The 114,721-nt window shown below is 66.3% G+C and carries 108 protein-coding genes and 1 tRNA gene (2 of these 109 only partly in view); 62 read left to right on the top strand and 47 right to left on the bottom strand.

The window, feature by feature from the left end:
* Both dinB and HCT51_RS07815 read left to right on the top strand, forming a co-directional pair.
* A protein-coding gene (dinB, locus tag HCT51_RS07820; protein ID WP_166872118.1) for a DNA polymerase IV crosses the window boundary here: on the top strand, nt 1–69 show its 3' portion. 1,161 nt of this gene lie to the left of the window's left edge; the window shows 69 of its 1,230 coding nt (coding positions 1,162–1,230); the start codon falls outside the window, past its left edge; it ends in the stop codon at nt 67–69.
* Nucleotides 70–115: 46 nt separating this feature from the next.
* On the top strand, nt 116–1,918 hold the full coding sequence (locus HCT51_RS07815) for a DEAD/DEAH box helicase (RefSeq protein WP_166872120.1): 1,803 nt from the start codon (nt 116–118) through the stop codon (nt 1,916–1,918).
* Nucleotides 1,919–1,939: 21 nt separating this feature from the next.
* On the opposite strand, the gene HCT51_RS07810 is transcribed toward HCT51_RS07815, so the two are convergent.
* The 6 genes from HCT51_RS07810 to HCT51_RS07785 all read right to left on the bottom strand — a co-directional run bounded on the left by HCT51_RS07810 (nt 1,940) and on the right by HCT51_RS07785 (nt 9,780).
* Entirely contained in the window at nt 1,940–3,025 is a 1,086-nt protein-coding gene (locus HCT51_RS07810; RefSeq protein ID WP_208322713.1) for a YihY/virulence factor BrkB family protein, read from the bottom strand.
* Nucleotides 3,018–3,323: a DUF3618 domain-containing protein gene (locus HCT51_RS07805; protein WP_166872122.1), complete on the bottom strand. Its 306-nt coding sequence runs from the start codon at nt 3,321–3,323 to the stop codon at nt 3,018–3,020. Before HCT51_RS07805 ends, HCT51_RS07810 begins: the two co-directional genes overlap by 8 nt.
* Before the next feature lie 41 nt (nt 3,324–3,364).
* Nucleotides 3,365–3,574, bottom strand: coding sequence for a hypothetical protein (locus tag HCT51_RS07800; protein WP_166872124.1), 210 nt, complete (start codon nt 3,572–3,574; stop codon nt 3,365–3,367).
* A gap of 22 nt (nt 3,575–3,596) precedes the next feature.
* A complete protein-coding gene (locus HCT51_RS07795; protein WP_166872126.1) occupies nt 3,597–4,463 on the bottom strand; it encodes a hypothetical protein in 867 nt (288 codons plus the stop codon).
* Between the two features lie 24 nt (nt 4,464–4,487).
* Nucleotides 4,488–7,940, bottom strand: coding sequence for an error-prone DNA polymerase (locus HCT51_RS07790; protein WP_166872128.1), 3,453 nt, complete (start codon nt 7,938–7,940; stop codon nt 4,488–4,490).
* 286 nt (nt 7,941–8,226) lie between these two features.
* The gene (locus HCT51_RS07785) at nt 8,227–9,780 is read right to left on the bottom strand and encodes a DNA polymerase Y family protein (RefSeq protein WP_166872130.1); all 1,554 of its coding nucleotides are present in this window, start codon (nt 9,778–9,780) and stop codon (nt 8,227–8,229) included.
* Nucleotides 9,781–10,073: 293 nt separating this feature from the next.
* On the opposite strand from HCT51_RS07785, the gene HCT51_RS07780 reads away from it, so the two are divergent.
* On the top strand, nt 10,074–10,295 hold the full coding sequence (locus tag HCT51_RS07780; RefSeq protein ID WP_166872132.1) for a hypothetical protein: 222 nt from the start codon (nt 10,074–10,076) through the stop codon (nt 10,293–10,295).
* Here the strand turns inward: HCT51_RS07780 and HCT51_RS07775 are convergent.
* From HCT51_RS07775 to HCT51_RS07740, 8 genes are all read right to left on the bottom strand, one after another.
* Nucleotides 10,292–10,981: a hypothetical protein gene (locus tag HCT51_RS07775; RefSeq protein WP_166872134.1), complete on the bottom strand. Its 690-nt coding sequence runs from the start codon at nt 10,979–10,981 to the stop codon at nt 10,292–10,294. The genes HCT51_RS07780 and HCT51_RS07775 overlap by 4 nt on opposite strands.
* Before the next feature lie 67 nt (nt 10,982–11,048).
* Nucleotides 11,049–11,471: a pyridoxamine 5'-phosphate oxidase family protein gene (locus tag HCT51_RS07770; RefSeq protein WP_166872135.1), complete on the bottom strand. Its 423-nt coding sequence runs from the start codon at nt 11,469–11,471 to the stop codon at nt 11,049–11,051.
* Nucleotides 11,472–11,482: 11 nt separating this feature from the next.
* Nucleotides 11,483–13,642, bottom strand: a complete 2,160-nt coding sequence (locus tag HCT51_RS07765; RefSeq protein ID WP_166872137.1) for an amylo-alpha-1,6-glucosidase — start codon at nt 13,640–13,642, stop codon at nt 11,483–11,485.
* A 2-nt stretch (nt 13,643–13,644) separates the two neighbouring features.
* Complete coding sequence (locus HCT51_RS07760) at nt 13,645–14,787, bottom strand: glycosyltransferase family 4 protein (RefSeq protein ID WP_224760731.1); 1,143 nt, start codon at nt 14,785–14,787, stop codon at nt 13,645–13,647.
* A 53-nt stretch (nt 14,788–14,840) separates the two neighbouring features.
* Nucleotides 14,841–15,170, bottom strand: a complete 330-nt coding sequence (locus tag HCT51_RS07755; protein ID WP_166872139.1) for a GNAT family N-acetyltransferase — start codon at nt 15,168–15,170, stop codon at nt 14,841–14,843.
* A gap of 17 nt (nt 15,171–15,187) precedes the next feature.
* Nucleotides 15,188–15,973, bottom strand: coding sequence for an aquaporin Z (gene aqpZ / locus HCT51_RS07750; protein ID WP_166872141.1), 786 nt, complete (start codon nt 15,971–15,973; stop codon nt 15,188–15,190).
* A gap of 123 nt (nt 15,974–16,096) precedes the next feature.
* Nucleotides 16,097–16,969: an NAD(P)H-hydrate dehydratase gene (locus tag HCT51_RS07745; protein WP_166872144.1), complete on the bottom strand. Its 873-nt coding sequence runs from the start codon at nt 16,967–16,969 to the stop codon at nt 16,097–16,099.
* Complete coding sequence (locus HCT51_RS07740) at nt 16,953–17,693, bottom strand: histidine phosphatase family protein (RefSeq protein WP_166872146.1); 741 nt, start codon at nt 17,691–17,693, stop codon at nt 16,953–16,955. Before HCT51_RS07740 ends, HCT51_RS07745 begins: the two co-directional genes overlap by 17 nt.
* Nucleotides 17,694–17,772: 79 nt before the next feature.
* Here HCT51_RS07740 and HCT51_RS07735 point away from each other — a divergent pair, with 79 nt between their 5' ends.
* From HCT51_RS07735 to sufU, 5 genes are all read left to right on the top strand, one after another.
* Nucleotides 17,773–18,450, top strand: coding sequence for an HAD family hydrolase (locus HCT51_RS07735; protein WP_224760730.1), 678 nt, complete (start codon nt 17,773–17,775; stop codon nt 18,448–18,450).
* Nucleotides 18,451–18,497: 47 nt separating this feature from the next.
* Nucleotides 18,498–19,166 (top strand): TetR/AcrR family transcriptional regulator, encoded by a 669-nt coding sequence (locus HCT51_RS07730; RefSeq protein ID WP_166872152.1) that lies wholly within the window; start codon nt 18,498–18,500, stop codon nt 19,164–19,166.
* A gap of 76 nt (nt 19,167–19,242) precedes the next feature.
* Nucleotides 19,243–19,773, top strand: a complete 531-nt coding sequence (locus HCT51_RS07725; RefSeq protein ID WP_166872158.1) for a CarD family transcriptional regulator — start codon at nt 19,243–19,245, stop codon at nt 19,771–19,773.
* Between the two features lie 42 nt (nt 19,774–19,815).
* Nucleotides 19,816–21,138, top strand: coding sequence for a cysteine desulfurase (locus HCT51_RS07720; protein ID WP_166872162.1), 1,323 nt, complete (start codon nt 19,816–19,818; stop codon nt 21,136–21,138).
* A complete protein-coding gene (gene sufU, locus HCT51_RS07715) occupies nt 21,135–21,587 on the top strand; it encodes a Fe-S cluster assembly sulfur transfer protein SufU (protein WP_166872165.1) in 453 nt (150 codons plus the stop codon). Before HCT51_RS07720 ends, sufU begins: the two co-directional genes overlap by 4 nt.
* A gap of 22 nt (nt 21,588–21,609) precedes the next feature.
* On the opposite strand, the gene HCT51_RS07710 is transcribed toward sufU, so the two are convergent.
* Entirely contained in the window at nt 21,610–22,776 is a 1,167-nt protein-coding gene (locus HCT51_RS07710; RefSeq protein WP_166872166.1) for a ScyD/ScyE family protein, read from the bottom strand.
* Between the two features lie 428 nt (nt 22,777–23,204).
* On the opposite strand from HCT51_RS07710, the gene HCT51_RS07705 reads away from it, so the two are divergent.
* Nucleotides 23,205–23,786, top strand: a complete 582-nt coding sequence (locus HCT51_RS07705) for a dihydrofolate reductase family protein (protein ID WP_166872168.1) — start codon at nt 23,205–23,207, stop codon at nt 23,784–23,786.
* Nucleotides 23,787–24,024: 238 nt separating this feature from the next.
* Here the strand turns inward: HCT51_RS07705 and HCT51_RS07700 are convergent, their stop codons facing one another.
* A complete protein-coding gene (locus HCT51_RS07700) occupies nt 24,025–25,329 on the bottom strand; it encodes a uracil-xanthine permease family protein (protein ID WP_166872170.1) in 1,305 nt (434 codons plus the stop codon).
* Between the two features lie 254 nt (nt 25,330–25,583).
* Here HCT51_RS07700 and HCT51_RS07695 point away from each other — a divergent pair, with 254 nt between their 5' ends.
* The 5 genes from HCT51_RS07695 to HCT51_RS07675 all read left to right on the top strand — a co-directional run bounded on the left by HCT51_RS07695 (nt 25,584) and on the right by HCT51_RS07675 (nt 29,342).
* A complete protein-coding gene (locus HCT51_RS07695; protein ID WP_166872173.1) occupies nt 25,584–25,820 on the top strand; it encodes a hypothetical protein in 237 nt (78 codons plus the stop codon).
* 8 nt (nt 25,821–25,828) lie between these two features.
* Nucleotides 25,829–26,548: a M50 family metallopeptidase gene (locus tag HCT51_RS07690; protein ID WP_166872176.1), complete on the top strand. Its 720-nt coding sequence runs from the start codon at nt 25,829–25,831 to the stop codon at nt 26,546–26,548.
* Nucleotides 26,549–26,615: 67 nt separating this feature from the next.
* Nucleotides 26,616–27,545, top strand: a complete 930-nt coding sequence (locus HCT51_RS07685) for a PLP-dependent cysteine synthase family protein (protein WP_166872179.1) — start codon at nt 26,616–26,618, stop codon at nt 27,543–27,545.
* 24 nt (nt 27,546–27,569) lie between these two features.
* A complete protein-coding gene (locus HCT51_RS07680; protein WP_166872184.1) occupies nt 27,570–28,346 on the top strand; it encodes an ion channel in 777 nt (258 codons plus the stop codon).
* Between the two features lie 78 nt (nt 28,347–28,424).
* Nucleotides 28,425–29,342, top strand: a complete 918-nt coding sequence (locus HCT51_RS07675; protein ID WP_166872189.1) for an oxygenase MpaB family protein — start codon at nt 28,425–28,427, stop codon at nt 29,340–29,342.
* Between the two features lie 30 nt (nt 29,343–29,372).
* Here HCT51_RS07675 and HCT51_RS07670 read toward each other — a convergent pair whose 3' ends face one another.
* Complete coding sequence (locus HCT51_RS07670) at nt 29,373–30,833, bottom strand: NCS2 family permease (RefSeq protein ID WP_191413817.1); 1,461 nt, start codon at nt 30,831–30,833, stop codon at nt 29,373–29,375.
* Nucleotides 30,834–30,888: 55 nt separating this feature from the next.
* Here HCT51_RS07670 and HCT51_RS07665 point away from each other — a divergent pair, with 55 nt between their 5' ends.
* Nucleotides 30,889–31,470 (top strand): sugar O-acetyltransferase, encoded by a 582-nt coding sequence (locus HCT51_RS07665; RefSeq protein ID WP_166872193.1) that lies wholly within the window; start codon nt 30,889–30,891, stop codon nt 31,468–31,470.
* 71 nt (nt 31,471–31,541) lie between these two features.
* Complete coding sequence (locus tag HCT51_RS07660) at nt 31,542–32,069, top strand: hypothetical protein (RefSeq protein ID WP_166872197.1); 528 nt, start codon at nt 31,542–31,544, stop codon at nt 32,067–32,069.
* 29 nt (nt 32,070–32,098) lie between these two features.
* Here HCT51_RS07660 and HCT51_RS07655 read toward each other — a convergent pair whose 3' ends face one another.
* From HCT51_RS07655 to HCT51_RS07640, 4 genes are all read right to left on the bottom strand, one after another.
* Nucleotides 32,099–32,653 (bottom strand): hypothetical protein, encoded by a 555-nt coding sequence (locus tag HCT51_RS07655; RefSeq protein ID WP_166872200.1) that lies wholly within the window; start codon nt 32,651–32,653, stop codon nt 32,099–32,101.
* A gap of 299 nt (nt 32,654–32,952) precedes the next feature.
* Entirely contained in the window at nt 32,953–33,744 is a 792-nt protein-coding gene (locus HCT51_RS07650; protein WP_166872203.1) for a PspA/IM30 family protein, read from the bottom strand.
* A 17-nt stretch (nt 33,745–33,761) separates the two neighbouring features.
* A complete protein-coding gene (locus tag HCT51_RS07645; RefSeq protein WP_166872205.1) occupies nt 33,762–34,355 on the bottom strand; it encodes a hypothetical protein in 594 nt (197 codons plus the stop codon).
* An 85-nt stretch (nt 34,356–34,440) separates the two neighbouring features.
* A complete protein-coding gene (locus HCT51_RS07640; protein ID WP_166872208.1) occupies nt 34,441–34,812 on the bottom strand; it encodes a DUF1622 domain-containing protein in 372 nt (123 codons plus the stop codon).
* A gap of 209 nt (nt 34,813–35,021) precedes the next feature.
* On the opposite strand from HCT51_RS07640, the gene pulA reads away from it, so the two are divergent.
* The 3 genes from pulA to HCT51_RS07625 all read left to right on the top strand — a co-directional run bounded on the left by pulA (nt 35,022) and on the right by HCT51_RS07625 (nt 42,935).
* Complete coding sequence (pulA, locus tag HCT51_RS07635; RefSeq protein WP_166872211.1) at nt 35,022–40,811, top strand: pullulanase-type alpha-1,6-glucosidase; 5,790 nt, start codon at nt 35,022–35,024, stop codon at nt 40,809–40,811.
* 205 nt (nt 40,812–41,016) lie between these two features.
* Nucleotides 41,017–41,925: a nuclease-related domain-containing protein gene (locus HCT51_RS07630; RefSeq protein WP_224760729.1), complete on the top strand. Its 909-nt coding sequence runs from the start codon at nt 41,017–41,019 to the stop codon at nt 41,923–41,925.
* Between the two features lie 281 nt (nt 41,926–42,206).
* Nucleotides 42,207–42,935, top strand: coding sequence for a hypothetical protein (locus tag HCT51_RS07625; RefSeq protein ID WP_166872214.1), 729 nt, complete (start codon nt 42,207–42,209; stop codon nt 42,933–42,935).
* 33 nt (nt 42,936–42,968) lie between these two features.
* On the opposite strand, the gene HCT51_RS07620 is transcribed toward HCT51_RS07625, so the two are convergent.
* Both HCT51_RS07620 and HCT51_RS07615 read right to left on the bottom strand, forming a co-directional pair.
* The gene (locus HCT51_RS07620; RefSeq protein WP_166872217.1) at nt 42,969–44,192 is read right to left on the bottom strand and encodes an NAD(P)/FAD-dependent oxidoreductase; all 1,224 of its coding nucleotides are present in this window, start codon (nt 44,190–44,192) and stop codon (nt 42,969–42,971) included.
* Between the two features lie 141 nt (nt 44,193–44,333).
* A complete protein-coding gene (locus HCT51_RS07615) occupies nt 44,334–44,915 on the bottom strand; it encodes a helix-turn-helix domain-containing protein (protein WP_166872220.1) in 582 nt (193 codons plus the stop codon).
* Nucleotides 44,916–44,987: 72 nt separating this feature from the next.
* Here HCT51_RS07615 and HCT51_RS07610 point away from each other — a divergent pair, with 72 nt between their 5' ends.
* The 3 genes from HCT51_RS07610 (at nt 44,988) to HCT51_RS07600 (ending at nt 46,905) form a co-directional block, all read left to right on the top strand.
* Nucleotides 44,988–45,923 carry an NAD(P)/FAD-dependent oxidoreductase gene (locus HCT51_RS07610; RefSeq protein WP_166872223.1) on the top strand — a complete coding sequence of 312 codons (936 nt, stop codon included), beginning with the start codon at nt 44,988–44,990 and terminating at the stop codon, nt 45,921–45,923.
* Nucleotides 45,924–45,979: 56 nt separating this feature from the next.
* A complete protein-coding gene (locus HCT51_RS07605) occupies nt 45,980–46,255 on the top strand; it encodes a putative antibiotic biosynthesis monooxygenase (protein ID WP_166872226.1) in 276 nt (91 codons plus the stop codon).
* 206 nt (nt 46,256–46,461) lie between these two features.
* Nucleotides 46,462–46,905, top strand: coding sequence for a hypothetical protein (locus HCT51_RS07600; RefSeq protein ID WP_166872229.1), 444 nt, complete (start codon nt 46,462–46,464; stop codon nt 46,903–46,905).
* Between the two features lie 315 nt (nt 46,906–47,220).
* Here HCT51_RS07600 and HCT51_RS07595 read toward each other — a convergent pair whose 3' ends face one another.
* A complete protein-coding gene (locus HCT51_RS07595) occupies nt 47,221–47,649 on the bottom strand; it encodes a hypothetical protein (RefSeq protein WP_166872232.1) in 429 nt (142 codons plus the stop codon).
* 591 nt (nt 47,650–48,240) lie between these two features.
* Here HCT51_RS07595 and HCT51_RS07590 point away from each other — a divergent pair.
* Entirely contained in the window at nt 48,241–48,864 is a 624-nt protein-coding gene (locus HCT51_RS07590; protein WP_166872235.1) for a mycothiol-dependent nitroreductase Rv2466c family protein, read from the top strand.
* Between the two features lie 224 nt (nt 48,865–49,088).
* Here the strand turns inward: HCT51_RS07590 and HCT51_RS07585 are convergent, their stop codons facing one another.
* On the bottom strand, nt 49,089–50,024 hold the full coding sequence (locus HCT51_RS07585; RefSeq protein ID WP_166872239.1) for a LysR family transcriptional regulator: 936 nt from the start codon (nt 50,022–50,024) through the stop codon (nt 49,089–49,091).
* A 76-nt stretch (nt 50,025–50,100) separates the two neighbouring features.
* On the opposite strand from HCT51_RS07585, the gene HCT51_RS07580 reads away from it, so the two are divergent.
* From HCT51_RS07580 to HCT51_RS07550, 7 genes are all read left to right on the top strand, one after another.
* Nucleotides 50,101–51,831, top strand: a complete 1,731-nt coding sequence (locus HCT51_RS07580) for an L-aspartate oxidase (protein ID WP_166872242.1) — start codon at nt 50,101–50,103, stop codon at nt 51,829–51,831.
* A 136-nt stretch (nt 51,832–51,967) separates the two neighbouring features.
* Complete coding sequence (locus HCT51_RS07575; RefSeq protein WP_166872245.1) at nt 51,968–52,768, top strand: alpha/beta hydrolase; 801 nt, start codon at nt 51,968–51,970, stop codon at nt 52,766–52,768.
* 153 nt (nt 52,769–52,921) lie between these two features.
* Complete coding sequence (locus HCT51_RS07570; RefSeq protein ID WP_166872248.1) at nt 52,922–53,845, top strand: TIR domain-containing protein; 924 nt, start codon at nt 52,922–52,924, stop codon at nt 53,843–53,845.
* Nucleotides 53,846–53,993: 148 nt separating this feature from the next.
* Nucleotides 53,994–54,155 carry a hypothetical protein gene (locus HCT51_RS07565; RefSeq protein ID WP_166872250.1) on the top strand — a complete coding sequence of 54 codons (162 nt, stop codon included), beginning with the start codon at nt 53,994–53,996 and terminating at the stop codon, nt 54,153–54,155.
* A 268-nt stretch (nt 54,156–54,423) separates the two neighbouring features.
* On the top strand, nt 54,424–54,735 hold the full coding sequence (locus HCT51_RS07560; RefSeq protein WP_166872253.1) for a helix-turn-helix domain-containing protein: 312 nt from the start codon (nt 54,424–54,426) through the stop codon (nt 54,733–54,735).
* A gap of 116 nt (nt 54,736–54,851) precedes the next feature.
* Complete coding sequence (locus tag HCT51_RS07555; RefSeq protein ID WP_224760728.1) at nt 54,852–55,838, top strand: aldo/keto reductase; 987 nt, start codon at nt 54,852–54,854, stop codon at nt 55,836–55,838.
* A gap of 541 nt (nt 55,839–56,379) precedes the next feature.
* Nucleotides 56,380–58,746, top strand: a complete 2,367-nt coding sequence (locus tag HCT51_RS07550; protein ID WP_166872256.1) for an arylsulfatase — start codon at nt 56,380–56,382, stop codon at nt 58,744–58,746.
* Nucleotides 58,747–58,956: 210 nt separating this feature from the next.
* Here the strand turns inward: HCT51_RS07550 and HCT51_RS07545 are convergent, their stop codons facing one another.
* Both HCT51_RS07545 and HCT51_RS07540 read right to left on the bottom strand, forming a co-directional pair.
* Nucleotides 58,957–59,643: a hypothetical protein gene (locus HCT51_RS07545; RefSeq protein ID WP_166872259.1), complete on the bottom strand. Its 687-nt coding sequence runs from the start codon at nt 59,641–59,643 to the stop codon at nt 58,957–58,959.
* A 318-nt stretch (nt 59,644–59,961) separates the two neighbouring features.
* Entirely contained in the window at nt 59,962–61,251 is a 1,290-nt protein-coding gene (locus tag HCT51_RS07540) for a cation:proton antiporter (RefSeq protein WP_166872262.1), read from the bottom strand.
* A 507-nt stretch (nt 61,252–61,758) separates the two neighbouring features.
* Between HCT51_RS07540 and HCT51_RS07535 the strand changes: the two genes are divergently transcribed.
* Both HCT51_RS07535 and HCT51_RS07530 read left to right on the top strand, forming a co-directional pair.
* Nucleotides 61,759–62,118: a YidH family protein gene (locus tag HCT51_RS07535; RefSeq protein ID WP_166872265.1), complete on the top strand. Its 360-nt coding sequence runs from the start codon at nt 61,759–61,761 to the stop codon at nt 62,116–62,118.
* Nucleotides 62,115–62,456, top strand: a complete 342-nt coding sequence (locus HCT51_RS07530) for a DUF202 domain-containing protein (protein ID WP_166872268.1) — start codon at nt 62,115–62,117, stop codon at nt 62,454–62,456. Before HCT51_RS07535 ends, HCT51_RS07530 begins: the two co-directional genes overlap by 4 nt.
* A gap of 820 nt (nt 62,457–63,276) precedes the next feature.
* Here the strand turns inward: HCT51_RS07530 and HCT51_RS07525 are convergent.
* The 5 genes from HCT51_RS07525 to HCT51_RS07505 form a co-directional block, all read right to left on the bottom strand.
* A complete protein-coding gene (locus tag HCT51_RS07525; RefSeq protein WP_166872272.1) occupies nt 63,277–64,470 on the bottom strand; it encodes an acetyl-CoA acetyltransferase in 1,194 nt (397 codons plus the stop codon).
* On the bottom strand, nt 64,467–65,825 hold the full coding sequence (locus HCT51_RS07520; RefSeq protein ID WP_166872275.1) for an MFS transporter: 1,359 nt from the start codon (nt 65,823–65,825) through the stop codon (nt 64,467–64,469). Before HCT51_RS07520 ends, HCT51_RS07525 begins: the two co-directional genes overlap by 4 nt.
* Before the next feature lie 4 nt (nt 65,826–65,829).
* The gene (locus HCT51_RS07515; protein ID WP_166872278.1) at nt 65,830–67,695 is read right to left on the bottom strand and encodes a helix-turn-helix domain-containing protein; all 1,866 of its coding nucleotides are present in this window, start codon (nt 67,693–67,695) and stop codon (nt 65,830–65,832) included.
* Nucleotides 67,692–69,275: a class I adenylate-forming enzyme family protein gene (locus tag HCT51_RS07510; RefSeq protein ID WP_166872281.1), complete on the bottom strand. Its 1,584-nt coding sequence runs from the start codon at nt 69,273–69,275 to the stop codon at nt 67,692–67,694. The genes HCT51_RS07515 and HCT51_RS07510 overlap by 4 nt, the downstream gene beginning before the upstream one ends.
* A 401-nt stretch (nt 69,276–69,676) precedes the next feature.
* Nucleotides 69,677–69,761, bottom strand: a tRNA-Leu gene (locus HCT51_RS07505).
* An 80-nt stretch (nt 69,762–69,841) separates the two neighbouring features.
* Here HCT51_RS07505 and HCT51_RS07500 point away from each other — a divergent pair.
* Genes HCT51_RS07500 through mshC form a run of 3 tightly spaced genes read left to right on the top strand, consistent with a single transcriptional unit; the run spans nt 69,842 to nt 73,232 of the window.
* Complete coding sequence (locus HCT51_RS07500; protein WP_166872283.1) at nt 69,842–71,155, top strand: M20/M25/M40 family metallo-hydrolase; 1,314 nt, start codon at nt 69,842–69,844, stop codon at nt 71,153–71,155.
* Between the two features lie 18 nt (nt 71,156–71,173).
* Nucleotides 71,174–72,004, top strand: a complete 831-nt coding sequence (locus tag HCT51_RS07495; RefSeq protein ID WP_166872286.1) for an undecaprenyl-diphosphate phosphatase — start codon at nt 71,174–71,176, stop codon at nt 72,002–72,004.
* A gap of 10 nt (nt 72,005–72,014) precedes the next feature.
* Nucleotides 72,015–73,232, top strand: coding sequence for a cysteine--1-D-myo-inosityl 2-amino-2-deoxy-alpha-D-glucopyranoside ligase (mshC, locus tag HCT51_RS07490; protein ID WP_166872290.1), 1,218 nt, complete (start codon nt 72,015–72,017; stop codon nt 73,230–73,232).
* 38 nt (nt 73,233–73,270) lie between these two features.
* Here mshC and HCT51_RS07485 read toward each other — a convergent pair whose 3' ends face one another.
* Nucleotides 73,271–74,170: a PAC2 family protein gene (locus HCT51_RS07485; protein ID WP_224760727.1), complete on the bottom strand. Its 900-nt coding sequence runs from the start codon at nt 74,168–74,170 to the stop codon at nt 73,271–73,273.
* Nucleotides 74,171–74,247: 77 nt separating this feature from the next.
* Here HCT51_RS07485 and HCT51_RS07480 point away from each other — a divergent pair, with 77 nt between their 5' ends.
* The 9 genes from HCT51_RS07480 (at nt 74,248) to lnt (ending at nt 84,083) form a co-directional block, all read left to right on the top strand.
* Nucleotides 74,248–74,925: an HAD family hydrolase gene (locus HCT51_RS07480; RefSeq protein WP_191413814.1), complete on the top strand. Its 678-nt coding sequence runs from the start codon at nt 74,248–74,250 to the stop codon at nt 74,923–74,925.
* On the top strand, nt 74,922–75,932 hold the full coding sequence (locus tag HCT51_RS07475) for a tRNA (adenine-N1)-methyltransferase (RefSeq protein WP_166872296.1): 1,011 nt from the start codon (nt 74,922–74,924) through the stop codon (nt 75,930–75,932). The genes HCT51_RS07480 and HCT51_RS07475 overlap by 4 nt, the downstream gene beginning before the upstream one ends.
* A 42-nt stretch (nt 75,933–75,974) precedes the next feature.
* On the top strand, nt 75,975–76,934 hold the full coding sequence (locus HCT51_RS07470) for an FKBP-type peptidyl-prolyl cis-trans isomerase (RefSeq protein WP_166872299.1): 960 nt from the start codon (nt 75,975–75,977) through the stop codon (nt 76,932–76,934).
* Nucleotides 76,935–77,002: 68 nt separating this feature from the next.
* Complete coding sequence (locus HCT51_RS07465) at nt 77,003–77,992, top strand: helix-turn-helix transcriptional regulator (protein ID WP_370626956.1); 990 nt, start codon at nt 77,003–77,005, stop codon at nt 77,990–77,992.
* A complete protein-coding gene (locus tag HCT51_RS07460; protein WP_166872305.1) occupies nt 77,985–78,968 on the top strand; it encodes a helix-turn-helix transcriptional regulator in 984 nt (327 codons plus the stop codon). The genes HCT51_RS07465 and HCT51_RS07460 overlap by 8 nt, the downstream gene beginning before the upstream one ends.
* Nucleotides 78,969–79,004: 36 nt before the next feature.
* Nucleotides 79,005–79,217, top strand: a complete 213-nt coding sequence (tatA, locus tag HCT51_RS07455) for a twin-arginine translocase TatA/TatE family subunit (RefSeq protein ID WP_166872308.1) — start codon at nt 79,005–79,007, stop codon at nt 79,215–79,217.
* Nucleotides 79,218–79,264: 47 nt separating this feature from the next.
* Nucleotides 79,265–80,065, top strand: a complete 801-nt coding sequence (tatC, locus tag HCT51_RS07450) for a twin-arginine translocase subunit TatC (RefSeq protein WP_166872312.1) — start codon at nt 79,265–79,267, stop codon at nt 80,063–80,065.
* The gene (locus HCT51_RS07445; protein WP_166872315.1) at nt 80,062–82,509 is read left to right on the top strand and encodes a DEAD/DEAH box helicase; all 2,448 of its coding nucleotides are present in this window, start codon (nt 80,062–80,064) and stop codon (nt 82,507–82,509) included. Before tatC ends, HCT51_RS07445 begins: the two co-directional genes overlap by 4 nt.
* 2 nt (nt 82,510–82,511) lie before the next feature.
* Nucleotides 82,512–84,083 (top strand): apolipoprotein N-acyltransferase, encoded by a 1,572-nt coding sequence (lnt, locus tag HCT51_RS07440; protein ID WP_166872319.1) that lies wholly within the window; start codon nt 82,512–82,514, stop codon nt 84,081–84,083.
* A gap of 47 nt (nt 84,084–84,130) precedes the next feature.
* Here the strand turns inward: lnt and HCT51_RS07435 are convergent, their stop codons facing one another.
* From HCT51_RS07435 to HCT51_RS07420, 4 genes are all read right to left on the bottom strand, one after another.
* Complete coding sequence (locus tag HCT51_RS07435) at nt 84,131–84,496, bottom strand: RNA polymerase-binding protein RbpA (RefSeq protein ID WP_166872322.1); 366 nt, start codon at nt 84,494–84,496, stop codon at nt 84,131–84,133.
* A gap of 95 nt (nt 84,497–84,591) precedes the next feature.
* Nucleotides 84,592–85,338 (bottom strand): glycerophosphodiester phosphodiesterase family protein, encoded by a 747-nt coding sequence (locus HCT51_RS07430; protein WP_224760726.1) that lies wholly within the window; start codon nt 85,336–85,338, stop codon nt 84,592–84,594.
* A 20-nt stretch (nt 85,339–85,358) separates the two neighbouring features.
* Nucleotides 85,359–86,312 carry an SPFH domain-containing protein gene (locus tag HCT51_RS07425; protein WP_166872920.1) on the bottom strand — a complete coding sequence of 318 codons (954 nt, stop codon included), beginning with the start codon at nt 86,310–86,312 and terminating at the stop codon, nt 85,359–85,361.
* A gap of 59 nt (nt 86,313–86,371) precedes the next feature.
* Nucleotides 86,372–86,848, bottom strand: a complete 477-nt coding sequence (locus HCT51_RS07420) for an NfeD family protein (protein ID WP_166872325.1) — start codon at nt 86,846–86,848, stop codon at nt 86,372–86,374.
* An 88-nt stretch (nt 86,849–86,936) separates the two neighbouring features.
* Here HCT51_RS07420 and HCT51_RS07415 point away from each other — a divergent pair, with 88 nt between their 5' ends.
* Entirely contained in the window at nt 86,937–87,704 is a 768-nt protein-coding gene (locus HCT51_RS07415; protein WP_166872330.1) for an SDR family oxidoreductase, read from the top strand.
* Between the two features lie 28 nt (nt 87,705–87,732).
* On the top strand, nt 87,733–89,763 hold the full coding sequence (locus HCT51_RS07410; RefSeq protein WP_166872333.1) for an alpha/beta hydrolase family protein: 2,031 nt from the start codon (nt 87,733–87,735) through the stop codon (nt 89,761–89,763).
* Here the strand turns inward: HCT51_RS07410 and HCT51_RS07405 are convergent.
* Entirely contained in the window at nt 89,732–90,514 is a 783-nt protein-coding gene (locus HCT51_RS07405) for a VOC family protein (protein ID WP_166872336.1), read from the bottom strand. The genes HCT51_RS07410 and HCT51_RS07405 overlap by 32 nt on opposite strands.
* A gap of 105 nt (nt 90,515–90,619) precedes the next feature.
* Here HCT51_RS07405 and HCT51_RS07400 point away from each other — a divergent pair, with 105 nt between their 5' ends.
* From HCT51_RS07400 to HCT51_RS07375, 6 genes are all read left to right on the top strand, one after another.
* Nucleotides 90,620–93,025 (top strand): ATP-binding cassette domain-containing protein, encoded by a 2,406-nt coding sequence (locus tag HCT51_RS07400; protein ID WP_166872339.1) that lies wholly within the window; start codon nt 90,620–90,622, stop codon nt 93,023–93,025.
* Between the two features lie 10 nt (nt 93,026–93,035).
* Nucleotides 93,036–93,833 (top strand): formylglycine-generating enzyme family protein, encoded by a 798-nt coding sequence (locus HCT51_RS07395; protein ID WP_224760725.1) that lies wholly within the window; start codon nt 93,036–93,038, stop codon nt 93,831–93,833.
* A gap of 65 nt (nt 93,834–93,898) precedes the next feature.
* The gene (locus HCT51_RS07390) at nt 93,899–94,339 is read left to right on the top strand and encodes an iron chaperone (protein ID WP_166872342.1); all 441 of its coding nucleotides are present in this window, start codon (nt 93,899–93,901) and stop codon (nt 94,337–94,339) included.
* A gap of 44 nt (nt 94,340–94,383) precedes the next feature.
* Nucleotides 94,384–94,881, top strand: a complete 498-nt coding sequence (locus HCT51_RS07385) for a Dps family protein (RefSeq protein WP_166872346.1) — start codon at nt 94,384–94,386, stop codon at nt 94,879–94,881.
* 9 nt (nt 94,882–94,890) lie between these two features.
* Nucleotides 94,891–95,277, top strand: a complete 387-nt coding sequence (locus HCT51_RS07380) for a DUF1801 domain-containing protein (protein ID WP_166872349.1) — start codon at nt 94,891–94,893, stop codon at nt 95,275–95,277.
* Nucleotides 95,278–95,393: 116 nt separating this feature from the next.
* The gene (locus HCT51_RS07375; RefSeq protein ID WP_208322719.1) at nt 95,394–95,624 is read left to right on the top strand and encodes a hypothetical protein; all 231 of its coding nucleotides are present in this window, start codon (nt 95,394–95,396) and stop codon (nt 95,622–95,624) included.
* Nucleotides 95,625–95,642: 18 nt separating this feature from the next.
* Here the strand turns inward: HCT51_RS07375 and helR are convergent, their stop codons facing one another.
* A complete protein-coding gene (gene helR / locus HCT51_RS07370) occupies nt 95,643–97,826 on the bottom strand; it encodes an RNA polymerase recycling motor ATPase HelR (RefSeq protein WP_166872352.1) in 2,184 nt (727 codons plus the stop codon).
* Nucleotides 97,827–98,125: 299 nt separating this feature from the next.
* On the opposite strand from helR, the gene HCT51_RS07365 reads away from it, so the two are divergent.
* Nucleotides 98,126–98,470 (top strand): ArsR/SmtB family transcription factor, encoded by a 345-nt coding sequence (locus tag HCT51_RS07365; RefSeq protein ID WP_166872355.1) that lies wholly within the window; start codon nt 98,126–98,128, stop codon nt 98,468–98,470.
* Nucleotides 98,467–98,943 (top strand): SRPBCC family protein, encoded by a 477-nt coding sequence (locus HCT51_RS07360; protein ID WP_166872358.1) that lies wholly within the window; start codon nt 98,467–98,469, stop codon nt 98,941–98,943. The genes HCT51_RS07365 and HCT51_RS07360 overlap by 4 nt, the downstream gene beginning before the upstream one ends.
* A 59-nt stretch (nt 98,944–99,002) precedes the next feature.
* Here the strand turns inward: HCT51_RS07360 and HCT51_RS07355 are convergent, their stop codons facing one another.
* The 3 genes from HCT51_RS07355 to trpD all read right to left on the bottom strand — a co-directional run bounded on the left by HCT51_RS07355 (nt 99,003) and on the right by trpD (nt 102,114).
* On the bottom strand, nt 99,003–99,314 hold the full coding sequence (locus HCT51_RS07355; RefSeq protein WP_166872361.1) for a hypothetical protein: 312 nt from the start codon (nt 99,312–99,314) through the stop codon (nt 99,003–99,005).
* A gap of 123 nt (nt 99,315–99,437) precedes the next feature.
* Nucleotides 99,438–100,961 carry a M20/M25/M40 family metallo-hydrolase gene (locus HCT51_RS07350; RefSeq protein ID WP_166872364.1) on the bottom strand — a complete coding sequence of 508 codons (1,524 nt, stop codon included), beginning with the start codon at nt 100,959–100,961 and terminating at the stop codon, nt 99,438–99,440.
* A gap of 97 nt (nt 100,962–101,058) precedes the next feature.
* Entirely contained in the window at nt 101,059–102,114 is a 1,056-nt protein-coding gene (trpD, locus tag HCT51_RS07345) for an anthranilate phosphoribosyltransferase (RefSeq protein ID WP_166872367.1), read from the bottom strand.
* Between the two features lie 106 nt (nt 102,115–102,220).
* Between trpD and ctaE the strand changes: the two genes are divergently transcribed.
* From ctaE to HCT51_RS07315, 6 genes are all read left to right on the top strand, one after another.
* Nucleotides 102,221–102,859, top strand: coding sequence for an aa3-type cytochrome oxidase subunit III (gene ctaE, locus HCT51_RS07340; protein WP_166872929.1), 639 nt, complete (start codon nt 102,221–102,223; stop codon nt 102,857–102,859).
* Nucleotides 102,860–102,898: 39 nt separating this feature from the next.
* Entirely contained in the window at nt 102,899–103,696 is a 798-nt protein-coding gene (gene qcrC, locus HCT51_RS07335; RefSeq protein WP_166872370.1) for a cytochrome bc1 complex diheme cytochrome c subunit, read from the top strand.
* A 45-nt stretch (nt 103,697–103,741) separates the two neighbouring features.
* A complete protein-coding gene (gene qcrA, locus HCT51_RS07330; RefSeq protein ID WP_166872373.1) occupies nt 103,742–104,806 on the top strand; it encodes a cytochrome bc1 complex Rieske iron-sulfur subunit in 1,065 nt (354 codons plus the stop codon).
* On the top strand, nt 104,803–106,416 hold the full coding sequence (gene qcrB / locus HCT51_RS07325) for a cytochrome bc1 complex cytochrome b subunit (protein ID WP_166872376.1): 1,614 nt from the start codon (nt 104,803–104,805) through the stop codon (nt 106,414–106,416). The genes qcrA and qcrB overlap by 4 nt, the downstream gene beginning before the upstream one ends.
* Before the next feature lie 371 nt (nt 106,417–106,787).
* The gene (locus HCT51_RS07320) at nt 106,788–107,342 is read left to right on the top strand and encodes a hypothetical protein (RefSeq protein ID WP_166872379.1); all 555 of its coding nucleotides are present in this window, start codon (nt 106,788–106,790) and stop codon (nt 107,340–107,342) included.
* 137 nt (nt 107,343–107,479) lie between these two features.
* Nucleotides 107,480–108,229, top strand: a complete 750-nt coding sequence (locus HCT51_RS07315; protein WP_166872382.1) for a PKD domain-containing protein — start codon at nt 107,480–107,482, stop codon at nt 108,227–108,229.
* Between the two features lie 103 nt (nt 108,230–108,332).
* On the opposite strand, the gene HCT51_RS07310 is transcribed toward HCT51_RS07315, so the two are convergent.
* The 5 genes from HCT51_RS07310 to HCT51_RS07290 form a co-directional block, all read right to left on the bottom strand.
* A complete protein-coding gene (locus HCT51_RS07310; RefSeq protein ID WP_166872385.1) occupies nt 108,333–108,752 on the bottom strand; it encodes a cytochrome c oxidase subunit 4 in 420 nt (139 codons plus the stop codon).
* 3 nt (nt 108,753–108,755) lie between these two features.
* Nucleotides 108,756–110,510 (bottom strand): aa3-type cytochrome oxidase subunit I, encoded by a 1,755-nt coding sequence (ctaD, locus tag HCT51_RS07305; protein WP_166872387.1) that lies wholly within the window; start codon nt 110,508–110,510, stop codon nt 108,756–108,758.
* Nucleotides 110,511–110,518: 8 nt separating this feature from the next.
* Complete coding sequence (ctaC, locus tag HCT51_RS07300) at nt 110,519–111,379, bottom strand: aa3-type cytochrome oxidase subunit II (RefSeq protein WP_166872390.1); 861 nt, start codon at nt 111,377–111,379, stop codon at nt 110,519–110,521.
* 101 nt (nt 111,380–111,480) lie between these two features.
* Nucleotides 111,481–111,831: a HesB/IscA family protein gene (locus HCT51_RS07295; protein WP_166872393.1), complete on the bottom strand. Its 351-nt coding sequence runs from the start codon at nt 111,829–111,831 to the stop codon at nt 111,481–111,483.
* Nucleotides 111,832–111,865: 34 nt separating this feature from the next.
* On the bottom strand, nt 111,866–113,284 hold the full coding sequence (locus HCT51_RS07290) for a dipeptidase (RefSeq protein WP_166872395.1): 1,419 nt from the start codon (nt 113,282–113,284) through the stop codon (nt 111,866–111,868).
* Nucleotides 113,285–113,323: 39 nt separating this feature from the next.
* Here HCT51_RS07290 and HCT51_RS07285 point away from each other — a divergent pair, with 39 nt between their 5' ends.
* Complete coding sequence (locus tag HCT51_RS07285; RefSeq protein ID WP_166872398.1) at nt 113,324–113,896, top strand: DUF3043 domain-containing protein; 573 nt, start codon at nt 113,324–113,326, stop codon at nt 113,894–113,896.
* Nucleotides 113,897–113,936: 40 nt separating this feature from the next.
* On the top strand, nt 113,937–114,721 hold the 5' portion of the coding sequence (locus HCT51_RS07280; RefSeq protein WP_166872400.1) for a universal stress protein. The gene runs 100 nt beyond the window's last position; 785 of the gene's 885 nt are visible here — the first part of the coding sequence; the start codon lies at nt 113,937–113,939; the stop codon falls past the right edge of the window.

Genomic DNA, 114,721 nt, shown 5'->3' with positions numbered 1-114,721 from the left:
GCGCGATTCGGTGCGGGGATGATCCGCCCGGCGTCGCTGATGAAACGGCCGCAACCGCCCGCCGAGTGAGCGTCGCGGCGGGCGGTGTCACCGCTGGCGGGTAAAGTCTTCTCCAGTGAGTAACGCAACCCCGCAACAGAGTCCAGTAGGCAATTTCGCGGCGGAGCACCTCTCACCGAGCTTCCCGGGCCGCGCGCCGTGGGGTACCGCCAACAAGCTGCGAGCTTGGCAGGCCGAGGCCCTGCAGGAGTACTTCAAGCACGAGCCCAAAGACTTCCTGGCGGCGGCAACCCCCGGCGCCGGAAAGACCACGTTCGCCCTCCGGCTCGCCACCGAGCTGCTGTCGCGCGGGGTGATTGACCGCATCACCGTGGTGGCGCCGACCGAGCACCTGAAGAAGCAGTGGGCGGACGCCGCACACCGGGTCGGCATCCGGCTCGACCCTCGGTTCAAGAACAGCGACGGCTGGCACAGCCGCCAGTACCACGGCGTGGCCGTGACCTACGCCCAGGTGGCGGTGCGGTCCGGCCTGCACAAACAGCTCACCGAATCCGGCCGCACCCTGGTCATCCTCGATGAGATCCACCACGGCGGCGACGCGCTCAGCTGGGGCGACGCCATCCGTGAAGCGTTCGAGCCCGCCGCCCGCCGGCTGTCACTCACCGGCACGCCGTTCCGTACCGACACCGCCCCCATCCCGTTCGTGCGCTACCTGCGCGACGAGAAGGGCATCCGCACCTCGCAGACCGACTACAACTACGGCTACGGCAACGCCCTGGCCGACGGCGTCGTGCGGCCGGTGCTGTTCATGGCCTACGCCGGCACCATGCGCTGGCGCACCACGATGGGCGACGAGATGTCCGCCCGGCTCGGCGAGGGCGACACCAAGGACATCACCTCGCAGGCTTGGCGCACCGCGCTTGACCCCGAGGGCTCCTGGATTCCCACCGTGCTGCGCGCCGCAAACGTGCGCCTGAGCGAGGTGCGACAGACGGTTCCGGATGCCGGTGGCTTGGTCATCGCCACCGACCACTACGCCGCGAAGGCCTACGCCGCCCATCTGCGCGAGATCACCGGAACCATGCCCACCTTGGTGCTCAGCGACGACAAGGAAGCCAGCGAGCACATCGACAAGTTCTCGGCGGGCACCGACCGCTGGATGGTGGCGGTGCGGATGGTGTCCGAGGGCGTGGACGTGCCGCGCCTGGCCGTCGGCGTGTACGCAACCAGCGCATCCACCCCACTGTTCTTCGCCCAGGTGGTCGGCCGTTTCGTGCGCACCCGCCGTCGTGGCGAGACCGCGACGATCTTCCTGCCGAGCGTGCCGGGGCTGATGGCGCTGGCCGAGAAGCTCGAGCTGGAACGCGACCACGCCCTCGACCGGGAGTCGAGCGGTGACGGCGACATGTACAACCCGGAAGACGCCATGGTGGCGGAGGCGAACCGGGACTCAAAGGCGTCGGACAGCCTGCTGGCGGAGTACACCTGGCAGGCGCTGGAGTCGGACGCCCAGTTCGACAAGGTCATGTTCAACGGCGACGAGTACGGCCAACTGGTTGAACCGGAAACCCCCGAGGAGTTCGAGTTTCTCGGGCTGCCCGGGCTGCTCGAACCCGAGCAGGTCAGCGAACTGCTCAAGCACCGCCAGGCGCGGCAATCCCACCGGGTTTCGGAGCGGCAGAGCACCATGCCGCCCGAGGAGGTTCCGCAGCCGCTGTACCGCACCCTGAAGGAGCAGCGCAGCCTGCTGAACAGCCTGGTCGGTATCTGGGCCAAGAACACCAAAGAGCCGCACGGGATCGTGCACGCCGAGGTGCGGCGGATCTGCGGCGGCCCGGCGGTACCGCAGGCGAGCGTGTCGCAGCTGCAGGCGCGCATCGACCTGCTGCGCAAGTGGATGGCGGGCGGCAAGCCCTAAGCCGGTCTCCGATGGAACCGGCTACCGGTCGTCGCTGTGCGGATTGCGGCGCCCGCGCTGGTGCGCGTCCCGCAGTTCCAGCCCGGCCAGCACGTCGGCGGCGCGCTGCTCGGCGGCCTTATCGCTCTTCTTGGTGCCCCGCGGCGGCAGCTGCACCGTCTCTTCGGCGTGGATCCCCGCCTGCAGTTGCCGGCCACGCTCTAGCTCGGAATCCAGCTCGGCCCCGAACAGCAGCGCCAGGTTGCTGATCCAAATCCAGAGCAGGAAGATGATCACCCCGGCGAGCGAACCGTACGTGTTGCCATAGTTGCCGAAGTTGCTCACGTAGAAGCCGAATCCGAACGAGGCAAGCCCCCAGACCACCAGCGCGAACACGGCGCCGACGCTGATCCAGCGGAACTTGGGCTGCTTGATGTTCGGGGCGGCGTAGTAGAGCAGGGCGACGACGATCACGCCGATGACGATGACCACCGGCCACTTGGCGATGTTCCAGACCAGCAGCGCCTCCTCGCCGAGGCCAAAGAACGCCCCCAGCGCCTGGGCAATGGGGCCGCTCAACACGAGGAGAACCGCCGCGATGGTCAACAACACGAGGGTGATGATGGTCACCAGCAACTGCATCGGCCTCAGCTGCAGGAAAGTGCGGCCCTCCTCGATGGAGTACATGCGATTCATGGCGCGGCTGAACGCCCCGACGAAGCCGGATGCCGACCAGATGGCGCCGACGATACCGACAACAAACGCGAGGCCCGCACCAGGGGTGCGGATCAGGTCTTCGATCGGGCCGCGGATGGTGTCGATAGTGTCTGCCGGCACTAATCCGCCGAGCAGCTCGAGGAGCGCGCCGGTGGTGGCCTCGGCCTGTCCGAAGATCCCGAGCAGCGACACGATGGCCAGCAGCGCGGGGAAGATCGCCAGAACCGCGTAGTAGGTGAGCGACGCCGCGATATCGATGCACTGGTCGCGACCGAACTCGCGCAGCGTCTTCTTCAGCACATAACCCCACGACGGCTTGGTGATTTCCGTGAGGCTGTCGGGCTTCCGCGGGTCGTCGGGATGCGGCGCGGTCGCGGCCCGCTCGCTCGCCTGCTCGGTCTGCTCAGCCACGGCGCATCCGATCTCGCACGATGGAGCTGATGACGACGACTCCGACGGCTGCTCCGAGCGTTACCGTCAGCACGAATGCCCCGGGGTTCGCTCTCAGGTCACGGCGGAAGGTTGCCCAGACCCGCAGCGCGTGCGTCTTGACGTCAAGCTTGTCGCGGATCGCCTCGACGGTGTCCTCGAGGTCATCCCGAGTGCGTGCCACGTGCAGCTTGAGCTCGTTGGTTCCGGTGTGCTCGAGCGCGTCGGCGTCACGGTGCCCGTTCCGGTCATCTGTACCCTGCGTGATCGACCTCGTCATCCCTCCACGCTACGGTGTCGACGAAACGATGCAACCGGTATTCAGGATTGGACGGATGCCGCGGCAATCTGCTGTGCGATGTCTTCGACGCTGTCAAGCTCACCGCTTGTGACCGCAATCGTCAGCTCGTATGCATCGTCGTTCGAGAAGGTGAACCGCCGTCCGTTGACACCCAGGAACACAATTGTCGCGGCGAGGGCCAGCCGCTTGTTTCCGTCGATCAGCACCTGGTGGCGCGCGATGGACAGCACCGGCCGGAGCGCCGGCGCCCGCTCAGCCCAGCTGTTCCGCCCAGTGCCGCAGGAACAGGGCGCCGGCATCGTCGTGAATGGCGTCGCCGAACGTGCGCACGTCGTATGGGGTTTCCGGCACGCCGTCCTTCGGCCTGACATCGACGTGGGTGACGTCGAAGCCGGCGGCATGCAGGTAGTCGGCCATGGCGTAGTCGGTGCGGGAATCGCCGACCGTGCGCCACAGATGCGGCAGCTCGCCGGTGGTGCGCAGCTCGGCCAGGGCACGGTCGGCGCCGAGGTCCTTGCCGAGCTTCACCGACTCGATGTCGGTGGAGATGATGGTGGGGTCGATCCGGAACGGCGTGTTTCCTGCGGCATCCGTGACCCGACGCGTGCCCCATTCCCCGCCGATGCCGAGTTCTGTAAACAGGGCGAAGGCGTCCTCGTTGAAACGCTGCTGCTGGTCGAGGTAGTCGGCGCTCGACACGTCGGTGCGCTGCTCCACCGAAACCATGGCGCGCTTGGTGTGGTCGAAGAACATCCAGTCGGAGTACTTCTCGCGCACCAGCGTGTCAATCGCGGCGGAATACGCGGCCGGCAGCGAGACGGACGGGTCGACGTACAGCTCGCCCATGCCGTCTGCGGTGATCGGGAACACCACGGCGCCCTTCTCACACACCCCGAGCACGCGGGCGTCGCGGCCGAGTCCACCCTCGATCATGGGCGCAACCACCTCGTCGCGGATGAACGTGTCAGAGCGGCCGGTGTTGAAGACGACCGGCACCCCGGCGTTCGCCAGGGTGACCAGGTCATCACGGATGCTGCGGATGGCGATGGTGCGGCTGACGGGGCTGGCGATAGGGCCGTCGACGTCGAGCAGGAGGCCGAGGGGAGGAAGGGAAGTCACTTACACAACGCTACCCGGGCTGGGTCAGCGGAAATCTCGCGAGGTGTGCACCGTTTTGATGGTCAGCGATTCCATCCGGTCGGCGACAAGGTTGGTGACCCCCTCCGAGGAACGCTCCAAGATGCCGCGCACGATCATCGCCGGCGCCTCCCGCGCCACCCGGCGGTAGCGGTTCCACACGCCGATGCTGCAGATCACGTTGATCAGCCCGGTCTCGTCCTCGATATTGAGGAAGGTGATGCCGCTCGCGGTAGCCGGCCGCTGCCGGTGAGTGACCACACCGCCGACCTCGATCCGCCGACCCGACTCGGTCTGCCGCAGGGCGGATGCGGTGAACACACCGCGAGTGTCCAGCGCCGGACGCAGCAGCCGGATGGGATGGTCGTCGGTGGAGATGCCGGTGGCCCACAGGTCGGAGATCAGGTCGTCGGCCTTCGTCGGCATCGCGAACAGCGGCGGCTGCACCGCGACGATGCTGCCGCTCAGGTATTCCGGACGGTCCTGGGCGGCCGGCGCCGCATTCCACATTGCTTCACGCCGGTTGAGGCCGAGCGCGTCGAACGCGCCGGCCGCCGCCAGCGCCTCCAGTTGGATGGTGGAAAGTCCCACTCGGCGGGAGAGGTCGGCCATCGACCGGTACGGCCCGTAACTGTCGCGTTCGGCGACGATCCGCTCGGCCAGCTTGTCGCCGATCGAGGTGACCTCGGAGAGGCCGAGCCGCACCGCGAACGCGGCATCCCGACGATGCCGGGGGAAGTCTTCGGGCAGCGCCGCATCAAACTCGGCCATCGGCGGCTGCTCGAGGTTGAGGCATCCGTCGTCGCCGCTGGTCTCGACAGGCTCGACCAGCGGAGAGATCGATTCCAACCCGGCCTGCGCCCCAGAGAGCTGGATGTCGGGCCGCCGCACCTGAACGCCGTGCCGGCGCGCGTCGGCGGTGAGGGTCTGCGGCGAGTAGAAGCCCATCGGCTGGGCCCGCAGCAGCGCGGCGAGGAACGCCGCAGGGTAGTGCAGCTTGAACCAGGCGCTGGCATAGACCAGCAGCGCGAAGCTGATCGAGTGGCTCTCGGCGAAACCGAAGTTCGCGAACGCCTCGATCTTGCCGTAGATGTCGTCGGCGACATCCCCGGTGATGCCGTTCGAGGCCATCCCGGCGTACAGCTTGTCGCGCAGCTTGCCGATCTTCTCCACGCCGCGTTTCGAGCCCATCGCGCGGCGCAGGTGGTCGGCGTCCTCGGCGGTGCAGCCGCCGACCGCCATCGCCATCTGCATCAGCTGCTCCTGGAACAACGGCACGCCGAGAGTGCGCTCGAGCGGTTCGACCAGCAGCGGGTGCAGGTAGCTGACCGGCTCCTGGCCGAGCTTGCGGCGGATGAACGGATGCACCGCGCCACCCTGGATCGGACCGGGCCGCACCAGCGCGATCTCGACCACCAGGTCGTAGAACCGACGCGGCTTCAGCCGGGGGAGCACCCCCATCTGGGCGCGGCTCTCCACCTGGAACACGCCGATCGAGTCGGCGCGGCAGAGCATGTCGTAGACGCCCTGTTCCTCCTTCGGGATGGTGTCGAGCGCCCAGGTCTCGCCGGTGTGCTCGCGCACCAGGTCGATCGTGTACTGCAGTGCGGCGAGCATGCCGAGGCCGAGCAGGTCGAACTTCACCAGGCCCATCCAGGCGCAGTCATCCTTGTCCCATTGCACGACGGTGCGGTTCTCCATGCGGGCGTGCTCGATCGGCACCACCTCGCCGACCGGCCGGTCGGTGAGCACCATGCCGCCGGAGTGGATGCCGAGGTGCCGCGGGAAGGTCAGCACCCGTTCGGCCAGGTCGATCACCGGCTGCGGGATGTCGTGGTCGCCGCTGGAGATCTCGGCGCCCCAGCGTTCCACCTGCTTCGACCAGGCATCCTGCTGGCCGGGGCTGTAGCCGAGCGCCTTGGCCATGTCGCGCACCGCGAACTTGGGCCGGTAGCTGATCACGTTGGCCACCTGCGCGGCGTTGCGGCGGCCGTACTTGCGGTAGACGTACTGGATCACCTCTTCCCGCCGGTCGGAGTCGAAGTCGACGTCGATGTCCGGCTCCTCCTCGCGCATGCTGGAGAGGAACCGCTCGAACGGCAGCTGGTAGAAGATCGAATCGACCGCGGTGATACCGAGCAGGTAGCAGACCGCCGAGTTGGCGGCAGAGCCACGACCCTGGCAGAGGATGCCGCCGCCCTTGGCGTACTGCACGATGTCCCGCACGATCAGGAAGTAGCCCGGAAAGTCCTTCTGCTCGATCACGTCGAGTTCCCGTTCGATGCGGGCCCGGTTCTCAGGAGTGAGCTTCGGGTACTTCACCGGCACGGCATCCCAGACCAGCTGCCGCAGCCAGCTCATCGGGGTGTGCCCGTCCGGCACCTCCTGCTTCGGCAGGCCCGGGCGCACACTGCGCAGCCGGAAGCTCAGGTCGTCGGCCACCTCGACCGTGCGTTCCACCGCACCGGGGTAGCGCCGGAACCGGGCGAGCATCTCCGCGCCGGAGCGCAGGTGGGCGCCACCGGATGCCGGCAGCCAGCCGTCCATGTCATCGAGGCTGCGGCGGGCCCGCACGGCGGCGATCGCGTCGGCGACGTGCCGCTGCCGCGGGCTGGCGTAGTGCACGTTGCCGGTGGCGACGGTGGGCAGCGCCAGCCGGTCGGCGATGCGGGCGAGCGCGTCGTTGTGGGTGCTATCGAGCGGATGTCCGTGATCGGTGAGTTCCACCAGCACGTTCTGGCGGCCGAACCGCTCGATCAGCTCGAGTACCTCGCGTTCGGCGGCGTCGTCGCCGACTGCCCGAAGCGCCTGCCGCACCCGGCCCTTGCGGCATCCGGTCAGCACCATCCACTGCCCGCCGGCTCGGTCGGTGAGGTCGTCGAGGTCGTACACCGGGCGGCCCTTCTCCGCCGCGGTGCCGCGGCCGGCGCTGCTGCCGCCGCCGGTGCCGCCGGCCTCGTTCAGCTGCGCCTCGGTGAGCGCGGCGGCCAGCCGGTGGTAACCCTCTTGCTGCCGGGCAAGCACGACGAGATGGCTGCCCTCCGGGTCGGGCACCCCGTTCTGTGGCGCGCTCAGCCCGAGCGAGAGTTCCGCCCCGAAGATCGTGTCGACGTCGTAGCTCTCGGCGGCCTCGGCCATCCGCACCACCCCGTAGAAGCCGTCGTGGTCGGTCAGAGCGAGGGCGTGCAGCCCGAGCCTGCTGGCTTCCTCGAGCAGTTCCTCCGGTGGGCTGGCGCCGTCGAGGAAACTGAAGGTGGAGTGGGCGTGCAGTTCCGCATACGGCACGCGCGCGGCATCCGGTGTCTTCTGGATCTCGGTCGGTTCGTATTTCTCGCGCTTGTTCGACCAGGCCGGGCTGTCGCCGCCGTCGGCCGCGACCGGACGCGAGGCCGGGCGGCGCGAATCGGACAGTCTGCGTTCGAACTCCGACCAGGGGATCGGGGGGTTGCTCCAGCCCATCAGCCATGACCCCCATAGCTCCAGCGTGTGAGCGCCGTACTTTCTGCCGAGCGCCGCCGCGATATCAGCGGCGCTCGTGAGTTTTCACGGCGCTCGCGTCCGGTTTGGGGATCTTGCACCGTGAGCGCGCTGTTATCGGCCGAGCGCGCCCGCCGCGGCGCCCGCGCTCGGCCGTTCTCGGCGCGCTCGGCTGCGAGGAGGGGTGGAAGCCCCGGTTGGGACGGCACGGGGTTTCGATACGGCGCTGCGCGCCTACTCAACCGACGGGGATACGGCGCGCGCAGCATCAGTCATACCTCGCCTCTGCCCACCAGCCGTGCCCGTCGAGCACCAGCAGCCAGGCCAGGCCGTCCCCGTCGACCACCTGGAACCGGTTCGCGTGACGGCCGTGCTCGGCATCCCACCAGCGTTCGTCGATCGGCCAGGGCCCGGCCCACGCGGTGATGTCCTTGGAGGTTCCGGATGCCGCGGCGACCAACCGCGCGGGAGCACCGGAGAGCTCGCCGCGGTCATCCACCGCCACCGCCTGACCGGCGAAGGAGAGCACGCTCACCGGATGCGGCGCGGGAAACACGGTCGCCGGGGCCGGGGCCGGCAGGCTGCCGGGCCACGGTTGCTCGGGAGAGCGCAGGAAGGCCGGCCGGTCGCCCCACGGCACTAGGGTGGCCCGGTCGGCCAGGGTGCGGCCGCCGCCGATCGCCACGGTGAGCACCGCCTCATGGCCGAGCATGCTCTGCACCCGGGAGAGCGCGTGGTGGATGCGTTCGTCTGGACCGTCGCCGAACAACCCGCGTTCGTGGTTGCCGATCGCGTCGACGCTCTCAGGCACCACCCGCACCCGGGCGATCGGGGCACCCAGCCCGCTGTCGCCGGTAGCGGTTCCGCTGCCCTGCAACTGCCAGCGCAGCCGGTCGACCACCTCGGCGGCGGTGAACGAGCGGGGATGAAGCCAGCTGCGCTCCGAGATCTCGCCGTTGTCGGCATCCACTTCGATCCGCAGCGCGGTGCAGACCAGCTTCGCGGCGGTGAGCTGGTCGATGAACCGCTCCGCCGCCTCCTTGAACGCGAACGCCGCCTGGTCGATGCGGTCGAGGGGAGGCTCGAACGAGGTGATGGCATCGAGCTGGTCGGGTGGCACCCGCGGGGTGACGCTCTGGGAATCGAGTCCGGACGCGATGGCGTGCAGCCGGGCGCCCTCGTCACCGAACCGCGCCTGCACGTCGAGGCCCTCGAGTGCCGCGAACTCGCCCAGGGAGCGGATGCCGAGCCGGCGCAGCAGGGCCACAAGCGGCGGGCGGTCGATGAGGTCGATGGGCAGCGGAGCGAGGAACTCCGCCGCACCGCCCGCGGGCACGATCCGCACCCGGTCGGTATGCCTGGCCGCCTGCTCCGCGGTGAACGGCCCGTCGGCGATGCCGGCCCGCGCGTGGAATCCGAGATCGCCGAGGCTGCCGACCAGGGTGAGGGCAGCGGCCAGCTCGCCGCCGTAGTACCGGCTGGGCCCGCGGGAGCGTACGGCACACGTGCCCGGACGCAGCAACTGCACGCCAGGGGTCACCCGTTCCAGCTCAGCCAGGGCGGGTTCGAAGGCGCGCGCGTCGAGCGCGGGGTCATAGGGCTGCACGATGAGTTCGGGGCAGCGCGCCTGGGCCTCACGGATGCGCAGCCCCCGCTTCACCCCGTCGGCCCGAGCGGCGGCGGAACAGGCGAACACCAGCCCGCGATCGACCAACGCGATCGGCCGGTCGAGATCGAGGCCGTGCGCGTGCGCCGCGGCGATGACCGGCCAGTCCGGGCACCACAGCACGAGGGTTCTCGTGGCTGGAGCGGAGTGGAACACCCTCCTATTTTCGAACGTATGTTCGAGTAAGTCAAACGTGGCGTATCGGAACGTCTGGAAGGTTCCGTCAGGTTTTCGCTTATCGTTAGAGCTGAGACAGGGGAGTTCGTCTCGTTTTCCATCCGATCGGGGGATGTCGGTGACCGATGCTGTGCCGTGGCTGTGGCCATGGATTCTTGTCTATCCGGTGCTCGTTGTGCTGCTCAACGTCGCCGCGACTGCGACCGGGCTTCGGTCGCCGTACCACGCTCACCGTCTCGGTCGCCGTCGCCGCCATTTACCTCATATGGCGTGTGGTCTTCACGATCCCCACCGAGACGCCGACCGCGATGATCGTGGGCATCACCCTCATCGCCGTGGAGATCATCGGCTTCGCACAGACCGTCGCCTTCACCGCCGTGGTCTGGGCCGCCGCCCCGCCGCGTGCGGTGCCGCTGTCTGCGCTGGCCGCCGAGGATGTGCCGGCGTGGCTGGCAACCCAACGTGAGAAAGGCGTCCGCGAGAACGACGCCTAGGAGGCTCGCGAGGCGAGGCTGCTTCCCACGCCACTTCGCACCGTGCCGTCTTCGCGCACCTGCAGCGCGGAGTCCGGCATCCAGATGCGACGACTGAGCTGTCGGCCGTTACCGGCACCGCTCACCGTGACCGTCACCTGGCGGCCGGCCAGGTAGCCGTGACCGTCGCCGATCCCACCCCATCGGCCCTCAGACACACTGAGCCTGGCTTCGGCCTGCGGCCAGGGACCGAGTGCGATCAGCACCGCCTCACGCTGCCGCAATCTCGCGCTCAGCCGGGATGCCGCCGTCTCGGTGACCCGACCGGACGGCTTCACCACGATCACGGTGAGCGCGTCGGCGATGGCCCCGGTGACGGCAAGCCACTGCTCGCCAGGACGCGGCACCAGCACCACCCGATTCAGGTCGATGCCGAGGCCGGCAGCGGCTTCGGCCCCGAACTCCGGCATGCCCACCACTCCGCACCAGGCGCCGCTCGCCGCAGGCCCGGCCATCAGCGCCATGGCGAGGCTGGCCGACCCTTGCACGGAGTAGCTCGCGCCGACCCGCAGGCCGCCCCCCGGCAGCAGGTCGGCGAGCGCGGGCAGGGTGGGCAGCGTGCGCACCTCAAGCTTGGTCGACTGCATCTGTCGGATGCGCGACTGCAACTCGCGTACCGTGTCCGGCACCCGGGAGAGCTCCCTCATCTCTCTATTATCGAACATACATTCGACAATGTCACCCGCCACCGACATCTCTCAGCAGTTCCGACGCTTAGGAGTCCGACGCTCCGATCACCCGGCGGCCGGTGATCTGCTGCGCCACCACTCGAAGCCAGTGCACCGAGGGCCCGGTGATCCAGTTCACCTGCCGCAGCTGGGTCAGCCGCTCGATCACCGCCAAATCGGTGATCTCCTCGGCAACCCCGACCACGTGCACGCTCCACGCACCGCCGCGGTCCTCGTCCATCCCGTCGACCTCGAATGCGACGAACGGCCAGTCCAGCGCCGCGCGAAACTTGGTGTGGCCACCGGTCGGGAACGCCACACACTTCGATTCGACGTCGAACACATGACTCACCGGAAAGATCTTCGGTCGTCCCTCCACCACCACACCCAGCCGTCCGGTCGCGGACGCCTGCAGCAGCCGATAGCACTCCTCCGCCGGGAGATCCACCAGCCAAGTCTGAATGTTCATGAGCCGCTCCTTCACCGCCTGCGCCTGGCCGGTGAACTGGCACCGACGGCGCTGAACACTGGGCGGGTTGCCGGCACGACGGCCAGATCGCCCGCACCGAACAGCGCCACTCGCTCGTCTTCGATGTCGATCGTGATGCGACGCCCAGAGATCACGACACCCTCCACCCGCAGTCGCCGCATGCCAGCGGGGAGTTCTGGTCGGAGCCAGAACCGCTGTTCCGATGCCACCGGCTCGAGTCCGAGGAGCGTCCGCAGCCACAGCAGCGGGGCGGCGGACGCCCACGCCTGGGGCGAACACGACGAGGGATAGGCGGCAGGCACCCCGAACTCGGAGCGGGTGAAGCCCGCGAACAGTTCCGGCAGCCGGCCGTCGAAGGCCTCCGCTACATCCATCTGTGCGCTGATCAGGTGGGATGCCTCGGTGACGAAGCCGTAGCGGGCAAGACCATACGCCGCGATGGCGGTGTCGTGCGGCCACACCGAGCCGTTGTGGTAACTCACCGGGTTGTACGACGCGGTGTGCGAGTCAAGGGTGCGCACCCCCCAGCCGCTGAAGGTGCCCTCCGCGGTGAGCCCGTCGCGCACGAGCTCGGCCCGGTCTTGGCGCACGATGCCGGTCCACAGGCAATGGCCCACGTTCGACGACCGAACCGCCACCCGCCGCTTGTCGCCGTCCAGGGCCAGAACATAGAACTGGCCGTCCTCGTCCCAGAAGTCCGCGTTGAACCGCTCAAACAACCGGGCCGCCTTGTCCAGGAAACGATCGTGGGTCTCGTCGTCACCCTGCAACGCGGCCAACTCCGCCCGCGCCAAGTACGCGGCGTACACGTATCCCTGCACTTCACACAGCGCGATCGGCCCCACGGCGAGCGCCCCGTCGGCATGCCGGATGGCGTCCCAGGAATCCTTCCACCCCTGATTGGCCAGCCCGAACTCGCCGTGCCGCTGGTACTCGACGTATCCGTCGCCGTCGCGGTCGCCGTATGTCTCAATCCACTCGATCGCGCGATCGACATGGGGCATCAGCGCCTCGAGCAGGTCGTCGTCGCGACCCCACCGTTGGATCTGGGCGGCGAGCATAACGAACAGCGGGGTGGCGTCTGCGGAGCCGTAGTAGATCTCACCGTTCTTGAACGTGTGCGCGTCGGACTCGGAGAACCGCACCTCGTGCAGGATTTTGCCCGGTTCCTCGCCCAGTTCCAGGTGAACCCGGGTGCCTTGCAGACGCCCGAGGGTGAGCAGCACGCCGCGGGCAAGCGACGGGCCGGAGATCAGCGACATCCACGCCGTCATCAGCGAGTCACGACCGAACAGTGTCATGAACCACGGTGCCCCGGCGGCGACGAGCTGGAGGTCCGGATAGTCGTCATCACGGATGCTCAGCGCGTCGAGGTCTCCGGATGTGCGCCGCAGGATGCTGTCAAGCAGCACACTGTCGCTGTCGACAATGAGGCCCACGTCGATCGGCTCGGTGGTCAGCGGAGTCTCGGCATCCGCTCCCTGCTCCGGCCCACGCGGTCCGACCACCGCCCCGTCGATCATCACCCGCACGGCCACGTCCGTGCGCCAGCTCTGTCTGGCACCGAGCGTGAGGGTCCAGACGACCCCCTCCTCATCGATGGTGGCGCCCGACTCCACCTCGACTGCGACCTCCCGAGCGTCGTGCCCACTGCCTCTGGAGAACCGGATGACGCGATCGTCGGAGGTTCTGGCACGATTGCGGTGCACCAGGCGGGACTCCTTCACCTCGAACAGGTCGGCGAAGTCACAGTCCACGTCGAGGCGCAGTGTGAGTTCCACCGAGGTGAGACCGTGGTTGGTGACGATCACCTCATCGTGCATCCCCATCGCGAAATAGCGCCGCCTGCGCACCACCACGTCGGCATCCGCACGGCCCTGGGCGGCACGACCGCGTCCCAGGAAGGTGACCCGCGACGGCATGGGACTGTCCACACCCAGACGCTCGATGCCCTCGCCGTCCAGGGTGAGCACCCAGCGAGACAACACCCTCGTATCGAGCACGAAGAGACCCTGCGTGTGGGTCGGGCGCATGTTGCCGTCGCCGTCGGACAGCGCGAATGAGCGCCCACTGATGAGTGACACACCGCTTTGCAAGCCCTCCACCGAGGCGATGGGGCTCGTGCCCTCGTACGGGGACGTCGCAGCCATCGCTATCCCGCCTCGGTGAGCAACTCCGACTCGGATGCCACCGCTGCCCGCTGCAGAGTTCGTCGGTACAACGACACGTGCCGGGTGATCATGTGCTCCATCGAGAAGCGGTCGACGCAGCGACTCCGGCACACCGACCGGTCGATCTCTGTCAGCCGGTCGACCGCACGGGCCATGCCCGCCACGTCGTGGCAGAGAAAACCGGTGACGCCGTCCTCGACGATTTCGGTAGCGGCCCCCTCGGCGAAGGAGAGCACGGGTGTGCCGCACGCCAGCGCCTCGATCATCACCAGACCGAACGGCTCCCGCCAGCGAATCGGGTTCACGAGCGCCTCGGCATGCGTCAGTAGGCTCACCTTCTCGTCACCACCGACCTGGCCGATGTACTCGATCCCGTTGCCGAGCATGGGCTGCACCACGTCGGCAAAGTAGAGTCGCTCTTCCGGCTCCCACATCTTCGCGGCGATCAGCAGGGGGCGGCCCGACTGCCGAGCGACCGCGATCGCACGGTGCACCCCCTTGTCTGGATGCATCCGGCCGAGGAACAGCAGGTACCCGCCGTCACCCTGACCGACCGGGTACTCGGTCAGGTCGATGCCGTGATGGATCACCGCACGCACGTTCAGTTGCGGGGCGCTCCGCCGCTGGTCGTGGGAGATCGCGACCAGCGAGATGTCGCCCGCCCGCTTTCGAAGCTCCGACACGTACCCGGCACTGAGTTCGCTGTGCAGGGTCGCCGCCACCGGGATGTCGTCGGGTCGGACCGTGGGCATGAGCGGGCCTGTCAGCGTGTGGTCATGGATCAGATCCACATCGGCGAGCGCCCGGTATCCGGCTCTGGCCTGCAGGATGTCGGTGAGCACGCCGCCATTGGTGCCCACGGCGGTCGGGTAGATGAAGCGTTGCTCGACCGGGCAAGTGGAGTCACCCACCGTGAACAGCACGACCTCGTGCCCGCGAGCGGTGAGTCCGCGCGCCAGACGGTCGATTATCGATTCAGTGCCGCCGTAGACCGGGGGAGGAACGGCGACCGCCGGGGGCGCGATCATGCCGATGCGCAGGTGCTCGTCAGGTGCAGGGTCGAACGCACCGGCAGGTGCGCCTACCGGTTCGCGCGCATAGGGGTACACATCAGAGAAGCCCATGGCGTGAGGGTAACCCCGGACTCGCCCCGCGGAAAGGGGTTGCCAAGTGCGCCTCAGGCGGCTTCGGGCCAGTCGATCCAGTCGTCGTAGTCGTGGTGACGACGCAAATACGCGGCAATGTAAGGGCACAACGGCACGATGCGTGTGCCCGCCCCGGTCACCTCGTCCAGCGTGAACTTCACCAGGCGCCCCCCGAGTCCGCGGCCCTCATACCCGGGATTGACCACCGTGTGGTCGAAGATGAGCTGGTTGCCGCCTCGGCCCGGCCGATAGTTGGCGAAACCGATCATCTCGTCACCGTCGCGCAGTTCGTAGCGGTGCCGCTCCGGCGCGTGCACGACGATGATCTCGTCTGCCCTGGTCTGCTCGTCGCTCTGGGTCACGGGATCACGTCTCCTGTTCAGCGGGTGCGCGCTGGTTGCAGCCGCCCGAACAGAATCTTATAAGTGGCGCCGGCGATCAACCCGCCGAGCAACGGGGCCAGGATGAACACCCAGACCTGGGCGAGCGCATCCGGCCCGCCGTAGAGTGCCGTCGCGATGGACCTGGCCGGGTTAACGGAGGTGTTGTCGATCGGAATGCTGATCAGGTGGATCAGGGTGAGCGACAGCCCGATCGCGAGGGGTGCGAAGCCCGGGGTGGATCGCTCGGAGGTGGCGCCCAGAATGACGTAGAGGAACAGCGCGGTGAGCAGCACCTCAGCGATGATCACCGACAGCAGGTTGAAGCCGCCGGGGGAGTGCTCGCCGAACCCATTCGAGGCGAAGCCGCCGTCGACGGCATTGGAGAGGAACCCGTTCGGGCCTCCCGCGGCGATGGCGCACAGCAGTGTCGTCGCCAGGATGCCGCCTGCCAGCTGGGCGATCCAGTACCCGGGCACGTCGCGCCATGGCATCCGGCCTGCCATTGCCGCGCCGAGCGTGACGGCGGGATTGAAATGTCCACCGGAGATGTTGCCCACGGCGTATGCGGCGACGACGACGGTGAGCCCGAAGGCCAGCGCCACCCCCAGGAAGCCGACACCGAGGGAGTTGTCATCCGGGTCCGGGAAGTTGGCGGCGAAGATGGCCGTGCCCACGCCGCCGAACACGAGAACGAACGTGCCGAACACCTCCGCAGCCCAGCGGCCGACCCTGGTGGACTCGTGCGTCGTGGCGGCTGTCGCCGGCGATTCGTCTCTGGCCATGGTGTACCTCCCACTGCGTTGTGAGTGTGGACTGCGCGGCAGCAGCCCGTTGCCTGAGAGTAGACCCACCGGTGTGTCAAGGTCGAGGGTTTAACCGGATGACGGTGGCGTCACGCCTGCCGGTCAGACGCGTTGCCCCAGCTCCAGCAGCACGGTCGGCAGCTCAGCCACCAGTTCCCGCGCGAGAAAGCCGGTGGGGCCAATCCGTGCGGCGAGCCGGTCGCCCGCAGCCGCGTGCAGGTGAGTTCCCCAGCACGCCGCCTGTTCGACGCTGGCGCCCCGCGCCAGCAGGCCCCCGACCGCCCCGGCGAGCACGTCTCCGCTGCCGGAGGTGCCGAGGCCCGCCTGCCCCGAGCCCACCTGCCACAGCCGTCCGTCCGGCGCGGCGACGGAACCGAAGCAGGTGACGACTGCGCCATAGCGGTCAGCGATCTCACCGAGGTCGGTGCGCAGGTCGTCGATGTCACGGCCGAGCAGCCAGGCGGCCTCCGTCAGGTTGGGGGTGAGCACGAGCCTGTCGCGCCAGACGGCGGTCTCGTCCGCGACATCCGCCAGCACGCCAAGCGCGTAGGCGTCCAGCACGATGCGGGTATCCTCACCGACTTGGGCTACCAGGGCGCGCAGCAGTGCGGCGGTCTCGCCGGGGTGGTCGAGGCCGGGGCCGATCACCACGGCATTCGCGCCCTGCAGTTCGTCGGTCAGCTGCTCGTGGCTGATCCCGCGGACCGATCCGGTCGGCGTCTCGGCGAGCCCGATCACGCCGGACTCCGGTACGGCGACGGCAAGGGCCACCGCTACTGACTCTCCGACCGCCATGGTCAGCCGGCCCGCGCCCACCCGCAGCGCGGCAAGGCCGGCGAGCGCGGCGGCCCCCGGGGCGCGGCGGGCGCCACCGACCAGCAGGAACTGGCCGCGGTCGTACTTCGAGGCGGCCCCGCTCGGCAGGTCCCACTCGCGCAGCAGGGTGGGCGTGATGATCTCAGCGCGGGAAGACATCGCGGTCTCCGGTGTGCACGGTCACGGGCGCTTCGGACCGCTGGATGTGCTCCACCCGGTTGTAGTAGTCGAGTTGCCAGGCGCCCGCGCCGGATGGCCGGAGCAGCCGGCTGACCGAGGCGTTCAGCAGCGGAGTGGCCCTGGCAAGCTCGAGCACCTGCGCCTCCGACAGGTTCTCGCAGATGTATCGGGCCAGCGTGATCACGGCGTCGTGCGTGATGAGCAGCACCCGGCCGCCGTCGTGCTCCCTGTCGATGTCGGCCAGCACGAACCGCAGCCGCAACGCGACATCCGCCCAGGACTCGCCGCCCGGCGGCCGGTAATAGAACTTGCCCAGCCGGCGCCGGCGTGCCGCCTCCATCGGCAGTCGCGCCTCGACGCCCACCGTGGTGAGCGCGTCGAGGATGCCCAGTTCCCGGTCGCGCAGACGTTCGTCGACGCGCACCGGCAGCGGGGCGCGCTGCCCCTCGCAGACCAGCCGGGCGGTGTCCGCGGCCCGCAGGTACGGGGAGCACCAGAGGGCGGTGGGGAACTGGTCGTCGGGCAGGCCGCGCAACCAGTCGCCGACGGCGAGCGCTTGAGCGGCGCCCACCTGGCTGAGGGGCACGTCGGCATCCCGCAGCGGGGCGTCGATCACCTCAGCCCGCGCCGCCTCTGCGGTTGTCGCCGCGATATTGGCGGTGCTCTCACCGTGACGGACCAGGCTAAGTGAGACAGCTCCCATCTATCGAGCCTATGCCGCGGGATTGGCGGCGCAAATGCCCCCTCGCGAGCCACCGGCCTGCGCGCGTACCCTGACCTGTGTGGTGGACGATCAAGGGAGTGTGCGGGCCGTGCTGTTCGACATCGACGGCACGCTCGTCGACTCCAACTACCTGCACGTCGACGCCTGGCAGCGCGCATTCGACGAGGTCGGGCATCCGGTCGACGCCTGGCGGATCCACCGGGCGATCGGGATGGACTCCGACAAACTGCTCGACGCCGTGCTCGGTGACGACCGGACCAACACGGGGGACCGGGCGAAACGCCTGCATGCCGAGTACCTGACCGCCTCGGCCGTCCGGTTTCGCACCTTCCCCGGGGCGCGGCAGCTGCTTAGCGCTGTCGACTCGCTGGGGGTGCGCGCGGTTCTCTGCACCTCTGCACCCCAGGATGAACTGGAGCGGCTGCTCGCTGTGCTGGATGCCGGCGACGCGGTCTTCGCGGTGACCTCGGCGGAGGACGTCGACCAGGCGAAACCCGATCCCGGCATCATCCGAGCGGCCCTCGGCAAGGCCGGCGTATCGGCAGGGCACGCGGTCATGCTGGGCGACACGGTGTGGGATGTCGTCGCCGCGGCGCGCGCCGGGGTGCCCTGCGTCGGGGTGCTGAGCGGCGGCATCAGTCGGGCAGATCTGGTCGACGCCGGCGCAATTGCCGTCTATGAGGATGTCGCCGACCTGCTGCGAAATCTGGAGGCGAGCCCACTCCTACCACGCTGACCGGATTTTTCGGACAAGTGTTCGAGAAACGTGCTAGACTTGTGCGGATGATTTCCCCTGATGAGCGGTCCACTGTGCAGGGGAAGGACACTACGCGTAAGCCGGTCGCAGCCAGGCCCACGCCGGATCCGCGTGCCGAGAGAACCCGGCGCCGGATCTTCGCGGCCGTGACCGAACTCATGTCCGAGACATCCGAGCGAAGCCACGGCCTGTCGGTCACCGACATCGTGCGCACCGCCGGGGTCAGCCGTAGTTCCTTCTACGCGCACTTCGCGAGCCTTGACGAGCTCGCGACCGAGTTTCTGCGCATCCAGCTGACCGAGATCGCCGAGTCGGGCGCCGAGTTGCGCCGAGACGACCTCATTGCCCCACCCGCCGCCGCACGCATCGGCTACAGCACGCTGGTCGCCCACCTGCTCGAGAACTACCAGCTGTACTCGACCGTGCTCGAACTGCCTCTCACCAGGGGCGTTTTCGAGCAGAGCGTCGGCGTATTGGCCGACCGCCTGACCGGAACCGTGATCGAGGCGGGGCATGTGCCCTCCGGCGTCAAGCCCGACCTGGTCGCCACTTATGTGGCCGGCGGAGTCATGACCCTGCTGAGCTCGTGGATCCGCGGCGAGACGGATGTCTCTGACGACGAGCTGGTCGATCAGCTCGTCGGCTTGTTACCCCCGTGGCTGCTTGATCCGCAGGAGGAATTGCTCACCACGTAGTTATCAACCAAGCACTCTGAACCCGCAGTACTCGCCTGTCGCACGCCTGAAGAAGAAGAACAAAGGAAAATCTGAGATGAATTTCACCGTTGGGGAAACCCTCGTCTACCCGCACCACGGCGCGGTCACCATCACCGAACTCTCGACGATCACCGTCAAGGGTGAGCAAAAAGAGGCGATGACGCTGCGGGTGCACACGAGCGAACTGATGATCAAGCTGCCCATCGCGAACGCCGAACTGGTGGGCGTGCGCGACGTGATCGACGACGAGGGCCTGCAGGCCGTGTACGCCGTGCTGCGTGAGCCGTTCGTCGAGGAGGCCTCCAACTGGTCTCGCCGGTTCAAGGCGAACCAGGAGAAGATGGCCAGCGGCAGCGTGTACCGGGTCAGCGAAGTGGTTCGCGACCTGTGGCGCCGCGACCAGGATCAGGGAGTCTCCGCCGGCGAGAAGCGGATGCTGGTGAAGGCTCGGCAGATCCTCGAGTCGGAGCTCGCGCTCGCGCAGAACTTCACGCCGGAGCAGGCCACCGCGTCGCTCGACGAGGTACTCGCCAGCACCCTCGCCGACCTCGCCCCCGCGGGCGACGTAGCCGCAGCCGCGAAGTAGTCCCAGCAGCCGTCCCGCCAGCACCAAGCCGGAAGTCGTTCGATGAGCATCCAAACCAGCATCGCCGCTGAAGGCACGGAGTCGGCAGCGCCCCTCACGGGCGCCGAGCTCCGTGTCATTCGGCAGGACTTCCCCTTGCTGCAGCAGTCGGTCAACGGGCATCCGTTGGTCTACCTGGACTCTGGGGCAACCTCGCAGAACCCGCGCACGGTGCTGGACGCCGAGCGGGAGTATTACGAGGTGCACAACTCTGCGGTGCACCGCGGCGCGCACACCCTGGCCGCGCTCGCCACCGAGAGTTTCGAGGACGCCCGCTCCCGGGTTGCCCGCTTCATCGGAGCATCCGACGACGAGGTGGTGTGGACCTCGAACGCCACCGAGGCACTCAACCTCGTGGCCTACGGCATCTCGAACGCAAGCCTCGGCCGCGGTGGCGAGGCTGCGGCGGCGCTCCGGATCGGGCCGGGTGACGAGATCGTCACCACCGAGATGGAGCACCACGCCAACCTGATCCCGTGGCAGGAGCTGGCGGCACGCACCGGGGCGACGCTGCGCTTCATCCCAGTCGACGACGACGGCGCGCTGCGGATGGACGACCTCGACCGCATCATCACCGACCGCACCAAGGTGGTGGCATTCACGCACGTATCGAACGTGCTCGGCAGCATCAACCCGGTTGAGCAGCTGATCGGCAGGGCGCACGCGGTCGGCGCGATCGCCGTACTGGACGCCTGCCAGTCTGCCCCGCATCTGGCGCTGGATGTCGCAGCCCTCGACGTCGACTTCGCGGCGTTCTCCGGCCACAAGATGCTCGCACCCACCGGCATCGGCGTGCTCTACGGCAAGAGCGCCCTGCTGAACGCACTGCCGCCGTTCCTCACCGGCGGGTCCATGATCACCACCGTCACGATGGAGCAGACCGAGTATCTGCCCGCGCCGCAACGGTTCGAGGCCGGCACCCAGAAGGTGTCGCAGGCGATCGCGCTGGCCGCGGCCGTCGACTACCTCGACGGGATCGGCATGCACCGCATTGCCGCGCACGAGGCACGGCTCGGTCACCGGTTGGCCGAGGGACTCGCAGAGATCCCCACGGTTCGTCTGCTCGGACCGGCCGTCGGCCGCGAGCGAGTGGGCCTCGCCAGCTTCGACGTGCGCGGCATCCACTCGCATGATGTCGGCCAGTTCCTCGATGACCGAGGCATCGCTGTGCGGGTCGGGCACCACTGCGCGCAACCGTTGCACCGCAGGCTCGGGGTCACCGCATCGACCCGGGCAAGCGCATACCTATACACCACCGACGACGAAGTCGACCAACTGATTGCTGGCGTCGCCGACGCCGTTGACTTCTTCGGAGCACACGCGTGACCTCATCAGAACTGCAGGGCCTGTACCAGGAACTGATCCTCGACCACTCGCGGCATCCGCACGGTTACGGCCTGGTGCCAGGCGCCGCCGCCCAGTCGCATCAGGTGAACCCCACCTGTGGTGACGAGGTGACCCTCGAGCTGCATGTGACCCCCGGCACCGACACGGTGGAGCATGTGCACTGGGAGGGCCACGGCTGTGCCATCTCGCAGGCGTCGGCGTCGCTGTTCGTGGAGATGGCAGACGGCCTGAGCATGCCAGAACTGCAGCAGCGGATCGACGTGTTCCGCACCGCGATGCGCTCCCGCGGCACCATCGAACCAGACGAGGACCTACTCGGCGACGCCGCGGTGCTCGGCGGAGTGTCCCGGTACATCGCGCGCGTCAAGTGCGCGATGCTGGCCTGGGTTGCCGCCGAGCACGCGATTGCGCAGGTCAAGGCCGCTTAGACGCGATCAGTGGTCTCCGGAGTCATTCCGAATGCCCGTCGCCACCGAGCGGTACCTCGGTTACCGTTCCGATCGGCTGCGGTGCGCCACTCGCGTCCAGCACGAAGGCGTCCGTGGTGACGTACAACGAACCGTGACGGAGTTCGATCGCGGCGGGGGAGCGCAGGTCAAGGTACTCCTCGGGATCATCCGATCCGGCAGGGATCACAGAAACCTGGCCCTTGTCGTTGTCTCCGCCGAACAGTTCGGTCACCCAGATCGTTCCGGTGCGCTGTGACACGGCGAGGTTGGTTGCCCCGACGAAGCCGTCCGCGACCAGCTCGATGTCACCGTCGTCCGGGTTCACCTTGAAGACCGAACCGCGCGCGCCGAGGATGTCGCTTTCCGGGCCTCCCGGCAGCGAGGTCACGTACAGCCAGCCGTCCGGGCCGAGCTCCACGTCGGTGGGAACCGGTTCGAAGCGGTAGTCGTAGCCGATCGCGCACTCCGGGTAGCCGACCGACGCGACGAGTTCAGCGGTCGTCTCGATCGGGTCGCGAGGCGGCAGCACCGCCACCGTCTCCACGGTGCCGTCGTGGTTCACCCGCAGAATCGCGTTGGCTCCGGCATCCGCCACGTAGATTTCGTTCTCAAGCGGCAGCGTGGCGAACGGGTTGGTGTCCACCACTCCGTCGTACGTCGCCGGGATGAACGGGAACTTGGTCTGGTCGATCTGGTCGGCGCAGCTGTCGGGCAGGTCGACGAACCCGTAGGTGTTGTCCTGGTCGGGGTTCTCGTCGGCTTCGTGCTCGTACAGGTCTGCCACCTCTTCGGTGTCGCCGCCGTCGGAGCTCACCGACATCAGCTTCGAGTAGGTGTGGTCGTTCGCGGTCTCGACGAAATAGACGGTGTCGCCGCGCGTGGATACCGCGCCCAGCGACCGGTCGGGGCCGGCTTGAGCGATATCCGTCTTGTGCCCATCACTGTCGACCTTGGTGAGCTTGCCGGCGAAGTCCTGACTGACGAAGACGTCGCCGTCGCGGTTCACGCCCAAGCTGAGCGGGGTCATCAGTCCGTCAGCGAGGACGCGAGAATCGCCCGGCGGCGGCACATCTGACCGGTGGTCGTCTGCCGCCTGCGCTGCGGCGGCCGCGCCGAATGACGCGATGACCGTGGCAGTGACGGCGAGTAATGCCGTGGGGGTTCTCACTGGTTTCTCCTTTGACATCGAGTTGGCAGGAGAAGCGGCTTCGAACAGGAGAGCGCGGACGCGCGGGATCGAAGCCCAGGTCTCCTGGTGGCGGAACAAAACACGCCAACGACAGCAAAGTAACCCCGGCGAGCGGATGGGTCGATGGGGATAACCACATTCACGACCGCATTTGCCGACGACGAGTGCGTGGATTGGCGGCTCTTCACAATGCCGGGTGTACTCGGGGCGGGGCGTCGGCGATACTGTGGGCGTGTCGAAGTCCGGCGGCGGTTTCCTGCGCGAACATCCCGGCCACGTACTGGACAGCTGGCCGCTGCCGACCGATTGATTTCCTAAAAGAGCGACAGCCCACGAAATCTAACCTGAGGGCATCCTCCAAGCAGAGGACTCTAACCTGAGGGCATCCCCCAAGCAGAGGAGCGCCCATGGGCAAGGTAGTCATGTACAGCTCGGTGTCAGTAGACGGCTTCATCGCGGACGAGAACGACCAGCCCGGACCGCTGTTCGACTGGTTGCTCAGCGGTGACGTGCCGTTGGATGAGAGCGGCGAGTTGAAGGTGTCACAGGCGTCCTACGACTACACCCGGCCGTACTGGGACCAGATCGGGGCGACAATCGCGGGCCGCCACGTCTTCGACATGACGGACGGCTGGGACGGGAAGCCTCCAAGCGGGATCGACCACGTGGTCGTGGTGACGCACCGGCCGAAGCCCGAGGGCTGGGACCCCGAGGCGCCGTTTCACTTCGTCGACGGCGTCAAAGCAGCCGTGGCCAAGGCGCAGGAGCTCGCGGGTGACCGCATCGTCGAGGTAGCCGCCGGCGACGTCGGTGGCCAGGTGCTTGCCGCGGGCCTGGTCGACGAGGTGCGCATGGACGTCGTACCCGTCGTGTTCGGGTCCGGCAAGCGCTACTTCGGGTCGGTCCACGCGCAGCACCTGTTGGAGGGACCTGACGTGGTGATTCAGGGCAACCGGGTGCTTCACCTGCGCTATCGGGTGCGCCGTTGACCGATCTGAGCGGGTAGCGTCAGGCACGTCGAGGTCTTCCAGATGGGCGGCGTAGGAACCTCCATCCTCGGATGACCTCGACACCTACCCCGGGACCGACGCGCCAGCCACCATCCAACCAGCGACTACGCCCTCAACTGTGAAGAGCCGGATTGGCCGGATTTAACGAACGGATGCCGGCTGCCGCGAGGTGTGCGGCAACCGGCATCCGCCAGCTACAGAATCGAGACGTGCGCGGTTATCGCGCGGCGACCTTCTCTGGCTCGGTCGCGGCGTCGTCGGTGCCGCGTAGCCGGCCGAGGCCGTTCATCACGTGGTAGACCACGATCGCCGCGACAGTGCCGAGGATGATGCCGCCGAAGGTGAACGCGCCGGCGTTCCAGGTGAAGTCGGCGATCGCCACGATCAGCGCGATGCCGGCGGTCATCTGGTTCTTCGGCTTGCCGAAGTCAACCCGGTTCTCCACCCAGATGCGCACGCCGATGATGCCGATCAGACCGTACAGCGCGGTGGTGACCCCGCCGAGTACACCCTCGGGAATGGTGAAGATGATCGCGCCGACCTTGGGGGAGAGCCCCAGCAGGATCGCGACGATGCCGGCCACCCAGTACGCGGCGGTCGAGAACACTCGGGTCGCCGACATCACGCCGATGTTCTCGCCGTAGGTGGTGGTGGGCGATCCGCCGCCGAGGCCGGAGAGCACGGTGGCGAGGCCGTCCGCGAACAGGGCGCGCCCGGTCAGCGGGTCGAGGTTGCGGTTGGTCAGCTGACCGATGCCCTTCACGTGACCGACGTTCTCGGCGATCAGGGCGAGCACCACCGGCAGGAACATCAGGTACAGCGCGAGGTACTGGCCGTCGAAGATGGGGGCGGTGAAGGTCGGCAGACCGACCCAGGGTGCGTCGTCGACAGCGCTGAAGTCGACCTCGCCCATCAGCACGGCGGCGAGGTAGCCGACGAGCACGCCGATGATGATCGAGAGTCGGCCGATGAAGCCGCGGAACAGCACGGTGACGAGGATCACGCTGGCGAGGGTGATCAGCGCCACCAGCGGCGAGGCCTCGAAGTTGTTCTTCGCGGCCGGCGCCAGGTTGAACCCGATCAGCGCCACGACCGAGCCGGCGACCACCGGCGGCATCAGCGCGTTGATCCACCGGGTGCCCGTCAGATGCACGATCAGCCCGACGGCAGCGAGCAGGGCGCCGACCAGGATCATCCCGCCGAGCGCCACGCCGTGTCCGCCGGATGCCTCAGTCGCGGCCAGGATCGGCGCGATGAAGGCGAACGAGGAGCCGAGGTAGCTCGGCAGCTTGTTCTGCGTGATGATCAGGAACAGCAGGGTGCCGATGCCGGAGAACAGCAGGGTGGTGGCCGGCGGGAAGCCGGTGATCACCGGAACCAGGAAGGTCGCGCCGAACATGGCGACGACGTGCTGTCCGCCGAACCCGATCGTGCGCAACCAGCTCAGGCGTTCTTCGGGGTAGACGATTTCCGAGGCGGCGACGTTCTTGCCGTCGCCGTGCAGCTTCCAGGGCAGTACCATTCGATTCCTTACAGTATTTAGGGCCGGAACGACAGTACCCGTATGCGGCAGGTTGGGCGCGCGGGCGCGCGAACAGCCGCTGCATCCGGTCCTCCACGGGCCCGATCCATCGTCGCTGTGCACAGCTGAGCGTCAGGAGTGGGCCTCGATGCCGGCGACGCTCCAGCGGGTTGCGGGCTGGCCTGCGGTGCCCGCGGGTTACCGCTGCCGCAGCAGCGCGCAACCCGCTCCTTCGACTGTGACAGAGTTGAGGAATGGAACCCGGCCAGATCTTCGCCCTCGTCTGGGGCGTGATCGCCATCTCGTTCGGCATCTGGCTGCTGACCAAGCGGCACCACATCGCGCAGCTCGCCCGCGCGGAGCGCGAGCGTAAGGGCACGAGCCTCGGGCAGCGCACCCAGACCCCCATCGCGCTGGGCGTGGCCGGAACTCTGTTTCTGGTCATCGGGCTGGTCGTCACAGTCAGCATGATCGTCGTGATGCAGCGCTGACCGTCCGGATGCCGCTCCTCGATCAACTCGACATCCCGACCTTCCTCGGCCAAGTCGAGCCGCTGCAGGTCCCCGCGCTCACCCTCATACTGATCCTCGCCGCGGCCATCGCACTGTCGATCCCACGGGTCACGTGGCGGTGGTTCGGCCTCTTCACGACCCTGGTCCATGAGCTGGGACACGCGTTCGGCGCCCTGGTGACCGGTCGCCGGGTGACCGGCATCCACGTGCGCAGTGACCATTCCGGTTCCACGGTGTCACTCGGCGGCGGCTTCTCCTCGGTGTTCTCCGCGTTCTTCGGGTATCCGGCGCCGGCGCTGGTCGGCTACGGGCTGCTCTGGACGGTGTTCACCGGCTACACCAGCGCCGCCCTCGCGGTGGGCACCATCGTCATCCTGCTCACACTGATCTTCATCCGGAACGTTGTCGGGTTCTTGGTGGTGGCGGCATCCGCAGCGGTCTCGGTTGCCCTGTGGGTGTGGACGGATCCGCAAGTTCAGGGGTACGCCATGCTCGTGCTCGGCATCGCGCTGCTGGTCGGCGCCGTGCGGGGTCTGGCGACCGTGGTCAGCGTCCACACCTCGCGCCGGCGAGCGCTCGAAACCTCCGACGCGTACATCCTGTTTCGGCGCACCCGCGTTCCCTCTCCGGTGTGGCTGCTTGGGTTCGCGCTGCTGGTCGGTTGGTGCCTCTGGGGCGCCACGACCCTCGTCATCGCTGCCGTCTGACCGAGGTGCGGCTTGTGCGCACTCCCCACCCTTTCGTTTCTGCCAGAGCGGGCGTACCGTCACGGTCATGAGCGTCTTGGATGCGATTGGCAACACCCCACTCATTCAGCTGCCCACGGACTCGAGTCGGGGCGAGATCTGGGTCAAGCTCGAGGGCGGCAACCCGACAGGGTCGTACAAGGACCGCATGGCGCTGGCGATGGTTCAGGAGGCGGAGCGAGACGGGCGACTGGCGCCAGGGCAGACCGTCGTCGAGTACACCGGCGGCAGTACCGGCAGTTCCCTTGCCCTCGTCTGCGCACTCACCGGGCACCCGCTGCGCATCGTGACATCCGATGCGTTCGCGCCGGAGAAGCTGCGAACGATGGAGGCGTTCGGGGCCGAGCTGGAGGTGATTCCCTCGCCCACGGGCATCACCGCCGATCTGATCACCACGCTCAGAACCCGCGCCGCCGAAATCGGCAAGGAAATCGGCGCGTATCAGACCGATCAGTTCAATAACCGTGACATGGTGCACGGATACGAGCAGATGGGCCGAGAGATCGTGACCGCGTTGCCGTCCGCAGACGCGTACTGCGGCTACATCGGCACCGCGGGCTGCTTCCTCGGCGTGACCAGAGCGCTACGGGCGGCGTGGCCAGACATCCACCTCGTCGCGGTGGAGCCGGATGAATCTGCGGTAATCTCCGGTCGCCCTGCCGGAACCCACCGGATCGAGGGCGGAGGCGTTGGATTCGTGCCGCCGCAGCTGACGCCCGCCGACTTCGACGAGGTGATCGCCGTATCCACCGCCGACGCGTTCGCCAAGGCGCGGGCGGCAGCGTTGGAGTGGGGCGTGTTCTCCGGCCCGTCGACCGGCGCCAATCTGGTGGCAGCGGAACAGGTCGCCACCCGTCTCGGGCCCGGTTCCACCGTCGTCACGGTGCAGGTCGACACGGGATTGAAGTACCTCGCTGGCGAGCTGTTTCGCGAGCGCGGAGCGTCCATTCGCAAGTAACCCGCTCGAAGGAGAGGCCGCCTGATGGCCACAGGCATACCGGAAGGCGACTCAGCGATACCTCGTTCGCTAGTCTCATCTCTTCAGGATCCCGAGCCCGGCGTATGGCGAGCGGGGTATTTGCTGGTGGTCGTCATGATCATGGCCTCCTACGCGTTCTGCGCTGCCCAGACGACACCCAACCCGAGCGCTGCGGCGCTGGTGATCCAGCTCGTCGCGGTCGCGGTTGTGCTGCGCGTCGCACACATGAGCAGAGCCATCCGGCGGATTGGATGGACCTTGGTGGCGGTCGCCGTTGTCGGGGTTCTTGTGGTGGGGATAACCGGCGCCAGCGGGCGGTGGCTCGACCTCACGCTGTCGGGGATATCGGCAGCGGCGTATCTGGCGGCGCCCGTTGCGATCGTGATCCACCAGCTACGGCGGCGGATTATCGACGGTCAGGCCCTGCTCGCGGCAATCTCCGCATACATCCTCATTGGAATGTGGTTCACGTTTGTCTACAACTTCGCCGCGCTGCTGGCCGAAGAATCGATTTTCGGTACGGGGGAGATCAACTCGCTAGGGAGCCAGGTGTTCTTCTCGTTCACCACCCTGACGACGACGGGATACGGCAACCTTGTGCCATCGGGTCCCGTGCTGCAGAGCGTTGCGATCGCCGAGGCGATCACAGGCCAGCTCTTCCTGGTCATTGCGGTGGCGCGCATCGTGACCGGGTTGGATCCGCAAACCGCTCGTGAGCTGGCGCGTGAGGCGAAAGAGTCGCGAAGGGCGCGGAAGGCGCACGAGGCGGGGGAGCGCTAAGCATCCACGGTCCTGGCCGACCGCGGTTTCGCAGCGGATCCGCAGCCGCGTGTGACCCTCCGCGGTCTACGGTCGAGTATGGGTGATCCCGCAGGCAGCAGCATCGGCGCCACACGCTGGCGCCCTGGCCGGCACGGGCGCCGGGAACCGCCGGCCTGGACCCGGTCGCTCGTTGAGGGCGAGGACGAGGGATTCTTCGGGCCGGGTAGCGCGGTGTGGACGGTTAACGGGGCGTTGCCGACCCTGGTCGCCGGCATCCGGGCGCTGCTGTTGCAGACGCTGCATCCGGGCGCGATGGCCGGCGTGCACGATCACTCCAGCTACAACGACGACCCGCTCGGGCGGCTCGACGGCACGGTGCGGTGGGTTGCCACCACAACGTTCGGCGACCGACGGAGCGCCATCGCGGCATCCGCCTTCGTCTCCCGCCTCCATGAGCGGGTCACCGGCACCTATGTCGACGCTCGCGGGGTGGAACGCAGCTACGCGGCGAACAGCGAGGAGCTGCTGCGCTGGGTGCACGACGCATTCACTGAGGCGTTCATCGGTGCCCACCAGATCTGGGGCGGGCCGATCCCCGGCGGGGCGGATGCCTACGTGCGCGAGTGGGCGCAGGCAGGGCGGCTGATGGGCGTGCAGCACCCACCGACCAGCATCGCCGAACTGCGCGACGAGATGACCGCGTTCCTCGACGACGCAAAGCCGGACGAGAGAGTCGCCGAAGCCGTGCGCTTCCTGCGCAGGCCAGGGCTGCCCGGCCTCACTGGCAAGGCGTACCCGATCCTGTTCGGGGGAGCGGTGGCGTCCCTTGACCCGCGTTACCGCGAGTTGCTCGGTTTGCGTCGGCCGTGGTGGCCGGCGGTGACCATGACGAGGCTGCTGCTCATCGTCGGCAAACGGGTGCTCGGCCCGGTCTCGCCGAGTGAGCAGAACGCGCGAGCCCGGCTGGCGATGCTGGCGGCGAGGCGATCCGCTGAGGTCGACCCGCACCGCTGAGCGGGCCGACCAGCGTCGATTAGGCGCGGATCAGCCGCCGATCAGCGCCTCGATGGGTCCGCGAGCGAAGTAGATCAGGAAGCCGGCTGCGACGACCCAGAGCAGCGGCGAGATCTGCTTGGCCTTGCCCGCGAACGATCGCACGATCACCCAGCTGATAAAACCGACGCCGATACCGTTCGCGATCGAGTAGGTCAGGGGCATGACGACGACCGTCAGGAAGACGGGCAGACCGACCGAGAACTCGGTCCAGTCGATCAGGCGGATCTGCGCCACCATCAGCACACCGACGATGACGAGGGCGGCGCCCGCGACCTCGAGCGGCACCACCTGGGTGAGTGGGGTGAAGAACATCGCCAGCAGGAACAGCACGCCGGTGATGACGTTCGCGAATCCGGTGCGGGCGCCTTCGCCGACGCCTGCAGCGGAGTCGATGAAGATCGTGTTCGACGACGACGAGGTGGCACCGCCTGCGACGGCGCCGATCCCTTCGACGATCAGGGCCGACTTGAGGCGGGGGAAGTTGCCCTTGTCGTCCTGGAGTCCGGCTTCCTTGGTGAGGCCGGTGAGCGTGCCGACGGCGTCGAAGAAGTTGGTGAAGACGAGCGTGAAGACGAGCATGATGGCGGCGAGCCAGCCAATCCGCTCGAAGGCGCCGAAGTCGAACGCGCCGATGAGTCCGAGGTCGGGCACGGCGACGATCGCCTCGGGCAGGGTCGGTACGTTGAGGTTCCAGCCGGCCGGGTTCGGGCCGTCTGCGGTGAACGAGGGGCCGATCTTGAAGATGGCCTCGGCGATGATGGCGATGACGGTGGCGGCGAGGATGCCGATCAGCAGAGCACCCTTGACCTTGCGGGCCATCAGCACGCCCATGATCAGCAGGGCGACGATGAACACGAGGGTGGGGATCGAGGTGACCGATCCGCCTTCGCCGAGCTGCACGGGCGGTGATGCGGCGCCGCTGGCGCGCACGAAGCCGGCGTCAACCAGCCCGATGAAGGCGATGAACAGGCCGATGCCGACGGTGATGGCGATCTTCAGCTGGGCGGGCACCGCCTTGAAGATCAGTTCGCGCAGGCGGGTGGCCGAGAGCAGCACGATGATGAGGCCGTTGATGACGACGAGCCCCATCGCCTCGGCCCAGGTGACCTGGCCGACGACGCTCACCGCGAGGAACGAGTTGATGCCGAGGCCGGCGGCCAGGCCGAACGGCAGGTTTGCGACGAGTCCGAAGAGGATAGTCATCACCCCGGCGGTGAGGCCGGTCACCGCGGCCAGCTGCTGACCGTCGAGCGCTGTGCCCGCGACATCCTCAGTGCCGCCCAGGATGAGCGGGTTGAGGATGACGATGTAGGCCATCGTCATGAACGTGACCAGTCCACCGCGGATTTCGCGGCCAACCGTGGAACCTCGCTCCGTGATCTTGAAGAAGCTGTCGAGGCGATTGCGGCCGGGCGAAGCGGTGCGCGGGGAGGAAGTGGTCGTAGTCACTGAAGAATTCTAGTGAAATCGGTCGCACCTGTTTGTACGGACGTACGATCGAACGGTGACCACTGACTATTTCGCGGGGGACACCCGCACCAATCAGGAACGGATGCTCGCCGGCGACCTCTACATTGCGGATGACCCGGCGATCGCCGAGGCGCAGCAAAGCGCCTTCAGCCTGACCGCGCGCTTCGCCGAGGTCTTCCCGCGAGATGTCAACGCGGCCCAGGAGATTGCGCGCGAACTCTTCGGCAGCTTCGGCGACGAGGCACACGTGAGGGCGCCCGTGTGGGTCGACTACGGCAGCAACGTGCACATCGGCGCGCGCACCTTTGTGAACTTCAACCTCACCGCGCTGGATGTCGCGACCATCACGATCGGTGAGGACTGCCAGATCGGGCCCAACGTACAGCTGCTGACGCCGACCCACCCGATCGAGCCGCAGCCGCGACGCGACAAGCTTGAGGCAGCTCAGCCCATCACGATCGGCAACAACGTCTGGCTGGGCGGGGGAGCGATCGTCTGCCCCGGGGTGACGATCGGCGACAACAGTGTGATCGGTGCCGGCGCCATCGTGACGCGAGACATTCCGGCGAACGTGATCGCGGTCGGCAACCCGGCGCGAGTGGTTCGCGAGATCTGATGTATACCGGGTCGGGGCCGCATTGGTCCGTGCGCGGGAACTCCGGCAGCTCATTGGTCGCACATTTGATCGTGCGTGAGATGCTCGGTGCCGATGAGTTCGACGGCCTCGACCTGCCCCGAACTGGTGCCGGGATCTCGCAAACGCCGGGGATGCCGCTACGGCTCGCCCACTCGATCGCCGCGGAATGGGCACAGTGGTGGGCGCGGGCGGTGGACATACCCGCGGATGCGATGCCGGCGTATTCCCATCCCGGCGCCGTCGCCGCCCCCGACCTGCCCATGAGCGGCGAATTGCGCGCGTTCATTTCCCCCCGATGGCCGGAGGTTTTGCGCGTTGCCGACAGGCTGAATCGGCGAGCGCATGAGCAGCTGGCTCATGACGATGCCGGTCTGGCCGTCACCAATCTGATGACGGCGATCGCCTCGGAGCTGGGCAGGCAGGCGCATCCGTTTCAGCTCGACATGGACATCGTGCCGTTCCCCGACAAGGGCATGTGGCGCGTCGCTCCGACCCGCATCCTGATCAGCCTCGACCTGTACGCCGATCCTGAAGCATCCATCGCCGCGCTCGACCCAGTCCTGCGCGACCTGGCCTGAGTGGGAACGACGGGAATATTCGCTCGCTACTATGTAACGGGCAGATCGAATTCCATGCTCGCGACGATGTCCATCATCTGATCCACTTTCGGGTCGTCTGCCCCTTCCGCCGAGTTCGAGTCGATACTGATGCTGATGACCTGACGGTCGTGCGAAAGCAGGATGTACCGATTAAGCGTGCCAGGTGCGGGCCCGATGGCCCAGGTTGCCACTCCCTCGTCGAGGGCTATCAGTGCGGGGACCCACGACTGATCTTCAAAGCCGGGGCAGAGCAGGTCTTGACCGTCGACGATTTCAGTGTCAAACATGACCCCCTCGAGGCCGCCTATCTCGACGTTCTCTACGCCGGTTATCTGCAACGACGGCCGGGATTGCAGATGTCCAAGGATCGCTTCAGGAGTTTCCAACCCGGATGCCGCGTGCGGCTCGCAGTCCTCGGTTGCCGCTGTCGAGTCGGTGGCGAGAATGAGGGCGAAGCCTTCATCGTGGATGAGATCGTCGAATGTCACGCCCGTGGGCGTGAGCATGACGATGTCAGGTTCGTCTGCGAGGTTCGTCCAACCCTCCCGGACCGTGTAGGTCACGGCAGGATCGAATGTGGAAGAGGAGTAGGTGCCCGCTTCGAGTTCACCGAGGCAGTGCACGCCTTCGTCCGCACAGTGAGCGCTGGATGGGCTGGGGGATGAGGTCTCGCCCTCTGTTGGTGGCGACTCGGTGCACCCGCTTAGGGCGGCGGCCGACAGGATGCCTGCAGCAAGGTACCTGCGGAGTCCTGGCCCTCCCGTGGGGTTTTCCATGATGCACACTCCAATCGCGGCGATCGTAGGATGCACATTCCACTGGGAGCAATGGGGTGGTGCCGCAGTTTTCCGTGGCTACCGTCTCATGGAGCGGGGTCTGGTGGCTTGGGCGGGGACGCAATGCTCAGCCACGCGTTCGGTCCCTTTGCCTCTGTGTCAGCGTCAGGCTGGCGGCCTGACGTGCTGGCGTTCTTCATCGCCTGGAGTTGGCGGTCGACTTCCGCCTTCGCCGCACCCGCTGCCAGTTGTATTTCAAGGTCCTCATCCGGTGCTGCAGTGAGGTCGTGGAGCGCGCCGCTGGCCAGCAGTTCATCGGTGGCATCGGCGCGGGCCTGCATTTGAGCAATACGGTCTTTTGCGCGGTTGAGGCTGGCCCCAACATCGCTCGTCTGGGAGTCGAGACCCGCCGCGGCCTCGTTCGCCCTCACTCGCGCGGCGGAGGCGGTGTAGTTGGCTTTGATCGCCTCCTTTTCGGTCCGGAATGCGGCGATGCGGTCAGCGAGACGGCGCTCATTGTCTTGCAGTTGGCTCTGCTGCTGCTGGAGCGCGGTGTACTGGTCACGGATCGTCGCGACTTGCCGCTTGAGGAGAGCGCGACGCTCCAATGCCGTGCGGGCTAGGTCGTCCTGGCCCTGATTCAGAGCCTCTTGAGCTTGATCGGACAGGCGTTCGTAGCGAGCGCCCATTTCCTGGCCTTGAAGGTCGATCCGTTTCTTCGCCGTCGCAACCTCGGCCAACCCCAGGCGCACCTGTTGCAGCATCTTCACCTGTTGGTCGTAGCTGTCGTCGAGGGCGTCACGCGGGTCTTCCATCCGGTCGAGCACCCGGGACGATTTGCTGCGGAAGATCGTTCGCAAGCGGGCGGTGAGGCTCATTTCTGGTTTCCCTCGATTCAGGCGATCCGTCGATGCTGCCACTGCGGTTCGGACAGCACATCGTTCCCGTTGAGTGCGTGCAACTCCTGCACCCCGGCGTGCAACGCAGCGACCTCCCGATCGACGTCGGAGCGCAGCATGGTCAGGGTGTCGTCGGTGACACCGTCCAGCCCCGTTGCGACGGCTGAGCGCACTCGGCGCACCAACCCCGCCACCTCGTCAACTTGGCGGCTGGCCACGGGTAACCGCTCGGCAAGAATGGCGGCGTCGTACTCGCTTTCCATCAGCCGCAGCTGCCATTCCAGCGTCTCTCCTGCGCTTCGAATTCGACCGAAGAGGCGGAGAACTTCACCGCGCGGGCCGTCATTACGCTGCGCGAGGTCGACAGCCGCCTGCCCACTGTCGAGAGTCTCCCTCAGGCGGACCCGCAGTTTCAAAACCTTCCGTTGGGCGCCCCGACTGAAGCGGGCACGAGTACGAAGCACCGCACCGCCCAGGGCGCGGCTGCCACGAATCCGTTTGTACAACAGCCGCACTATGACGGCGACCCCGACAATTTCGGCGAAGATGATGCTCGCGAGTGCTAGTAGCACCCAACCCAGTTCGCTCATGCCTACCACCCGCGCTTTCCCTCGCTGCGATGCTTCCATCACAGCACGATCGAAGGGTAAAAGCGACGGCTACCAACCGTGCCAGTCAACCCGTGCCTGGGGCGGATTCGGTCGTCGCCTCTGTCGGCTTCTGCCACGGCCACCTCCCGCTGATTTCCAGTTGCAGGACCCAGCTGAGAAATGTTCGGATGAGCACGATACCGCCGAGCACAGCGACGGACTGGAGCGTGGGCGTCACCGCGACCGTGCGGATGATGTCGGCCGCGACCAGAAACTCGAGGCCAAGCAGAATCGCACGCCCGAGCACACGACGGAATCGGGTATAGATCGGCCTCTGCCGACGCAATCCGCGCAGGCCTGCGTCTACGACCGCGTAGATCACTCCAACGATGATCGCAAGCACTCCGATAACGTCCACGACCTGGCCGATTGCCACGATTACTGAGCCGATCTCCATGTTGACCTCCATTTCGGTGCCAGCACTGGAGCCGGAGCCAGGATTCGGTGCGGGTGCGCTACCCCATCTCTACCGCGGCTGCCCTGTCGGGCACAACAGCGCGCGACCGTGCGGGCTCTTATGAAAACGCTTGCACAACCGCAGCCTGAACCGATACGTTCTCACCTGTCGCCACTCGAGCGTTGATGTGCACACCACTGGGAGAGTCAATGTTGACTAATCGCGCCACTGCCACACGTTTCCTCGCCACGATCGCAGCTGGTGCGCTCGTCGCGTCGGTCCTTGCGCTTGTGCCCATGGCCGCCGCCGCGGAGGACGCGCCAACAGTAGCCCTGGTCGGTAGCCTGCAGTCGGAACTCGGATGCTCGGAGGATTGGCAGCCGGCCTGTGACGTCTCCGAGCTGGTTCCGACCGGCACCGAGAACGTCTGGTCCGCTGAGTTCACCGTGCCAGCGGGAACCTTCGAGTACAAGGTGGCGCTCAACGACGGCTGGGACGAGTCCTACGGCCTCAACGGCGGCGGAGACAACGTCCCGCTGACTCTCGCCGGCGAGAGCACCCTGCGCTTCACCTTCGACCTCGCGGCAAAGCGCATCGGCCTCGAGGCTGTGTCGCTGGCCGGCGCATACTCCGAGGCCGACGCCGACCTGGTGGCAGCCCCCATCCGCCAGCCCGGCAGCGACGAACAGTTTTACTTCGTCATGACCGACCGGTTCGATGATGGCGACCCCACGAACAACACTGCAGGTCTGGGCACTGACCCGATGCTGTCTGGGTTCGATCCCACCAACAAGGGTTTCTACAACGGTGGCGACCTCGCCGGTCTCCGCTCGCAGCTCGACTACATCGAGGGTCTCGGCACGACCGCGATCTGGCTCACCCCGTCGTTCAAAAACAACGCCGTGCAGGGGTCCGGCAGCAACGCCTCCGCCGGATACCACGGCTACTGGATCACCGACTTCACCCAGATCGACCCGCACCTCGGCACCAACGCCGAGCTCGAAGCGCTCATCGCCGATGCGCACGAGCGGGGCATCAAGGTCTACTTCGACATCATCACCAACCACACCGCCGACCTGATCGATTACGAGGAACAGCAGTACTCCTACATCGACAAGGCCACCTCGCCGTACCGAACCTCGGCGGGCGAACCATTTGACCCGGCCGAGTACGCGGGCACGAGCGAATTCCCCACCCTGGATGCCGCGACCTCCTTCCCGTACACGCCGACGGTCAGCACAGAGAACGCCAACCGTAAGGCGCCGGCGTGGCTCAACGACCTGACGCTGTACCACAACCGCGGTGACTCCACCTTCCAGGGCGAGAGCGCCCTCGACGGGGACTTCTCCGGCCTCGACGACCTTATGACCGAGCATCCGACGGTCGTCAACGGATTCGTCGACGTCTATCAAGACTGGGTTGACCTCGGCATCGACGGCTTCCGGATCGACACGGCCAAGCACGTGAACCCCGAGTTCTGGGAAACCTGGACCACCGAGGTGCTCGACTATGCCCACGCGCAGGGCAAGCCGGAATTCTTCATGTTCGGCGAGGTCTACGACGCGGATGCCGCGAAGCTGTCGCCGTATGTGCGCAACACCGATATGAACTCGGTGCTCGACTTCGCGTTCCAGTCGCAGGCCACGAATTTCGCGGCGGGCAACTCGGCCAGGGGCCTCAGCCAGCTATTCGCCAGCGATGACCTCTACACGACGCCGGACTCGAACGCTTACGCGCTGCCGACCTTCCTCGGCAATCACGACATGGGCCGCGTCGGCTACTTCATGAAGAACACCGATGCCCCGCTGGACCGTGATGAGCTCGCGCACGAGCTGATGTATCTCACCCGCGGCCAGCCTGTCGTCTACTACGGCGACGAGCAGGGATTCATGGGCGCCGGTGCCGGAAACGACAAGGACTCCCGCCAGTCATTGTTCGCCACCCAGGTGACCGAGTACGCGAATCAGCCGCTCATCACCGGCGAGACCGCCGGATCGGTCGACCGATTCGACACCACCGCACCGCTGTACGGGCACATCGAGGCCCTGTCTGAGCTGCGGAGCGGCCATCCCGCGCTCTCGCAGGGCGCGCAGATCGAGCGATACGCCGACAACGGCGCCGGTGTCTACGCGTTCAGCCGGGTCGACCGCGCCGAGAAAATCGAGCACCTCGTCGCGCTCAACAACTCCACCGCGAACAAGACGGTGACCCTGGCCTCGCTGACCGAGGGGGCGACATATTCGGTGCTCTACGGCCCCGCGGCATCCGGCACCACATCGAACAATGCGGGTGAACTCACCCTCACGGTTCCCGCGTTAAGCGCCGTCGTGCTCGTCGCCGATCGTGCCGTGACGGCACCGGATGTCGCGGCCGCGGTCTCGGTGGACGTGCCAGCGGCCGGAGCCGGCGTGACCGGCGTCTCGGCCGTCGGCGCTGACGTCGACGACGCCACCTGGCAGGAGACCAGCTTCGCCTGGCGGGTCGTCGGCGGCGCCGACTGGAGCGCCCTCGGCACCGCGGAAGACACCAGTCCCCGCGTCTTCCACGACACCACAGGGCTGGCGAACGGCACGCTCATCGAATACCGAGCAGTGTCCACGGATGCCGCGGGTAACCGTGCCGCCGCATCCAGCTACGCGTCGGTCGGCAACGCGGTGAGCCTCGGCGACACCGTGGAGCCGGAACCGGAGATCAACCTGGTCACCGTGCCGGGCAGCCACAACTCCGAGATGGGCTGCGCCGGCGACTGGCAACCCGGCTGCGAGGCGGCAGCGCTCATCCTCCGCGCCGACGGTGTCTACGCGGGTACCTTCGACATCCCCGCCGGCGACTACGCCTACAAGGTGGCGATCAACGGCACTTGGGACGTGAACTACGGAGCCGGCGGCGTACCGGGCGGCGCCGACGTCACGTTCACGGCACCGGGCGGCCCCGTCACCTTCTACTACGACCCGCGAACGAACTTCTTCCAGAACACCGCGCAGGGCGCCATCGTCGTCGCGCCCGGCTCGTTCCAGGATGAGGCCGGATGCTCCGGCGACTGGCAACCAGACTGCCTCGCCACCTGGCTGCAGGACACCGACGGCGACGGCACCCTCACCTGGTCATCGAGCGCCCTGCCCACCGGCTCGTACGAGGCAAAGACCGCGCACAACCTGAGCTGGGATGAGAACTACGGCCTCGACGGTGTGCGGAACGGCGCAAACATCCCGTTCACCGCGACCGAGGGCAAGGAGGTGCAGTTCAGCTACCATCTGGCCAGCCATGTGCTCACGATCACCGTGACCGACCCGCCGCTCGCCGGCACCGGGCAGCTGCGCGCTCACTGGCTGAGCGAGTCCACCATCGCCTGGCCGCGGGATCTGCTGCCGACCAACGCCAACCCGGCGAACCTCGATTACGCGCTGCACTCGTCGGCGACAGCCGACCTAGCGGTCGTCGACGGTGAGGTGACCGGCGGTGACGCCCTCGAGCTCGAGTACGACCCGGCCGGTCTCTCCAACGAGGAGAAGGCACGGTTCCCGGCGCTTGCCGATTCAGTCGCGCTGCGGCCCGTTGGCGCCGACCGCGCCGCGATCGAGCAGCTGCTGACCGGCCAGCTCCAGGTTGCGCAGCACGATGGCGCCACCCTGAACGCGTTCACGGGCATCCAGCTGCCCGGCGTCCTCGACGACCTCTACGCCGATGCCGCGGCCGATCGAACCTTCGGCGCCACCTGGACGAAGAAGACGCCCAGTCTGGCGCTCTGGGCTCCGACCGCCCAGAACGTCGACGCCCTCGTCTGGCTGCGCGGGGACGCGGCCGAGCCGGAGCGCATCGCTCTCGAGCGTGAATCAGACGGCTCGTGGACGACTACCGGGACCAAGAAATGGGCCGCGGCATCCTACGTCTACGAAATCACCGTCTACGCGCCGTCCACCGGCGCGATCGAGGTGAACCAGGTCACCGACCCGTACTCGGTTGCCCTCACTACGAACTCCACCCGCTCCACGCTGGTCGACCTCGCGGACAAGCAGTACCGCCCGAAGGTGTGGGATAAGACGAAGGCACCGGTGATCGAGAACCCCGTCGACCGCTCGATCTACGAGCTGCACGTGCGTGACTTCTCGATCTCCGACGAGTCCGTTCCGGAGGAACTGCGCGGCACGTATGGCGCCTTCGCGGTCGACAGCGCCGGCACCGACCACCTGGCCGAACTTGCGGATGCCGGGCTCAACACCGTGCACCTGCTGCCGACCTTCGACATCGCCACCATCGAGGAGGATCGAGCCGCGCAGCTGGAACCGGCCTGCGACCTCGCGTCGTTCGGTCCGGCATCGCCGGAGCAGCAGGCCTGCATTCAGGCCATCGCCGACAAGGACGGCTTCAACTGGGGCTACGACCCGTACCACTTCTCGGTGCCGGAGGGCTCATACGCGGTGAACCCGGCGGGCGGCGAACGCGTCGCGGAGTTCCGCAGCATGGTGGGCGCCCTGCACAAGACCGGTCTGCAGGTCGTGCTCGACAAGGTGTTCAACCACACCGCCCAGAGCGGGCAGGGCGACAAGTCGGTGTTCGACCGGATCGTGCCCGGCTACTACCACCGCCTCGACGCGCAGGGGAGCGTGCAAACCTCAACCTGCTGCCAAAACGTGGCAACAGAGCACGCGCTCGCCCAGAAGCTCATGGTCGATTCCGTCGTGCTGTGGGCGACCGAATACAAGGTTGACGGATTCCGATTCGACCTGATGGGCCACCACTCGAAGGCCAATATGCTCGCCGTCCGGGACGCCCTCGATGCCCTGACGCTCAAGAAGCACGGAGTGAACGGCAAGGCCGTCTACCTCTACGGCGAGGGCTGGAACTTCGGAGAAGTCGCGAACAACGCCCTGTTCGAGCAGGCCACCCAGGGCCAACTCGGCGGAACCGGCATCGGCACCTTCAACGACCGGCTACGCGACGCGGTGCACGGCGGAAGCCCGGTCGACGGGTCCACCGTGCAGGAGCAGGGATTCGGCACCGGGCTCGGAACCGACCCGAACGGCGCCCCGATCAACGGCACGACCGACCAGGCCCTGGACCGGCTCGCGCACGAAAGCGATCTGGTGCGGCTCGGTCTTGCCGGCAACCTGCGCGCCTTCAGCTTCGTCTCGGCCGATGGCACGGTGAAGCGCGGCGACCAGCTGGACTACAACGGGTCGCCCGCGGGCTACGCCGATCAACCGGACGAGGTGATCAACTACGTTGACGCGCACGACAACGAGACGCTGTTCGATCTGCTCGCCCTGAAGCTCCCGGCCGACACGGCCATGGCCGATCGTGTGCGTATGAACACGTTGTCGCTGGCCACGGCGACGCTGTCGCAGACCCCGTCGCTGTGGCACGCCGGCACCGACCTGCTCCGGTCGAAATCACTCGACCGCAACAGCTACAACTCGGGGGACTGGTTCAACCGCATCGACTGGACCGGCCAGACGAACAACTTCGGTGTGGGCCTGCCGACCGCGGCGGACAACGAGGACAAGTGGCCCCTCATGATTCCGTTGCTCGAGGATCCGGCCCTCAAGCCGACCTCGGGGGACATTGCGTTCGCCACCGCCCAGGCCCAGGATTTGCTGCGGCTCAAGCATTCGACCGAGCTGTTCCGGCTCGGTGACGCGGGGCTGATCGGTCAGAAGCTGACATTCCCGGGCAGCGGTCCGGATGCCGCGCCGGGGGTCATCGCGATGAGCGTAGACGACAGGATCGGAGCGGACGTCGACGACGACCTCGACGGGCTTCTCGTGGTGTTCAACGCCAGCCCCGAGGCGCAGACCGTCGTGCTGGGCGAGCTCGCCGGGCGCGATTTCAGACTTCACCAGATCCAGGCATCCGGCACGGATTCGGTGGTCAAGCAGACGACCTGGAATGCAGCGACCGGAACCGTCACGGTGCCGCCGCGCACGGTGTCGGTGCTGGTCGACCCCGAGCGGGTAGCGAGTACAAAGCCCGGAAAGGGGAACCGCGCGTTCGTAGGTTGAGCTGTCATCCGAGTTCGTGAAACCGTCGCGGTCGCTCATCCCGCGGAAGGCGCGACTGAGATCCGTCAATTGGTTCTTCCCGTGGATCGGGAAGAACATAACGCCAGACTTCAGCGGAAACAGGACGGGCGCAGAGAGCAATGACTGGCACAACTGATCGGGACGCTAGCCGGAGATATTTCCCTAAACCTCTAGGGTCGTCGGTGTGAGCGATGAAGCGGCGGGGGCGCCGAAGACGATCCAACTTCGATACGCCGGAAAATGCCGGGGGTGTGACCGCGAACTTCCGGTCGGCACGACCGCAGTGCACGACCGCGAAGCCAGGAAGGTCACCTGCCTGAACTGCATGCCAGAACACGCTTCTGCCGGTGAGACGCATCCGGCCCCGAAGACTGGCGACCTTCCCACGAGCGAAGACCCCGTGCGCCAACCTGAGACCGCGGAACCCGCAGCAGTCTTTGCAGGCACTGCTGGCGCCTCGGCTCAGCGGGAGTACGAGCGCCGCCAGAAGAGTCGCGAACGCCGAATTCAAACAAAGCACCCACTGATCGGCGGACTCATTCTCGCTATGAGCGATGATCCTCAGAGCACGAGGGCATGGGCGACCGGAGCGGCCGGCGAAGAACGTCTGGGCCGTCGCCTCGACAGACTTGCCAACCATGGCTTGCACCTGCTCCATGACCGGCGCATCCCACGCAGCAGAGCCAATATCGATCACATGGTTGTGGGGCCTTCTGGGGTGTTTGTCCTAGACGCGAAGAAGTACAAGGGTCGGCCCAGTCTGCGGGTTGAAGGAGGCATCATTCGGCCGCGGGTCGAGAAACTGATCGTGGGCTCGCGCAATTGCACAAACCTCGTCGAGGGCCTGCACAAACAGGTCGAACATGTGCGCTCTGCGCTCGATTCAGCCGACCTCGGCCAGATCCCTGTCACAGGAATGCTCTGCTTCGTGGAGGCCGACTGGCCGCTCATCGGGGGACACTTCACCATCGGCGGCATGCACGTTCTGTGGCCGAAAAAAGCTACCGAACGCGTTTCAAAACCCGGCCACATCGATGCCGTACTGGCCGAACGCGTTCACCGGTTACTCGCAGGGGCGTTCCCGCCAGCCTGACCCCTCCCGCGCTCGTGCGGACCGCGATGGTCATGCTTGCTCGTGCCCACGGAAAAACCCCCGGCTACAAGGGCCGGGGGTTAATGCACTGTCTCAACCAGTACCCGCCAGCCGAAGCTGGAAGTCTGGGAGCAAGCATACGCCGCGGCGATCTGGCAGTGCTGCGCGAGGTCTGTCCCGAGCCGACACGGGGCTTGACACGCGGGCGGCGAGGGGCGGAACATTCCTGCGACATCCCTAGGACTGACGCGATTCGGCTTCGCCGTCGGTAAGGAGCTCTGATGAGTGACCAAGAATCGATCGGGCGAGACGGTCGAGGTCCTCTCCGGTTGGCGGCGGTGCTAATCCTGACCGGTGTTGTCGTCTCGGCGCTGGCCGGGCTCGTGCATCCCGAGGGCGCCGATGCCAACGATCATGCCGCGATCTTCGCCCTGTACGCCGCCAGCGACCTATGGACCGCGGTGCACCTCGGCCAGTTTGTTGGCATGGCTGTGCTCGTGGCCGGTCTGGTCGCGCTGTACTTTGCGCTGGATCCGCCGGTGCGCGCCCCGATGTGGCTCAACCGATTCGGGGCGCTGTCCGCGATCGTCGCTCTGGCGTCCTACGCGGTCTTGCAGGCCGTTGATGGCGTCGCCCTCAAGCACACCGTCGACGCCTGGTCGAGTGCCTCCGGCCCAGACAAGGCGTCGTACTTCGCCGCAGCGGAGGCGATGCGCTGGCTCGAATGGGGCGTACGCAGCTATCAGAGCTTCATGTTGGGACTGGCGTTAATCCTGTTCGGCGGCGTCATCATCGGGACCGCACGAGTCAGCAGCATGATCGGCTACCTGATGGCACTATCGGGAGCGGCCTACGTCGCCCAGGGCTGGATCATCGGAGCAAGCGGTTTCTCGCCGGCCAACCGCATACCCACCCTTGCTGGCATTGTGCTGATCGTCGTCTGGAGCGTCTGGCTTCTCGTCATTGCCCTCCGGGCGCCAGCAGCTCGGCATGGCTCCATCCGCACCTAAGGTGGGCCGTGCTGGCTCGGTCAACCCGGTTCTTCAGCGGAGCGGGTTGAATGGCGCAATGACGGGATCCGTCTTCCCTGTGACGATGCGTTCGGCGAGCATTTTGCCCGTGGCCGGTCCCAGCACGATGCCCCACATGCCATGACCGCCGGCGACGTAGACACCCGGGGCGCGGGTGGCGCCGACGAGGGGAAGGCCGTCCGGGGTCACGGGGCGGGAGCCAACCCATTCGTCGTGCCGGTCGTCCAGGTCCAACCCGGTCAGGAGCGTGCGGGCTTGATTGACGATGGCCTGGATTCGGCGGGGCTGCACCGGTTCGTCGGCTTGGCGGAATTCCATGGTGCCGGCAATCCTCAACCGGCCTTGGTAGGGGGTGCAAGCGATGCGTTGGAACGGGAGGTAGACGGGATGCCGCGCCGGCTCGTCAGTGTCGACGGTGAACGAATACCCGCGTCCGGCCTGTACACGCACCTTCACGCCGAGGGGGCGAGCCAGCTGGGGCAGCCACGCCCCGGTTGCGATCACGACCGAGTCCGCGATCATCCGCTCACCATCGGCGAGCGTCACACCCGGCTGACCCGCGGAGTCGACCGACCTGACCGCAACCCCGGTCTGCAGCTTCCCGCCGCGGGCGGTGACAGCATCCGCGAGCGCCTGCACGTACGGGCCGGGTTCGATGAACCGCTGCCCGTCGAGGCGGTACGCGACCTTCACTGCGTCGGATAGCTGCGGGGCGAGCTCACGAGGGTTCTCGAGCCGTTCGATCGGGACGTCCTGGCCGTGTCGGATGACCCCTTCGATCTCGCGCAGGAACCCTTTCGAGTGTGCTTCCTCGGTGAACCCGATCACGAACGGACCCTTACGTGTCTCCGCGGCAACGCCCCCGGCGGTCAGCTCATCGAAGCACTCCAACGCCATTCGGTCGATCGGAGTGAGCGACGCCATGGTGCGATCCCACGCCCCGTGCGTGCCGTGCGACGCGAACCGTGCCAGAAACGACCACAGCCCCGCGTCGACTCGGAATGGCACGTGCAATGCGGCGTCTGGATCCATCAACGCCCTCGGCCCGTAGGTCCACAGACTCGGATCCGCCAGCGGGATCGTCTTGCCGGGCGTCAGCCAACCGGCGTTCCCCCACGATGAACCCGCCGCGACTCCGGTGCGGTCGATGACGGTGACCTCGACGCCATGCTCCTGGAGATGCCAAGCCGTGGCCAGCCCCACCATCCCCGCCCCGACGACGATCGATCGCACCATGTCGCGTCCTCTCTGACACGCAAATAAAGATTCATCAGCAGTATGCATGAGCCCGGTGGGGTTCGGTCGATCCGGGTGGCACTAGCGGCGCGTGCCGGCTCGCATCAGCGGTTAATCACCCAGTCGAGCGCTATTGCTAGGTCACCGAGTCGCAGCGCGTACGTGGAGCCGTTCTCCTTGCTTTCCGAACAGGCTCAGGATCTCGGCGGCTTGTGTGCCGGTGCTCCCGAACCAGTGCGGTGTGCGGGTGTCGAACTCGGCCACTTCGCCGGGTCCGAGCTCGAGATCGTGTTCGCCGAGGATGAGACGCATCCGGCCAGAGAGTACGTAGAGCCATTCGTATCCCTCGTGTGTCTTGAGCTCGGGTAGCTGGGGGACGGCTGGAATGACGATCTTCCACGATTGGATGCCCCCCGGCTGACGGGTGAGCGGAATCACCGTGCGGTCGTTCATTCGTCTCGGTTTGAGGCGGAGGCGTGGATCTCCGACATCCGGAGCGCCGACAAGGTCATCGAGAGGCACTCGATAGACCTGTGCCAAGGGCAGTAGCAATTCAAGGCTGGCCCGGCGCTGTCCGGTCTCGAGGCGAGACAGCGTGCTCTTGGATATTCCGGTGCGCTCGGCAAGATCGGCAAGCGTTACTCCGCGGAGTTGACGCAATCGCTTGAGTCGCGCCCCGACTTCGCCGAGCGCCGCAGCAGTAACGGCGGGGGAGGACTCCATTCCGTCTCCTCCTCATCCCGGAAACAGCAACAAATGTTGGTGGTCTGCGAACGATATCGGACTGTTGATGGCATGAGCCATGAACAATCGGAACAATACGATGTGCTGATCGTGGGCGGCGGCGCCGCTGGGCTATCTGCAGCGCTCGTACTCTCGCGGGCGCTTCGCCGCGTTGTGGTGATCGACGCCGGGAGTCCGCGGAACGCGCCGGCCGCACACATGCACGGGTACTTGTCTCGGGAGGGTCAGCCGCCCGCGGAACTATTGGACATCGGACGGTCCGAGGTGCGCGGCTATGGCGGAACAATCGTCTCCGGCACTGTCACCACCTTGGACGGCGACCTCGAGAGCGGCTTCGGAGTCGTGCTGGCTGACGGACGCCAGCTGAGCGGACGCCGGGTACTGGTTACCACCGGGCTGAGGGATGTGCTGCCGTCAGTCCCGGGAATCTCGGAACGGTGGGGGCGCGATGTGCTGCACTGCCCTTACTGCCATGGCTGGGAGGTGCGCGATCAGCCGGTCGGTGTCCTCGGCGGCACACCGGAGGCGGTTCAGCACGCCCAACTGGTCCGCCAATGGTGCCCCGACGTGGTGATCTTCACCCACGGTGACGCCCTGACCTCCGAGCAGCGGATGCAACTCACCGCCCGCCACATTCGAATCGTCGACGGCCCCGTACGTCGCCTCATTATTACCGACGATGAGATCAGCGGAGTGCAACTCGAAACCGGCCAGGTCGTCCGGCGCAATGCCATCTTCGTCCGCCCGCGATTTGCCGCCAACAGCGACCTACTCAGCTCGATCGGATGCGCCTGCACCGAGGACGGCTGGGTGCGCACCAACGACGTGAGCGGCACCAGCGTGCCAGGTGTTTGGGCCGCCGGCAACGCGGTGAACCCCCGCGCTCAAGTCATCACGGCGGCCGGAGAGGGGTCCACCGCCGCGATCGCGATCAACAACGACCTGGTCATCGACGACATCCGACGCGCCGCTCGCGATCTTGTCTGACGTGCAACCAGATCCCGAAACCTGGCCACCGACCGTAGGAGAGACCACAATGCCCAATGCCCAATACCCGATCCACCGCTGCGCCCGCCGTGGTCCGCCCGCCGTCGAAACACGAGATGGCGCTCATGATCTGGCTCGCCGTGTTTCCTACTCTGCTGATGATCAACCTCGTGCTCAGCGAATGGCTCACCATGCTGCCTACCGCGGTACGCACGCTTGTCCTCGCAACGATCGCGGTGCCCATCGTGATCTACGGCCTTTTGCCGATTTTGCACAAGCTGCGGCGCACGATCCTCGCGAGGCGAGCAGTGGCGATCCTCGCGAACAAGTAGACCCGAACTCGCGCCCGTTTTTTCGAGCGCACGTATCCGCCCACCTGTATGGTTCGAGCCAAGGACAGAATTTGGTCCCAGATCGCACCCGATAGCCGGACCTCATGGTCACTAATGACACTGCCCCAGCGCCGCGACTCCGCGGCTCCGCCGTTTCGGAGCTCCCGCTCTACCGCCTTCACATACTGAGGTTTGGCTACGCCTTCATGGCGGTTGGCCTGATCATCGTGAAATGGCCGCTGTTCTTCGATCACATCGAGAACATGCCGCTGTTCGAGGGCGTGGTCGCATGCATCCTCACCGCCATGTCGCTGCTGGCACTGCTCGGCTTGCGCTATCCAATTCGGATGCTGCCACTGCTGCTTCTCGAAGTGCTGTGGAAGGTCATCTGGCTGTCCGCCGTAGCCTTGCCGACAGCGTTGGCGGACGACATGGACGGGGCCATGGAGGCAATGGTGTTCAGCTGCGCGCTCGTCGTCGTGATCATCGGACCCGAAATCCTTGCCAGCCCACCGGATAGCACGGGCCAGGTCGTGTTCACGGGCGCGGCGTGGGTCATCAACCTCGTCGTGGCCGAGTACGTCATCCGCCGTCGGGCTCGCGCAGCTGCCGCGGACGTTCCGGGGGTTTACGTCACGATCACGGGCTGACAATCAGAGGCAGAGGTGAGGGAACGAATCGAAGTGCACGCCGAATGGCATGGTGTGCGATTCCTGCATTGTGAGCTGCCTCTGCCCCCTCATGGTTCGGGCGTCAAGAAAACAGGTCTCATCTTCGACGGGCTGGAGTACCCGGAACTTGCCACCGGTGTGGTCCGGACCCGTCGGCGTCACGGTCGAGAGCCGGTCAATTCAACCGGAGGAGGTCGATAGTCTTGCGGGACCAAGAAGGGGATCCAGACAGCACGACCAGCAAGCCACAACCGCAGTCACCCACCCCCTCGGCGGAACGGGCCTCGGCAGTGCTCAGCAGGTGTTCTCGACGGCATCCTCCAGCGTCGACAGGGACGTACCCAGCGTCTGGACGGCTGTGCCGACGTCGCTGATCGTCTGCGCCGAGGGCGAGGTAATGGCCGCGCCGACGCTAGAACCGACCGAGGCAGAGGCCTGCTCGACGGCGTCGATCTCGGTGGCATACTCGCCCTTGGCCTCGTCCTTAACCTTGCCCAAATCGGATTTTACCTGGGTGAGGTTGTCCTGCAGCTCCGCCAGTGCGCCCTGGTTAAGGTCGACGGTCGTCACGTCCGCGACTGACGCCTTAAGCGAGCTGACCGCCGAACAAACCGCGGGCGGTTCGTCCTGCGCCTGCGGTTCAGTCTGGGCACATCCCGCGGTGATCGTTGCCGTCAGGAGGGCTCCCGCGGCGAGAAAAAGGGCAGTAGCCCGATTCATCATGGCAGCCACGGTACTCCGCTGCGTGTCGGCAGCATCATCCGTAGCGGGTGATCCGGGCCCGGCGGGCGGCAGCCATGATTCCGTGAGTCAAGAAGGACGCGTTCGTCAAGAAGAAACTTCGCGAAGGCGGAGGCTCTTTATGAGAGGCAGCTCGTCGAACTGGACGAGTACCGACTCAGGCGTGCCGTTCTCGCGTGAGGCGTGGCCGGTGAACGATGTGAACGTCATCGGCCGACCGTCACGAGCGCCCAGAAACGAAAGAGGCGACCCGGGAGGGTCGCTTTATTCTGTTGCGGGAAGTTCGGAATATTCATTTCGGCCCCGAAACACAGAGGGCGCGGATGTCCCCGCCAAGAGGCATTTTACGCATTGACTCTCGAATTCCACTTGCCACCGAAGCCGCCCCAGCGGGATCAAATAGCGCCGGGTATGGAAGAACCCCCAGCCAAAGGAGCCGGGTCTCAACCAGCACCCCAGATCCCTGGCAGCGTCGCCTGCCTCATGCGCCTGAACCGCTGGTAGTGCATCGCCACGAACCCTTCGATGAACGCGACGCGGCAATCTTCCGGATAAGTCAGGTCTAATGGGTGAATGAATTCTCCCGCCGCCGCCTCTCCGACCACCGTTGACTTTTGGTTCGATCCATCCTGCCCGTGGGCTTGGATGGCCAGCCGTTGGGTCGACGAGGTTGCGGAACGGCGAGACCTGGATGTCACCTGGCGGATCATGAGCCTGGCGGTCCTGAACGAGGACAAGGATGTCTCGGACGATCACCGCGCCTTCCTGCCTCGCTCCCTGCGGTACGCCCGCCTGGTCGCCTCGCTCGGCGAGGTGAGCGGGGCCGAGGTAATCAAGCCCTTGTACGATGCGCTCGGCACACGAATCCATCCCGGTGGACAGAAGGATGCCGAGGAAGTGATCGCCGCCGCGCTGGCCGAATTGGGGCTGGATGCCGCTCTCGCTCGGTATGCCGACAGCGACGAGCATGACGCGGCGCTCCGGGCAAGCCACTTCGACGGTATCAGCAGGGTCGGGCAGGACGTCGGCACGCCTATTATCGCCGTGAACGACGTCGCATTCTTCGGGCCGGTGATCTCGCCTGCGCCGACTGGCGAGATGGCGCTGACCCTATGGGATGGCATCGTCGCCGCCGCCAGTTACGACGGCTTCTTCGAGCTCAAACGGTCTCGAACACGGGAACCGCAGTTCGACTGAGGTGTTGAGCCGTCGAAGATCGCCCACGCGACGGTCTCGTTGGCGACAAGCGGGGCGATGTCCGCGATAGCTCGATGATTGGCGAGATGGAACCCGACACCATCCCGACTGCATCAGTGAGCATGCGGCACACCCGATTTCGCCTCCCTACGCGGTTGACCTTCGGTCCCAGCCCACTCGATTCGTGGGGCACGACCGTGGGTGGTGGCAAGCGTTTCCGGAGATCACGCACCCACATCGGCGCGGCGCATAGTCGCCCCCGCCCTGGCCGCGAGCGCTGTAGCGGTGGTGGCGATCGTGCGCTGCATAACCTCGACCGCGATGGTCGACGCGACGTCCCTCGGGCGGGCGAGGCTGATCGTCCGGGTGAGCGACGGCCGCGCGAGTCGCACCGATCGCAATCCCGGGCGGTCGATGAGCACCATCGCAGGGACGATCGCGACACCGAGCCCGCGTTCCACGAACCGCAGCACAGCATCCATCTCCGCTCCCTCGAGCACTACATCGGGCTTGAGATCCGCCGCCTGAAACGCGGCATCGGTCGTGCTGCGGAGGTCGTAGGTCGAGCTGAACACGATCTGCGGCAGGCCCGCGACATCCTCGAATCCGATGGTGTCGCGTGTCGTGACCGGGGGCGCGCCAGCGGACGAAATGACCACGAGCTCCTCGACGAGCAACGGAGTCACCGTGAATTGTCCGGCGGAAGTCGCATCGGACGTGGTGATCAAGGCGAGGTCGAGCTCGCCACCGGCCAATTCGTCGAGCAGCCGCCGCGATCCCTGCTCCGAGAGATGCAGCTCGATGGCGGGATGCGCCGCGTGGAACGCGCTGAGAACCTCTGCAACGAGGCTGATGCACAGCGTGGGGGTTGCGCCGAGTCGCACCCTGCCGCGCTGTAAGCCGGCGAGCTCGGCCAGCTCGCGACGGACGGACTCCGCGTCGGCGAGCATCCGTCGCGCTAAGGGCAGCAGTGATTCGCCCGCGATCGTGAGTGTGCTGCCACCTCGCGAGCGATGGAACAGCTCGGCGCCAAGGTCTTGCTCGAGCGAGGCTATCTGGCGGCTCAGAGAGGGCTGCGCGAGATGTAGCTGCTCGGCGGCCCGCGTGAAGTTCCCGAGTCGAGCCACCTCAACGAAGCTCTGCATTTGCTCAAGGTTCATCTCGATAGCGTATCTGCATCGAATTCACTAGCTTTATGCATTGGAGTAATCCAAAGCGAGTGCCTAGCGTGGAAGCATGAGCGCGTCAGAACGTCAAATATCCACTTCAGTCCTCGTGATCGGCACCGGAGGGTCGGGGCTCCGTGCCGCGATCGAACTCTCCGAAGCCGGAGTGGACGTGCTCGCGGTCGGTAAGCGCCCCAAGAACGACGCCCACACGTCCCTCGCGGCCGGCGGCATCAACGCAGCGCTGGGCACGATGGATGCCGATGACAGCTGGCAGCAACACGCCGCCGACACGATCAAGGAGAGCTACTACCTCGCCAACCCGCACACCGTTCAGGTAGTCACCGAGGGTGCGCGCCGAGGCATCGAGGACCTCGAGCGTTACGGGATGCCGTTCGCGCGCGAGGACGACGGCCGGATCTCGCTGCGGTTCTTCGGTGCGCACAAGTACCGCCGCACCGCATTCGCAGGCGACTACACCGGGCTCGAAATCCAGCGCACCCTCATCAACCGGGCGGCCCAACTCGACATCCCGATCCTCGACAGTGTCTACATCACGCGCATCCTCGTGAAAGACAACGTCGTCTTCGGCGCCTACGGCTTCGACATCAACGACGGCACCCGGTACCTCATCCACGCCGATGCGGTCATCCTCGCAGCCGGCGGCCACAACCGAATCTGGCGCCGCACCTCCTCGCGTCGCGACGAGAACACCGGCGACTCGTTCCGCCTGGCCGTCGAGGCCGGAGCACGACTGCGGGATCCCGAGCTCGTCCAGTTCCACCCCTCGGGCATCATCGAACCCGAGAACGCGGCCGGCACGCTCATCAGTGAGGCGGCGCGCGGCGAGGGGGGCATCCTGCGCAACGGCCTGGGCGAGCGCTTCATGCAGAACTACGACCCCGAGCGCCTCGAGCTCTCAACCCGTGACCGGGTGGCGCTAGCCTGCTACACCGAAATCAAGGAGGGCCGCGGCACTCCCAACGGCGGCGTGTGGCTTGACGTCTCACACCTGCCCCGCGAGACGATCATGACCCGCCTGCCACGTGTGTACCAGACAATGCTCGAGCTACAGATGCTCGACATCACCAAGGAGCCGATCGAGATCGCACCGACCGCGCACTACTCGATGGGCGGCGTGTGGGTCCGCTCCGAGGACCACAGCACCGAGGTCGACGGCCTGTACGCGATCGGCGAAGCCTCCAGTGGCCTGCATGGAGCCAACCGGCTGGGCGGTAACTCGCTTATCGAGCTGCTCGTTTTTGGTCGTATCGTCGGACAGGCGGCCGCCGCCTACTCCGCAGCGTTGCCAGCTCAGAAACGCTCTGCCGAGGCCGTCGCCGAAGCGCGCGGGGAGATCGAGGCCCTGCTGGCGGCATCCGGCGAAGAGAATGTGCGAGCCCTTCAGCGTGCGATCCGTGACACCATGACCGCGTTCGCGGGTGTCGTGCGCGACGAGGAGGGGCTCTCTCAGGGCCTCGCCGAGCTCGACGCGATCGAGGCGCGCATGTCCGACATCGGGGTGCACCCGGATGTCGCGGGCTACCAGGATCTGGCTCACGCGTTCGATCTGAAGGCGGCTGCGCTCGCGGCTCGAGCCACCCTCGAGGCGGCGCGCGAGCGTCGTGAGACTCGTGGTGCACACAATCGCAGCGACTACCCGGAAATCGACCCCGAGCTGCAGGTGAACCTCGTCTGGTCACCTAGAACCGGTGTCGTGCGCGAGGAGATCCCACCGATCCCAGCAGAGATTGCCGACCTGATCCAGGAGGTGTCGGTCGCCGGCAAGCTCGTCGAGTAACCCCTGTTTGAATCGATGCTGATCGACCGTCTAGATCGCATTCAGCCGGCGAGCTCGCTACTTTCACCTGCCAAGGGGGAGGTGTACAAAGGATGGTGGAGCGAAGGAGCGCGATATGGCGACATCGGCATCAGATATGGCTCCCAACACAATCGTGCTGATCCACGGCTTTTGGGTCACACCTCGCAGCTGGGAGCATTGGAAGCGGCACTTCGAGGCCAAGGGCTACACGGTCTTGGCGCCCGCGTACCCAGGCCTCGAGGTTGAGGTCGAGGCTCTCCGCGCCGATCCGACACCGATCGAGCAACTCCAAGTGGCAAAGATCATCGACATGCTCGAGAACATGATCGGGAAACTCGACCGCCCGCCCATCATCATGGGCCATTCCGCGGGCGGGGCGTTCACCCAGATCTTGCTCGACCACGGATTCGGTGCAGCGGGGGTGGCGATCAACTCGGCGCCCACCGAGGGCGTGAAGGTAATCCCGCTCTCCCAGATCAAGTCCTCGTTCCCCATCCTGAAGAACCCCGCGAACCGGCATCGAGCGGTCGGCTTGACGCCGGAGCAGTGGTACTACGTGTTCGCGAACACGTTCAGCGAGGAGGAGTCGCTGGCACTGTACGAGCGGTACCACATCCCTGCCTCCGGCAATATCTTCTGGGGGAGCGCGCTCGCGAACATCCACCCGGGGAAGGATGACACCTACGTCGACTACCACAACGACGCTCGGCCGCCCCTCCTGTTCATCTCGGGGAAGCAGGATCCTCTCTTCCCGCCAAAGGTGGGCCATTCGAACGTCAAGCATTACGAGTCGAACACGGTGACCGAGATCGTGGAGTTCGACGGACCACATCTGTTGCCTGCGATCCCAGAGTGGGAAGCCGTCGCAGACTTCGCGCTCGACTGGGCCCTGAAGCACGCGACGACGATCCGTTAGGAATCGCGGTCGCGGTCGCGCAGCGGGCGCTATGGGTGCGGATCCACGTGACGTTGAAGAAGAAGCAACCACCAAGCCGGCTTGCTGAACCGTTTGTTGACCATGGGGCCAGAAGCGCCACACTTGTTCAGCGAGCTTCCGATGGGAGGTCACGTGGACAAGCCGCGCATCTTCATAGGGTCCTCAGGAGAGCAAGCGAAGCTCGTCCAAGCCCTGACTCGTGGCCTCGGCGATGTCGCACATGTGGATCCGTGGACGACATCCTTCGATCTCGGAAGCACCGCGATCGAACGGCTCCTCGAACTCACCCGTGAAGTCGACTTCGCGGCATTCGTCTTCGCCGGCGACGACTGGACGAAAACCAACACGACAACTCCGGCACCCGCAGTCGGCCAGCCCTCTCCGCGGGACAACGTCGTCTTCGAAGCGGGTCTGTTCGGCGGGGTCCTGGGCATGCGCCGGACTTTCATCCTCCATGCAACGGCCGCGAAGCTGCCGTCCGACCTTCTCGGCCTGACGTCCGTGCGGTATGAGGACGCGACGGACACCGCAGAAGTGAGAGGAATAGTCAAGAAGCTTCGGGACGCGATCGATAGCCAAGGCCGCGCGGCCCGCATCGAAGGCTGGTGGTGGCAGTTCTCGCTGACGGACCGCAGCCGCGAACCGTCCGCCGTGAGCCTCCTCCGAATTTCGCGTGATCGTTCCGGGGCGTTGCAACTTGCCGGTCGGGCCTGGCGAGAAGACGGCGGCCTGTCGGCCCGTTATTGGAGTGAGGCGACGAAGGAGCGAACGGACGTGCCCGGCATTTTCTTCTACTTCAGGGGTGAACGGCCGCGCGATCCCAATGCGCCGACAATCGAAGGCACCGGACAGATCCTCCTGGAGTCAGCCGATCGCGGAGCGGGGTACTTCACCACACGCTCCGACCTTCACCCGGATGTGGAATTACGCACATCCGGCGTCTTCCTCCGCGCGGACAGCCAAGACGCGAACATCCTGGATTCCGAAGACAACGCGTCGCGCGCTGCGCTTCTCGCGGAGAGACTGGGGCGCTGGAAAGAGATCCTCGACTTCTGAGTCGATACAGGACACCCGTTCATCTCAACGCTTCCCAACCCCACGTCGGGGCGGCATTGCTGCTGCGCCATTGCTGCCCGCTCAGCGTCCGAGCCGCCACGCCTCAGAACCCTCACCGGACCCGGACCGGGCCAGACGGGATCCTCATGTGAAGGTCAGTTTTCACCATGTGCTGATCGACGGCGCCGTCGGCAAGGCCGTAACAGCAGCGTCGGACTACTTGAAATCTGTAGAACCCACCGCGGGCGAAGAGTCGTACGATCCGAAAGCGGGATCCGCCAGGCTTGCCTGGCGGCAGGCTCTGACGTGACAGCGCTCCACGATTTCGGCGGCTGAGCAACCCGAGGTCACTACTCCCTGCAACAGCATCCGTGAGAGTGGGCCCCAGGACGCTGCCAGCCTTTGATTTCCCCTGTAAGTCCGGTAGATGAGCTGCGATCGGTTCGCCGCGTCGACATAGCGTCTCCTTTTCTTGGCCCGGGTACTGCTAATTAGCAGCCCTATGTGACCGGACCCGTGAGGGGGGTGAACGACCGTTCCTCCCAGTGTCACCCGCTGAGGGGCGTAGCGTCGGGCGTATGGGCGCTCGTCACGACGTGCAGCGGTTCCTCCACCGTGGCGCGCGCATCACTCTGGAAAAGGCCCGCTTGGCCGTATTCGGTGGCGAGCGGCGGTTGCCTGGCCGTCGTCGTGAGGAAGTCGCTCAGATCGCCGGCGTGAGCACGGCCTGTTACACCCGGATGGAGCGTGGAGACCTTAGTGGGGTGTCCGAAAGCGTGCTGCTCGCCCTCGTCCGCGCACTCCAGCTCGATGAGGCAGGAACCGTGCACCTGTTCGACCTGGCCAAACGGCAACCGGCCCCCAGCGTGCGCCTAGGGCCGTTTCGGTAGACACGCTATCCACGAATCAGACCCACCAACTCCTCACCAGGACCCACTGGACGGCCGACGCCGCATATCGCGCCGGTCTCAACCGAAACGGAGGCCGCCTTCTTGGACGCACTGGCGTGTCCGTCAGCCCGCTCGCGCTCGGCGCCATGATGTTCGGCCCTTGGGGCAACGACGACCGTGATGCGGCCATCCGGATCATCCACCGCGCGCTCGACGCCGGCATCAACTTCATCGACACCGCCGACATCTACTCCGGCGGCGTCTCCGAAGAGATCGTCGGCGAGGCCCTTCGGGGCCGCCGGGACGATGTCGTGCTCGCCACGAAATTCTTCTCCCCGATGGACGATGACCTCAATCACCGCGGCAGCTCGCGGCGGTGGATCATGCAGGAGGTCGAGAACTCGCTGCGGCGCCTGGGCACCGACTACATCGACCTGTACCAGGTGCACCGACCCAACCCGAACGTCGACATCGAAGAGACGCTCGGCGCTATGACCGACCTGGTCCGTCAGGGCAAGGTCCGCTACATAGGCTCGTCCACGTTTTCCGGCAGCGAGATCGTCGAAGCACAGTGGGCGTCGCGTGAACGTGGCCTGGAGCGGTTCGTGACCGAGCAGCCGCCGTACTCGCTTCTCGTGCGCGGGATCGAACTCGACGTGCTGCCGGCGATTCAGAAATACGGCATGGGATCCCTTAGCTACAGCCCCCTCGGTGGAGGCTGGTTGTCCGGCTCCTGGTCAAAGGACGCCGCCCCGACGTCGCCTGCGCGAAAGCGTCTCGCAGCCCGGTTCGACATGTCGACGCCCGCGAACAGGCGGAAGCTCGAGATCGTCGACGGGCTCGCGCAGGTCGCTGAGGATGCGGGGCTGACAATGATCGAACTCGCAATCGGGTTCGTCATCAACCACCCCGGAATCACGTCCGCGATCATCGGCCCCCGCACGCTCGAGCAGCTCGAATCGCAGCTGCCCGCCGTGAAGGTGCACCTATCCACCGAGATTCTTGACCGGATCGATGCCCTCGCGGCGCCCGGCGTGACCGTTAACCCCGCCGACCATAGCTACGGTGACAACACCCTCACCCTCACGGCCCGCCGCCGCTGACACCGATCTGTTGGGGGTCGCTTCGACGGCCCAACGTTAACGACCGCATTCAACGACAATCACAAACCGTCGCGAGCCAAGCTCGCGACTATCTTCTCGTTGTCACGCCATACCGGGAGGATTTACTCAACGATCCCGCCACGAAGCGCCGGAAGACAGCCGCCACTGAGCGCGACGATCCACGAATCAATCACTCGCTGAAGGTCCCCAGGTAGCTCTCGTCCGACATACAAGCGCCCGCTTAGGGTCCGGCTTGCGGAAAGGATCGCGGGGGCGCCGAATCCTTCGCGCAGGTTGCAAACACTAGCGGTGTTGTCAGCGCCGTCACTTCAAGGCATCCCGCGTAGCGTCGTGCCGAGCCCAACCGGCTCCAGTGCGCACGTTGAACGGTCTCGGTGGTCGACCGACAGACGGACCCTTTGCGCGGTGTGCGTGGCCCCCTAGCGCGGGCGTCTGGTTGGGTCTATGTTCCGGAGCAGCGAGCGTTGAATCTCGCCTAGCTCGAGCGTTGAATCTCGCCTAGCTGCCCGGGAGTTGCATTATGAAGGTCGATCGTCACGCGCGCACGATGTTGCCGATTCCGGACCGGCCCGCGCCGGGCTTGACGACGTATGACGCGAAGAATCCGGACACGACTTTCCCGCCGATCGAGCCGCTGCTCCCGCCGGAGGGCGCACCGAATGTGCTCATCGTGCTGATCGATGACACCGGATTCGGCGCGGCCAGCGTGTTCGGGGGGCCGTGCCACACACCGAACGCGGAAAAGCTCGCCGCGGGCGGTCTGAAGTACAACCGCTTTCACACGACCGCGTTATGTGCGCCGACGCGCGCTGCGATGCTCTCCGGCCGGAACCATCATTCGGTCGGAATGGGCAGCGTTACAGAGACCGCGACCTCGGCGCCCGGCAACAGCTCGTTGCGGCCGAACACGAAGGCGCCGCTCGCGATGACGCTGAAGTTGAACGGGTACTCGACGGCCCAGTTCGGGAAGTGTCACGAGGTTCCGGTATGGCAGTCCTCGCCGATGGGCCCGTTCGATGCGTGGCCGTCCGGCGGCGGCGGGTTCGAAACGTTCTACGGGTTCCTCGGTGGGGAGAACAACCAGTGGGATCCGGCGTTGTTCGAGGGGACGACCCCGGTGGAGCCGCCGGCGACTCCGGAGGAGGGCTACCACCTGACGGAGGACTTGGCTGATCACGCGGTCAACTGGATCCGCACCCAGAAGGCGCTGATGCCGGACAAGCCGTTCTTCGTGTACTTCGCACCGGGGGCGACCCATGCCCCGCACCACGTGCCGAAGGAGTGGGCGGACAAGTACAAAGGACAGTTCGCCGACGGGTGGGACGTGCAGCGGGAGCGCACGTTCGCGCGGCAGAAAGAACTGGGGGTCATCCCGGCGGATGCCGAGCTCACTCCGCGGCATGCCGAGATCCCAGCGTGGGATGACATGCCCGAAGCGCTGAAGCCGGCGCTTGAGAGGGAGATGGAGGTGTATGCCGGGTTCCTCGAACACACCGACCATCACGTCGGGCGGGTGATCGACGCGATTTACGACCTCGGGCTGCTCGAGGACACACTGATCTACTACATCGTCGGAGACAACGGTGCGTCGGCCGAGGGTACTCTCAACGGTGCGTTCAACGAGATGGCGAACTTCAATGGCATGGGTGCCATCGAGACACCGGAGTTCTTGGCATCCAAGATCGATGAGCTGGGCTCGCCCACCTCGTACAACCACTACGCGGTGGGGTGGGCGTGGGCGATGGACACCCCGTTCCAGTGGACCAAGCAGGTCGCCTCCCACTGGGGTGGCACCCGCAACGGCACCATCGTGCACTGGCCGAACGGCATCGAGGAGAAGGGGGGGCTGCGAAGCCAGTTCACACACTGCATCGACGTCGCGCCGACCATCCTCGAGGCCGCGGGGCTGCCCGAACCGAGCATGGTCAACGGAGTGCAGCAGTCGCCTATCGAGGGCACCAGCATGCTCTACACGTTCAACGAGTCGGCATCTGCCGAACGCCACGACCTGCAGTACTTCGAGATGTTCGGCAACCGTGGCGTGTACTTCAAGGGCTGGAGCGCGGTCACCAAGCACCGCACCCCGTGGGTGATGGTCGGCGGAACCATGCGGGCGTTCGATGACGACGTCTGGGAGCTGTACGACGGCAGCACCGACTACAGCCAAGCCCACGACCTCTCCGCCGAACAGCCCGACCGGCTGCACGAGCTGCAACGGCTCTGGCTCATCGAAGCGGTCAAGCACAACGTCCTCCCGCTCGACGATCGTCTCCTCGAGCGGGCCACGCCCGAGATGGCGGGCCGCCCAACCCTGATCCGCGGCAACTCCCAACTGCTGTTCGCCGGGATGGGGCGGCTGACCGAGAACAGCGTGGTGAGCATCAAGAACAAGTCGTTCTCCGTCACCGCCGAAATCGACGTCCCCGAAGCCGGATGCGAGGGCGTGATCATCGCCCAAGGCGGCAGGTTCGGCGGGTGGAGCCTCTACGTCACCGGCGGGAAGGCCACGTTCGTCTACAACCTGCTCGGCATCCAACAATTCACCACGACCCCCGACCTGACCATCCCGACCGGGACGCACCAGGTCCGGATGGAGTTCGGCTACGACGGCGGCGGCCTCGGGAAAGGTGGGGATGTCAGCCTCTACTACGACGGCGACGCCGTCGGCAAGGGCAGGGTCGATGCCACCCAGGCGATGATCTTCTCCGCCGACGAGACCACCGACGTCGGCTATGAATCCGGCACAGCCGTCAGCGCCGACTACACGCCCAAGAGCAGCCGATTCACCGGCAAGATCAACTGGGTGCAGATCGACCTCGGCGACGACGACCACGACCACCTCATCGACCCCCAGGAACGCCTCCGCGTCATCATGGCCCGACAGTAGGGCCAACCAGCTCTGAGAATTGCGCCGGACCCATCACAGATCTATCGACCGCTCGCGGTCACAAGCCGATCGGCAATCGTGCCAGTCGGATCGGGTTGACTTCCCGAAGGCCTCGGTGTCACTTCCGCGGTCCACGTCCGCGTATTGGCACCGATCGTCAGAGCTGAACCGGTCAGATCGGTTCAACTACAGGGACCAATCCGCCACGACTCAATGGACGGCTCTCGCCTGTCGCCGATAGTTCTGGATCAGGATCAGGATGCTGACTCCGAAGACCCATGCAGGGAAGACCAGGGTCACCCAGAGACTAAGGCTGGTGACGAAGAGCAGGACGATCGCCACGGCATAGGTCACGAAGGCAAGCCATCGCGGCATGACTCCGGTGCGCAGCCACATCGTGCCCAGAGAGATCAGCAGCACTCCCGCCATCCGCAGCGCGTAGATATTGGTCACCTGCACCATGACCGCCCGCCCGAAGGTGGCCACTTCGGCACGACTGTCCTCGTCGGTGAGGAACGGCACGGTGGCGACGATCCCACCGGCGATCGCGGCTGAAACGAACACCATGGCGAGAAACAGGAGCCCGCTCCCGATGAAGACCGATGAGAAGAGTTGGTCTTCCGTCTCTTTGAAGCGATCGCGCACGACGCCCATGAACCACAGGAAGGCGATGCCCGCGAAGGGAACGAGGGACAGCCCGATCGTCAGGCGGGTCGCGGCGCCGTCGTCGTCGTCGTCGAGCCAGTCTTCGGCGGACGAAAGCTGCTCAGGGAGCGACGTCCGCATGAGAATCAGCGCGGCGCTGAAGAGGACGGCGAACAGCACCCCGGCGAGCGCGGCGGCGCGGGGACTGTCCATCCGTCGGCCAGGATCGCGGTTGCTCGACGGTTCGGTCATGGGCAGCTCCGTCCGCCGTGTGGTGCACTGCCAATGCTATTCGACGTCCACGTTTCGTGATAGACGCGCGCAGGACCGGTCCGCGGCGGCGCCGCACAGGTCAGAGTCTGGTCGGGAAGGTCAGCAGCGGAATCACTCCGACGAGTGCGAGTGCCCCCGCGACGCCGCGCACAATCCGCGAAGCCAGCGGTGATCTACCCCGCTGAGCGATCACCGCGAGGAAGCCTACGATGCGCCCTAATCCGCTATCCACCGCATCCCGCACGGCCCGACGCCCGCAATCACTCGAACTGGGCGAATTAGTTCGGCGCCTCGGTGTCAGCGCACAGTAGGTGGCCGAAGCGGCCCGTGGAACGGACGCCGGGATCGTGGGCCCGCACCAAGACCCTCAGCGGCGCTGTCGCGGTGTCCGCGGGAGTATACGCGCCCAAGCGGACCGGCGGACACCCCATGGAGCACCACACTCAACAACACCGTGAGTGCGACGACGGAAACGGCTTGGCCGACTACCTCCAACTCGCCGAGCTGCTCGATGGCCAGCAGCGCGAATACGACCGAGGCGAGCCCGCGGGGCCCGAACCAACCCATGAAGAGAACGGTCCCCGTATCCAGCCGCGTCCCGAGGAGCGCGAGCGCGACGGGAACGATGCGGATCACCGTGAGGCTCAGCACTGCGAAGACGAGGGTCCACACCGAGAAGTACTCGAATGCGACCGGCACCAACGCCGCACCGAAGAGGAACCAGACGACTAATGCAAGCGCTTCACCGAGCAGTTCCGGGAGCTCCGCGACCTCGTCGAGGTCGACACCGTTCCGCGACGAAACGGCTCCGAAGGCGATCCCCGCCACGAACGCCGCGATGAATCCGTTGGCGCTGAACGTCACGGCGAGCGCGTAGCTAGCGAGGGCGGCGGCGAGCGTGGCGAGGCGTCGGCCCCCATGAACGACCCAGAGTCGCCGCGATCCGATAGCGATGAGCTTGGCGCTAACCAGCCCGACGGCTAGGCCGACCAGGATCCCGACTGCCAGCTCGAGCAGCGGTCCGAGCGCCGCGTGCTCTCCACCCGCGATCGCGAGCTGATCCGCAGCAACGGCGAGGGTGAAGATGACGATCGGGGTGACGATGCCGTCGTTGAGCCCGCTCTCGACATTGAGAGCGCGGCGTACCCGCATGGGAATCCGCTTGTCATCGATCACTTGGGCACTGAGTGCGGCATCCGTGGGAGCCAGCGCTGCGCCCACGAAGCCCGCGAGTGCCCAGGAAATGTCCCCAAACACCAACGCCGCGCCGAGGGCGCCGAGTATTACCGTGAGCGGCAGACCGATTCCCAAGAGGCGTGCGGGTATCCGGATGTCGCGCCGAAGCGACGCGACATTCACACGCGCCGCATCCGAGAACAGCAGGAGCGCGAGCGTAATCTCCGTAAGGAGTTGGATCGAAGGCGCCTCGATGTCAATGGGGACGGGGCCCCAGGTCTGGTTGGCCAGGACGAAACCGGCCACCGAGAACACCAGCGGACCACTGATATTCCAGCGTGCCAGGCGATCCGATAACACGGCCCATCCGAACACCATCGCCATGAGCACCGCGAACGAGGATTCCGTCACCGGCTCGTCCTCTCCCGCCGAGCAACGCCCATCGAATGATGGTCACGGCTGGGTTCAAACCACTCAACGCGAACTCAAACCCAAGCGCATTGTACGACGCGGGAGGAAGACTCTCATCACGTAAGTCAGGTGAACTTCTCGGCGACGCTCCGGCTTGCGGGTCCTTCACCGGCATTGGCCCGGCATCCGAGATCTCGCGGAAACCTTATTGCAGGAGAGTGAGCGCTTGGTGGCTCCCCATTGCAGGACCCTCGGTTACCGATCGACGGGATGGCGATGCTGTCACTCAACCCGTACCCGTTCGCGTCACCGGCTCGGCGTCATCACACTGCCCGGACGCTGAACGGGCAACCTTGACCGACTCACTAAACCGGACCGTGATCAACGGCATCATCTTTGATTCCACTACCGAGACTCGCCTCGGCATAATCAGGTGTGCGGGATGCATTGGTGTCGGTCGCCATTCAGCTGGACGTGTCATGCCGACTCTTGGGAGAGGATGGGATCGTGAGACAGCGCCGATTCCCGAACCGCGTTTATGGACAGGGCACGGAACCTGACCCGCGTTTCAGTCTTGCGAACGAGCGCACCTTTCTCGCTTGGATCCGCACGTCGCTCGCGTTACTCGCCGCCGGCGTCGCGCTCGAAGCCTTGCAGCTTCCAATTCGAGAGGACCTGCGTGCGGCCTCCGCTGGGATCTTCATCGCGCTCGGCACGCTCGCGCCGTTGACTGCCTGGATAGGCTGGATGCGCACCGAGCGATCCATGCGGCTAGAACGACCGATCCCGGCGCCGTCTTTGGCCGCGCTGTTGAGCGCGGGTGTAATCGTCGCTGCCCTTCTTGTAGCCGTTGGCATGCTGCTGTGACCGACGAGAAGGTGTTCGATCCCGGGCTGCAACCAGAACGCACCCTGCTCGCCTGGCAACGCACCGTGCTCTCTTTAGCCGTGGCCGGCGTACTGGCCGCCCGCTTTGCTGCTCCCCAGATCGGCCTACCCGCAGCCGTTCTGGGCCTAATCAGCGCAGCACTCTCGATTGCCGCATATGTAGGCGTCCGCTATCGGTACCGCCGCGCACACACAGGCTTGCGCGCCGCTGAAACATTGCACAGTCTTTCGGCATGGCCGCTAGCTGCGCTTGCCGGGTCGACATTTACGCTGGGCATAGTAGCCGCGGTCTACGCGCTCGGCGTTGCTGGCGAGTAAGGGTAACTCCCTGAAGGGCTATCTCGCTCCCGAGCGAGGAGTTAAACATGGGGTCGCAAGCCGTCTACCCGAGGAAGGCCGGGTTCGCCTCGCACACGTCCACCACCGAACCAAACGCCCATGTGTCGGCCGTCACCGTGGCGAGAATCTTCAGGCCCGCACGTTCCGCATTCCGCGCGTAGTCTTCACCGACGAGACCTGCCTCTTCTGAACGACCGGATCAGGCACCTCGCGCCACTCCTTCTCGCTGGGACCCAAGCACACGAGCGCTTTCATGGCGGCTCCTTCTCGTCGATGAGCGGATGTCTGGTGGAAACCGACGAACGCGGCGGTTCGCCGACGCCATGTGCTGGCGAGCGTAGGCCGGCGCGATCAGCGGGGAAGGACCTACCGCAACACCGCACAATACGGCGCGCCTGAAAACACTCAGGCGCGCCGTTCTTGCGTTAAGCGCGGCCGCTGAAAGACGTGAACGTCACTGGCCAGCCAGCGAAAGCATCCGGAAACGAAAAGGCGACCCGAAACGGATCGCCTTTTTCAATATTCCTCGGAATATTCATTTCGGCCCGGAAACACGGGGGAGTGGGACGCGCTGCCAAGGAGGCATTCCACGCAATAACACTCGAAATTCCACGTCCACGATGCGCCCCCGCAGCGCGGATCAATCGCGCCGACAATACGGAAGAACCCCCGGCTGAAAGCCGGGGGTTCATGCATGTCTCAACCAGTACCCGCCAGCCGAAGCTGGAAGATCGAAGCCTCGCGCCGAAGCAGAGGTCAGGAATCAGCGGTAGCTACGCCCTTGGGGCCCTTCACCCGGTTAGAGCGCCTCCAGCACACTCACGTAGTTCGCCACCGCCAGACCGCCCATATTGTGCAGGGCGGCGCGACGCGGATTCGGCAGCTGCATCTCGCCGGCCGTCCCTGTGAGCTGCATGGCGGAGATGACGTGCTGCGAAACGCCTGTCGCGCCCACCGGGTGACCCTTCGACTTCAGACCCCCCGACACATTGATGGGCAGCTTGCCGTCGCGGTAAACCCATCCCTCATCCAGTGCGCGACGGCCCTCTCCAGGAGAGGTGAGTCCGAGCACCTCGTAAAGAATCAGTTCAGCAATGGTGAAGCAGTCATGCACCTCGGCGAACGACAGGTCGTCGAGTCCTACACCGGCCATCGTGAGCGCGCGATGCCAGGCGGCCGCGCTGCCGGCGAACTCGGTCGGGTCGCGTTTCTCCGCGGGCAGGAAGTCGTTGGCGTGACCAAAGCCGGTGAGGCGAACGCCGGCGGTGACAGCATCGCGGGAACGGCTTCCGGCGGCGGAGATGACAACCGCCGCAGCGCCGTCAGACACCGGCGAGCAGTCGCTGCGGCGCAATGACCCTGCGACGATCGGATTCTGGGCTGACACCGTCTGGCAGAACTCCTCACTCAGGTCTTTGTGCAGGTGGGCGTACGGGTTCGCCATGCCATTGTGGTGGTTCTTCGCGGCGATGGCGCCCATCGGGTCGCCGGCTGGTCCGTGGCGGCCTTCATAAGCCGCAGCCACCGTGGCGAAGAGCCCAGCGAAGCCCGTACTCGACGGTTTTCCGGCCATTTCGTAGTCGGCGCCAAGCAGCGCAGCGCCCACCTTGTCGGCACCGGCGGCGGTCATCTTCTCGGCGCCGATAACGAGCACCGTCTTCGCCGTACCGGCCAGCAGCGACTTCACGCCCTGCTGAAACGCCGCCGAGCCTGACGAGCATGCGTTCTCCACCCTGGTCGCCGGCACGTTTGCCAGGTCGGGCGACACCTGCAACGCCAGCGACGAGGCGAATGCGAGCGGCTCCATTCCGGCGTTGAACTGGCCGACGTAAATTTCGTCCACGTCCTTCGCCTCGATGCCGGCATTCTCGATTGCCTCGCTGGCCACACCGACGATGAGCGACTCCAACGTTTCGTCGGTCAGTTTGCCAAAGCGGGAATGCCCCCATCCGGTCAAGAGGATGTCGGTTCCAAACTGTCCTGCGAGGGTCATGCACGTGCCCCTTCGGTGGCCGCGACGTCCGCGTCTATGGTGGTTGCGATCGTCACGGTCGGCCTGCTCGCTGCCGTGAAGTCGCTTCGGCGGAGCGCGATGAGGGCGATGATCGACGCGATGCCGGTTGCCACGAAGAAGTACACGGGCGAGGTGATGTCGCCGGTTTCGGCAATCAGCCAGGTCGCGATCATCGGCGCGCTGCCGCCGAACACCGCAACGGGAACGTTGTATGCCACGGCGATGCCGGTGGATCGCACGCGTGTCGGCAACAACTCGCTCATAGTGGCGTAGGTCGATGAGGCGTACAGGCCGAAGAGCAGCGCGGTGGCGAGCAACGGCCAGATGAAGGTGGCGGGGGTAGCCCCTGGCCCGGCGAGGAAGAACCAGATCATCGCGGCGGTGCCGAGCACCGCGATGACCAGCAGGAACGGTTTCCGGCCGAACCTGTCGGTGAACATGCCGCCGAAGGGCATCACGACCGCCGCGAGCAGGCTAGCCAGGAAGACATACAACAGCACAGTTCCCGAATCGAAGCCGAGGATCTTGCCCATGAACGTCGATGCGTACGTCAGCACCAGGTAGAAGATCGAGCTGTGCAGGGTGATGATGAAGAACACCAGCGCCAAGGCACGCTTCCACTGGAATACCTCGCGCAGCGGCGCCTTTGAAGTTTGGCCGGTCTCCTGCAGGGCGCGGAACTCCGGGCTGTCTTCGAGCTTCAGACGAATGTAGAGCGAGATGAGGCCGAGTGGTCCGGCGATCAGGAACGGGATGCGCCAGCCCCACGCCTGCATCACCTCGGGGCCGACCAGGAAGGTCATGCCGTTGGCGACGACGCCGCCCAGCACCAGGCCAAGCACCGCGGTAACCATCAACCAACTGGTCGAAAACCCGCGGCGACCGGGACCGGCGTACTCGGAGATGAAGCTGGTGATCGTGCCGATCTCCCCACCGGCTGAGAAGCCCTGAACGCAGCGGATCAATACCAGCAGGATCGGCGCGCCGACGCCGATCGCCTCGTAGGTCGGCAGCACTCCCAGCAGGAAAGTCGAACCGGCCATCAGGATAAGCACGGTCACCAGCGTCTTGCGGCGGCCGAGCTTGTCGGCGAGCGGCCCGAAGAACAAGCCGCCAAGCGGTCGGATGAAGAAGCTCAGTGCGAACACCGCGAAGCTGCTGAGCAGGCTCGTCACGGGGTCGTCGGAGACAAAGAAGGCTTGGCCGATGTAGACCGCCAGAAACCCGTAGATTCCGTAGTCGTACCATTCGATCAGGTGGCCCGCAGAGGCGCCGACGAACGTGCGGCGTCGTTCCCTGCTGGTCGGTTGTGTGATTACTGGAGTGTGCGTCATTGCGTCAGTCCTTGTCGTGGGTAGTGATGTGAGTTGCCCGCAGGGCGATAATGCGCAACGCCAGTTGGCGCTGAATCGCGACGTCGGTGTCGCGCCAGCTGACTCCGGTGATCTGATCGATCCGCGCCAGCCGCTGATGAACGGTGTTGGGGTGCAGGTATAGCGATTCGGCTGCCGCCACCACGTTGGAGGAATGGCGGTACACCGACTCCAGCGTCGACAGCAGCTCGGTGCGGTTCTGCTGGTCGTGGTCGAGTAATTGCCCGAGCACGTCTCGGATGAACAGGTCGAGGTCCTCACTCGTGCTGTTGGCCAGGATGGTGGGAAACGGGGCGACACGGGAACTGTCGGATCCGTGTCCGATGCGTCCGAGGGCGATCAGAGCGCTCGCGGTGTTCCGCGCTTCACGTACGGCGTCGCCGAGCGTGGCGGGGGTCACAGACAACCGGCTGGCGCCCACCGTTATAGCATCGTCGACCGCCGTCGTGAGCGCCGCGGCGGTGTGTTGAGCCGTCTGGTCGGCGTTCCCGCCGGGCAGCCAAAGCAGCACACAGCCCTCCAACTGGCACGACAGGCCTTGCTGCTGTTCGGCGAACCGGTGGGCGGCGCGGAAGAGGTCGTACCGGTGGGTCTCGTCGCGAGGTACGGCGAGTAAGACCGTGTCAAGTGTGGTGATGTCGGTCGAGACCGTTGCACGCAGCAGTGCGGCGCGATCACCGGTCGGATGGCGCAGAAGTTCGGAAACCAACGTGGCGGTGGCCTCGCGCGATGAGCTCAGGCTGGCCTCCAGTGATTCGACCATGAGTGTGCCGACGGATGCCGCGCGCACGAGCATTTGGGAGGCCTGTGTGTCGTCCCGCTTGTCGCCGTCGGAGTCCTCACGGTGAAGCATGTAGCCGAGCGTTGAGTCTCTTGTTGACAATGGTTGGACGTTCCAACCGTCCTCCGACGCGGGCAAGTCATCCTCACCGATGCGCGCCAGTTCCCGCTTGCCTTGGTCGCACAGGACGATTGTTCCGCCGAGTGCCGCCTGCGTCACCGAGGCAAGATCCTCCAGCGATCCGCGGTTCATCAGGAGCGCCATCAGGCGATCCTGCAACTCGAGAATCGCGAGTGATGTTCCTTCGCTGGCCCGCAATGCCTGCAGTGCTTCCTCAAGTTCCTCCACGGTCTGCTGGTCCTGCGCGTGTACCGTGGCGTTCTCGATCAGCACGCCGGCGTGCTGGGCGAGCGAGAACAGCAGTTCGGCGTCTTGGGGCCGGTAGTTGTGCTCGTGTCGGTCAGCGGCGAGCAGCAGCCCGACAACCCGACCTGCCCGCAGCACGGGTACTCCGAGTATGGCGCGCAAGCCTTCCTCGATCGTCGCGGAGTCGATGGTGCCGGTATGGGTGTAGCGGGAATCGATCAGATAGTCAGAGGTCCAGCTCGGCCGTTTGCTGCTGGCGATGTAGCCGGAAATCCCCTCACCTGGCTCTACTTTCAGCCGGCTGAAGGCGTCGCTCATGATCCCCTCCGACACGTGCATCAAAGCGACACCGGTCCACTGATCGAAGGTAAGAAAGTAGGCGACGTCTGCCATCAGGAGTCGGCGACTCCGAGACACGATGGATTGCAGCACCTGATCCACCGCGTCAAGGCCCGCGATGTCCCGCACGGATTCGCTCAAGCGCACCAGCGCGCGTTCGCGGTCTTCGAGTTCGTCGATCCGCGTGCGTACCTTGACTGCTGCGGCGACCAAATCCCTATCCACCGCGTTCATGCCGGTGTTGGCGCCGTACTCCTGCAACTCGGCAGTGGTGGCTCCGTTGGCGAGCCGGGCGAGCAGTTCTGCGTCGAGACGCATGCCGGAGTTACGAACGTCGGCGGTCATGCGCTGGCCTTCTCGCTCGCTTGCACCGCTGCCTGAAGCTGAAATCGTCGGATTTTGCCCACGCTCGTGCGGGGGAGCTCGTCGATGACGGTCCATTCCCGGGGTCGGCTTTGCGGTGGCAGGTTGAGCTCCGCCCACGCCATCAGCTCGGCGGGCACCGGTGGCTCCTCTGGATCGCGCGCCACGACGAATGCCACGGGCACCTGGTCTCGAATGGGGTCGCTCTTCGCCAACACCGCAGCCTCGAGCACGCCCGGTGCCTGAGCGACCACCGACTCCACCTCGGTCAGGCTGACGTTCTCGCCCGACACCTTGATCACGTCGTCGACCCGCCCGACGAAACGGAGCGTGCCGTCGGCGTCGGCGCGGGCGAGATCACCGGTACGGAACCACTGCTCGCCATTCCTGGTCGAGAAGGAGCGCGCGGTGGTGGCCGGGTCGTCGAGGTATCCCGCGAACACGTCGTCACCGGCGCTCCCGCGGACGGTCATCATGCCTGGTTCGCCCTGCGGAACCAGCTCCTCGGTGACCGGGTCGAGCAGTTCGATGGTCCGGCCGGGAATGGGCGATCCGATGACGTCAGGCCGGGGCGCGGTACCCAGGTCAGCGGTGACAATGGCGCAAGTTTCGGTCATGCCGTACAGCTGGCGAGGCTGGCACCCCACCCGCTCGGCGAACTCGCGGTAGTGCTCCTCGCCCAGGCTCTGCGCGTACCAAAGGTGCTCAAGTTGCAGGTGCGGTGCGTCATCGGGCCGCCGGGCGAGGATCATCCGGATCGGCGCCGCGAACAGGCTGGCGTGTGTGACTCCAAGGTCAGCCGCCTGCTGAAACCAGCCCGATGCTGAGAAGGCGGAGACGAGCGCAACACTGGCCCCGGTGGCGATCGCCGGGCTGAAGCAGTAGAACTGCCCATTTGCGTGGAACATAGGCAGGGTGACCAGCCAGCGGTGCTGCGGCTGCAGGTTCACGAGGTTCGCCATGGAGTGTGCAAGTCGCACATAGTTGCGCTGCGTGAGCATCACGCCCTTGGGCTCCGAGGTCGTGCCTGAGGTGAACATCACGGCAAGCCGGTCGGTTGGCGAGACCGCTGCCCATTCCAGAGACACGTCACGAGCATCGTTTAGGGCCAGGAGTGGAGAGCCGGGCAGTGCGTCTGCGGCCGCTTCCGTGAGCTCGATTGTGAGCGTTAGCTGGTCTGCCGATCCAGTTAGATACGCGTCCCTCCTACTTGCTGCATAGAACCCCACCTTCGGCTGGGTTCTGCGGATTTGCGAGGCAATGTCGCGCGACGTCGATGCCGGATCCACCGGCACGATCCACGCGCCGAGTTTGGCCGCAGCCAACCACAGAAGAACGAAGGCGGGAGAGTTTTTCAGCGCCACGTGCACGGAGTCGCCACGCAGCACGCCTAGATCGGCCAGGCGTCTCGCTGTCTGAGAGACCAACCGGTCGAACTCGCCGTACGTCCATTCAGCCGCACCCTCAGCCGGCTCGCTGAAAATCAGGAATGTGCGGTTGCGGTGGCTGTGAACAGCGCCGCTCCACAATTCGTGGAACGTCTCGTCGGTCGGATCTTGCATCAAAAGCGCCTTTGCTCGGAACATTCGACCACATATGGCCGAATACAAGTGACCGTCAGACTACGTCAGCATTGCCGGCTCCACCCTGTGATGCTCTCACTGAGATAGGGCATCGCAATGTGGCCGGATCACATTCTCCCGGGAGGTGAGGAAGTGTGGCTGCCACGTCGAACGGCTGCCCGCAGCCTGGCGTGGTCCGGCGCCGCTGAGAGTCGGCAATTGGCCCTTTGCCGGACTCGGGAAGGACCGATCGGCAGACCTCCGCGAAAGAGGAACACGAAGAAAGGCCGGATCCCGAAGGATCCGGCCCACTGTCTCAACACAGTTTCTTGGAAATATGGTTTCGAGACGCTCGCTGACGCTCGCTCCTCAACCAACGAGGATGATCGATTTGTTTGTTGTGTCCGAGGGGGGACTTGAACCCCCACGCCCTATACGGGCACTAGCACCTCAAGCTAGCGCGTCTGCCATTTCCGCCACCCGGACGAGTGTCTTGGTTTGTTCAACCGAGAGACGACATTAGCACGAATCCGCACACGACTTTGACGCCCGATAGCGTTGGGGGCATGGCATCCGACACCCACGCTGACGCGCTCGACTCGACCGCGCTCATCGCCCGCGATCTGATCCGATTCGACACCACGAATTTTGGAGAGGGACGCTCTAATGGCGAGACGGATGCCGCGGAGTACGTCGCCGCGCATCTGGAGGCACTCGGCCTCACCGCCGAGCTGATCGACTCCGAGCCGGGACGCACCAGCGTCATCACCCGGGTGCCGGGCGCCGACTCGGCCAAGCCCGCGCTCGTGCTGCACGGCCACCTGGACGTGGTGCCGGCCGACCCCGCCAACTGGAGCGTCGACCCGTTCGCCGGCGAGATTCGCGACGGCATGCTGTGGGGCCGCGGCGCCGTGGACATGAAGAACATGGACGCGATGATGATCACCGCGCTGCAAGAGATCCTCGGCAGCGGCCGGCAGCCCGCCCGCGACCTCGTCGTGGCGTTCTTCGCCGACGAGGAGGCCGGGGGAGTGCTGGGCTCGGCGCACCTGGTGAAGACCCGCCCCGAGCTGTTCGCGGGTGCCACCGAGGCGATCAGCGAGGTCGGCGGCTACTCCATCACACTCGCCGGCAAACGGGCATACCTGCTGCAGACCGGCGAGAAGTCGCTGCTCTGGATCAAACTGGTGGCCCGCGGCACCGCCGCGCACGGCTCCCGGGTGATCCGCGACAACGCGGTCACCAAACTGGCCGAGGCGGTAGCCACACTCGGCCGGCGCGACTGGCCGATCCGCCTCACCGACACCACCACCGAACTCCTCGCCGAACTCGCCCGCATCCTCGGAGTCGACCCGCAGACGGCCGGACCCGACGAACTCGTTCTGGCCACCGGCACCGCCGCCGGCTTCATCCAGGCATCGCTGCGCACCACGACGAACCCCACCGGGCTGACCGCCGGGTACAAGCACAACGTCATCCCCGACCGGGCCGAGGCGCTCATCGACATCCGAACCCTGCCCGGCGAGGAGGACTCGGTGCTGGCCGAGGTGCAGGAACTGCTCGGCCCGGAGATCGAGATCGTGGTGATGCACCGCGACATCGGCCTCGAGACATCCTTCGACGGTCCGCTCGTTGACGCGGTGAAGAGCACCCTCGAACTGCACGATCCCGGAGCCCCGGTGCTGCCGTACCTGCTCTCCGGCGGCACAGACAACAAGGCGCTCTCGCTGCTCGGCATCAAGGGCTACGGTTTCGCCCCGCTGCGGCTGCCCGCAGACGTCGATTTCCCTGCGATGTTCCACGGCGTCGACGAACGCGTGCCGCTCGACGCATTATCCTTTGGCAGGCGGGTTTTGACCGACCTGCTGCTCAACTACTAACCACGGGAGTCACACGCGTTGCAGTTCATCGAGGCCATCATCCTCGGCCTGGTCCAGGGCCTCACCGAATTCCTCCCCATCTCGTCCAGTGCGCATCTCCGCATCGTCGGGGAGTTCCTGCCGAGCGCCACCGACCCCGGCGCCACCTTCACGGCGATCACCCAGATCGGCACCGAGATCGCCGTCCTGGTGTATTTCTGGAAAGACATCACCCGAATAATCGGGCGCTGGTTCCGTTCGTTCGGCGGCAGCGTTCGCAAGGATGACCCCGACGTGCGGATGGGCTGGCTGATCATCCTCGGCACCCTCCCGATCGTGCTCGTCGGCTATTTCGGGCAGGAGTACATCCGCTCGGTGTTCCGCAACCTGTGGCTGGTCGCGATCGTGCTGATCGTCTTCGGCATCCTGCTCGGCCTCGCGGACCACTACGGCAAACGCAACCGCGAACTGCCCGATATCACCTACCCACACGGCATCTACTTCGGCCTGGCGCAGACCCTCGCCCTGGTGCCCGGCGTCTCCCGGTCTGGTGCGACCACGACCATGGGTCTCGCCCTCGGTTATTCCCGTCCGGCGGCAGCGCGCTACGCGTTCCTGCTCGCGGTGCCGGCGGTGTTCGGCAGTGGTCTGTATGAGCTGGTGAACAGCTTCGGTGAGCCCGAAGGCTACTACGGCTACGCGCAGACCGCCGTTGCCACGGTGGTGGCGTTCGGCGTGGGCCTTGCGGTGATCGCCTTCCTGATGAACTACATCTCGAAGAAGTCGTTCATGCCGTTCGTGATCTACCGCCTCGCGCTCGGCGCTACGCTCATGATCTTGCTGTCAACCGGGGTGCTCGACCCCCTCTAGGATCGAGTCCATGAAGTCCTGGAACCGGCCCGAGATCCCGTCGCTTGCAGGTTCCGGACCGGTTCCGGTGCTCTATGACACGGTTACCGGGTCGCTCCAGCCGGCCGTCGCCGCCGACGGTGTGGCCGGACTGTACGTCTGCGGCATCACCCCGTACGACGCCACCCACCTCGGTCACGCGGCCACCTACCTCGCCTTCGACACGCTGACGCGGGTGTGGCTCGACGCCGGCTACGAGGTGCGCTACGCGCAGAACACGACGGATGTCGACGACCCACTGCTTGAGCGCGCGCAGGCGATCGGGGTGGACTGGCGCCAGCTCGCGAGCGACCAGACCGAGCTGTTCCGTCAGGACATGCAGACCCTCGGCATCATCCCGCCCGACCATTACGTGGCCGTCACCGAGGTGATCGAGCCGGTGGCGGATGCCGTCGGCCGCCTGGTCGAGCAGGGACTCGGTTACCGGGTGGGCGACGACTGGTACTTCGACAGCGTCGCGGCATCCACCGGGTCGTCGTGGACGCTGGGCGAGATCTCCGGCCTTGACCGGGCCACCATGCTGGCGCTCTCGGCAGAACGCGGGGGAGACCCCGACCGTCCCGGCAAACGCGATCCGCTCGACCCGCTGCTGTGGATGAGCGCCCGGCCGGGCGAACCGAGCTGGCCGTCGGCGATGGGGCACGGCCGCCCGGGCTGGCACATCGAATGCTCGGTGATCGCGGAGCGATACCTTGAGATCCCGGTCACCGTGAACGGCGGCGGTTCCGACCTGATCTTCCCGCACCACGAGTTCAGCGCGGCGCACACCGCAGCGCTCACCGCCAAGCCGCTCGCGGCGCACTATTCGCACGCCGGAATGGTGGCCTACCGGGGCGAGAAGATGTCGAAGTCACTGGGCAACCTGGTGTTCGTGTCACGACTACGCGCGGCGGGCGTCGACCCGCGCGCCATCCGGCTCGCCCTGCTGTCCGAGCACTACCGCAGCGACTGGGAGTGGACCGAGGCGCACCTCACCGAGTCGGAGGCTCGGCTGGTGCGCTGGGTCAGCTGGGCGGCGGCCCCGGGAGAGGACGACTCGCTGATCGGCGAACTGCGCACCCTGCTCGCGTATGACCTGGACACCCCGGCCGCCCTGGCCACCATCGACCGGCACGTCGCGCACCAGACGGCGCCGTCGCGGGCCGCGCTCGACGCCATCGACGCGCTCCTCGGAATCCGGCTGCGCTAACAGCGCTGCGCTAGCAGCACTCCGCTAACAGCGTCGCGCTAGCCTCCGGTCGGCCGCCACGGCTCGTCGCCCGGGCCCGACATGCCGCGACCGTCGCGGCCGTCCTTGCCGTCGCGGCGCCTCAGGTACTTCTCGAACTCCTCCGCGATGGCGTCGCCGCTCGCTTCCGGCGAGTCCACGGCATCCCGAGCCACCTCCAACTGGTGGATGTAGGCCGACATGTCTTCGTCGTCGCCGGCGAGCGCGTCGATCCCGCTCTCCCAGACCGCGGATTCCTGAACCAGGTCGGTGCGGGGCACCATCACGTCGACGATCTCCTCGAGCTTGTCGATCAGCGCCAGGGTGGCCTTCGGCGATGGCGCGTTATGCACGTAGTGCGGTACCGACGCCCAGATCGTCATGGTCGGGATGCCCGCCTTCTCCGCGGCATCCGCCAGCACGGTGAGAATGCCGATGGGCCCCTCATAGGTGCTGCGCTCCAGCGCGAAGTCCTTGCGCAACTGGGCGTTCTCGCTCGAGGCGAAGATCGTGATCGGCCGGGTGTGTGGGACGTCGGCGAGCATCGCACCGAGCATCACGATTCCGCTGATCCCGTTGTCGATCACCGCTTCCATGATCTCGCTGGTGAACGTCTTCCAGCCGCGGGACGGCTCGGTGCCGACCAGCAGGTAGAGCGAGGAGCGCTTCGGCTCCACCGGGCCGTACATGGTGACCCCGGGCCAGACGACCGAGCGGTCGCCGTTCTCGTCGGCCTCGATCGTGGGGCGATTGAACTGGTAATCGAAGTAGTCTTCCGGCTCGATTTCCGCGATCGGGTACACCTCCAGCTGGTCCTGCAGCGTGCGGATGGCGCCGCTCGCGGCATCTCCCGCGTCATTCCAGCCTTCGAAGGCCACGACGAGTACGCGTCCGCTCGTGAATCCTGTGGTGTCTGGCACTCTCATCCTCGCTGGCCGAGCCGTCTGGCTCCGCCTCTCAGTCAAGGATAGAACCCTTCCGTTTAGACTCGTGGGTTGTGACTACACTCCAGCCAGCCGCCGTCCTCTGGGATATGGATGGCACCATCGTCGATACCGAGCCGTACTGGATCGCCTCGGAGACCCGCCTTGTCGAAGAATTCGGCGGCACCTGGCGCCAGAGCGACGCGCTCGGACTGGTCGGCCAGGGACTCTGGCACTCGGCCCGGGTGCTGCAGAACCGGGGCGTCACGCTGAGCGAAGACGAGATCATCCAGACCCTCACCAGCCGGGTGCTCGCCCTGATCGACATCGAGGTGCCCTGGCGACCCGGAGCTAAGGAACTGCTGTTCGAGCTCAGGCAGGCCAGCGTCAAGACCGCGCTCGTCACCATGTCGATCAAGCGGATGGCCGACCACGTGGCGAACGCCATCGACTTCACCGCGTTCGACGCGGTCGTGGCGGGGGACACCGTCACCCATAGCAAACCGCATCCCGAGCCGTATCTGCTCGGCGCGCGACTGCTCGGCGTGAATGCCCAGGACTGCGTCGCGATTGAAGACTCCGAGCCCGGCCTCGCCTCCGCGGTTGCCGCCGGCACCACCGCGATCGGCGTGCCCGCGCACACCACCATCCTCGAGGGCCCGGGCTACACCCTGTGGCCCACCCTGCACGAGCGCACGATCGGCGACCTCGCCGCCGTGCACTTCGCCGCCCAATCAAAGAGAGCAGTATGACCGACGCCCTTCGCCGCCAAAACGGCCCATTTCGCGAGGGTGACCGCGTTCAGCTCACCGGCCCCAAGGGCAAGCTCAACACCATCACCCTCGAGACCGGGAAGGTGTTCCACACCCACCGCGGCATGGTGTCGCACGATCGCCTGATCGGCGCCCCGGACGGCTCGGTCATCGAGGCCACCAACGGCGACCAGTATCTGGCGTTGCGGCCGCTGCTGAACGACTTCGTCATGTCCATGCCGCGCGGCGCCGCCATCATCTACCCGAAGGATGCCGCTCAGATCGTGGCGTTCGCCGACATGTTCCCCGGCGCCACCGTGGTCGAGGCCGGCGTCGGCTCCGGGGCGCTCTCGCTCTGGCTGCTGCGCGCCATCGGGCCGCAGGGTCGGCTGCACTCCTTCGAACGCCGGGAGGAGTTCGCCGACGTCGCCCGCGGCAACGTGGCGAGCTTCCTCGGCTCCGACCCGGCCAACTGGAGCGTCACCGTGGGCGACCTCGCCGAGGCGCTGCCTGCCGAGGTCGAACCGGGCACCGTCGACCGCGTCGTGCTCGACATGCTCGCCCCGTGGGAGTGTCTGCCCGCCGTCGCCGATGCGCTCGCGCCGGGCGGACTCGTGGTCTGCTACGTGGCGACCGTCACCCAGCTGTCCCGGGTTGCGGAGGCGATCCGCGGCACCGAGCTGTTCACCAACCCCGACCCGTTCGAGACCCTGGTGCGCGGCTGGCACGTGGAAGGACTCGCGGTGCGCCCCGATCACCGGATGGTCGGCCACACCGGCTTCCTGGTCACCGCCCGTCGGCTCGCGCCAGGCGCGGTACTGCCCGAGCTGAAGCGCCGCCCGTCAAAGTCCGATTACAGCGAAGAGGACGTCGAGGCCTGGACTCCCGGAGCGCTCGGCGAACGCAGTGCCAGCGCAAAGAAGCTGCGCAAGGTGGCCAGAGAGGCGCAATCCACGGCGGCCAGTGCCGCCGCGGCGCGCGCCGAAGAGAATAGTGACAACAAGTAGAGTTGTCCTGCCCGCCCCTGCGTTCTATCGAAAGAAGGATTCGTGCGCAAGACTCCCGCGCTCGTCGTCGCCGCCGCCCTGCTGACGACCATGACGGCCTGCACGACCGCGGCCGCTGACTGCGGTTCGCCGTTCCCGTCTGGCACCGCGTCGGAGCTCGTAGACGTCAGCGGGTCGGTGGGCAGCGAGCCTCGCGTCTCGTTCCCGACGCCGCTCGTCACCGACGGCACCGAGGTCACCGAGGACGTGGCGGGCGACGGCGAGACGGTGCAGCACGGGCAGATCGTCGACCTGCAGCTGAGCCTGTTCCTCGGCGAGACCGGCACCCAGCTCACCGCGTCCAGCTACGACGAAGCCGAGGGAATCCGCCGCACCGTCGGCGACCCCGCCGACGTCTTCGGCTCCGTGGTGGAGTGCGCCTCAGTCGGGTCCCGGGTCGTGACGGCCACCACCGTCGCCGACGTCTACGGCGCCGACACCCTCGACCCGCGGTTGGGCCTCGAGAACGAAGACACCCTGGTGGCAGTCATCGACGTGCAGGACGCCTACCTCGGCCGCGCCAACGGCGCCGACCAGCTGGCCCAGCCCGGCATTCCCGCCGTGGTCACCTCGCCAGAGGGAGTTCCCGGGCTCACCATCCCGTCGAACGAACCGCCGACCGACCTCGAGGTTGCCACGCTCAAGAAGGGCACCGGGCCGAAGGTACAAGACGGCGACCGCGTCATCCTGCACTACACCGGCGTCATCTGGGAGACCAAGCAGGTGTTCCAGTCGACCTGGCCGACCAAGGCCCCGGTGACCGTCGTCGCCGCGCCGATCGAGCAGGAACCGCAGGCCGGGCTGCCGCAGGGCTGGTCCGACGCGCTGATCGGCCAGACCGTGGGCTCCCAGGTGATCGCCGTTATCCCGCCGGAGTTCGGCTTCCCCCAGGGCGCCGCGCCGGCCACGATTCCGCCGGGCTCCACCATGGTGATCGTCTTCGACGTTCTCGGAATCGAATAGCACGAACCACCCCATCGACACGGCCGGCAGTGGTGCCGACCGGATGTCTCGTTCAGAGGATGCACGTCGTGACCGCAAGCCAGGCTCGGGTACCCGTTGAGGAACGACTGTTCTCGCTCGTTCTCGCCCTGCTCGCGAGCGACAGCGGGCTCACCAAGAACGAGATCCTGTCGACCGTGCAGGGCTACCGGCAGAAGTACCGCGCCGCCGGCGATAACGCCAACCTGGAGCGCCAGTTCGAGCGCGACAAAGACGACATCCGGGAACTCGGGGTGCCGCTCGAGACGATCGAGGCGCCGGACGACCCCGGAAACAACCAGGCGATGCGCTACCGCATCCCGCGCGGCAGCTACGAACTTCCCGAGGACATCACCTTCTCGGCAGAGGAGACCGCGCTGTTGAACCTCGCCGCCATGGTCTGGCGGGAGGGCTCCCTGTCCGGCGAGTCCCGGCGGGCGCTGATCAAGCTCCGCGGACTCGGCGTGAACACCACCGACCCGGTGCTCGGCTACGCCCCGCGGGTGCGAGTGCGCGACGCGGCATTCGAACCACTGAACACCGCGTCGGAGAAGCGCGTCGTCGTGAAGTTCGACTACCTGAAGCCGGGAGAGGCCGAGGCGCGCACCCGCAGCGTTCTGCCGCTCGCGCTCGTGCAGCACCAGGGGCGCTGGCACCTCTACGCCGAGGAGGCCGACACCGGCAACACCCGCACCTTCCTGCTGCGCCGCATCGTGAGCAAGGTGGTCGCCAGCTCGAAGACCTTCGCCGCGCGCCCCGGCGACCCGTCAGCGCTGGCGCTGGCAGGCCTCGATGAGGTGTGGCAGAAAAACGTCGCAGCGCTGGAGATCACCCCGGGTACGGATGCCGCCACCCGGCTGCAGAAACGACGCGGCGCCGAACCCACCGACAGCGGGGCGCTACGCCTGCACTTCACCGACCTGAACATCTTCGCCGACGAACTGGCCGGCTACGGCCCGGAAGTGCTCGTGCTCTCCCCGCCGGAACTTCGCGACGCGGTGCGCAACCGCCTGATCCTCACGGCGGTGAACCATGGCTGAGCGCAAACCGCCATTCCAGGCGCAGGACAAGCTGGCGTTCCTGCTGTCGCTGGTGCCGTACCTGATGGACCACGACCGGGTCACCGTGCACGAGGCCGCCGAACACTTCGGCGTCACCGACCAGCAGATCAGGGATGCGGTGAGCCTCATCGTGGTCAGCGGCATCCCCGGCGCCACCCACCAGTACCAGCCGGAAGACCTGTTCGACATCGCCTGGGACGACTTCGAGCAGCACGACGAGATCGTGCTGACCAACATGGTCGCCATCGACGAGTCACCGCGCTTCTCCGCGCGCGAGGCGGCGGCCCTGATCGCCGGCCTGCAGTACCTGTCCGCGCTGCCCGAGAACGCGGACCGGGCGGCGATCGCCTCGCTCACCGACAAGCTGTCGCGCGGCGCCTCGGGCCTGCCGAGCGCTGTCGCGGTGGAAGGCTCCGACACTGACGAGACCCTGGCGCTGATCCGGCAGGCGGTGGACAGCGGCGTGCAGTTGAGCTTCGACTACCTCAGCTCCCGCGGCGACTTCGAACGCCGCAACGTCGATCCGCTGCGCGTCGACACGGTCGACGCCGACTGGTACCTGCGCGGCTGGGACCACCTGCGCGAGGCGATCCGCACCTTCCGTCTCGACCGGATGTCGCGGCCAGAGCTCACCACCACCCCGATCAGCCGCAGGGGAGCCGACGTCACCCTGCCGGACACCCTCTTCGCGGGATCGAGCGACGACCTCACCGTCACCGTCGACGTCGCGCCATCCGCCCTCGCCCTGCTCGGCGAATACCTGCAGGAGGGCACTCAGCCGGTGCCGGTCGACGGCATGCTGCGGGTCACCATTCGAGTGGCGCACTTCCACAGCCTGAAGCGGCTGATCGCCAGCCTGCCCGACGTGGCAACGGTGGTCGGGCCGCCCGAGGCGCGACGCATGGTCAGGGACTGGGCGCTTGCGGGCGCCGACAGGTATGGCGAGTTAGACTGAAATCTCTGCAGCTGCATTCAACGAAGGAAACCCCTTATGCTCTCTGGTCTCCAGGGCTGGGAATGGATCATTCTCCTAGTCATCATCCTGTTGTTGTTCGGCGCACCGAAGCTTCCTGGCTTGGCGAAGAGCCTCGGCCAGTCCTTCAAGATCCTTAAGTCTGAGGCGAAGTCCGACAAGACGGCCGACAAGACCGCCGAGGCAGACGAGCCACCGGCAGCGTCGACCGAGACGACGCCGAAGCCATAACTCCGGTGGTCGCGCGGACGAAGCGAGGCGCGAACCGCGAGGGTCGGATGTCGCTCAAAGAGCACCTCCTCGAACTGAGGAAGCGGCTCTTCATTGCCGGCATCTCCATCGTCGTGGGAACGGTGATCGCCTTCATCAGGGTGGGCGACATCCTGCCCTTCACCAAACTCGGCGACTTCTTCATTGCCGGCTGGGTGTGGGCGCAACTGCGCGCACCCGTGCTGCAGATCGCCGAGGAACAGGGCCGCAGCACCGAGATCAACTACAGCTACATCACCGAGTCGTTCGACATCACGATGGGCATCGCCATCGGCGTCGGCGTCATCCTGTCCAGCCCGGTCTGGCTGTACCAGATCTGGGCGTACTTCGCGCCGGCGATGCAGCGCACCGAGAAGCGCTACACGGTGGGCTTCCTGGCGTCGGCGGTGCCGCTGTTCCTCGCCGGTTGCGCCGTGGGCTGGTTCATCCTGCCCAACATGGTGCGCCTGATGACCAGCTTCGCGCCGATCGAGGACACCACCTTCCTGCAGGCGAAGACCTATCTCGACTTCACGCTCAAGCTGATCCTGGCCATCGGCGTCGCGTTCGTGCTGCCGGTGTTCCTGGTGCTGCTGAACTTCGCCGGTGTCATGTCGGCGATCGCCATTCTCAAGGGCTGGCGTGTGGCGATCCTGCTGATCGCGGTGTTCACCGCGCTCGCCACCCCCGCGGCCGACATCGTCAGCATGTTCATGCTGATGGTGCCGATGATCCTGCTGTACTTCACCGCCTGGGCCATCGCCTGGGTGCATGATCGGCGGGCAAGCCGGCGCAGCGCCGCGTTCGACGCGGAGTTGGCGGGCGCATGACCACCGAGCTGTCGCCGGCGGAACGGTATGCGGCATCCCGCACGACCCGGTCCGCCCCGCGACTCGAGGCGTTCCGGGCGCAGCAGAAGTTCGACCTGGACCCGTTCCAGCTGGCTGCGTGCGGCACGCTGGAGGAGGGCCGCAGCGTGCTGGTGGCCGCCCCGACCGGCGCGGGCAAGACCATCGTGGCCGAGTTCGCGGTGTTCCTGGCGATGTTTCAACCGGCCGCGAAGGTGTTCTACACGACGCCGATGAAGGCGCTCAGCAACCAGAAGTTCAACGAACTCGTCGCAGAGTACGGCGCCAGCCAGGTCGGCCTGCTCACCGGCGACACCAACATCAACAGCGGCGCCCGCATCGTGGTGATGACCACCGAGGTGCTGCGCAACATGCTCTATGCCGACAGCGACCTGCTGGTGAACCTGCAGTTCGTGATCATGGACGAGGTGCACTACCTTGCCGACCGGTTCCGCGGCCCGGTCTGGGAAGAGGTCATCATCCACCTTCCGCAGGAGGTTCGCATGGTGTCGCTGAGCGCCACCGTGTCGAATGCGGAGGAGTTCGGCGACTGGCTGCAGGCGGTGCGCGGCGACACCGACGTGATCGTGTCAGAGGAGCGCCCGGTGCCGCTTGACCAGCACGTGCTGGTGCGCACCAAGATGCTCGACCTGTTCGACTCCACGCCGGGCAACGCCGCCGCCAACCGGGTGAACCCGGAGCTGGTGCAGCTGGCGCGCGGGGGCGCGGGTGGCTCCGATCGGAGCGGCCGGCGGCATCCGTCTGCCCGTGACCGCCGCGGCAGCTGGAACAACGACCGCGCCGCGGCGCGGATGGACCGGCCGGATGTCGTGGCGTTGCTGGCCTCGAAGAACCTGCTGCCCGCCATCTTCTTCATCTTCAGCCGCGCCGGCTGCGACGCGGCGGTGCGTCAGGTGCTGCGCGCCGGCATCAGCCTCACCGAACGGCACGAGCGTGAGCAGATCCGCGCAATCGCCGAGGAACGCTGCCGCACCCTGCTCGATGAGGACCTCGCCGTGCTCGGCTACTGGGAGTGGCTGGACGGCCTGGAACGGGGCGTGGCGGCGCACCACGCCGGGCTGCTGCCGGCGTTCAAGGAAGTCGTCGAGGAACTGTTCCAGAAAAAGCTGGTGAAGGCCGTGTTCGCCACCGAGACACTGGCGCTCGGCATCAACATGCCGGCCCGCACGGTGGTGCTGGAGAAACTGGAGAAATTCAACGGCGAGGCCAGGGTGCCGATCACGGCGGGGGAGTACACCCAGCTCACCGGACGTGCCGGCCGCCGCGGCATCGACGTCGAGGGCCACTCGGTGATCCAGTGGGTCACCGGCCTGGACCCGCAGGCGGTCGCGTCGCTGGCCTCCCGGCGCAGCTACCCGCTCAACTCCAGCTTCCGGCCGACCTACAACATGGCTGTGAACCTGATCGCCCAGTTCGGGCGCGACCGCACCCGGGAGATCCTGGAGAGCTCGTTCGCGCAGTTCCAGGCCGACCGCTCGGTGGTGGACCTTGCCCGCAAGGTGCGCGAGCTGGAGAAGTCGCTCGCCGGGTACGAAGAGTCGATGACCTGCCACCTCGGCGACTTCGCCGAGTACTCCGGCATCCGGCGCGAACTGACCGATCTGGAACGCAAGGGGCAGTCCCGCGCCGAGACGGCCAGCCGGGTGGAACGCGACCGGCGGCAGCGGCAACTCACCGCGCTGCGCAAGCGCATGCGGCAGCATCCCTGCCACAGCTGCGCCGAACGCGAGGCACACGCCCGCTGGGCGGAGCGCTGGTGGCGGCTGAAGAAGCAGCGCGACGACTTCAGCTCGCAGATCCGCGGCCGCACCGGGGCCGTCTCCACCGTGTTCGACCGGGTCACCGACGTGCTCGAGCTCACCGGCTACCTCACCGCGGTCGGCGACGGCGACCTCACACTCAGCGTGCACGGCCGCACCCTGCGCCGCATCTACGGGGAGCGCGACCTGCTGGTCGCCGAGAGCCTGCGCCGTGGTGCCTGGTCGGCGCTTGACCCGGCCGCCCTGGCCGCGATGGCGACCGCGATCGTCTACGAACCGCGCAGGGAAGAAGGCATGGACAGCGACCGGATGCTGCCACGCGGGCCGTTCCGGGAGGCCCTCAGCCGAACCGAGGAGCTCTGGTCGAAGCTCGACGACATCGAGGTGGAGAACAAGCTCCCCGGCTCGGAACCGCTCGGCACCGGCCTCTGCCTGGCGATGTACCGCTGGGCGCAGGGCGCCACCCTGGAATCGGTGCTGTCGCTGTCCGACATGGCCGCGGGCGACTTCGTGCGCTGGAGCAAGCAGACCATCGACCTGCTCGACCAGCTCTCGGTGGTCGCCGATGGCCCGGTCGGCCGCACGGCGCGCCAAGCCCTCGACGCGGTTCGCAGAGGAATCGTCGCATACAGCAGCGTGTCCTGAGCATGCAAACCACTAGACCGCCCACACCCCTGCGCCTCTGGCTGGCGCTGGTGATCGCCGCCGTGGCCGGTCCCGTGCTCGACTCCGGGTTCCCCGACCTCGGGATCTGGCCGCTCACCTTCGTCGGCATCGCGATGGTGCTCGTGGCCGTCCGCGGGCAGAGCGCGGCGCGGGCTCTGCTGATCGGTTTCGTCGCCGGCAGCAGCTTCTTCCTGATCCACGTGCAATGGGCCACCCTGTTCCTCGGCCCGGTGCCGTGGGTTGCGCTGTCGCTGCTGGAGGGCTTCTTCTTCGCGCTCGGCTGTGTGGCGATTGCCCTTGCCTACCGGATGCTGCCGATCGGCCGGCATCCGCTGGAACGGCTGGTGGCGCTGCCGATCGTCGTCGCCGGGCTGTGGACCGCTCGGGAGGCCTGGGCGAGCGTCTGGCCGTACGGTGGCTTCGCCTGGGGACGGGTGGCGCAATCGCAGTCGGAAAGCCCGCTGGCGCCGCTGTTCTCCTGGCTTGGCACCTCCGGCGTCAGCTTCGTGATGGTGCTGGTGGTGGCGATGGCCGTCGAGGCGGTGTATCTGCGGGCCGCGCGCCCGACGGTGCGGCTGATCCCGGTCGCCGTGGTGCTGGTCGCGATGCTCGCGACTCCCGCGTTCCCGGTCACCGTGGATGGCACGCTGCGGGTCGCCGCCGTGCAGGGCAACTCCAAGGCCGGCTATTTCGACGAGCGTGAGCTCGGCGACAACCTGCAGGACCACGTCGACGCCACGCTGCCGATCCTCGATGAGAATGTCGACGTGATCGTCTGGCCGGAGGCCGCATCCGATCTCAACCCGCTCACCTCCCGGTACGCCGCGAGCGTGTTCGACCAGATCGCCGAGCAGGCCGGGGTGCCGCTGGTCGGCGGAGCGATCACCGACCGCAGCGACGGCCTGTTCAACACGTCGTTTCTCTGGGAGCCGGGGGTCGGCCCCACCGACCACTACGACAAGAAGCATCCGGTGCCATTCGGCGAGTACGTGCCCGACCGTGCCTTCTTTGAGTCGCTCGCCCCGGATCTGATCGGCCTGATCGGCCGCGAGTACTCGCCGGGCACCACCGACGGGGTGTTCGACCTGGGCGGGGTCATCGCCGGCATCAACATCTGCTTCGACATCTTCGACGACCAGCTGCTCACCGAGTCGGTTGAGCAGGGCGCCGAGATCATCTTCGCGCAGACCAACAACGCCGACTTCGGCCGCACCGACGAGAGCGTGCAGCAGCTGGCCGTGGCGCGGATCCGCGCGCTCGAACTCGGCCGCTCGGTGGTCAACATCTCCACCGTCGGAACGAGCGCGATCATCGCCCCGGATGGCGGGGCGATCGACGAGCTGGAGTGGCACACCGCCGACTCCATGGTCGCCGAGGTGCCGCTCAGCAGCACCTCGACGGCGGCGCTGCAATTCGGCAGGGAGATCGAGTGGGCGGTGTCCGGTCTCGGACTGCTCGGTCTGCTGATCGGCGCCGGAGCGGCCTGGCAGGCGTCACGGCCTGCGCCGGACCGGCGCATGGCGCGCACGAAAAAGGGCCAGCCGCGAGGCTGACCCTTTCGGCGGGTGAGAACACCCGATAGTGCTATCCGCGCCGAGCGTTACGCGCCGATCTTCTGCTTGCCCTTGCGCGCGCGCAGGAAGCTGAGCCGCTCTTCCAGCAGCTCCTCCAACTCGTCGCGCGTGCGACGCTCCAGCAGCATGTCCCAATGCGTGCGCGGCGTCTTGGTCTCGACATCCTCGGTCTCGACGAGCTTGCCGTCGTCCGTGAGCAGATGACCCTCTTTCCCGCTCTTCGGAGACTGCCAGATTTCCGGAACTTCCGCGTCGGCCGAGAACACGACCTCAAAGGTCGATCCGTCATCCGTGCGGTAAACACTCTTCTTTCGCGGTGAGAATTCGACGCCTTCTTCGCTTTGAAGGCTCTGTGCGCCCAGTCTCATTCCGCGCAAACTGCGATCCGCCATTGTGTGGCCTCCCTTTCGCGATGCAACTCATAGTTATAACGCGCTTAGCTGTGCGTTTCCTTCCCGCTGGGCCGTTAGTCACCTGCGTGGGTGTGCTAGTCACCTGTCGCGAGCAGCCGCAGGGCCAGATCGGGGCGATCGGTGACCAGCCCGTCGACGCCGGCATCGAACAGGCGCGCCATGTCATCCACGTCGTTCACCGTCCAGATGTGCACCTCGACGCCGGCGCGGTGGAAGGCGTCGAGGATGCGCGGCGCGGACACCGCCAGGCCCAGCGTCTTCTCCGGCACCTGCAGCGCGTCCAGGCCGCGTAGGGCGCCGCGCAAGGCCCAATCGGAACCGGATGCCGCAGCCAGCAGCGCCGCGACGAACCGGGGCGCGCTGGCGGACGTCGCCACGCCCGGCAGCAGCTCGACGGCGGCGCGGCGGCGGCGCTCACTGAACGAGGTGACCAGCACCCGATCGCGGGCCTTCGCGTCGCGGATGGCCTGCACGGTCGGCAGCACGGCGTCGGCGGACTTGATGTCGATGTTGAACCGGGCGTCCGGAAACGCGTCGAGCGCGTCGCTCAGCGAGCACATGGTCTGGTCGTGCCCGAGCGGAACCTCGGCGAGGCGCGCCATGCTCAGCTGGTCCGGGCGTTCCGGGCGCCCGGCGATGCGCATCAGGTCGTCGTCGTGGCAGATCACCGCGATGCCGTCGCTGGAGGCGTGCACGTCGGTTTCGAGGTGGCTGCAGCCGAGCGCAACCGCTCGCAGGAAGGCGAGCATGCTGTTCTCCGGGGCATCGAGGGCGAAGCCTCGGTGCGCGAGCACACGCGGGGGAGCGGGGGAGAGGTACACGGTGGATCGGACGGCGGTGGTTACGGCGCGGGCGTCTGCGGGCTCTGCGGCGGCGGCGCTGACTGCGTCGGCTGGGCCGGCTGGGCTGGCTGGGCTGGCTGCTGCGGGGTGAGCGCCCCGACGAAACCCTTGCTGATGCCGGCGAGCGCCTCGGTCAGCTCGCTCGGGATGATCCACAGCTTGCTGGCCTCACCCTCGGCGATCTTCGGCAGGGTCTGCAGGTACTGGTAGGCCAGCAGCGGCGCGTCGGGGTTGCCGGCGTGGATGGCGCCGAACACCGTGGTGATGGCCTGCGCCTCACCCTCGGCGCGCAGCACGGCGGCGCGGGCATCACCCTCCGCCGACAGGATGGCCGCCTGCCTGGCACCCTCGGCGGTGAGGATGGCTGACTGCTTGGTGCCCTCCGCGGTCAGGATCAGCGCACGCCGGTCACGCTCGGCGCGCATCTGCTTCTCCATCGAGTCCTGGATGGAGGCGGGCGGGTCGATCGCCTTCAACTCCACCCGGCCGACGCGGATGCCCCACTTGCCGGTGGCTTCGTCGAGCACGATGCGCAGCTGCCCGTTGATCTCGTCGCGGCTGGTCAGCGCCTCCTCGAGGTTCAACCCGCCGACCACGTTGCGCAACGTGGTGGTGGTGAGCTGCTCGACCGCGCCGAGGTAGTTGGCGATCTCATAGGTGGCGGCCCGGGCGTCGGTGACCTGGAAGTAGACGACCGTGTCGATGGACACCACCAGGTTGTCCTCGGTGATCACCGGTTGCGGCGGGAACGAGACGACCTGTTCCCGCATGTCGATCAGCGGCCGCATCCGGTCAATGAAGGGAACCAGGATGTTCAGGCCCGGCAGCAGCGTCTTGTGGTAGCGGCCGAGGCGTTCGACGACGCCGGCGGTCGCCTGCGGCACGATCCGGATGGCGCGAAACAGCACCACCAAGACAAACAGGGTGATGATCGCAATCAGCACGTACAACATGACGGTGCCCACGGTCTGCGCGACAGGGTCAGTGCTGGCCTGGCTCAGGAATGCTCCGGTCACTCTGCGGTCCTTTCCACGGGGATGACCACGGCGGTCGCCCCCTCGATGGCTGTGACGACGACTCGTTCGCCCTCGATCAGCGGTCGGTCCTCGGTCATCGACGACAGTCGAGCCGTCCAGGTTTCACCGTTGGCGAGCTTCACGTGCCCCGCCCCTTCGAAGAAGTCCTCCATCACGCGCCCGTCCATGCCGAGCAGGGCGTCCACGTTGCTGCGGGCGGGGTCACCGCCACGTTTCAGCGCCCTCAGCAGCGGCGGCCGCACCGTGAACAACAGCAACAGCGACAGCAGCGCGGCGATCACGACCTGCAGCCACCACGGGGCTCCGAACAGGCCGCTGATCAGACCACCCAGGCACCCGACGCCCAGCATGAGGAAGGAGAAGTCGACGGTGGAGACCTCGATGATCACGAAGATGAGAATTAACGCCAACCAGAACACCCAGGCGTACGTCGTCAGAAAATCCGCCGTCATCTTCGAGCACTCCTCTGGTGTCGTGTGATTCCGAAGCTACCACCTCGCCGAACGTGCGCCCGGGCGGGAGTTGATAGTGTCGGATGCTGTGACTAACCCACTGAAACCAGGTTCCCTGTCCGGCAAGCGTGTGCTCGTAACGGGCTCATCCCGCGGTATCGGGGCCGACACGGCCGGCTATTTCGCCGAAGCCGGGGCCAGAGTGGTCATCAACTACCGCAACAAAGAGGCGAGGGCGCAGAAGCTCGTCGGCCAGATCGAGGCGGCCGGCGGATCCGCGATCGCCGTCGGTGCCGACCTCACCGACCCGGCGTCCATCGCCGCGATGTTCGAGACCGTGGCCGACCAGTTCGGCGGCCTCGACATCCTGGTGCTGAACGCCTCGGGTGGCATGGAATCCGGCATGGCCGCCGACTACGCCATGACCCTCAACCGTGACGCGCAGATCAACGTGCTGACCGCGGCGCTGCCGCTGCTGAGCGAGGGCGCGCGCGTGGTGTTCGTCACCAGCCACCAGGCGCACTTCATCCGCACCGTGCCGACCATGCCAGAGTATGAGCCGGTGGCGCTGAGCAAGCGCGCCGGAGAAGACTCGCTGCGCGCGCTCATTCCCAGCCTCGAAGCGGCCGGCATCGAGTTCGTGGTGGTCTCCGGCGACATGATCGAGGGCACGATCACCGCCACGCTGCTGGAGCGCGCGAACCCGGGCGCGATCGGTGCGCGCAAGGAGGCCGCAGGCAAGCTGTACAACGTCAGCGAGTTCGCCGGCGAGGTCGCCCTGGCCGCCGTCGAACCGGTTCCCGCCGACAACACGCGTTACGTCGGAGACGTCTCCGACTTCCAGACCGGCAGCTAACTCACCTCGCGGGAAGAGGAATCGTCCCATGAAGTTCAGCGATCTGCCGTTGTTGCAGAGCGTCTCGGCTCCCACGATCCACCCGTCGGGTGATCGTGCGGTGGTCTCGGTGACGCGCCCGAACCTCGAGGCCGACGCCTACGTCGGTCAACTCTGGGAGGTTCTGCTTTCCGGGGTGCCGACGGCGCGCCGCTTCACCCGCGGCTTCCGCGACACCGCACCGCAGTTCTCCCCGAACGGCAGGCTGCTGGCCTTCATTCGCAGCGCACCGGATGTCGCGGGGCAGCTGCACATCGTCGATTCCCTCGGCGGTGAGCCGACCACGCTCACCGAGGCGCCGCTCGGTGTGATCGGGTTCCGCTGGTCGCCAGATGGCACCCGGATCGCGTTCACCGCCAGGGTTCCGGAGGCTGGCCGGTACCGCACCATCGAGGGCCTCGGCCCCGACGCGGAACCGGCGCGCCGGATCACCAGCACCCGGTACAAGGCGAACGGGGTGGGCTACACCACCGACCGCCGCAGCCAGGTGTTCCTGCTCGAGGTGCCGCGCGCCGACGGCGAACCCGTCTATCCGGTGGCGCCGAGCGTCGACAATCCGAAACCGGACCGGCGAAGCGGGGTGCCGAAGGCCCGGCAGCTCACCACCGGCGACTTCGATCACGGCGACCTGAGCTTCTCGGCCGACGGCGGCTCGCTGCTGGTGGTGTCAGCCAGGCACGAGCGCCGCGACCGTGACCTGCGCACCGACCTATGGCACATCACGCTCGGCAAGCCGGGCAGTCGCGCCCGGGTGCACGCCGAGCTGGTCACCGGGACAGAGCCGAACCGGGCCATCCGCCTGGTTGAGCAGACGGCATCCGGCGCCATCCTGTTCATCGCCCACGAGCTCGGCCGCGGCGGCCGCGACTTCGTGGCGCGGCACGACGGCCTGTTCATCATCGATCGGCCCGGCGCTCCGGCCCGCCGACTCACCGAGGCAGAGAGCATCGACCTGGGCGACTGCAGCGCGGTGGTGGTGGTCGATGACGAGACCTTCCTGGTGCAGAACCGCACCCGCGGCGCCCTGCACCTGACCGCGGTCACCGCCGGCGGCCAGGTCACCGCGCTCACCGCGGGCCCATTCGAGGTGCACGGTGCCGCCGCGGCATCCGACACCATCGCCCTGTCACTGTCTGCTGCGAACACGGTGGGTGATGTCGCGGTGCTGCGCGGCGGCCAACTTCAGCTGCGCACCGATTTCTCTGGGGAGTTGCGCTCCGCGGGCCTTCGCCCGGCCCGGGAACTCGTGGTACCGGCGCGCGACGGGCATGCGGTGCACGGCTGGGTGCTGCAGCCGGCCGGCGACGGACCGCACCCGGTGCTGCTGATGGTGCACGGCGGGCCGTTCTCGTCGCACACGGTGACCGTGCTCGACGAGGCGCAGGTGTACGCCGACGCCGGCTACGCGGTGGTGATGTGCAACCCGCGCGGCTCATCCGGATACGGGCAGCGGCACGGCCGCGTCATCCGTCGCGGGTTCGGAACCCTGGATTTCACCGACGTGATCGACTTCCTCGACGGTGCGCTCTCCGAGTTTCCGGCGTTGGACGCTGACCGTCTCGGCGTGATGGGCGGGTCATACGGCGGCTACCTGACCGCCTGGATCACCGAGCACGATCAGCGGTTCGCGGCGGCGATCGTGGAGCGCGGGTTTCTGGATGCCACGGCGTTCGCCGGCAACTCCGACATCGGCACGTTCTTCGGCCAGGAGTACCTGGGCACGAGCCCCGACGCGGTGCGGGCGCAGAACGCGCAGGAGCACGTGCAGCGGGTGAACACACCCACCCTGCTGATCCATTCCGAGCAGGATCTGCGCTGCCCGCTCGACCAGGCCGAGCGGTACTACCAGGCGCTGCGCCGGCAGGGGGTCGACGCCGAACTGGTGCTGTTCCCGGGGGAGGACCACGAGCTCTCCCGCAGCGGACGGCCGCGCCACCGCAGGCAGCGGTTCGAGATCATCCTTGACTGGTGGGAACGTCACCTGCCGGTCACGCCGGTCCCTCCAACGACGCCAGTTTGAACACGGCCCCGGTCGGATCGCCGAGTGTCGCGAGCCGACCGAACGGGGTGTCTTCGGCGGCGGAAACGACCGACCCGCCGAGGGTTTGCGCGGTGCGTACCGCAGAATCGACATCCTCCACGCCGAAGTACACGTACCAGGTCGACGGCTGCGTATCGGGCAGCACGTGGCTGGCATCCATGATGCCCGCGTACTGCTTGCCCTCATGAATCACATTCATGTAGCGAAACTCGTCGCTGTCGTCGACCACCCGCAAGTGCCAGTGAAATACCGTGCGGTAGAAGTCCACGGCGGCGGAGTAGTCCCTGGTCTGCAGTTCGTGGTACGCCACGGTGCCGTTCTCGCCGGTGACGCCGTAGCTGGTGTGGCCGCCCGGCTGCCATAGTCCGATCACCCCGCCGCTCGGGTCGGCGAGCATCGACATGCTGCCCTGACCGGGGATCTCGAGCGGTTCCACCAGCACCTGGGCTCCGGCATCCGTGGCGCGGCGGGCGGTGGCCGCGACATCCGGCGCCATCAGGTAGGTCGACCACCCGTCGGGAAAGCCGAAGGTTCCGGTGTTCGTCGCCAGCCCCGCCACTAACCGGTCGTCGCGGTAGAAGCTGACGTACCCGCCGTACTGGGAGTCGCTGGCGCGGTCAGCCCGCCAGCCGAACAACTGGCCGTAGAACTCGACGGCGCGATCTGGTTCGGAACTTGCCAGGTCGACCCAGCAGGGCGCCCCGGCGGGGATTGCATCGCGGACAGGCATACGTCTCCTTTGACAACCGTTCCTGTGGCTCGCTGTGCCGAGCGTACGCCCGACCGCCGACAACTATCAACATAAAGTGGATGGCGACCAGGGGAGACGATGAGTATGACCACGAGCACGAGCACGGGTGTGAGCACGGACCCGCAGTCGGGTGCGCTGCCGGTTGCCGACAGCCACGATCTGATCCGGGTGCAGGGCGCGCGCGAGAACAACCTCAAGGATGTCAGCGTCGAGATCCCGAAGCGTCGGCTCACCGTGTTCACCGGCGTCTCCGGCTCTGGCAAGAGCTCGCTGGTGTTCGCCACGATCGCCGCGGAGTCGCAGCGGATGATCAACGAGACCTACAGCACCTTCGTGCAGACCTTCATGCCGACGATGGCCAGGCCAGACGTCGACGTGCTCGAAGGCCTGACCACGGCCATCATCGTGAACCAGGAGCGGATGGGTGCCAACGTCCGGTCCACGCTCGGCACCGCCACCGACGCCAACGCGCTGCTGCGCATCCTGTTCAGCCGGCTCGGGCAGCCGCACATTGGTTCGCCCAACGCGTTCTCGTTCAACGTTCCCTCGGTCACCGGGTCCGGGGCGATCACCGTCGCGCGCGGCGCCGGCAAGGGCGAGACGGTCAAGAAGACCTACACCCTCACCGGCGGCATGTGCCCGCGGTGCGAGGGCATGGGCACGGTCTCCGACATCGACCTGGGCCAGCTGTACGACGAGAGCAAGTCGCTCGCGCAGGGCGCGATCACCGTCCCCGGCTACAACTCCGACGGATGGATGGTGCGGATCTTCAGCGAGTCGGGATTCCTCGACCCGAACAAGCCGATCCGCGACTACACCGAGACCGAGCTGCACGACTTCCTGCGCAAGGAGCCGACCAAGGTCAAGCTGCAGGGGATCAACATGACCTACGAGGGTCTGATCCCCAAGATCCAGAAGTCGATGCTCGCGAAAGACAAGGAGGCAATGCAGTCGCACATCCGCGCGTTCGTCGAGCGCGCCGTCACCTTCGTCGCCTGTCCGGACTGCGGAGGGACCCGGCTCAGCGAGGGCGCCCGCCGCTCGCGGATCACCGGGATCAACATCGCCGAGGCCTGCGCCATGCAGATCAGCGACCTCGCCGAGTGGGTGCGGGGCCTCGACGAGCCGTCGGTCGCGCCGCTGCTCGGCAACCTGCAGCAGGCGCTCGATTCCTTCGTCGACATCGGCCTCGGCTACCTGTCGCTCGACCGTCCCTCCGGCACGCTGTCCGGCGGCGAGGCGCAGCGCACCAAGATGATCCGCCACCTCGGCTCGTCGCTCACCGACATCACCTACGTCTTTGACGAGCCGACCATCGGCCTGCACCCGCACGACATCCAGCGGATGAACACCCTGCTGCTGCAGCTGCGCGACAAGGGCAACACGGTGCTGGTGGTCGAGCACAAGCCAGAGGCGATCGCGATCGCCGACCACGTCATCGACCTCGGGCCGGGAGCCGGCACGGCCGGCGGCACCATCTGCTACGAGGGCACCCTCAAGGGCCTGCGAGCCAGCGGCACCCTCACCGGCCGCCACCTGGATGACCGGGCGACCCTGAAGACGAGCGTGCGCGCCCCGAAGGGCAAGCTCGAGATCCGCGGCGCGAACGAGCACAACCTGCAGGATGTCGACGTCGACATCCCGCTCGGGGCGCTCGTCGTGGTCACCGGCGTCGCCGGCTCCGGCAAGAGCTCACTGATCCACGGCTCGGTGTCCGGCCGGGACGGGGTCGTATCGATTGACCAGGGGGCGATCAAGGGCTCGCGGCGCAGCAACCCCGCGACGTACACCGGTCTGCTCGACCCGATCCGCAAGTCCTTCGCGAAGGCCAACGGGGTGAAGCCGGCGCTGTTCAGCGCCAACTCCGAGGGCGCCTGCCCCGCCTGCAACGGCGCGGGCATGATCTACACCGACCTGGGCTTCATGGACACCGTCGCCACCCTCTGCGAGGAGTGCGAGGGCAAGCGGTTCCAGGCGTCGGTGCTGGAGTACCGGCTCGGCGGCCGCGACATTGCCGAGGTGCTCGCGATGCCGGTGACCGAGGCCGAGGAGTTCTTCGCCGGGGGAGAAGCGAAGACCCCCGCCGCCCACGCGATCCTCGCCAGGCTCGCCGATGTCGGGCTCGGCTACCTCAGCATCGGACAGCCGCTCACCACGCTGTCCGGCGGCGAACGGCAGCGGCTGAAGCTGGCCACGCACATGGGGGAGAAGGGCGGAGTGCTGGTACTCGATGAGCCGACCACCGGCCTCCACCTCGCTGACGTCGAGCAGCTGCTGCGCCTGCTCGATCGGCTCGTCGACTCCGGCAAGTCGGTGATCGTGATCGAGCACCACCAGGCGGTGATGGCGCACGCCGACTGGATCATCGATCTCGGTCCCGGTGCCGGCCACGACGGTGGTCGGGTCGTCTTCGAGGGCACCCCGGCCGCCCTCGTCGCCGCCCGCTCCACCCTCACCGGCGAGCACCTCGCGGCCTACGTCGCCGGCTGACGTGGTCCCCGTGGCACTCCGGCTGACCGCGATTCCCGCGGGATCCTTTGAGCTGCGCGACGCTCGGGTGGGATCCTCCCGTGAGGTGCCGCTGCTTCGGTTCGAGATCGGGCGGACCCAGGTCACCCGGGCCGACTGGCGCGCGGTGGTTGAGGCTGGCGCGACATCCGGCGCATCGTCATTGGGCGCAGCGCCATCCGCCGCGCCGCCCGACGTTCCGGCGCATCCGGTCACCTGGTTCGACGCGGTTCGCTGGTGCAATGCGGCGTCGGCGGTCGCCGACCTCACCCCGGCATACGAGATCCACGGTCGGAATGTCGTCTGGGACGTCAACGCTGATGGCCTCCGACTGCCGACCGAGGCGGAGTGGGAGTGGGCATGCCGCGCCGGTACCGATGGCCCCGCCTACGGGCCGCTCGCGGACATTGCCTGGACCGCCGCTGATCAGGTCACCGCACCGCAGGATGTCGCGGGAAAGGCCGCGAACGGCTTTGGCCTGTTCGACATGCTCGGCAACGTGTGGGAATGGTGTTGGGACTATGCCGACACCGCCCGCTATGGCGACTATCGCAGCCTCCGCGGGGGAGGCTGGGACGACCGGCACTGGAGCTGCCGCGCATCCGTACGCCGCGGGAGCGCACCGGACGCGGTCATGGAAGACGTCGGGTTCCGCGTGGCCCGCGGACCAGTGGGGGAGTCCGGCGCGCGGGCCGCGCAGGGCTGGTCGGCGGCGGCCGATCGGGACAGGGCCGACATCCGCGGCCCGCTGCCCATCGGGTGGACGCCGCTCGGAGACTTACTGAACTAGGCCGACCCGCTGGGAGCCGAGTTGTTAGGGTCGTTCCGACGATTCGAGCAGAAAAGGGAACCACGATGACGAATACTCAGGATCCAGCCGAGGGCTTCAGCGCCGAGGAACGCGCCGCAATGAAGGAGCGTGCAGCCGAGGTCAAGTCTGGCCGCCGCGGATCGCGCACCAAAGTGGATCCGGAAGTAGAACTGCTCGCCAAGATCGCCGAGATGTCCGAACCGGATCGGGTCATGGCCGAGCGGATCCATGCGATCGTCAAGGCCAGCGCGCCGGAGCTGACGCCGAAAACCTGGTACGGCATGCCCGCTTACGCGAAGAACGGCAAAGTCGTCGTCTTCTTCCAGGCTGCCGCCAAGTTCAAGACCCGGTACGCAACGCTCGGTTTCAACGAAGACGCGAGCCTCGACGACGGCACCATGTGGCCGACAGCGTTCGCCCTGACGGGTTTGACCGCCGCGGACGAGGCAAAGATCAGCAAACTGGTGAAAAAGGCGGTGAGCTGAGGTCGACCGGCCTCAGCTAAGCAGAGATCAAAGGAGTAACTGACGTGGATGCATCCCAGAAGCTGTCCGATAACCTGCAGGCCGTGCTGGTCGATCTCATCGAGCTGCACCTGCAGGGCAAGCAAGCACACTGGAACATCGTCGGCACCAATTTCCGCGACCTGCACCTGCAGCTTGACGAGATCGTCGATGCGGCCCGCGAGTTCGCCGACGATGTCGCTGAACGGATGCGGGCGCTCAACGCGACTCCGGACGGGCGGTCGAGCGTGGTCACGAAGTCGACCACCCTGCCGGCATTCGCGGCGGGGGAGATTGACACCGCGGCCGCCGTCGACGCCATCACCGAGCGGCTGAATGCCGTCGTCGCGACCGCGCGCAGGGTGCACGATCCGGTGGACGACGAGGATCCGACATCCGCAGATCTGCTGCACGCGATCCTGGAACGCCTGGAGCAGCTGGCCTGGATGGTGAGCGCCGAAAACCGTTCCCCGCGGCAGACGAAGGCGAAGACGCCGGCGAAGCCCAAGTCGAAGGCTTCGTAGGGCGGGCGGATGAGTGTCGAGGCATCCGTCGACGAATTCGTGGCATCGCTCGATCACGAGCTGGCGGATGTCGTCGACCTCATCCGATCGTCCATCAAGTCGGCGGTGCCCCAGGTCACTGAGAGCATCAAATGGAAGGCACCGAACTTCGCCCTCGCCGACGACTTCGCGACGCTCAACCTGCGGCGACCAACCGCCGTGCAGGTGATCCTGCACACCGGCCCCAAGCCGAAACCGGAGCATCCAAAGATCGAAATCGACGACCCGGCGGCGCTGCTGCGCTGGGCGGACTCGAATCGCGCGATCGTCACGTTCACCAGCCGGGCCGAAACCCTCGCCACCCAGCCGGCATTCGTCGCGATCGTGCGCGACTGGGTGCGCCAGCTGCAGCACTAGTGCATCGCGAATCCGGCGCTGCTGGCGGGCTTCGTCGCCGGCCCCTTATGGGCGCTGATAATGCACATTATGTCAAGTAACCGATATTCGGGGTGGCCGAACCGTAGAGTTCTTGCATGACGAGCGTTCTGCTGAGCCTGCTCATGGTGGCATGTGGCGCCGTCGCCATGGTCGGTTTCGCGCTCCTCGCCATCCGGGTGCGCCGCCGCGGCAGCGCCGGTCCCGCCCTCGGCGCGGCAATGGCGGCCTATGACGAGGCGATGCACTCAACCGCATACGACACGTTCGTCGAAGTTCAGGCTCAGGCCGATCGGACGATTCCGGTTGCGGCTCCAGACGACCTCTAGCAGGTAGGTGAGAGAAAGTCATAGACCTCGCTCCCCCGCCTTCTGATCGTCGTCAGAGGTCGTCAGGATGACCAGCTGCTGGGTGGCGCGGGTCATCGCGACGTAGCGGTCAACCGCGCCTTCAATGCCGTCGCCGAACGCCTCCGGGTCGATCAGAACCACCAGGTCGAATTCGAGCCCCTTCGCGTGTTCCGGGCTTAGCGACCACACTCGAGACGTCGGCTGGAACGCGGGATCGCCGATGACGCAGGCGATCCCCTCGGCATGCTCGGCAAGCCAGGTATCGAGGATCGGCCCGAGATCCGAGGCAGGTCCGTGCCCCACGGGGATGCCGCTGCTGCGGATGGAGGTCGGTACGTTCGCGTCGGGGAGCACCGCTCTGATGACGGGTTCGGCCTCCGCCATGACCTCTTCCGGGGTGCGGTAGTTGATGCTCAGGGTGGCGAGACTGATGTCGGTGAGCCCGATTCGGTCGAGCCGTGCCTGCCAGGATTCGGTGAACCCGTGCCGGGCCTGGGCCCGGTCGCCGACGATGGTGAAGCTCCGTGACGGGCAGCGACGCAGGAGCATCTGCCACTCGGTATCCGTCAGCTCCTGCGCCTCATCCACGACGATGTGCGCGTACGGGCCGGCGAGCTGGTCCGGGTCGGTGCTCGGCAGCGCCGCGTCGTCGATCAGCGAGTACTGCACGTCTTCGCCGCGCAGCATCGTCACCAAGCCTTCACCGTCATCGTCTGCCGCGATCAGGTCGTCGACGACCCGGGCCATGCGCTCGCGTTCGACGGCGACAGCGGCGTCGCGCCGATGCCGCCTCCGGGACGCCTCCGGGTCGCCGATCCGCTGCCGTGCCGCGTCCAGGAGTGGGAGGTCGGAGACCGTCCACGCCGTCGCATCCTCGCGCTGCAGCAGCTGAATCTGCTCGGTAGTGAGCCACGGAGCGCACTTCCCCAGGTAGGCGGGAACGGACCAGAGGTCCCCCACGACGCCGGCCGGGTCAAGCAGCGGCCACGCCCGATTGAAAGCCCCGGTCAGCTCCTCGTTCTGCAGCAAAGACCTACGGAGCAGCGAAGTGGGCACCTCATCCTCGTCGAACTTGTCGATCAGGATGCTGAGCAGCTCCTCCCAGACCTGATCGCGCGCCTCGTTGTGCGAGATGCCGGGTTCGGGTGCGCCGTACGCGTCGGCCCAATCCTGAGGCTCCAGCTCGACGTCGGACCAGTCGGTTTCGACCATGATCCCCACGCTTGGCGGCCGCTCGTAGAAGCTGACCGCCGCCTCGATAACCGTCAGCAGGTCTGCGGATGACTTGAGGGTTGCGACATCCGGATCGGGCTCGATCGCTGCCGTGGCTCCCTCGGCAGCGAGGTCTCGAATGGTGGCGGTCTGCACGCCCTCCTCCCCCAGGCTCGGCAGGACGTCGACGATGTAGGCCAGATAGGCCTCATGTGGGCCGACGAACAGCACCTCTCCCCCGCCGTGAGCGAGGCGAGGGTCGGAGTAGAGCAGGTAGGCGGCGCGGTGCAGGGCGACGACGGTCTTGCCGGTGCCCGGGCCGCCGTCGACGACCAGCGCGCCGTGGGATGCTGCGCGGATGATGGCGTCCTGGTCGGCCTGGATGGTGCTGAGCACATCCCGCATCCGGGGCGAGCGGCTGCTGCTGAGACTGGCGATGAAGGCAGAATCGTCGTCGAGCGCGACGTTTCCTTCCCCTCCGTCTGGGGTGAAGACCTCGTCCCAGTAGTCGCTGACTCGGCCGCGGGCCCAGCGGTACCGGCGGCGGCTTGCCAGACCCATCGGATGGGCGTGGGTCGCCGCGAAGAACGGCTCGGCGGCCGGGGCGCGCCAGTCGACCAGCAGCCGACGGCCCGCGCGATCGGTGAGGCCGAGCCGCCCGATGTACACCGGGTCGCCTGGACTGTCGGTGCTGACGAAGCGGCCCAGGCACAGGTCCAGATTGAAGCGGCGCAGTGCGCGCAGTCGAGCGGTCAGCCGGTGGATCTCCAGGTCGCGATCCATCGCCTGCTGGCCCGTGCCGCCGGGCTTCTTGCGCTCGGCATCGAGCCGGTCGGACAACTCTGCGATCGACTGCTCGAGGCTCTCCGCGACGGCCGCGAAATGCTGCTCGTCGCCGGCGATCAGCGCCGGGGCGGCCTTGGCGGCGAGGCGGTCGGGAAGGGCAAACGCGTGGGTAGCGACTGTCACGGTGGACAATTCTCGAGCACCACCGGGGTCTTGCGGCAAGCCCCGGGCGGCGCGGTAATCTGAAAATAGAGGGGTCGAACTCCCCCACTTTGCACCTTGCCCGCGCTGCTGTCGCCATGCCTTGCAGCCGTGCTCGGCCGCGCAAAACGGCAGCAAAACGTCACGACCCGCCGTTCGTCTTCTCCGACACGCCGCCGGATGTCGCGAATCACTGCCGTTCTGCGCGGCACGGCCCCAGCCAACGCCCAAAAACACACTTAGCCGTTGCGCTTAGTGTGTGGGGCGCGTAACTTAGCCATATGGCTCAGCATTCTTCCACGCTTGATGATGCATTCCAGGCCCTGGCCGACCCGACCAGGCGCGCCGTGCTGGGGCGCCTGGGGGCGGGGCCGGCGAGCATCGGAGAGCTGGCAGCGCCGTTCGATATGGCGCTGCCGTCGTTCATGAAGCACATTCGCTCCCTCGAGAAATCGGGGCTCGTCAGCACGCGCAAAACCGGCCGCGTGCGACTCTGCACGCTTGAGCGGAAGTCTTTCGACGTCGTTGAGAACTGGCTCATTGAACAGCGAAACATCTGGGAAGGTCGCACCGACCGGCTGGAACGCTTCGTCATCACCACCCACGACAAGGAATCAACCGCATGACTGCTTCATCTCATCCCGAACTCGACTTGACGGTCTCCCGCATCATCAAGGCGCCGCGCTCGACGATCTGGAATGCCTGGACCGACCCTTCAAGCTTCGAGCAGTGGTGGGTTCCCGCACCGGAGGTCTGCCGCGTGCGGGAGATGAATCTGCGACCCGGCGGGTCCTTCCGCACCGAATTCAGCCAGGATGGCGTCGAGTTCGGCCCGCACATCACCGGTTGCTTTCTCGCCGTCGACGAACTCGAGCGCATCGTCTATACCGACGCACTCGTGGCCGGCTGGCGTCCCGCAGAGGCATCGTTTGTGACCGCCGTCATCACCATGAAGGATCATCCGGACGGAACCGAGTACATCGCCACGGCGATGCACCGCAACATCGCCGACCGCGACCAGCACGAGCAGCTCGGCTTCCACGATGGCTGGGGCACAGTCATCCGGCAGCTCGCCGATCTCGTCGAGTCGCCGGCATAGGAAGCCGCCTCACCCACGACGCGCCGATCGGATGAGTTCCGCGATGATCCGTGTGGTCGTTACATCGCCGGCGGCGTTTGACCGCGGCGCTTCGGCATGCCGACCTCGTTCAGCGGGCCGAACGATTCGTACTCCGGCTCATGGTCCGCCGGGCACACCAGCACGGCGTTCGGTGTCGAATGATCGATGACGTGCTCCCCCATCGAGTGGAAGCACACCGGACACACCGCGCGGACGCCGGCATCGACCACAGACTCGTACGGCCCGAGCGGCGGCGGTCCGAGTGGACCCATCAGGTGCTGGTTGACCCAGTCGACCAGACGGATGTAACCGCGATGCTGAGGCTCGGTTTGCTCTTCTTCTCGGTCCATGCGGTCAGTGTACACGCGCTCGATTTGACAAAGTGACATCCGCTCTGCTATTAGGTCTGACTCGTGGAAAACGAAGCGGGAGGCGGCCGCAAGGCCACCTCCCGCTCGTGTTTCGGTCCGCGGCTACTTCAGCAGCGAGTGACCCTTGAACTGCAGGTTGGTGTTGCCCGCTCCCCCGCCCTTGGCGGTGCCCGGAATCGCCGACGTGGTCTCGGCGAAGGTCAGGGTGGCGTGGGCGATCGCGTCCGCCATCTGCTCCAACACCTCGAGGTTGACGTTGTCGATGGTGTCGCAGGCCTGGTGGTAGCACGGGTCGAGCGGAGCACCCGCGGTCCCGCCGTAGATCGCCGCCTGCTCGACTGTCTTCGGGTCTTCCGCACCGGTGAACAGGCCGCCGGCCGGAATCCCGTTGTTGATGAACCCGAAGTAGTCAGAGCGACCATCGAACGCGGTCGGTTCGCTGGCCAGTCCCTGCGAGGCGAAGAAGTCGACGAACACGTCCTCGACGACATCCGACCCCTTCGGCCCCTTGGTGCCGAACGCGTCGCCGTCGCCGTCGTAGACGAAGCGCACGAAGTTCGTGGAGCCGACCATGTCGAAGTTGAGGTTCACCGCGTGGTTCTTGATGTCCTTCTTTGTGAGCTGCGACACGTAGTAGTCGGATCCGACCAGGCCGTCTTCTTCACCGCTCCAGAACGCGAACCGCACGCGGTTCTCCGGGGCGTCACCGGATGCCGCGAGCTGGATGGCCGTCTCGAGGATGCTTGCGGTGCCGGAGCCGTTGTCGTTGATTCCGGGACCCTCGGCAACCGAGTCGAGGTGTCCACCGACAACGACCGTGCGGTCGGCGCGGCCGGCGCTGTCGGCCAGCACGTTGAAGGTGTTGATCGTGGTGAGCGTGGCATCCACCTGCAGGCGAAGGACCAGCCCGGCCGTGGTGGCGAAGGTCTCGCCCAGCGCGTAGCTGATGCCAGCCACGGGAACCGGCGCCTGCGGCAGGTCGAGCGTGCCGAAGAGGAGGCCTTCCCGGTCGTCGCCGGGAACCACGTTGCCCTGGTTGAAGATGATCACGCCGGATGCCCCGGCCGCCACCGCGTTGTCCACCTTCACGCGGAAGGTGCAGGTGCCGCGCTGGATCAGTGCAATATTGCCGGCGGGGAACGCGGCGAAGTCGGTCGCTTCGCAGCCACTCGTGGATGCCCGGGCGCCGACGAGGTTCACGTCAACTGCGGTCACTGACGTTGTGACGTCGCCAGAGCCGGAGTAGTCCATCGCGTCGAAGTCGGTCTGGTCCACGTACACCGTGGGGTTCGGGCTGACCTGGCTGAGCGAGGCGCTGTGCTCCACGTACTGGTCGTAGGAGAAGTACTGGCGAACCGGGTCATACCCTGCTGCCCTCAGTTGGGCTTCGACGTACTCTGCCGACGCGACGTGGCCGGCGGTGCCCGCCGCGCGATTGCCGTTGTTGGCATCGGCGATGGCTTGGAAGGCTTCGAGGTGCTCGCTGATCCCGGTGGCGGATACGGCGTCGCGAAGGTCCGCCGTATCAGTCCCGTTGTCGGCATAGGCTGCCGGTACTCCGACGGCGACGGCTAGTGCCGCCCCTGTTGCGATCGCCGCAAAGCGCTTCGCACGATTCCCCTGCATGTGGATCTCCTTTGATCAGGCACAAACATCTGCTTTAACCCCGGGTTGGGGGTTCAGTGAGACGCTAGCGCACGCCCCCCGAAGAGGGGAAGAACCACTATTCGACCTGGGCTGCGTCAACCCACTCGTTCAGCTTGGCAATGGCCGCCCCGGAGTCGATCGTCTCGGCCGCCACGACGAGCCTCGCGGCGAAGCGCTCCCGGATCGGGATGAGCGACTGCGCCGAGTCGCGGGCGAGATCAAGCGCGACCAGACCGGCGGCCGCGTTCAGCAGCACAATGTCCCGCACCGGGCCCAGCGCGCCGCCGAGCGTGTCCCTGGCAACGCCGGCGTTGTGCTCCGGGCTGCCGCCGATGAGGTCATCGATGCGGGCGCGCGGGATGCCGAGATCCGCAGGATCCAGGTCGTGCTCGGTGACGAGACCTCGGGAGACCTCCCAGAGGTGGCTGTGCCCGGTGGTGGTGAGCTCGTCGAGCCCGTCGTCGCCGCGGAACACCAGCGCGGTCGCGCCACGCGTCTGGAACACGCCCACGATCAGCGGCACCATCGACAGGGTCGCCACGCCGACGGCGGATGCCTCGGGCCGAGCCGGGTTCACCAGCGGGCCGAGGTAGTTGAAGATCGTGGGGATGCCGAGTTCGGCGCGGGTGGGACCGGCATGCCGGAAGCCGGGGTGGAACACCGCAGCGTTGGCGAACGTGATGCCGGTCTTCTCCAACACAGCGGCGACCCGGTCGCTGCCCATCCGCAGGTCGATGCCGAGCGCGCCGAGCACATCGGAGGCGCCCGAGGCGGAACTTGCCGCGCGGTTGCCGTGCTTGATGACGCGGGCACCGGATGCCGCCACCACGACGGATGCCATCGTGGAGATGTTCACCGTGCCGTAGCGGTCACCGCCGGTTCCGACGATGTCGACCGCCATCGGGTCGACGTTCAGCGGAAGTGCCTGCTCGAGGATCGCGTCGCGGAAACCGACCAGTTCATCAACGGTCTCCCCCTTGGCGCGCAACGCAACCAGGAATGCCGCGAGCTGGGCCGGCGTGGCACGCCCCTCCATGATCTCGCGCATCGCCCAGGCCGACTCACTGATCGACAGGTCAGTCCCATTCAGTAGTTCGGTGAGCAGTTGTGGCCACGTCGGTGAATCAGACATAACCCAACAATAACGGCGGATTCTCAGGCGATTGTGCTGCCGAAACGAGGAAACCATGTCAAAGAAGGGCGCGCCAGAGTTCAGCACCTCCGCAGAATCGGCCATAATGGGACATGTGACCAGCACCTCTCTTTCCAGGCCGACGGGCGCGCCTGTAATCAATCGCCCCAATACAGTCGCCGTCGGCACGATCGTGTGGCTCAGCAGCGAAGTCATGTTCTTCGCCGGCCTCTTCGCGATCTACTTCACGCTGCGGTCCACCTCCCCCGACCTGTGGGAAGGCGAGACCAGCATCCTGAACATCCCGCTCGCGGCGACGATCACCACGATTCTCGTTCTGTCGTCGGTCACCTGCCAGTTCGGCGTGTTTGCCGCCGAGCGGATGCAGGTACGCCGCACCGGCTGGAAGCCCACCCAGTGGGGCATGGTCGAGTGGTTCTGGCTCACCTACCTGCTCGGCGCGATCTTCATCACCGGCCAGGCCTACGAGTACGCGGTGCTGGTCAGCGAGCACGTCAGCCTCAGCTCCAACGCGTACGGTTCCGCCTTCTACATCACCACCGGCTTCCACGGCCTGCACGTGATCGGCGGTCTCATCGCCTTCCTCTTCACGATCGGACGCGCGTACGCCGTCAAGAACTTCGGACACAAGGAGGCGACGACCGCAATCGTCGTCTCGTACTACTGGCACTTCGTCGACGTCGTGTGGATTGGCCTGTTCCTGGTCATCTACATCCTGCAATAGCGATCGCGAACCCACGGGAAACGGAACTGACACAGCACCATGGCGAAGAAAACACATAAGCAGCGCACAGCAGGCCGTCGGTCACCGCTTGCCACCGTCGCGCTCCTGGCAATCGGCCTCCTGACGACGGGCGGCGCGTATGCGTTGGCCACCACGTCGGCTACGGCCGAGACCACGGCAGCGAGCCAGCAGCAGATCGACGAGGGCGAGAAGCTGTTCGCGGCCAACTGCGCCACCTGTCACGGCATGAACCTCGAAGGCTCCGACGAGGGCCCCAGCCTGGTCGGTGTCGGCGCGCTCGCGGTCGACTTCCAGGTGGGAACCGGTCGGATGCCGATGGCCATCCAGGGCCCGCAGGCTCAGGTGAAGCCCGGACAGTTCACCCAGGAGCAGATCGACGCGATGGCGGCGTACGTCGCGGCATCCGCCCCCGGTCCGGCAGTTCCGGCCGACCGCTACCTCACCGCCGATGGAGACGCATCGAACGGTGCCGAACTCTTCCGCATCAACTGCGCCATGTGCCACAACGTGGCCGGCGCCGGTGGTGCGCTGACCGAGGGCAAGTACGCCCCGGCGCTCGGTGGGGTTGAGCCCCGCTACATCTACGCGGCCATGGTCACCGGCCCGCAGAACATGCCCGTCTTCAACGACCTGAACATTTCGCCGGAAGAGAAGCGGGACATCATCACCTACCTCGCCTACCTCGACGAGAACCCGTCGGTCGGCGGATTCGACCTCGGTAGCCTCGGTCCAGTCTCTGAGGGTCTGTTCATCTGGATCTTCGGTCTTGGCGGCATCGTGGGAATCACGGTGTGGCTCGCCGCACGGTCCAACTAAGTTCGCGTCACCGCGAACGAGCCGCAGTTTTAGAAAGGTAAACGCATGGCAGAGCAGCACGGCAGTGCCGCTAATGAGATGGCTGTGGACAAGCACGAGGATCACCCGGGCACCGCAGTCGTCGTAGCCGACGCGATCGAGAACCCGGGATTCCCGCCGCCGCATCAGCGCGTCGCCGACCTGGATCCCGCTCGCGAGGTCAAGATCGAGCGGGGAATCTCCGCATTGTTCTGGCTGTCGATCATCGGCAGCGTGTTCGCGATCGCCGCATACTTCATCTGGCCGATCGAGCCAGGCGACATGACATCCGTTCGCATGAACAACATGATGCTCGGTGTCGGAATCACCCTCGGCCTGCTCGGCATCGGGTTCGGTGCGGTGCACTGGGCTAAGGCCCTCATGCACGGCCATGACCTGGTCGAGGCCCGGCACCAGACCCGCGGCAAGGAAACGACCCGCGCTCGTGCCGTCGAGATCTTCCAGGAAGCCAACGAGGAGTCCGGTTTCGGCCGTCGCGCCCTGCTGCGCAACAGCCTGATCGGTGCCCTTGTGGTGTCGCCGCTCGCCGGCATCGTCATCTTCCGCGACCTCGCGCCGGCCGCTGAGCCGCACGCGCTGCTGCGGCACACGCTGTGGTCGAAGGACACCCGGCTCACCATCGACCCCTCCGGCGCGCCGATCAAGGCGTCGGATGTCACGCTGGGGTCGGTGTTCCATGTCGTCCCCGACGGTCTGATGGACCTCCCGCACGACGGTGGCCTGCTGGAAGAGAAGGCCAAGTCTGCCGTGCTGCTGATGCGCCTCAAGCCGGAAGACCTGATCGAGACCCCCGAGCGCAAGGACTGGTCGTACGACGGCATCGTCGCGTACTCCAAGATCTGCACGCACGTCGGTTGCCCGGTCGCCCTGTACGAGCAGCAGACCCACCACCTGCTGTGCCCCTGCCACCAGTCTGAGTTCGACGTTTCCGAAGGCGCCAAGGTGATCTTCGGCCCGGCGGCACGGCCCCTTCCCCAACTTCCGATCACCGTGGACTCCGAGGGCTACCTGGTCGCCCAGAGCGACTTCACTGAGCCTGTCGGTCCTAGCTTCTGGGAGCGTGAACGTTGAGCACGTCAACATCCACCACTGTGACCCCCACGCCGTCGCGCGGGTCACGTTTCACCGGCGCCGCCGCCAACTACATCGACGAGCGCACCAGCATTTCCGGAGCGGTCAAGGAGCTTGGTCGCAAGATCTTCCCTGACCACTGGTCGTTCATGCTCGGCGAGGTTGCACTGTATAGCTTCATCGCCATCCTGCTGAGTGGAACGTTCCTGACGTTCTTCTTCACACCGTCAATGACCCCGGTGCACTACGAAGGTTCGTACGTGCCGCTGAAGGGCATCGAGATGTCGATCGCGTACGCGTCGAGCCTCGACATCACCTTCGACGTCCGCGGTGGCCTGCTGATGCGCCAGATCCACCACTGGGGTGCCCTGCTGTTCGTGGCATCCATCGGTCTGCACATGCTGCGCGTGTTCTTCACCGGCGCCTTCAAGAAGCCACGCGAACTGAACTGGGTGATCGGCTTCGTGCTGTTCATCCTGGCGATGGCCGAGGGCTTCACCGGCTACTCGCTGCCCGACGACCTGCTCTCGGGCAACGGCCTCCGCATCATCGACGGCATGGTCAAGGGCATCCCCGTGATCGGCGTCTGGATCTCCTACCTGCTGTTCGGCGGCGAGTTCCCAGGCACCGACATCGTCTCTCGCCTGTACGTGCTGCACATCATGCTGCTGCCGGCGATCCTGATCGCCGCGCTCGGCCTGCACATGCTGCTGCTCGTGGTGAACAAGCACACCCAGTTCGCCGGACCCGGTCGCACCAACAACAACGTTGTCGGTACGCCGATCCTCCCGGTGTTCGCCGCGAAGGCCGGTGGCTTCTTCTTCATCGTGTTCGGTGTGATCGTGCTGATCGCGTCGTTCTTCACGATCAACCCGATCTGGAACTACGGTCCATACGACCCGTCGCCGGTGTCGGCCGGTACCCAGCCTGACTGGTACATCGGCTTCGCCGACGGTGGTCTGCGTTTGGCGCCACCGCACTGGGAGTTCGTGCTGCTCGGCTACACCTTCTCGATGAACATCCTGATCCCGCTGGCCATCATCGGTATCTTCATCCTGCTGGTCCTGATCTACCCCTTCATCGAGGCGTGGATCACCGGGGACAAGCGTGAGCACCACATGGCGGAGCGCCCGCGTAACCACCCGGTTCGCACGGCGATCGGTGCCGCTGGTGTCACGTTCTACGCGGTGCTCTGGGCCGCGGCGAGCTCGGACCTGATAGCCACGCACTTCTGGCTGACCATTGAGGGCGTAATCATCGGCCTGCAGGTCCTGCTCATCCTCGGCCCGATCATCGCCTACTTCGTGACCAAGCGCATCTGCATTGGTCTGCAGAAGAAGGACCGCGAGATCGCCCTGCACGGTTACGAGACCGGTCGCATCGTGCGCCTCCCCGGCGGCGAGTACATCGAGGTGCACGAGCCCCTCGACGAGTACGACCGCTGGAAGCTGGTTGCGCACGAGAACTACAAGCCGCTGATGATCCGTCCGGATGCGCGTGGTCGCATCTCGGTCGGTCAGCGACTGCGGGCCGTGGCCTCGCGGTGGTTCTTCGAGGACCGTATCGAGCCGGTCACGCGGACCGAGATCGAGCAGTCGCAGCACCACTAAGTAGCTGCAATGTAGGAGGGCCCGGGACATTCGTCCCGGGCCCTCTTGCTTTCCTCTTGCGTTCTCGGGCGGGCGTCCGTTCTCGCGCGCGTGGGCCGTTCGCGGACGCGCGTTGCCGTGAGGTCTGGCATTCGGTCCTTCGACGGGCGCCGGAACGACTAATCGGCAGACCTCACCCTACCCGCCTCGCGAAACGCGAAGCGCTCCAGCGCTGAGGTCTGGCATTCGGTCCTTCAGCGGCCGCCGGAACGTCCGATCTCCCGACCTGAGGTGATCTCCAATTGCTGTGCGCAACGCTCGCGCCGGCCGATGCACGGTTCGCCCTGTGGATAGATTCTGCGTTGATCTTCCGGATGCCCTAGCGTGAGGCCATGCGTTCACGTCTCGTCTCGGTCAGCGGTGCTGCCGTGGCGCTGGCTTTGGCGTTCACAGTGTCCGCCTGCGCCGCCGACTCCCCCACGGTGCTGCCCACCGAAGAGCCTGCCACTCCGATCTTCGTGTCGGATGAGGAGGCCCTGGCGGCAGCGGAGGCCGCGTATGCAGAATATCTGACGATCGCCGACCAAGTCATAGCTGACGGAGGGGCCGACTCTCAACGGCTTGGAGATGTGGTGACCGGAGCCGAGCTGGAGCGGCAAGCCAAAGAATTCGAACTCTTCGCGGACTCGAGCCTGCGTGGCGAGGGGTCGACAGTCTTTTCGCAGGCTCGCCTGCAGTCGGTAGAGCACACCGGTCCAACGACGATCGAGGTAACGATCTACCTCTGCCAAGACATATCTGATACACGAATCCTCTCAGCAGAAGGCGAGGATCGTACTCCCTCTGAGCGCGCGGTGGTCCTACCGATGAGCGTCGCTCTGGCCGGAACGAAGGACGAACTCAAGCTCACCCGGAGCGAGGTATGGCCAACCGACTTCTGCTTATAGCACTTGCTCTCGCGGGCCTCGCGGCAACCATTCTCCCCTCTAGTACCGCCTCAGGGGCAAGCCCTGCATGCTCCGCACTCGGACAGCGAGCGGGACAGTGCGGCCCTTCGCCCACCGCCACCACCGGCAACGACCAGGTGGACCTCTCCATCGACTACAACCAGGGCAACGGCGGATCCGGAGGCTCTGGCAACAGCAACCCCACGCCTCGCAACACCAACGGCAACGGCAACGGCAACGGGAACGATTCGTCCGACTCCCCCAGCACCGCGGAGCCCGCTCCTCTGCCGCCCGGCCCATGCCCCGGATTCTTCGTACTGAACGGGGAACCGTTCTGCGACGTCGGTTACAGCACGGCACTCGGATCCCCACCACCCGGTCCCGGCCCTGCAACCGCGCCGTACGTGGTCACGGTGAGGGACATTGCGAGCTTCCGACCCACCTCTGCCATACAGACGATGGAGCCCGACGGCTGGATCGTCGTCGGACTCGACACGAACTTCGTCGCCGCAGCCGCACAACACGTGAGATCCGGGACGCTGCTCGGGCAACCGGCCGAGGTGCGCTTCTCCCCCGTCTCCTATCACTGGAGCTACGGTGACGACACCAGCCGGACCAGCAGCTCGCCGGGTGCCAGCTGGGCGGCACTCGGGCTGCAGGAGTTCGATCCGACATCCACCAGCCACGTCTACGTCACTGCCGGCACGTTCACCATCAGTCTCACGGTGAATTACGCGCCGGAATACCGCTATGCCGGTGGCTCGTGGACGAGCATCGCCGGCACGGTGAGCGCCCCCGGCAATCAACTGGTCGCCACGGCAGGTGACGTGAAGACCGTGCTCGTGGCGATGGACTGCCGAGCAAGCCCGTCGGGTCCGGGCTGCTGAGGTCGACGGCTCCCAAACCCACAGCAGAAGCCCTGACACAACAGAAAAAGGGCGGAGCAGCTGCTGCTGACTCCGCCCCTCTTCGAGACTTGCTGAGAACTTCCTACCGAGCGAAGTTGCCGCGGTAGTCCTCGTAGACCCAGCCGACGAGGGCAACGACCGTGATGGCCACCCCGATGACCGACAGCCAGAATCCGATGGCCAGGCCCAGCATGATCAGCGAGGCCGACGCGGCGAGCGTGACAGGCCACCAGCTCCACGGGCTGAAGTGCCCGAGCTCGGGGTCTCCGTCATCGATGTTCGCGTCAATACGGTCTTCCGGCAGCTCCCCGCCCTGCGACTTGTGTACCTTGCCCAGGTAGAACGCCAGGAAGAGGCTGAGCGCAGTGCTCAGGATGAGCGCGGTGGCACCGGCCCACTCGAGGTGACCGTCGTAGTACGCCAGCGACCAGACGATGTAGGTAACCGCCACGATGGCGAAGAACACACCGAGAATCCAAAAGAGGACAACATTCGCCTTCATCGGCTACTTCACCTTTTCATCTGTGAGGTCGACAACCGGTGCCTCCGGAGCATCCCGGAGCGCTCCTGCGCCCACGCCCACCGGAACGCCGGCTTCGGGGTGGTGCAGGTCGAACGCCGGAGACTCCGACCGGATCCGCGGGATCGAGGTGAAGTTGTGACGCGGCGGCGGGCAGGAGGTCGCCCACTCGAGCGAGCGGCCGTAGCCCCACGGGTCGTTCACCGTCACCTTGGGGGCGGTGCGCGCCGTAACGAACACGTTCAGGAAGAACGGGATCATCGAGGCTGCCAGGATGACCGCACCCACCGTGGACAGCTGGTTCATCCAGGTGAAGCCGTCTTCGACCATGTAGGTGGCGTACCGACGTGGCATACCGACCACACCGAGCCAGTGCTGGACGAGGAAGGTGGTGTGGAAGCCGATGAACAGCAACCAGAAGTGGATCTTGCCGAGGCGCTCGTTGAGCATCTTGCCGGTCCACTTGGGCCACCAGAAGTAGAACCCGCTGAACATAGCGAACACCACGGTTCCGAACACGACGTAGTGGAAGTGCGCCACCACGAAGTAGGTGTCTGACACGTGGAAGTCGAGCGGCGGCGACGCCAGGATGACACCGGTCAGTCCACCGAAGGTGAAGGTGACCAGGAAGCCAATGGCCCACACCATGGGGGTCTCGAACGTGATCGACCCGCGCCACATGGTTCCGACCCAGTTGAAGATCTTCACGCCGGTTGGAACCGCGATCAGCATCGTCATCAGTGAGAAGAACGGCAGCAACACCGAGCCGGTGACGTACATGTGGTGAGCCCACACCGTCATCGACAGGGCCGCGATCGAGATCGTCGCGTAGATCAGCGTCTTGTACCCGAAGATCGGCTTGCGGCTGAACACCGGGAACACTTCAGAGACGATGCCGAAGAACGGCAGCGCGATGATGTACACCTCGGGATGGCCGAAGAACCAGAACAGGTGCTGCCACAGAATGGCGCCACCGTTCTCTGGGTTGTAGATGTGCGCACCGAACACCCGGTCGGCGCCGAGGCCGAAGAGCGCGGCGGCCAGCACCGGGAAGGCCAACAGCACGAGGATCGAGGTCACCATGATGTTCCAGGTGAAGATCGGCATGCGGAACATGGTCATACCGGGCGCACGCATGGTGACGATCGTGGTGATGAAGTTCACCGCACCGAGGATGGTTCCGAAACCGCTGATCGCGAGACCGAATACCCACAGGTGACCACCGACACCCGGTGAGAACGTCGTGTTCGACAGCGGCGCGTAGGCGAACCAGCCGAAGGATGCCGCACCCTGCGGGGTGATGAATCCGGCGACGGCGATGAGCGAGCCGAAGCTGTATGCCCAGTACGCGAACGCGTTCAGACGGGGGAACGCGACATCCGGAGCACCGATCTGCAACGGCATCAGCACGTTGGCGAACCCGGCGAACAGCGGCGTCGCGAACATCAGCAGCATGATCGTGCCGTGCATCGTGAACAGCTGGTTGTACTGCTCCTTGGTGGCCACGATCTCGAGGCCAGGAGCGAACAGCTGGGCGCGGATGACGAGAGCCATCACGCCGCCGATGCAGAAGTACACGAACGACGAGATCAGGTACATGTACCCGATGGTCTTGTGGTCGGTGGACGTGATCCACTTCACCAGGATGTTGCCCTTACGCTCCACCTTCGCCGCACCAAAGGTGCGACTCGAAGGCTGAGGCGCCGCCGCAGTCTGCGGCTTGGTTTCAGTCGTAGTCATGATGTGCCCTACTCGTTGCCGCGGGTGCTGGTGGTGCCGGGCTGGTTCTGGTTCGTGTCGTAGTCGGCACCGAGCTGACCGGTGTTGCCGGCGGCGCGAAGCGACTCGATGTACGCGTCGTACTCGTCCTGTTCGACGACCTCGACGGTGAACAACATGAGCGAGTGGTATTCGCCGCACAGCTCGGCGCACTTGCCCTGATAGGTGCCGGTTTTCAGCGGCTCGAAGTACATGTAGTTCGACTTCGCCGGAACCATGTCCTTCTTGTACAGGAAGTCGACCACCCAGAAGGAGTGGATGACGTCACGCGACTCCAGCTTGATTTCGACCTTCTGGTTGACCGGAAGGTAGAGGGTCGGCAGCGAGTCGGCCTCGATGTGGTTGTTCGCGTCCTCCTGCGCCTGAACACCGGCGGAGTAGACATCGTCGGTGACGTAGTTGAAGTCCCACGCCCAACGTTTGCCGTAGACCTCGATGGTCACGTCGGGGTCGGCGTGCGGCTCCTCGATCACGGCCTGATCACGGGCGGTGAAGGCGAAGAAGCCCACCACCAGAATGAGCGGGATCACGGTGTAGAAGATCTCGATCGGCATGTTGTAGCGGAGCTGAACCGGGAGACCGGTCTGGCCCTTGCGACGTCGGTAGACCACGGCAGCCCAGATGATGAGCCCCCAGGTGACCACACCGACGAGCAGCAGGATGATCCAAGAGGTTACCCAGAGTCCTATGACACGATCAACGTGATTGGTGGTGCCAGCTTCAGTGGGCAGATAGCCATTGAGCTGCGCTTGTGTACATCCTGCAAGAACGATGGAAATTGCGACCCCAATAGGGATAGCAGCCCATCGATAACGGCGATTTGAGCGCACCTCTGACCTCTCGGTAATGCTGAAAAACTGTGATTCAACTGTCAGTCTATAACCACGAAGGGCGCCGACCCCTCGGTCGACGCCCTTCGATCATCGTGTCTCTAGTGGAATGAGTCCCCACACGCGCAGCTTCCCTGCGCCTGAGGGTTGTCAATCGTGAAGCCCTGTTTCTGGATGGTGTCCTCAAAGTCGATCGAGGCACCGTCAAGGTACGGCACACTCATCTTGTCGACGACAACTTCGACTCCATCGAAGTCAACGGTGGCGTCTCCATCGAGCAGCCGCTCGTCGAAATAGAGCTGGTAGATCAGGCCCGAGCATCCGCCGGGCTGAACCGCAACGCGCAGTCGCAGATCGTCGCGGCCCTCCTGCTGCAGCAGGTTGCGGACCTTGTCGGCGGCGGCCGCTGAGAGCCCGACGCCGTGCTCGGCAACCGTGGTCGTGTCAGTCATGCATCACTCCTTGATCGGGAAAACTGGGTTCATTCTACGCGCGCGCGTTGAGCTTCGCGAGCAGGAGCGCCTCGGTGAGAATTGCCCGGTGGAACACCCCGAGATGCAGCGATTCGTTTGGGGCGTGCGCCCGGGAATCGGGGTCCTCGACGCCGGTCACCAGGATCTGCGCCTTCGGGAACATCTCGACCAGGTCGGCGATGAACGGGATTGATCCGCCAACGCCCATCTCGACGACATCCTTCCCCCATGCCTCAGTCATGGCGTCCTTGGCATCGGCGACCGCCCAACCGCTGGTGTCCACCAGGAATGGGTTGCCGAGTTCCAAGTGCGAGATCTCGAGCTTCGCGCCATACGGAACGTGCGTCGACAGGTGCGACTGAATCGCCTGAAGAGCGGATGCCGCGGACTGACCCGGCGCCACCCGGGCGCTCAGCTTCACCGTCACCGACGGCACCAGCGTGTTCGACGCATTCTTCACGCTCGGCGCGTCGATTCCGGTGACCGTGATCGAGGGCTTCGACCAGATCCGGCTGAGAATGCTGCCGGTGCCGATCGGGCTTACTCCGTCGAGCAGTCCGGTCTCGGCGCGCAGCTGCGACTCCGGGTACTCGGGGGTCTGCTGCTCGTGCGCGGTGAGCCCGGCCACCGCGTTGCCGCCGTCGGCGTCGTAAAGGGTGGACAGCAACTGCACGGCCACGAGCATCGCGTCGGGCACCGCTCCCCCGAACATGCCGGAATGCGACGCGTGATCGAGCGTCGAGATCTTCAACCGGAACGCCACGTTGCCGCGCAGTCCCACGGTGAGCGCCGGGGTCTCGACATCCCAGTTGCCGGAGTCTGCCACCACGATCGCGTCAGCGGCGAGCTGCTCGCGGTGCTGCTCCAGGAAGTTGGTGAACGACAGGCTGCCGCACTCCTCTTCGCCCTCGATGAACACGGCAAGGCCCAGGTCGAAGTCGGAGCCGAGGGTTTCGGTGAGCGCCCGGATCGACGCGACATGGGCCATCACGCCGGCCTTGTCGTCTGCGGCGCCGCGACCGTACAGCCGGTCGCCGAGAACGGTCGGCTCGAACGGCGGGGTGTCCCAGTCGGCATCGTCGCCGGGAGGCTGCACGTCGTGGTGGGCGTAGAGCAGGATTGTGGGCTTGCCGTTGCGCGCAGCCCTGGTGGCGAGCACCGCCGGCTGACCTAGCATGTCGCCGGTCTCCAGCGGCGCGCGCGAGATCTGCACCGAGTCGAACACGCCGAGCCCCTCCAACAGGGCGCGCACCGCCTCGGCGCTTCGCTGCACGTGGCTGTGGTCGAAGCCGTCCCACGCCACAGACGGGATGCGGACGAGGTTGGACAGGTCGGCGATCGCGGCGGGAAGGCCGTGCTGCACGGCATCGCGCAGAGCCCCCTCCGCGGGCGCGGTCGGCGATGAAGTCTCTGGCAGCTGGCTATCAGTCATGCAGGTAATCTTAAGTGACCCCAAAACAAGGACTTTCTCGTGGCTAAGACATCTGACAACACACCCGACGCTGACGTCGACCTCGACGGCGACCTGGTCGGCAAGGGGCAGCCGACGCCCAGCCGCAAGGAGCGCGAAGCCGCCCGCAAGCGGCCGCTGGTGCCGGATGACCGCAAGCAGGCCTCCAAGGAGTCGCGCGCCAAGATGGCGGAGGCTCGTGAGAGGGCACGCCTCGGCATGGCGGCCGGTGACGAGAAGTACCTTCCGGTGCGCGACAAGGGACCGCAGAAGCGGTTTGTGCGTGACTACGTCGACGCGCGCACCAGCATCGGCGAGTTCATGATCCCGGTGATGTTCCTGGTGATCATCATCACGTTCGTGCCAGACCCCACCGTGGCGGTGGTCGCGATGCTGGTTCTCTGGGTCTTCTTCGGCCTCGCCGTGCTCGACAGCATCTTCCTGGGCCTGACCGTGCGCAAGAAGCTGCGCGCCAAGTTCGGTGAGGACAAGGTCGAGAGCGGGGTGCGCTGGTACGCCGCGATGCGTAGCCTTCAATTGCGTGTGATGCGGCTGCCGAAGCCGCAGGTGAAGCGGGGGCACTACCCCAGCTAGCCGCGGCCGGCGCTGCGCGCGACATGACGAGGGAGTCAGCATGCAGCAGGTCATCGTGGCTGTCGATGGATCCCCGGCGAGCCTCGGAGCGCTTGACTGGGCGATCGAACGGTCCAGGCACGTCGAGATGTCGATCGATCTGGTCGCCGTGCTGTGGATTCCGGATGCCGCGTTCCAGACCGAGACCGAGCTGCGCCCGTTCTACGAGAAGACTTTGCAGGACGCCCAGGAGCACGTGCGCCGCACCGCGCCCCGCGTGAAGACCAGCGCCCGCCTGCTCCGCGGCGTTCCGGTCAATGAGCTCGTCGACTACTCCGCCACGGCGGCGCTCCTCGTGGTCGGCTCCGACAAGTCGAGTCGGCTGCGCGCGCTCGTGTACGGCACGATCCCGCTCCGGCTGGCTGCGTTGTCCCGCTGCCCGGTGGTGGTGGTGCCGCGCGTCTGGAAGCAGCACCCCGGACCGGTGATGCTCGCCGTCGGCGAGGAGCCGGCGACCGAGGCCGCGGATTTCGCCGTAGCCGAGGCAACGGCGCGCGGCGTGGTGCTCGACCTGATCCACGTGTGGGCGGCGTCACCGATCTATCCGGTGCCCGTCGCCGACCTGCACTACCCCTACACCACGGTTCGCGATGCGCACCGAGACGTGCTCGACACCGAGAGTGAGCGTATCCACGCGGCGCACCCGAATCTGCCGGTGACGCATCAGCTGAAGGAAGGCCCGCAGATCCATGTGCTGGTGGATGCCGGCGAGCACGCCCAACTGCTGGTGATCGGCCGCACCGGCAAAGGCATCCTGCGGGAGCTGTTGCTCGGCTCGGTCGCGCA

It is taken from the genome of Salinibacterium sp. ZJ450, assembly GCF_011751885.2.
GTDB lineage: Bacteria > Actinomycetota > Actinomycetes > Actinomycetales > Microbacteriaceae > Ruicaihuangia.
This window is presented reverse-complemented; position numbering and strand designations above follow the sequence as displayed.

What these genes read in the sequence shown, in the direction of transcription:
- HCT51_RS07805 (WP_166872122.1), bottom strand. Translation starts at nt 3,323, where the DNA reads ATGACGAGGTCGATCACGCAGGGTACAGATGACCGGAACGGGCACCGT.
- HCT51_RS07790 (WP_166872128.1), bottom strand. Translation starts at nt 7,940, where the DNA reads ATGGGCTGGAGCAACCCCCCGATCCCCTGGTCGGAGTTCGAACGCAGA.
- HCT51_RS07775 (WP_166872134.1), bottom strand. Translation starts at nt 10,981, where the DNA reads ATGAGGGAGCTCTCCCGGGTGCCGGACACGGTACGCGAGTTGCAGTCG.
- HCT51_RS07770 (WP_166872135.1), bottom strand. Translation starts at nt 11,471, where the DNA reads ATGAACATTCAGACTTGGCTGGTGGATCTCCCGGCGGAGGAGTGCTAT.
- HCT51_RS07765 (WP_166872137.1), bottom strand. Translation starts at nt 13,642, where the DNA reads ATGGCTGCGACGTCCCCGTACGAGGGCACGAGCCCCATCGCCTCGGTG.
- HCT51_RS07760 (WP_224760731.1), bottom strand. Translation starts at nt 14,787, where the DNA reads ATGGGCTTCTCTGATGTGTACCCCTATGCGCGCGAACCGGTAGGCGCA.
- aqpZ (WP_166872141.1), bottom strand. Translation starts at nt 15,973, where the DNA reads ATGGCCAGAGACGAATCGCCGGCGACAGCCGCCACGACGCACGAGTCC.
- HCT51_RS07745 (WP_166872144.1), bottom strand. Translation starts at nt 16,969, where the DNA reads ATGTCTTCCCGCGCTGAGATCATCACGCCCACCCTGCTGCGCGAGTGG.
- HCT51_RS07740 (WP_166872146.1), bottom strand. Translation starts at nt 17,693, where the DNA reads ATGGGAGCTGTCTCACTTAGCCTGGTCCGTCACGGTGAGAGCACCGCC.
- HCT51_RS07730 (WP_166872152.1), top strand. Translation starts at nt 18,498, where the DNA reads ATGATTTCCCCTGATGAGCGGTCCACTGTGCAGGGGAAGGACACTACG.
- HCT51_RS07725 (WP_166872158.1), top strand. Translation starts at nt 19,243, where the DNA reads ATGAATTTCACCGTTGGGGAAACCCTCGTCTACCCGCACCACGGCGCG.
- HCT51_RS07720 (WP_166872162.1), top strand. Translation starts at nt 19,816, where the DNA reads ATGAGCATCCAAACCAGCATCGCCGCTGAAGGCACGGAGTCGGCAGCG.
- HCT51_RS07705 (WP_166872168.1), top strand. Translation starts at nt 23,205, where the DNA reads ATGGGCAAGGTAGTCATGTACAGCTCGGTGTCAGTAGACGGCTTCATC.
- HCT51_RS07700 (WP_166872170.1), bottom strand. Translation starts at nt 25,329, where the DNA reads ATGGTACTGCCCTGGAAGCTGCACGGCGACGGCAAGAACGTCGCCGCC.
- HCT51_RS07695 (WP_166872173.1), top strand. Translation starts at nt 25,584, where the DNA reads ATGGAACCCGGCCAGATCTTCGCCCTCGTCTGGGGCGTGATCGCCATC.
- HCT51_RS07690 (WP_166872176.1), top strand. Translation starts at nt 25,829, where the DNA reads ATGCCGCTCCTCGATCAACTCGACATCCCGACCTTCCTCGGCCAAGTC.
- HCT51_RS07685 (WP_166872179.1), top strand. Translation starts at nt 26,616, where the DNA reads ATGAGCGTCTTGGATGCGATTGGCAACACCCCACTCATTCAGCTGCCC.
- HCT51_RS07680 (WP_166872184.1), top strand. Translation starts at nt 27,570, where the DNA reads ATGGCCACAGGCATACCGGAAGGCGACTCAGCGATACCTCGTTCGCTA.
- HCT51_RS07675 (WP_166872189.1), top strand. Translation starts at nt 28,425, where the DNA reads ATGGGTGATCCCGCAGGCAGCAGCATCGGCGCCACACGCTGGCGCCCT.
- HCT51_RS07650 (WP_166872203.1), bottom strand. Translation starts at nt 33,744, where the DNA reads ATGAGCCTCACCGCCCGCTTGCGAACGATCTTCCGCAGCAAATCGTCC.
- HCT51_RS07645 (WP_166872205.1), bottom strand. Translation starts at nt 34,355, where the DNA reads ATGAGCGAACTGGGTTGGGTGCTACTAGCACTCGCGAGCATCATCTTC.
- HCT51_RS07640 (WP_166872208.1), bottom strand. Translation starts at nt 34,812, where the DNA reads ATGGAGATCGGCTCAGTAATCGTGGCAATCGGCCAGGTCGTGGACGTT.
- pulA (WP_166872211.1), top strand. Translation starts at nt 35,022, where the DNA reads ATGTTGACTAATCGCGCCACTGCCACACGTTTCCTCGCCACGATCGCA.
- HCT51_RS07625 (WP_166872214.1), top strand. Translation starts at nt 42,207, where the DNA reads ATGAGTGACCAAGAATCGATCGGGCGAGACGGTCGAGGTCCTCTCCGG.
- HCT51_RS07620 (WP_166872217.1), bottom strand. Translation starts at nt 44,192, where the DNA reads ATGGTGCGATCGATCGTCGTCGGGGCGGGGATGGTGGGGCTGGCCACG.
- HCT51_RS07615 (WP_166872220.1), bottom strand. Translation starts at nt 44,915, where the DNA reads ATGGAGTCCTCCCCCGCCGTTACTGCTGCGGCGCTCGGCGAAGTCGGG.
- HCT51_RS07610 (WP_166872223.1), top strand. Translation starts at nt 44,988, where the DNA reads ATGAGCCATGAACAATCGGAACAATACGATGTGCTGATCGTGGGCGGC.
- HCT51_RS07605 (WP_166872226.1), top strand. Translation starts at nt 45,980, where the DNA reads ATGCCCAATACCCGATCCACCGCTGCGCCCGCCGTGGTCCGCCCGCCG.
- HCT51_RS07600 (WP_166872229.1), top strand. Translation starts at nt 46,462, where the DNA reads ATGGCGGTTGGCCTGATCATCGTGAAATGGCCGCTGTTCTTCGATCAC.
- HCT51_RS07595 (WP_166872232.1), bottom strand. Translation starts at nt 47,649, where the DNA reads ATGATGAATCGGGCTACTGCCCTTTTTCTCGCCGCGGGAGCCCTCCTG.
- HCT51_RS07590 (WP_166872235.1), top strand. Translation starts at nt 48,241, where the DNA reads ATGAATTCTCCCGCCGCCGCCTCTCCGACCACCGTTGACTTTTGGTTC.
- HCT51_RS07585 (WP_166872239.1), bottom strand. Translation starts at nt 50,024, where the DNA reads ATGAACCTTGAGCAAATGCAGAGCTTCGTTGAGGTGGCTCGACTCGGG.
- HCT51_RS07580 (WP_166872242.1), top strand. Translation starts at nt 50,101, where the DNA reads ATGAGCGCGTCAGAACGTCAAATATCCACTTCAGTCCTCGTGATCGGC.
- HCT51_RS07575 (WP_166872245.1), top strand. Translation starts at nt 51,968, where the DNA reads ATGGCTCCCAACACAATCGTGCTGATCCACGGCTTTTGGGTCACACCT.
- HCT51_RS07560 (WP_166872253.1), top strand. Translation starts at nt 54,424, where the DNA reads ATGGGCGCTCGTCACGACGTGCAGCGGTTCCTCCACCGTGGCGCGCGC.
- HCT51_RS07550 (WP_166872256.1), top strand. Translation starts at nt 56,380, where the DNA reads ATGAAGGTCGATCGTCACGCGCGCACGATGTTGCCGATTCCGGACCGG.
- HCT51_RS07545 (WP_166872259.1), bottom strand. Translation starts at nt 59,643, where the DNA reads ATGACCGAACCGTCGAGCAACCGCGATCCTGGCCGACGGATGGACAGT.
- HCT51_RS07525 (WP_166872272.1), bottom strand. Translation starts at nt 64,470, where the DNA reads ATGACCCTCGCAGGACAGTTTGGAACCGACATCCTCTTGACCGGATGG.
- HCT51_RS07520 (WP_166872275.1), bottom strand. Translation starts at nt 65,825, where the DNA reads ATGACGCACACTCCAGTAATCACACAACCGACCAGCAGGGAACGACGC.
- HCT51_RS07515 (WP_166872278.1), bottom strand. Translation starts at nt 67,695, where the DNA reads ATGACCGCCGACGTTCGTAACTCCGGCATGCGTCTCGACGCAGAACTG.
- HCT51_RS07510 (WP_166872281.1), bottom strand. Translation starts at nt 69,275, where the DNA reads ATGCAAGATCCGACCGACGAGACGTTCCACGAATTGTGGAGCGGCGCT.
- HCT51_RS07500 (WP_166872283.1), top strand. Translation starts at nt 69,842, where the DNA reads ATGGCATCCGACACCCACGCTGACGCGCTCGACTCGACCGCGCTCATC.
- mshC (WP_166872290.1), top strand. Translation starts at nt 72,015, where the DNA reads ATGAAGTCCTGGAACCGGCCCGAGATCCCGTCGCTTGCAGGTTCCGGA.
- HCT51_RS07475 (WP_166872296.1), top strand. Translation starts at nt 74,922, where the DNA reads ATGACCGACGCCCTTCGCCGCCAAAACGGCCCATTTCGCGAGGGTGAC.
- HCT51_RS07460 (WP_166872305.1), top strand. Translation starts at nt 77,985, where the DNA reads ATGGCTGAGCGCAAACCGCCATTCCAGGCGCAGGACAAGCTGGCGTTC.
- tatA (WP_166872308.1), top strand. Translation starts at nt 79,005, where the DNA reads ATGCTCTCTGGTCTCCAGGGCTGGGAATGGATCATTCTCCTAGTCATC.
- tatC (WP_166872312.1), top strand. Translation starts at nt 79,265, where the DNA reads ATGTCGCTCAAAGAGCACCTCCTCGAACTGAGGAAGCGGCTCTTCATT.
- HCT51_RS07445 (WP_166872315.1), top strand. Translation starts at nt 80,062, where the DNA reads ATGACCACCGAGCTGTCGCCGGCGGAACGGTATGCGGCATCCCGCACG.
- lnt (WP_166872319.1), top strand. Translation starts at nt 82,512, where the DNA reads ATGCAAACCACTAGACCGCCCACACCCCTGCGCCTCTGGCTGGCGCTG.
- HCT51_RS07435 (WP_166872322.1), bottom strand. Translation starts at nt 84,496, where the DNA reads ATGGCGGATCGCAGTTTGCGCGGAATGAGACTGGGCGCACAGAGCCTT.
- HCT51_RS07425 (WP_166872920.1), bottom strand. Translation starts at nt 86,312, where the DNA reads ATGTTGTACGTGCTGATTGCGATCATCACCCTGTTTGTCTTGGTGGTG.
- HCT51_RS07420 (WP_166872325.1), bottom strand. Translation starts at nt 86,848, where the DNA reads ATGACGGCGGATTTTCTGACGACGTACGCCTGGGTGTTCTGGTTGGCG.
- HCT51_RS07410 (WP_166872333.1), top strand. Translation starts at nt 87,733, where the DNA reads ATGAAGTTCAGCGATCTGCCGTTGTTGCAGAGCGTCTCGGCTCCCACG.
- HCT51_RS07405 (WP_166872336.1), bottom strand. Translation starts at nt 90,514, where the DNA reads ATGCCTGTCCGCGATGCAATCCCCGCCGGGGCGCCCTGCTGGGTCGAC.
- HCT51_RS07400 (WP_166872339.1), top strand. Translation starts at nt 90,620, where the DNA reads ATGACCACGAGCACGAGCACGGGTGTGAGCACGGACCCGCAGTCGGGT.
- HCT51_RS07390 (WP_166872342.1), top strand. Translation starts at nt 93,899, where the DNA reads ATGACGAATACTCAGGATCCAGCCGAGGGCTTCAGCGCCGAGGAACGC.
- HCT51_RS07380 (WP_166872349.1), top strand. Translation starts at nt 94,891, where the DNA reads ATGAGTGTCGAGGCATCCGTCGACGAATTCGTGGCATCGCTCGATCAC.
- HCT51_RS07375 (WP_208322719.1), top strand. Translation starts at nt 95,394, where the DNA reads ATGACGAGCGTTCTGCTGAGCCTGCTCATGGTGGCATGTGGCGCCGTC.
- HCT51_RS07365 (WP_166872355.1), top strand. Translation starts at nt 98,126, where the DNA reads ATGGCTCAGCATTCTTCCACGCTTGATGATGCATTCCAGGCCCTGGCC.
- HCT51_RS07360 (WP_166872358.1), top strand. Translation starts at nt 98,467, where the DNA reads ATGACTGCTTCATCTCATCCCGAACTCGACTTGACGGTCTCCCGCATC.
- HCT51_RS07355 (WP_166872361.1), bottom strand. Translation starts at nt 99,314, where the DNA reads ATGGACCGAGAAGAAGAGCAAACCGAGCCTCAGCATCGCGGTTACATC.
- HCT51_RS07350 (WP_166872364.1), bottom strand. Translation starts at nt 100,961, where the DNA reads ATGCAGGGGAATCGTGCGAAGCGCTTTGCGGCGATCGCAACAGGGGCG.
- trpD (WP_166872367.1), bottom strand. Translation starts at nt 102,114, where the DNA reads ATGTCTGATTCACCGACGTGGCCACAACTGCTCACCGAACTACTGAAT.
- ctaE (WP_166872929.1), top strand. Translation starts at nt 102,221, where the DNA reads ATGGGACATGTGACCAGCACCTCTCTTTCCAGGCCGACGGGCGCGCCT.
- qcrC (WP_166872370.1), top strand. Translation starts at nt 102,899, where the DNA reads ATGGCGAAGAAAACACATAAGCAGCGCACAGCAGGCCGTCGGTCACCG.
- qcrA (WP_166872373.1), top strand. Translation starts at nt 103,742, where the DNA reads ATGGCAGAGCAGCACGGCAGTGCCGCTAATGAGATGGCTGTGGACAAG.
- HCT51_RS07320 (WP_166872379.1), top strand. Translation starts at nt 106,788, where the DNA reads ATGCGTTCACGTCTCGTCTCGGTCAGCGGTGCTGCCGTGGCGCTGGCT.
- HCT51_RS07310 (WP_166872385.1), bottom strand. Translation starts at nt 108,752, where the DNA reads ATGAAGGCGAATGTTGTCCTCTTTTGGATTCTCGGTGTGTTCTTCGCC.
- ctaD (WP_166872387.1), bottom strand. Translation starts at nt 110,510, where the DNA reads ATGACTACGACTGAAACCAAGCCGCAGACTGCGGCGGCGCCTCAGCCT.
- HCT51_RS07295 (WP_166872393.1), bottom strand. Translation starts at nt 111,831, where the DNA reads ATGACTGACACGACCACGGTTGCCGAGCACGGCGTCGGGCTCTCAGCG.
- HCT51_RS07290 (WP_166872395.1), bottom strand. Translation starts at nt 113,284, where the DNA reads ATGACTGATAGCCAGCTGCCAGAGACTTCATCGCCGACCGCGCCCGCG.